The sequence below is a fragment of the Cobetia sp. BL01 genome, from assembly GCF_056493605.1.
In genome coordinates, this window is sequence record NZ_JBVBEE010000010.1 from 1 (window position 1) to 113,705 (window position 113,705).

Genomic DNA, 113,705 nt, shown 5'->3' on the forward strand with positions numbered 1-113,705 from the left:
AACCGCGCCCAGCGTTGTGCCACCCGGCCCCGATAACCCGCTAGGAGACCATGCCATCATCCTAGGCTTCGATGGCTATTTGATTCACGGCACCAACCAGCCCGATGGCATTGGCATGCGCGCAAGCCGAGGCTGTATCCGCATGTTACCCAAAGACATCGAATCTATATTTGACCGCATTCCACCCGGCACCCAAGTCAACATCATCAATCAGTCGATCAAGATAGGTTGGGAAGGCGGTCAGCCGCTGATTCAAGCCTTTCCGCCGCTTGGAGAAGAAGAGCACAGTATGACCGCACTCACAGAGACCATGACACGCCTAAACCAATACAATGTCGATAACGTAAACCTCGATTACGAGCAGCTCAGCGATGTCCTGTCACTCTCTAACGGGCTTATAACCCCCCTACATCCAAATCAGGAACAGGAACAGGAACAGGAACCACAGCGCCACAGCCCAGAAGAGAAGTCTATCAAGGCATTTATGAAGACCTGGATCTGATGTCATCTCAACGGTCATGACACGCCTTCTGGCACACCGTTGAGCCCTGGTATATAGGTAGAGAGCCATAGCCCCGTCCAAACGGCGGGGCGACATTCGCGCGGAGCCCTCCAAGTGACTGCGCGCTATCAGTGTCTTAGCACTCAATATCCAGAGGCAGCCAGTAGGTAACGTCACTCATTACCACCTGTATCCCGTCTGTCGTCCGCTCTACGGTCTGTTGTCGAAGCATTTTCTGCGTTACTTTTGTGTCATGGAAATACTCCATGGCAGCAACGATCCATGCCTCCCTCCAGGCCTCTCCTTGATCAGCACACCGGGCCATCGTCATCAGGGTGCGGGCTAGTGTTTCTTTTCGCCGCTTTCTTGCCCGTTTTACATCCACCCGAGGAGCCAACGTGGTGGCATGTTGGCGATTCAAGAAATTAGTAAACCCCGTCACCGAGGCTGCTTGTCCAGGCACCGCCTGCAAATAGTTGTCCACATCGCCCTGTTGAGGCAGTCGCTGCCCCTCCCGGTCAGTAGCGAGTAGCAATGCGGCTGCCGCTCTTAGTGCAAGTCGTGCGGAGGTGTGGGACGTTTTGCCCGCCTCTATACGGGTTTCTAATTGCTGCCAATAAGCATGCAGCGCTTTTTCTGATAAAGAAGCGGACGGCATAGACCTGAGACACGCTTTGATACGTCGTTTCTCTGAGTCGATCTTCTTTGCTTGGTGATCCGGCTCTACCCCTTGCTCTTCATGCAGCCATCGCATAAGAAGTCTTACACGCCGCAACCCCTCCGCCCCGAAGTGATGAAGCAGCTCCGAATAGCTCGGTATCCGTGACCATGCCTGGTCGATCTCAAGGAAGAACGAGAAGAAATGATTGATCTTGAGGGCAGCCTTATGCGGCCCTGTGGTACGAATCAGCCATTCACCAAATTCCCCAAAGGCCTCACTTAACGCTTGGGTAGTGATACCGGCTTGGCCAATGGTGATGCGTTTACGGCATGTTCGCGTCCAATAGCAGGGCTCACAGGCATCGCCTCGACCCGCTGGCATGGGATTGCCACACAATGGACAGGCAATTTTCCCTTGCTCATAACAGACGTTGCACAATGCGTCACCGCTGGATGTCATGACCAATAAGCGATGTCGACGACACGCGGAACAGGTACCGTGATCTGCCGTCGCACAGCGTGGACATAAGCGATGATCATGCCCCATACGCGTCACTCGGGTAAGACGTTGAGAGGGTTCCCCACACTCCTCGCAGGACTCTGACTCTCTGAAATAGGGAGCGCAGGCGATACAGACAGGGCCGTAGGGAGTGACCTTGCCGATGTTGTAGTCTGAACTGGCTTTTCCACATCGTGCACACGGTTTGTCGACTTCGCACTGACGACAGACGGCGTCTGGGTCATTCTTAGGCAAACGAGCTAACTCACCACATCGTGGGCACATCCGCTGCTTAAACTCACGAGCATAGCAAGTTGAGCAGTAACCATGCCCCTTATGGCGTCGCCACAATTTGGAGACTTCTCGACCACACTCATCGCAGTCTACCGTTTTGTGTTGCTTCAAGAGGTTGGCTCCGCTTTCATTCTCCGTTTTAAACGCGCCCATGAGGCTCTCACTGCGCGTTCCGACATGGGGCGATGAGCCGGTAGAGCACGGCGGCGATGCGGCCCATGAGGGTGATGAGATAACCGTGATAACAACGGCAACAATATAACGGGGGGTGACTTTCGGGAATCATGAAGCGCACTCGTTTTGACATTACAAGCGACCAGAGCGCTAAACGTTTCTTCAAGGCCTATACTTAGCAAACGCTCCACCGCCGCTAATAAAGCACAACGCTCGTTGACAGGCAGAAGCTCAAACGCCAACCCAGACACAGGCATTCGGCTATCCGTAATCGAAATGCCCAATGTTAGAAGCGCATCTGCGAGGGGTGACGCAGGCCGCCGACTTGCACGCCGAACAACGCCAACAAAGAAAGTCACCATAGAAAACCAATCGGCGGGTGCGATAGGGGCCTCCCTAAACGTCACGTTGCTTCTTGTTAAAGCACGATCAGCCATCACTTGGAAACTGAACGCTTCTGGTAAAGGCGACGTGCATACCGCCTTTCTAAAATCGTTATAACACCGGCTGCACTGAGCTAAATGTTGATCTTCTGCTGACAGGCGATGAGGCTCTATAGGGGCCTTGCATACCGGGCACTCATCTATCAGTTGCACCCCATGAAAGCGGCACCCAGTGTGCCAAGCGAATCGCCAGTGTCGGCGCAAGTAGGGGGCTGAGTCCTCTGCCAAACACAATGCACAAATCTGTTGTCCTCCATGGCGAGTTCGATTTCGGCTACCAAGGGCTAACAACCAGGGCCAAGTCCGCGTTTCCGGTAATGAGTAACCGGCCACTTTCTCACAATCGTCCCGCATCCCAGCTTTCTGAAACTCAGCGGACGATATCCCCGATGCATTGACTAATGGGCGCATTCTTACGAGGGGAATTTCCCTATCAATATCCCTTGTCCATATACGCCATGTTGGCCAGATAGCCCCGGTGAGCGACAAAGGATCACACCCCTGTCTCAACGCCGCCCGTACCAGCCATGAAGAAAGCGACTCTTCAGGCAACAGAGGCACACTCAGCGCCCAAGGCATTACAGCATCACCTCCCTAATGCCACGGGTAGGTCGCACCCATGATTTACTCTGAATAATTTTCTCATCGATACGTTCAGCCCCGGACAAAATAGCGGCATTGGCACACTCAATCAGCAGCCGGTGCAGGTCGCCAAAATTGCCGCCAGAGATCGCGTGAAGCTGGGTCGCCAATTGTGGCTCATGCAGTTGGGAAGGATGTTTGAGCGGTAATATCTTCTCAAAGCCAGCGAGCAGCTTCTGAAACTCCTGATTGAGCTCCCACTTCGGTAATGCAACCACATCAAAGCGACTCGCATGCTGCGGATCTGAATGCAGTACACGCACAGCATCCTGCGTACCCACACCAACGATGGGAATCATTAACTCATTGCATAGGAGCTTAATGGCATTCATCGTTTCGCGCTGCTTGACGGCACCACCGGTTAACAGTGAGTGGAACTCATCAATGATCAACAAGCGGGTATGGCAAGCCCGCAGTTGATGAATCACTTGGTAGCGCAGCTTAGGTACCGGGTCTGAAGGCCGATAGGGAGCCCAAAAGCTCTCTAACACTGCGATATACAGACTTTTCTCATCGGAACTCGGTGGGGCTTGAGTGACGATCACTGGTTTCACCGGTTCTACGTCTTCATTCACGTAGCCCTCACCGTACTGTTTACGAAACCGTTGAACGATGGTTGTCTTTCCGTTGTTGGAGTCACCCACGAGCAAGAGGTTAGGCATACGAGGACGACTAGGCTTCTCCATCAGCCCACGCATGACCTCAATGACACGATTGGCCAATGGATACCCCAACCATCGCGGTTGATCCATAAACTCCATTCGCTCTCTAGCGGACAGCCCCAAGACATGACGAAGATCAGGATGAAGGTGTGTGCTCATGATATGTCCCAGTTCACATCGATATCACCCGATAAGAGACCATCTTCCTGAGTGGGTGACTCTTGGGGGGCCGCGGTTGAGGGCGCATGTAAAAGGGGATCTGCAGGCGTCACCTTCTTCTCATGCTCTTTACGTCGTTGTGCCTGACGGCGACTTCGCTTGGTACGTGCTTGCGACTCCTCCACATGAGTTCGCAGTTCACTAATAGCGCGTAGGATTTCAGACTCATTGACCGAACTCCTGCCTTCCTGGCGAAGGCGCGCTTTGGCCTGGGCATGCTCCCAAACACTCATCGAGGGGAGGGCGAGATTTGCAAAGGGCACGCGAAAATAGTGCCCGAGCTCCGGGTCTTTGAACCAAACGACGCTAATGTCACGAGGGTCATGCCGAAACACAAAGGTGCGTTTCTTGCTTGGCGTATCTGGATCTTTGGCATTGATCCATGGCCTTAGCGCCTCATCGTAATAGTTCATGCCATCGATGGTCACACCAAAGGTCTGGATCGTGCGCTGAAAGCTGGGCAAAAAATCGAGCAATACAGAAAGTCTATCAGCAGGCCGTGGCGCTAAGCCAACTCCCTGCACGTCAGCATTGCCAAACACACCGATTTCCCATTTCCGCACCGGTGACATACCAATTCCAGAATGAAGACGCTGGTGGTAAACCTTACAAATCAACGTCACCAGCCACTCTTCAAACTCGCTTTTCGTCATGGCCGCGTGCTTCTCTGGATCGTACCCCTCTTTCTCTTTAATGGAGGAGAAGGTCGTCCCAGGCAGGTTATGGATTTCTTTGAGAATAGAGCCCAGCACCCGCTCAATATGGCCACCATAACGAGGCTGCTTAACAGGCCGAAACTCAAGGTTGATCCCATAGGCTAGGCATGAGCGCCGAAACGTCTCTGAGCGAAAATCTGGGCCGTTATCGACATGAATCGTGGCGGGTGTGCCCCATACCGGCCACTCAGCCTCCACATTATGCAGTAGCAACCACTCATCTTTAGGAAGCATGGAGTGCGCCACACACATGCCGACAGATGTTTCAGAGGGCGGGTCAAACGACAAGTAATACCCCGTGACCACACGGGTAAACACGTCCATGGCCAACGTAATCCATGGGCGACCAATCGGCTTGCGATACACGTCATCGACCAAAATAATATCGGCAGGCGTGTGGTCAATCTGCATGACCGCTAGCGGATAGTCAGCATTGGGAAACTTCCCGGCTGCTGGCTGGAACTTGTTAATGGCTTTGTCTCTAAAACCATGGCCACGCAACCGGTCACGCTCTGGGATATCACGCAGACGAGCACGAACGGTACCAGGGCTCGGCGGGTCGATGCGCCGTTCATGGCAACGCCGCATCACTTCCTGTACCGCCTTTTGTGCGGACGGACGCTGCAGCGTCAAATACACCTCTTTGATGACTTCCTGAATCACTGCCTCGGCATGCGCGGGAATACGCGACTTTCCCTTCTTCCACCCTGGCTTTTGAGGAATCAATGCGAGCACCGAGCCCGTCGCTTTATACCGCTTTAACCAACGGTAAATCGTAGCCGTATCAACCCCCGTTTGTTTCGCACGCTCCTCCGCTGCATCCCGCCCCACCGTACGGCGATCCACCAAGGGCTTAATGATCGAAAAGCGATGCTCGGCCTCTTGCCAATCGGCATCCCCAATCTCGGATATATCCTGATCAGGGAGCACAGACCCGCTATTGAGAGGCGCTAGTTCTTTGATGCGAAGCGGGCAACTACGCCCGGACTCAACGGCAATGCCAATGACTGTCTCAAAATCAAGCACCTGGGAAATTCGGTAAACGGTGCCATCTTTCTGAACCTGCTCACCCACCATGATCTGCAAGTGTTGGCGTGTTTGAGCGACGCCGCTATTGGGCTCAGTTGTGTTGCCACGATGATTATTCATAATCGGGTACCCACACCTCTGATAGAGGACTGAAAGATTGAGCCATATCGCAATCTAGCTGTCGGGTCGCCAGCAGATGCCATAAATGCGCAATCCCCTCTGCCCGATAAATATCGCCCATGAAGTGCCGAGACAGCAGGTAATCCAAAGTCGCCACCCCCATCTCCCTCACGGTGTTGAGGACTGCCTGGCTTTCGACAGAAGGAAACACCATCCGCTTATAGCGCGCTAGGAAGGTAATGTTGTCCAAGGTCTTATCACGAATGCGGCTTTCATCATGAATGCGAAACGCCCAGCCCTCGTTGTTGGCATGCCGTATCGCCGCCTTCCATTTAGGCGACCATTCACGCCAATGTGCTTGCCACTTTTCCCGTGGTTTGACCTCCACCAGGAGAGGTTTTGGGTAATCCCTGTAATGACGGTTACCGAGACGGTAATACACCAAATAGTCAGGTGTGTAGGTGTAGCGCCTACCGGTCACGGGATGATGAAACGGGATCTCGCACGGCTGGGAAATCACACCAAGGACGCTCACATCAAAGTCAGCCTTGATGAGGAAATCACGTTCGAGCGTCGACTCGAACGCAATAGACTCCTCCCCGCGAAAGGCATAGTAGCCAGACACACTTCGTCGCGTAGGGCCGATTTTACGAACGGATGTAGGCAGTGGCATGGGCAGTCGCACCAAATGTTGAATAAAACAAGGCCTGTCGCATCAATTGCTATTAATTCTGTCGCACTCAATCCTGTACAGACTACCATAATAGCCCGATATTACGCGCTGAGGGTCGCATCAATTGCTGAAAATGACAGTGGCTCCAGACCGCGTCCGGGAGAGGTGTCGCTGGCCCATCATGGCGTGCTGTTTCTGGACGAGCTGGCGGAATTTGATCGTGGTGTACTGGAAGTGATGCGTGAGCCGCTGGAGAGCGGCCGCATCCTCATCTCGCGTGCCAGCCACCAGCGGCGCTTTCCGGCACGTTTCCAGCTGGTGGCGGCGATGAACCCCTGCCCGTGCGGCTATCTTGGTGACAGCCGTCGCAACTGCAGTTGCACGCCGGCCCAGATCCAGCGCTATCAGGCGCGCCTGTCTGGCCCGCTGCTGGACCGTATCGATCTGCAGGTCGAGGTACCGGGACTGCCTGCTGAGGAGCTGACGTCCGCGACCCCCGGTGAGGCCTCGGACGCAGTGCGCGAACGGGTGCTGGCAGCCCGCGCTCGTCAATTGGCCCGCGGCGGGCTCAATGCCCATCTCGACACCCATGCCCTGGAAGCCGCCTGCCAGCTGGAGGACGGCGAGCGTCAGTGGCTGGCCGGTGTGCTGTCACGCCTCAATCTCTCGGCGCGTGCCTATCACCGGGTCTTGCGTGTCGCGCTGACGTTGAGTGATCTCATTGCGCAGGATGGCGTGCAGCGGCCCCAGCTGATGGAAGCCATCGGCTATCGTCAGCTGGACCGCATGATGGGGAGAGACCCGGCCCGCCCGGGAGCGGAACAGCGCAGCGCCTGAGCACTGCCTGTCGGGCCGCGTCGCCCGTTCAGAAGGACGGGCTGTCCGCGCCGGGAATGCCCTCACGGATCAGGCGCGAGAAGTCGCCGTCCGGGTGCTCGTCGGCGGCGATGGCGGCAGGGTTGATCAGACTTCTGGCCTTGAGCTCGGCGAAGGGCGCGGCGTCACTGAGCGCATCCTGGTCCGCGACATATTCCGGCAGATAGCCGGAGAGCAGCAGTCGATAGTCCAGCGGCAGGCCGTCGGTGAGGCGCGTCATCATCGCGTAGACGAGGGTGGTGCAGTTGCTGGTGGCGGTGTTGTAGAAGCGTGGCTGAGTGCGCAATGTCTCGGCTTCGTCGACGTAGGCCAGCAGCAATTCGCGGATCAGTTCGCGCGGCATCTGCACCCGATAGAGATGCACCTGCTCCCCGCGCACGTTGCTGCGCACGCGGATGATGTCGCGCTCGTCAGCGGCGATCACCGCCAGTTCGTACTCCTTGAACATCCCGCCCAGTGTCGAGAAGGCCTCGTCACGCTCCTTGCGGATTTCCACCGAGAAGGCCAGATGGCGTCCATCGGCGAAACCGAAGCTGACCAGCGTATGAGCGATCTGCGGCCCCATCCAGTGACTGGTCAACAGATCCACCGAGGTCAGTTGATCCAGAGGATAGTCCCGACTCTCCCAGCGCGGCGTGTAATCCTCAGGCGTGCGCCACTCGAAGTTGCGCACCTGTTCGAGGTGCAGGATGTCATCTTGGCTGAGGCTCCCCTCGACCAGATGTTCGACCTCCGGCGCCCAGTCGCGGTCCGCACGCGGGGTGATGCTGTTCCACCAGCCGAGGCTGGCGACCAACAGCATCAGGTAGCTGCCCGCCAGTCGCCAGCGAATCGCATGGAGTTGCGGCCACCACAGCGCAATGACACAGATGAGGCTCAGCGCACCCGCGAGGACGGCCAGTGTCGTGCGAAGCCCCTCCGGTCCCGGCAGGCGGAACCACAGGGCAGGCATCAGCCACAGGCTCGCCCCCAGCAAGGCAAGGCTGGTGACGCTGCGGAGCACGATGCTGGTCAGGCTCATCGGCCGGCACTCATGCGCGATTCTCTTCGACGATGGCCTGCTCGAGGCGCGCCAGTCGACCCGGCACCAGGCTGTCCTCCAGGGTCGAGATGCGCAGGATATGGCCGAGGGCCGGGTGAGGGGAGCGGGTGATCAGCACGCCCTGCGCCATCAGTTGCTGCTGAACCTGAGCGGCCCGCTCGGCGCTCTTGAGGCGCACGCAGAGGAAGTTGGTGGCACTGGGGAGGACGTCAGCCCCCAGCGAGCGCAGGTGCTCGGCAAGCTGATCACGAGACTGGATGACCGCGGCGACGTGAGTCGCGGCTTCTTCGGGATGCTCCAGCAGCAGCTCGCCGGCTGCCAGTGCCGGCGCGCTGACGGCATAGTGGATCCGAACCTTGGTCAGAAGGGCGAGATCCTCACGCTCGGCGATCATGAAGCCGAGACGCAGGCCCGCCAGTCCATAAGCCTTGGAGAAGGTGCGCAGCCGGAAGGTACGAGCCATCGGGGCATTGTCGGCCTGCGCCGCATCGGGGCGGAAGTCGTGATAGGCCTCGTCCAGCAGCAGGCTGCAGTCCGCTGGGAGCGCATCACGCAGTGCTCGGACATCTTCATCCGAGTGCAGGTGCCCGCTGGGGTTGTCCGGGTTGGCGAGATAGACGACACGGGCCGCATGCTGACTTGCCGCCGCGGCGAGTGCGGCGAGATCCGGTGCCAGCTGGGCGAAATGGAGGGCATCATCAGAGGCATGGGCTTCGGTATATGGCACTTCAATGACCTCAGCACCGAGACCGCGCGCAAAGTACGCCAGTGTGGGGTAGGTGCCGGCACTGGTGATCACGCGCTCTCCCGCACAGATGGTGGCGCGCATCACCAGCGCCAGCAGGCTGTCGGCGCCGGCGTCGACCAGCAGCGTCTCGTAGGCGACGCCCAGGCGCTCGGCCAGTTGATGGCGCAGTTGCCAGGCATCGGCGTCCGCGTAGCTGCGGCTCAGGTCTGCCAGGGCATGGCCCAGCTCGCCGCCGAGTACCGCGTGGGGCATGTCGAGCCCTTCATTGGAGCCGTACTGATGCGGCAGCGCATGCCCCAGTCTGCGTTCCAGCGCCTTGATGCCGGGGAACGGGTTGTGCGGTCCCTCCTGATAAAGGTGGGCCAGGAAACGGCGGGGAGTGGCGGTAGTCATCTTGGCTCCAGAGGCGGTAACGGATGACGCCGGGAGGCAGGAGGTGGCCATGCGGCGTCAGAGAGTGAGTCGAGGAGACAGTGGGCGCTCAGGAGGCAGGTCGCGCACTGGCAAGGGCGTCAAGCGCCGCCTGATCGAAGGCGCCGCTGAGCGTGAATGTCCGGGTCTGCTGGCGCTCCGCGCTGAGACGGCGCACCAGCTCCAGTGTCAGCTGGTAGGGCTGCAGGGTGCGGTCGGAGAGCCTCAGGGGGCCACCGCTGGTATCCAGGCGTGCCACGAGGCGCCATTGCAGACTGTCGATGCCGGGGCGATCGTTGCTCCAGTTGAGCACCTGCGGGCCATCCTTGAGCGCCAGCAGGGCACGTGTCAGCGCTTCATTGAGTGCGCCGGGCTGCACCTCGAGACTGGTATCCACTTCAGGAGGTGCCAGCAGCAGGACCTGCTCGCCCAGTGGCGGGGTCCAGCTCTGCTCATCCAGCAGGCGGGCAGCACTCTGGCCCAGGCCGTAGATGGGGTCGCGCTCCGCGCGTGGCACCTGATCCAGTCCCATGCAGCCGGTCAGACCGGTGATCAGCATCAGGCTCGCCAGTGTTCGCAGCCCGCGACTCATTCGTGACATGCCGGGGCGCCTCCCCTGCCATCAGGGGCCTCAAGTTCCGGGCGCGGCGACAGCGCATCGAGGAAGGCATCCAGCTCGGCGAACAAGGCCGTGCGAATCGGCTCGGCCTCATTGACCAGATGATGCTGCGCCTCGGGGTGGCGATGAATCCGCGCGTTGGGGAACTTGCTGGCCAGCACGTCGAGATTCCACTGCCAGTCCACCGTGGTGTCCTGTTCGCCCTGCAGGATCAGGGTGGGTAGCGAGCAGGGCGGGAGGGCCTGCAGGCGTGGAATCCAGGCGCGCATGGCCGAGACCCACTTCACGGCGAGTCGATCCGCCTGAAGCGGGTCGTTGGTGCTCAGGAACTCGTAGAACGCCGCGTCATTGGTATTCGCGCGGTACTTGCGCGGAATGGAGTCGATGAAGGGGCGCGCCATGCTATGCAGCCAGCGGGACTGCGGCCACCCCCAGGGGCGAACCAGCGGGGCGAGCAGCGCGATTCCCTGCCAGCGCGAGTCACTGCCACGCATCAGGGCGTCGGTGGCCAGCACGGAGCCGCCGGTGCTCTGACCGATCCCGAACCAGGGGTGCGGCGCCAGATCATGGACTTCCAGGTACTCCTTAAACGCCTGCAGGCAGCCGACATAGTCACCGAAGTCATCGATGGAAGCCGGCTCGCCGGAGGACAGGCCATGCCCCGGCAGGTCCCACAGCGCGACCTGCCAGCCCTGTTTCAGCAGGTGGGCCAGCAGGTGACGATACAGCGCGAGGTGATCGAAATATCCATGCACCACGAAGATGGTGCCGCGCGGGCTCGGGGGAGTCCACAGCTGTGCCCACAGACGAAAATCGCCAGCATCGAGGTGTCCGGCATGTACGGTGACATGTGCGCTGCGCAGTTCATCCAGGCCATAGTGGCTCAGGTAACAGGCCAGCGGGCTGGTCGTCTGACCGGGCAGACACTCAGGCAGACGAATGAAAGGGCCATAATCGAGCAGTGCGCTGAAGTCGGGCATGGTGATCTCCATAATGCTGCCATGCTAGCGGCTGGAGCTGTCGTGAGCCATAGGAAAAAACAGTGTTTCTTCATACAAGGGCTGCGTGTCGCGAACTGCCAGCATTCGCCATGCCATTTCCAGAACACGGTAATCCGGTTTCAGCCTCTTGTTCATTGGTCAAAGCCCCGCTTCCGCCAGCCACGGCATCGGGTATGGTGAAGTGATCCACAACCGCCCGGCAGATGATTCATTCCACGTACGGTTCGTCAGTTGATATTCGTTTCCAGGGAGAGCACACGCATGACCGATCGCATTCAACTTGAACGTCTGGCCATTGATGCCGGACTGCACCGCTTCATCGAGGAGGAAGCGTTGCCCGGTTCCGGTATCGCCTCGGCCGACTTCTGGTCCGGCGTCGATGCGTTGCTGCACGAGCTGGCGCCACGCAATCGCGAGCTGCTGGAAACGCGCGAACAGCTGCAGGCCAGCATCGACCAGTGGCACCGTGAGCATCCCGGCAAGGTCGAACTGCCCGCCTACAAGGCCTTCCTGAAGGAGATCGGCTACCTGGAAGACGAGCCGGCCAGTGTCGAGGCCACCACCGCCAACGTGGACAGCGAGATCTGCCAACAGGCAGGACCGCAGCTGGTCGTGCCGGTGATGAATGCCCGGTACGCCCTGAACGCCGCCAATGCGCGCTGGGGCTCACTCTATGACGCCCTCTACGGCACCGACGCGATCAGTGATGACGATGGCGCCGAGCGCGGCAAGGACGACTACAACCCGGTGCGGGGCGCCAAGGTGGTGGCCTACGCACGCCAGGTGCTGGATACCATCGCGCCGCTGGCTGGCGGTACGCACCATGATAGCGAGGGGTACTCCATTCGTGACGGCCACCTGCTGGTGCGGGTCGGCGGGCGTGACCTGAGCCTCAAGTCGCCGGAACGCTTCCTCGGCTATCGCGGCGACGAAAGCGCGCCAAGCGCGATCATCTTCGCGCACAACGGGCTGCACGCGGAGCTCGTGATCGACGCCGAGCACCCCATCGGCAAGACCGACCCCGCCAACGTCAGTGACCTGATCATGGAGGCTGCGCTCTCCACCATCATGGACTGCGAGGACTCGGTGGCCGCGGTGGATGCCGACGACAAGGTGACCGTCTATCGCAACTGGCTGGGCCTGATGAAGGGCGATCTGACCGAGACGCTGGAGAAGAAGGGTCGCCAAATGACGCGCAGGCTGAACGCGGACCGTGAATACACCGGCGCCGATGGCACCACCCGCGTGCTGCATGGTCGCTCGCTGATGCTGATCCGCAACGTGGGCCATCTGATGACCAACCCGGCCATCCTGCTGGAAGATGGCAGCGAGGCGCCGGAAGGCATCATGGATGCCATCTTCACCAGTCTGATCGCGCTGCATGATCTCAAGGGTGACAAGGACAGCCGTGGCGGTATCTGCAACTCGCGCACCGGCTCCGTCTACATCGTCAAGCCCAAGATGCACGGTCCGTCCGAGGTCGCCTTCGCTGACGAGCTGTTCTCGCGTGTCGAGCAGCTGCTGGGCCTGCCGGACTCCACCCTCAAGATGGGCATCATGGACGAGGAGCGTCGTACCACCGTCAACCTCAAGGCCTGCATCGCCGCGGCCAGTTCCCGTGTGGCCTTCATCAATACCGGCTTCCTGGATCGCACTGGTGACGAGATGCACACCTCGATGGAAGCTGGTCCGATGCTGCGCAAGGGCGACATGAAGGGGGCGGCCTGGATTCAGGCCTATGAGAAGTGGAACGTGGATATCGGGCTGGAATGCGGTCTGCGGGGGCGCGCCCAGATCGGCAAGGGCATGTGGGCGATGCCGGACCTGATGGCGGCGATGCTGGAGCAGAAGATCGGCCATCCCCGCGCCGGTGCCAATACCGCCTGGGTCCCGTCACCGACCGCGGCCGTGCTGCATGCGCTGCATTATCACCAGGTCTCGGTGAAGGACGTGCAACATGACCTGCTCAGTCGCCCGCGCGCCAGTCTCGATGACCTGCTGACCATTCCGCTGGAGCTTGATCCCCAGTGGAGTGCCGAGGAGATCCAGGCCGAGCTGGACAACAACGCCCAGGGGATTCTCGGCTATGTGGTGCGCTGGATCGATCACGGCACCGGTTGCTCCAAGGTGCCGGACATCCACGATGTCGGCCTGATGGAAGACCGCGCCACGCTGCGCATCTCCAGCCAGCACATCGCCAACTGGCTGCATCATGGCATCGTCGACAACGCCCAGGTGCAGGACACGCTGGAGCGCATGGCGGGCGTGGTGGATCGTCAGAACGCTGCGGACCCCAGCTATCAGGCGATGACGGCGGATCTCGAGGGCTCCATCGCCTTCCAGGCTGCCTGCGAGCTGGTATTCCAGGGACGAGTGCAGCCGAGTGGCTATACCGAGCCGGTACTGCATCGCCGCCGCCTCGAGAAGAAGCAGCAGGCTCACTGAGGCAGCGTCAGCGCTGCGCCATGAGCGTGGCACTGCGGATGCGGATCTTGGACATGCACGACGGCGGCTCTCGAGCCGTCGTCGTGCTTTCTGGCGATGCCATATTTCCCGAGGCGGCATTTGACGCTAGCCTTGCCCCCAGTAGCGCGCAACCGTACGATCAGCGCCCGCTCAGCCACTGCAGCGCCTGAAACGCGATGGTGTGGCGATCCCTGGTCACCACGCCTGTGTGTGTCGGTGCCACCAATCTGTCGTAGTCATCCTGTCGAGGAGAACGTCATGCCCGTCATGCACGCTGCTGCCATCGAGGACTTTCTCGATGATGTCTTCCCCCAGCGCCTGGGCACCATAGAAGCCGTGGGGGATGGCTGGGCCACCATGGGACTGGCCATCGAGGACGAGCATCTGCGTCCCGGAGGCAGCGTCTCCGGTCCGGCGATGATGGCGTTGGCCGATGTCTGTCTGTATGTCGCGATCCTGGGGGAGATCGGCCCGGAGCCGATGGCCGTGACCAGTGATCTCAACATCCATTTCCTGCGCCGTGCCCGCGGTGACCGGGATCTGATGGCCACCGCACGCCTCCGCAAGCTCGGGCGGCGTCTCGCCGTGGGCGAGATCGAGCTGTTCAGCCATGGCGACACGGACCCGGTCGCTCTCGTGACCGCAACCTATGCCTTGCCGGATCGCGATGACTAGCGGCAGGTGGTGGGGGTGATCGCCCCGCTACAGCTTGTTGGCATCCTTTTCCTCGCTGCCGCGCTGACGCCAGCCGGTGATGGCCAGGCTCAGCCAGCCCGCGATCAGCAGCAAGCCACCGATGGGCGTGATGATGCCCAGCTGGGTGCGCGCCGTGGTGGCCAGCGCATACAGTGAACCGGAAAACAGCAGCATCCCGGCCGCCCACAGCCCCAGCGTCAGCATCTGCCCGCGCAGGGGCTGCACCGAGCGCCAGGCCAGCACGCCGACCGCCGCCAGCACGTGCCACATCTGATAGCGCACGCCGGTCTCGAAGACGCGCAGCATGTCCGCGCTCAGAGTGCCGCGCAGGCCATGACTGGCGAAGGCGCCCAGCGCGATGGTGGACATGCCGGCCAGGCCCATGGCCAGCCACCAGTGGCGGGAGTGGGAGTCGTTGTGACGCATAGAGAGAAAATTCCTTGAGGGCAGGTGGCGAGGGCATATCGTACCGACGATGTTGTGCCTACGCCTGTCCACGTAAAGCCGCTACAATGGCGGCCTCTTTTCGCGGGAGGACAGCATGCAGATACAGCTAAACGGTGAAGATCATGTGGTGGCGGATGCCATGACAGTCGCCGCTCTGGTCGAGAGTCTCGGACTTCAGGGCCGCCGCCTGGCAGTCGAGCGCAACGAGGACATCGTGCCACGTAGCGCTCACGCCGACACCCTTCTGCAGGCCGGTGATCGCATCGAGATCGTCCACGCCATCGGTGGTGGTTGAACGTCCCGCTGCCAGGGTCGATAGCTTTCACTTCACGCTCGCTCACGTCCAGCTCGATGAGGTCATCATGACAGACAGTTCTGCCCAGACGCTTAACGCCCCCGTCACCCAGGTCGCCGGTGACAGTCCGCTGGTCGTCGCCGGTCGCGAGTTCTCCTCGCGCCTGCTGGTCGGCACCGGCAAGTACAAGGACATGGATGAGACCCGTTCCGCCATCGAGACCTCCGGCGCGGAAGTGGTCACCTTCGCGGTGCGTCGCACCAATCTGGGCCAGAATGCCGATGAGCCGAATCTGCTCGACGTGCTGTCGCCCAGTCGCTATACCTTCCTGCCCAATACCGCCGGTTGCTACAACGCGCGTGACGCGGTGCGTACCTGCAAGCTGGCGCGTGAACTGCTGGATGGCCACAATCTGGTCAAGCTGGAAGTGCTGGGCGATCAGGACACGCTGTATCCCAATATCGTCGAGACCCTCAAGGCCGCCGAGGAGCTGGTCGCCGATGGCTTCGACGTGATGGTGTATACCTCCGACGACCCCATCGTCGCCCGTCAGCTCGAGGAGATCGGCTGCTGCGCCATCATGCCGCTGGGCTCGCTGATCGGCTCCGGCCTCGGCATCCTCAACCCGCATACCCTGTCGCTGATCATCGAGCGCGCCAACGTGCCGGTGCTGGTGGATGCCGGGCTGGGCACGGCGTCCGAGGCGGCCTTCGCGATGGAGCTCGGCTGTGATGGCGTGCTGATGAACAGCGCCATCGCCCATGCTCGCCAACCGCTGCTGATGGCGGACGCCATGCGCCAGGCCGTGATCTCCGGCCGTGGTGCCTTCCTGGCGGGACGCATGCCGACTCGCCTGACGGCGCGCGCTTCCTCGCCGGGGGCCGGCCTGATCACCGGCTGACCTCCTGAATCATTCGAATCCGATGCTCGCGCATCGCTCATGCAAAGACCAAGACGACCCCATGACTGACGAGACTTCCAAGCCGCAGGACGACACGTCCACTTCCGCTCCTGCTGACGATGCGCAGCAAGAGAGCGTGCAGAACGAGAGCGTGCAGAACGAAAGCGCGCAAGCGATCCCTTCCGTGGCGGATGAAGCCGTCGCCCGCAAGCGTGGCATCAAGAGCTACGTGATCCGCGGTGGGCGCATGACACAGGCCCAGACCCGCGGGCTCGAAGAGGTCTTCCCGCGCCTTGGTCTGCGTCACGAGCAGGGCGAGCTGGACCTCGAGGCGCTGTTCGGTCGCCGTGCGCCGCTGGTGATCGAGGTCGGCTTCGGCATGGGCAAGTCGCTGTGCGAGCAGGCTCAGGCCAATCCGGGCACCGACTTCATCGGGATCGAGGTGCATGCCCCGGGTGTCGGCAAGCTGCTGGATGATGTCGACAAGCTGGGTCTGACCAATCTGCGCGTCTATCGTCACGATGCATTGGAAGTGCTGGCTGACTGCGTGCCGGCAGGGTGTGCCGACACCTTCCAGCTGTTCTTCCCGGACCCGTGGCCGAAGAAGAAACACCACAAGCGTCGCATCGTGCAGCCGGCCTTCGTCGAGCTGGTGCGTCGTGTGCTCAAGCCGGGCGGTCACTTCCACATGGCCACCGACTGGGAGAACTACGCCGAGGCCATGGCCGAAGAGATGGCCGAGGCACCGGGCTTCGTCAACACGGCTCCGGCCGAGAGCGCCCCCTATGTGCCGCGTCCGGATTTCCGTCCGCTGACCAAGTTCGAGCAGCGCGGCGAGCGTCTCGGTCACGGCGTGTGGGATCTGATCTTCGTCAAGCAGGACTGATTCGCGCCTCGTGCGCAGTGGCGGCATCATCACGATGCTGCATCGCGGCCGCCTTCGGGTGGCCGCTTGCGTCTGAGACCCGCCGCTTTTGCCTTTCTCTTCCCACCTCGTCTCGAGAGCTGATGACCATGACGACGCCCACCCCTGAACCGGCTGACCGGCCGACCATGACGCCACTGACGACCCTGACCTGCCCACTGGATGCCCAGCGGCTGATGCGAGATGGCCAGAGCTGGTGCTGCGCCGATGGCCATCGCTTCGATATCGCGCGTCAGGGGCACGTCAATCTGCTGCCGGTGCAGCGCAAGCGCAGTCTGGACCCCGGTGACAGCAAGGCGATGGTCAGCGCTCGCCAGCGGCTGTTCGCCCTCGGTGGCTATCAGCCTCTCGCCTCGGCGCTGGCACGACGAGTGCTGGCGCTGGCAGGGCAGGCAAGTGCGCTGGCCGTGCTGGATGCCGGCTGTGGGGAAGGCTTCTATCTGCGTCAGCTGGCAGGCGCTGCCGATGAGCAGCAGCTCTCGCTGACGGCGGCGGGACTGGATATCTCCAAGCACGCGGTGCTGGCGGCAGCGAAGCAGTCACGCGATGCCGCCTGGCTGGTGGGCACCAACGCGGCACTGCCGTTGGAAGACGCCTGTGTGGATGTGGTGATCTGCGCCTTCGGCTTCCCCGCCTGGCAGGAGTTCGCGCGTGTGCTCAAGCCCGGGGGCCATGTGGTGCTGTTGGAGGCGGGAGCCGAGCACCTGCTGGCGTTGCGCAGAATTCTCTACCGGGAGCTGAAGCCCGCGCGTGGCGAGGCCGGGGTGATGGCCGCCGAAGCCGCAGGTTTCGTGGTGGAGGGGGAGGTCGAGCATCTGCATGCAGGGCTTTCATTGACCAGCAATGAGCAGATCTGGGATCTGCTGACCATGACCCCGCATCTGTATCGTGCCGAGCGTGATGGTCTGGCACGAGCCGAAGCCATGACGGCCTTGGCGGTCGAGCTGCACGCGGAACTGAGGGTGTTCACGCGAGAGGAGGCACAAGGCGCGGCGTAAATAGAAATTCTTCGCATTTGGCTTGCAAAAGCAAATGAGAATGATTATCTTGTCTGTGCGGTGTCCGGGCAGACATCGCAGGGCGCAAGCCCATCCGCGGCGGCGGAGTCAGGCCCCCGCTGCGGAGTTTCTCCTCATCAAGCTAGTCACGGTCTTGGGCATCCTCATTTGGGATGCCCTTTTTCTTGTGTGCGGTTCATGCCGAGAGCCCTCAGGTCGCGAGCCGCGACGGAGCCTCCATCATGTCGCCAGCCACAGGGGCAGGGTCAGCATCGCCAGCAGCGTCTGCGCGGTGATCAGCGCCGCCATCAGTTCGGCATTGCCACCCAGCTGGCGCGCCAGAATGTAGGCTGACGTAGCAGTGGGCAGCGCGGCAAACAGGATGGCGACATCGCGTGCCACGCCAGTCAGGCCAACGCCGGCGCACAGCCCCACCACCAATGCCGGCATCGCCAGCAGCTTCAGCAGACTCGCCAGCCATGCCACGCTGCCACTGTTCATCAGTACTCGTGGTCGCAGCGCCACGCCTACCGCCACCAACCCCAGTGGCAACGCCGCGCGCCCCAGCAATGTCAGTGCATCACCGCTCCAGCCCGGCAGGCCGATGCCGCTGAGATTGAGCGCCGTTCCCGCCAGGCAGGCCAGCACCAGAGGGTTGCGGGTCAGCGCCTTGAGTGAGCGCAGCAGTCCGCCGTCACCCAGAGTGCCGGCACCGATGAACGCCAATACGCACAGCAGGTTGGCCGCTGGCACCATCAGGGCCAGCGCCACCGCCGCGACGGTCGCACCGGCACTGCCATGCAGCGCTGCCGCGCCGGCCACGCCGACGTAGCTGTTGAAGCGGATGCTGCCCTGGAAGAGTGAGGTGAAGGACGCGGCATCGCCCAGCTGGCGGCTCAGCCAGTCGGGGGCATGACGCCACCCCAGCCACAGCGCGGCAGCGAACAGCAGCATCGAGCCCAGCATCACGCAGGCCAGAGGGATGACCGGGACGCTGGCCATGTCAGCGCGCGCCAGGGTGGACATCAGCATGGCAGGGAACAGCACGTAATAGATGAGGCGTTCCAGCTCGCTCCAGAACCCCTCGCCCGGGAAGCGCTTCCAGCCCAGCAAGGCGCCCGCGACGATGAGCAGGAAGAGAGGACCGAGCGCCTGTTGTACACTTGCCATTCTGTCTCCTGGACGTGCTCACGGTGCGGATGGGGCGTCGTGGCCAAGAACGTCTCGTGCCTCGACGTGACACGATGTCTCGGCGGCTGCGCCCGCCGGGGGGCCTGATAAGCTTGTCATGAGTGGCTCACCTGCGCATTCATTCATGTGTCTTAGCCTGTCGGCCTGTTTGCCACGCGACTGTCTCCTCCTGTTCCGGCGTGCTGCCGGATTGTCATCGGAACCGCCATGTATCGCGCCGAAGAAGAAAATGCCCGCCCGCCCTTGCTCAACCTGCTGATCATGGTGACGCTGCTCACCATCGTCGTATCGCTCTATTACCTGATCGACTACTACCTTGTACGTGACGGCAGCAACGGCAAGGTCACCTGGTTCGCCCCCAACCAGTCCTGCGAACTCAGCCATGCGCCCTGCAGTGCCGAGCTGGGGCGCTTCGGGCGTATCACGCTCGCACTCGATGGTGACATCAGCCCGCTGACGCCGCTGGGTATCCGGGTGATCACGGAAGATGTGGCACCCGAGGGCGTGGAGGTCGATTTCATCGGTCGCCACATGGACATGGGGGTCAAGCGCAGTCTGCTGACCACCCGGGATGCGCCGACGCAGGCACGTCAGCACTGGTCGGGGGAAGGACAGCTCGGTTTCTGCAGCAGTGCCACCATGGCATGGCGAGCACAGGTGATCGTGACCACTGAACGTGGCCGCCTGGGCAGCTGGTTCGACTTTGACAGCCATCCGCCTGCCTCCACGGCGGAGCAGCTCGAAAGCTCGGTCAACCAGCTGTTCTCCCCTGACGAAAGAAGCGTCCGGCGAGACAGCTAGCGCGCGGCGAGGCGTGAGGCGTCTGACCGGCAGGCCACCACTGACAAGGAGTCCAGGCATGCAGGAGGAGAACAGGCAGACCCTGCGCTGGCTGATGCTGGGCGTGGTGGGTGTCGTGGCACTGGTGGGCGCGGGGGTGACATGGCAGGCCCTTCACCGACCGTCGGCGCCGGTGTCCGGCATGCAGGCGTGGGCGAGCCTTGGCGGGCCCATCCAGTTGACATCGGCACGGGGCGACTTCCGGCTCGCCGAGGTCAGCATGGGGGAGGCCGCACCACCGGATGCCACGCCGGTGGTGGCACTCTATTTCGGCTATACCCAATGTCCGGATGTCTGCCCGATGACGCTGGCGGCCCTGCGCCAGGTGCTGACCGAGTTGCCGGCGTCGGCGGCCGCTCGCGTGGTACCGGTGCTTGTCTCTCTGGACCCTGAGCGTGATACGCCAGCACGTCTTGCCACCTATGCCGGGCACTTTGGTCCGCGTTTCATCGGGGTCACGGGCAGCGATACCGAACTGGCCGAGATCGCGCGTCGCTACGGGGTCAGTCATCGGCGTGTCGATGCCCCGGATTCCGCGCTGGGCTATACCGTGGATCATGGTGCGGCGCTGTATCTCGTCTCCGCGCAGGGGCGCATCTACGATCGCATTCCCTTCACGCCAGGCGCGGCCGGCATTCGGGCCGGCCTGACTCGCGTGCTGAACGAGACCGCTCCCTGACGTCTCCTTGTCGTGCTGTCATGTGCGTCTCGGACACGAGGGAAATACACATTGTCCACAAGTTGGCAAGAGCCTGTGACGAGAATTGTGGATAATCATTCCGCCATCTTTCAGCAACCTGCTGTTTTTGAAGGTAGACTTTTGTATCTCAACAAAATCAATAAGTTAAGGCGTACATTGCCGATTTCGGGAGTCAGTGTTCACTTTGCCGCCACCCCTGACGGCCGCTGAGTTGCCATGTATCACGGCCGGTTGTCAACCTGTGGTTAATAGCTTCCCCACAGAATTATCCACAGGCAGATCGCTCACCTGGAGGCCCGTTTCACGCTGCCTGACCCGTCGCGGGATGCCTCCTGTACAATGAAAAAGCCGCCCCTGAGGGCGGCTTTTTTCTGGCTGACGGCGCGCATTCGCGCGTCAGGGATTACTTCGCGGCATCTGCCTTGGTCACGTCGAGCAGCTCGACCTTGAAGGTCAGCGTCTCGTTCGGGCCGATCGGGCCGCCAGTGCCAGCCTTGCCGTAGGCGAGGTCGGCCGGGATGTAGAGCATCCAGGTATCCCCGACGCTCATTTCCTGCAGCGCTTCCTGCCAGCCCTTGATGACCTGGTTGACCTTGAAGCTGACCGGCTCGCCACGCTGGTAGGAGCTGTCGAAGACGGTGCCGTCCAGCAGCTTGCCTTCATAGTTCACCTTGACGGTGTCTTCCGCGTCCGGGCTCTCGCCGTCACCGGATTTCAGCACCTTGTACTGCAGGCCGGAATCCAGGGTCTTCACGCCATCCTGCTTGGCGTTCTCGGCGAGGAACTTGTCACCGGCCGCCTTGTTGTCGGCCGCCTGCTGTTCGGCCATCTGCTGCTGCTCTTCCATCTTCTTCTGCTGGAACTTCGAGAGCGCATCGGCAATTTCCTGATCGCTCATCTTCATGTCGCCCTTGGCATAGACGTCACGCACGGCTTGCGTGAAGGCATCCAGGTCAAGATCAGTGATGTCCTGAGACAGGCTCTTGCCCAGTGTCGCACCGATGCCGTAGCTGAGCTGTGCCTGGTCGTCAGAGAGGCTGTCGTCGGCGGCAAAGCTGAACGGGGTAACCAGGAGGGCGCCGAGCGCGACGGCACTAACCAGCTGTTTCATGAAAACTCCTTCAGGATGGGATGGGCCTGAGACGGGCCCGAAACGCATATGCGGCACGCAGCGTGGCATGACCATGCTGATGCTCCGGTGCTACTGGGACTCTAACAGTCGCGTACAAGTTCCGCATCTGCCATTAGGGTTGAGACGAGCTTCGCCCGGCGCGGCTCGTGGCCAGCAGGTGCAGGGCACGTGCGATGCTGTCGTCGCCCTCGTCGAGCGCCGCCTGACCGGTAAGCTGTCGCAGCGACTGCAGGAAGGCGCGTCGGGGGTCATGGCATGACATGAAAGGTGACGTGGGAGCATGGGCCGGAGGGCTGAGGGCTTCCAAGCGTGCCAGCGCTCCCTGCTCCGCCGACAGTTCACAGGCCTTCAATTGCTGATACAGCGTTTCCAGCCGGCGCGTGGTGGCCGCGCTTCGCGTGTCGGTTGGCTCCGTCAGGCGCTGCTTGAGCTGTCGGCGACGCTCGCGCAGTGTCACGGTCATCCCGCGTTGCCAGTCACGCACCTCACCGAGCAGCAGGCACGGCGAGGCACCCAGCGCCACACCGCGTGCGGCCAGCCAGTGAATCCATAGAAGCTCGCAGACATCGAGACCGGCCTCGTCCTGCAGCAGCAGACAGGCACTCATCACGTCAGTCGGCCCTGCGCCATCTTCCTGGTCGTAGGGCAGGCCCTGAGGAGCAGGCTGTGCGTAGAGGGACAGCGCGTAGTCCCACAATCCGGTAGAATGTGCGCCCATCAAGTCGGCTTTCCTGTGGCTCATGGCGGTCAAGCCTGTGGTTCACGGCGGTCATGCATGCTGCGCGCGGGAGCCGACGCCCCCGGATTTTCTGATCGAGGTTGTCATGATTGCACTGCGCCAGCTCGCCCTGCAACGCGGCGGAGCCCCGCTGATCGACGAAGCGGACCTGACGTTGCATGCCGGTCACAAGGCGGGCATCGTCGGCCCCAACGGGGCCGGCAAGTCCAGCCTGTTCGGGCTGATTCTCGGTGAGCTGATCCCCGACAGCGGCAGCGTCTCGCTGGCCGGTGGCGTGCGGGTCGCGCACATGGCACAGGAAATCGATGCGCTGGAGCGCCCGATCGTCGATTACGTCATGGACGGGGATCACGCGCTGCGCGAGACGGAGCGGGCTCTGGCCGCCGCCGAAGAAAGCGGCGAGCATCAGCGTCAGGCCGAGCTGCACGCTCACTTCGACACCCTCGATGGCTACACCGCGCGTGCGCGTGCCGAGCAGCTGCTGGTCGGGCTCGGTTTCCGCCAGGCCCAGCTCAGTCAGCCGCTGGCGGCCTTCTCGGGGGGCTGGCGGATGCGGGCCAATCTGGCGCGCACCCTCTTCACGCCGTCTGACCTGCTGCTGCTGGATGAGCCGACCAACCACCTGGATCTCGATGCGCTGCTGTGGCTGGAACAATGGCTGGCACGCTACCCCGGTGCGCTGCTGCTGATCTCCCATGACCGTGACTTCCTCGATGCGGTGTGTGATCACATCATCCACTTCGATCGTCGCAAGCTGGTGGTCTACAAGGGTAACTACAGCCGCTTCGAGCGAACGCGTTCCGAGCGCCTGGTGCGTGAGCAGGCCGAGCACGAGAAGACCATGGCGCGTCGCGCCGAGATCGAGGACTTCGTGCGTCGCTTCAAGGCCAAGGCCACCAAGGCACGCCAGGCCCAGAGTCGCCTGAAGATGCTGGAGCGCATGGAGGAGACGGCGGCGGTGAAGGCCGATTCGCCGTTCCACTTCACGATTCCCTGCTCTGACAAGATCTCCCATCCGCTGCTGGGACTGGACCGTGCGGTGATCGGCTATCCCGGTCAGCCGCCGCAGCTGTCCGGGGTGCGCTTCTCGCTGCTGCCGGGCCAGCGCATTGGCCTGCTCGGCCCCAACGGCGCGGGCAAGTCGACCCTGATCAAGGCGCTCACCGGTGAACTGGCTCTGGTCGAAGGCCAGCGCACCGCCGGCGAGCATCTGGCCATCGGCTACTTCGCCCAGCACCAGGTCGATGGGCTCGACCTGACCTCGACTCCCTTCAATCATGTGCTGCGTCTCTCGCCGGGGGCCGGGGATCTGGAGATCCGCACCTTCCTCGGCAGCTTCGGCTTCCATGGGGATGAAGTGTACGCTTCGGTGGAATCGTTCTCCGGTGGCGAGAAGGCACGCCTGGCGCTGTCGCTGATCGCGTGGCAGAAGCCCAATCTGCTGCTGCTGGATGAGCCGACCAACCACCTGGATCTCGACATGCGCGAGGCGCTCACCGATGCGCTGGCGACCTTCGAGGGCACCGTGATTCTGGTCTCCCACGACCGCCACCTGCTGCGCGCCTGCGTGGATGAATTCTGGTGCATCGCCGATGGCCGCGTGACGCCCTTCGATGGCGATCTCGACGACTATCGTGCCTGGCTCAAGGCGCGGGTCGAGGGTGAGCGGCGTGAGGCGCGCGCCCAGAAGGATGCCGAGGCTGGCAGCGAGGGCACGCGCACGCCTGACCGCAAGGAAGCGCGTCGTCAGGCCGCCGAGCTGCGCGAGAAGCTGCGCCCGCTCAAGAAGCTCAGCGACAAGGCCGAGCAGAAGATGAGCAAGGCGCAGGGGGAGCTGGACAAGGTCGAGGAAGCGCTGGGCGATGCCACGCTCTATGAGGCGGACCGCAAGAGCGAACTGACCCGGCTGCTGGCCAGTCAGGGCGAGATCAAGGGACGTCTCGAGGACGCCGAAGCCGAATGGTTCGAGGCCCAGGAAGCGCTGGAAGAGATGGAAGCCCAGCTCAAGGCGGCGGACTGAAGCATGCGGCTGGATCGCTGGCTGACGCGCCAGCCGCAGCTCAATCGCCGCCTGGCGTTGCATGCGCTGGCGGCGGGGCGTGTGCGGATCAATGGCCAGACGGTCCGCGATCCGCTGCACGAGGTCGGTCCCTTCGATGCCATCGCGCTGACAGCCGATACGCTGGCGGACAATGACGCGCCGCCAGGCGAGATACGCCTGCAGGCGCCACGTCGTCCACGCCATGTGCTGCTCAACAAGCCTGCCGGGGTCGTGACGGCCTGTCATGACCCGGAACATCCCACCGTCATCGATGTGCTGCGCGATTCGCTTGAATCACGTGGAGAGGATGACGGCTGGCTCGAGGAAATCCATCACGTCGGACGACTGGATCGCGCCACGACCGGCGCCTTGCTGCTGACCAATGACGGTGATGTCTCGTCACGCATCAGCGATGCCGGACTGGATGGGCCCGCCAAGCGCTACCGCATGGGGCTGGAGCAACCGCTGTCGGAGGCGGCGCAGGCCGAGGCGATCTCGCGGGTGGCGCAGGGCGTCCTGCTCGCCAATGACGCTCGGCCGACGCTGCCCGCGCAGCTCGAGTTTCTGGCCGCGGACGAGGCGCGCCTGACACTGCACGAAGGGCGCCACCATCACGTCAAGCGACTGTGGCGCACTCTGGGCAATCGCGTGGTGTGGCTGCACCGCGAGTCGGTGGCGGGGCTGAGTGTCACCGAGCTCGCGGCGGGGGACTGGCGGGAGCTGACGCGTGACGAGTGCCTGCGGCTCGGCGCGGCGCTGGCACATGAGTGAGGCCGCTGCCTCAGCGGCCGCTGGCCTGGCTCGGCAGTCCCTCATCCTCCTCTTCGCTCTCCGTCGGGGGGACATCCGGGGCTGACAGGCTGATCAGCTCACCCCGCGAGTTGCGGGTGAAGTTGCGGACGATGACCCCGATGTTGCGCGGCAGGGGATCGAACTGCTCGCAGCGGTTCAGCACCTCATGCATGTCCCCATAGCCGCTGCGACGACGTGAATCGATGGTCGCACGCGAGAAATCGATATCCTTGAGTGAGGTCTCGTCGGGGCGGGCCGCCGCCAGCAGACGCACGACATTGATGGACGGTTGCTGGGTCATGGCCAGGATGTCGTGTATTTCCTGAGACTGGCGCAGGTCTTCCGGCAGCAGGTCGGCCAGGTGCTCCAGGCCCATGCGCAGTGCCTGATTCTCTTCCATCAGATGCAGATGCTCACCGGCGCGGCTGGAGTACTGGATGTCCTTTTCGCGTAGCTGGGCTTCCTGCAAGGTTTCCGGCACCTTCCCGTAGGCGCTCCACAGGTCGATGACGTAGCAGTTGACGATCGTCTCGCTGTGCGCGCGCTCCGACAGCACCCAGCTGATCGGCGTGTTGGAGTAGAGGCCGCCATCCCAGTAGGCCTGACCGTCGATCCACACCGGCGGGAATGCCGGCGGCAGGGCACCACTGGCCAGTATGTGGCGGTGATCCAGCGCCTCTTGTGACGAATCGAAGTAACGCAATGCGCCGCTGCCGATATTGACCGCCCCGACCGATAGCCGCACGTTCTCCGGGTGACGGGCGTCGAGGCGCTCGAAGTCCACCAGGCGATTGAGGGTGTCTCCCAGCGGTTCGGTGTCGTAGAGACTGGGCGGTTCGCCGAAGAAGCTCTGCCAGATGGGAACTGTCCACAGGGGGCGCGGACGGAAGAAGCCCGGGATACCCCACAGCATGGCGGAGGAGCGCGCGACGCTGCGCTCCCAGGGGTGGAAGGCCGGCCCGAGGCTGTTGGCCGGTTGCGCGATGCCATACCAGAACGCTTCGAGGGCCTTGAGGCGCTCGCCATCCGGATTGCCCGCGATCAGTGCGCCATTGATGGCACCGACGGAGGTCCCGACGACCCAATCGGGTTGGATGCCGGCCTCTGCCAGTGCCTCGAACACGCCGATCTGGTAGGCGCCAAGGGCACCGCCGCCTTGCAGGACCAGAATATTGAGCGCGTCAGCGCAGAAGTCGCAGGATGTATCACGCATGAAACCTTCTCCTTTCCGGTAGCGCCACGCTGATGGCCTGCACGGCCTCGGCTACCTGATTGGCAGGTGATCGGCTTGTGGCAATGAAAGCGAACACGAATTGTGCAGTGCAGCATAGCAGCTGTCAGCATAGCACGCTCCTGTGGCTCCTGTGGCTCCTGTGGCTCCTGTGGCTCGTGCATGGGCGGCCTGCGCGCGCGTGGCCTGACGGGTGATTCACGTACACCAGGGGGTCAGCCAGTGGTCCGCGATCACCAGCAGCAGGGCGTAGCGGCCGCCCTTGGCGACCAGAATCAACAGCACGCTTTTCCACCAGGGCAGGCGGAAGACGCCTGCCAGCACCGTCAAGGGGTCACCGATCACGGGGGCCCAGCTGAGCAGCAGGCTCCAGGCACCGATGCGGCGATACCACAGCGTGCCGCGCGCCAGCGCTCGCCGCGAGACCGGGAACCAGCGACGAGTCCGCAGACGCCGTGCACCGCGTCCCAGGGCGACATTGATCAGGCTGCCCAGCGTGTTGCCAAGCGTTGCGGCAAGCCATAGCGCCCATGGGGCGACCCCCTCGCACCACAGCCCCGCCAATGCGGCTTCCGACCCGCCCGGCAGCAGCGTGGCGCTGGCCAGTGCTATCAGGCCCAGCGACAGCAGGGCGACCACGTCATCCATGCCGCGATTTTCCTGATCCGCAGGGGCCGAGCCGAGGGTGAGGCAGCTGGGTGGCTTTCTTCCCCTCGCCGCTCGGGTATGCTGTTGGCAAATTCATGTCATTTTCCGGGAGTCTCGTGCATGCATATTCCGTGCGTCCTGACGATTGCCGGCTCAGACCCATCGGGCGGGGCCGGCATTCAGGCGGATCTCAAGACATTCTCCGCGCTGGGGGCGTATGGAGCCAGCGTGATCACGGCACTGACCGCCCAGAATACCTGTGGCGTGCGCAGCGTCGAGCCGGTGTCGTGCGCCTTCATCGGAGCACAGCTGGATGCCGTGCTGGATGATCTCGATATCATCGCCATCAAGATCGGCATGGTCGCGGACCCGGCTGTCGTGGAGCTGCTGGCGGACAGGCTCCGTCAGCGCCGCCCGCGCTGGATCGTGCTCGACCCGGTGCTGGTGGCCAAGAGCGGCGATGCGCTGGTCAATGACGCGGCCATCCAGGCGGTGGCAGAGCATCTGGTGCCATTGGCGGACATCATCACGCCCAACCTGCATGAAGCGGCGGTGCTGCTGGGCGAGCGTCGTCTGATCGGGCGGGAGGACATGCCTCAGGTCGCGCGGGAGTTGCGCGCACGCGGTGCCAATGCTGTCCTGATCAAGGGGGGCGCACTGGAGGGCCAGGCCTGCGATGACCTGCTGGTCAGTGATGCCGGTGAGCAATGGCTGTGCGCGCCTCGGATCGAGACCGACAACCTGCACGGCACCGGTTGCTCGATGTCCTCGGCGATCACGGCGCGCCTGGCGCAGGGGCTGTCACTGACGAGAGCCGTGGAGGAATCGCGGGAATGGCTGCTGGGGGCGCTGCGTGCCTCGGATCAGCTGAATGTCGGCAAGGGGCGTGGCCCCGTGCACCACTTTCACGCACTCTGGTGAGACCGTGCGTCGCGAGAGCCTGAGCTGACCCCTCGCGCGTGAGAGGAACGCCTCCCTGTCACTTCCTTGAAGAGTCGATGCCATGTCCCGCTCCCGGATTCGCCTGCCCTTGCCAAGGGCTTTCTCGTCTCGGTGGTTGCGCACCAGCCTGATGGCTGGAGGGCTTGCCATGCTTCCCTCCTGGGCGTTTGCCGCCGAGATACAGGGAGTGACCTTCGCGGATCAGGCCGAGACGCAAGGCGGCCAGCCGCTTGAGCTGATCGGTACCGGGCTGTTTACCTATCTGGTATGGGACGCCTACGTCGGTGGCTATTATCAGGATGCCCGGCGGCCGCGGCCTGCACCACTCAGCGATGTCTCGCGACGTCTGGTGCTGGAGTATTTCCATGCCATCGAGGCGGCTGACTTCGCCAAGGCGACCACCAGGGGCGTGCGCCAGAATCTTTCCGAAGCGAATTTCGCGGCGATCGAGGCGGAGCTGTCGCGCTTCAATGCAGCCTATCGGGACGTGTCGCCGGGAGATCGCTATGCGCTGGAATGGCAGGCAGAGGAGGGTGGCAAGGGACGGCTGACGCTGGCGCTCAACGATACCTTGCTCTTCGAGAGCGCTTCGCTGGCATTGGCCAACGGGGTGTTCGCGATCTGGCTTGGCGACTCCCCCGCGCGCGACGACTTTCGTTCACAACTGCTGGGGCGTTAGCCGTCAGCCTCTGAACTTCCGGGCGACTCGCGCCCATGGCGAGCCTTGCCTCATCAAGACGCCCCTGCCGGTTACCCGGCAGGGGCGTCTTGTCATCTGACACGGCCATCGTTGCCGTCAGGAAGGTCTCCCGTGGCAACTCGCTGGCCAATGCTGCGGCTTACTTGGCTTCTGCCGCCTTGATGTCGGCCTGCAGCGTGTCGAGGATCTTGCTGCCGCGCTCGCCGGCCTGCTCCCGGAAGACCTCCCAGCCTTTCTCGCCGACCGGACGGAAGGCTTCACGCTGCTCGTCGTTCAGCGTGATGATCTTGATGTCGCTGTCCTGCTTGATCTTCTCGAGACGGTCCGCGTTGTACTCCTCCTGCTTCTCGAAGATATACGGGCGCATCTCGTTGGTGACCTTGTCGAGCATCTGCTGCTGCTCGTCATCCAGACCGGAATAGAAATCGCTGGAGGCCACCAGCGTGGTGATGAACTGCGCCTGCTTGGCCTGGATCATGTAGTCCTGAACTTCATAGAAGCTCATTTCCTGAATGGCGAACACCGGGTTCACCTGGCCGTCTATCTGCCCCAGCTGCAGTCCGGAATAGACCTCCGAATACGGCAGCGGCGTCGGGTTGGCGCCATAGGCGCGATAGCTCTCCACCAGAATCGGTGACGTCATGGTGCGAATCTTGAAGCCTTTCATGTCCTCAGGCGTCTCGATGTCACGATTGCCGGTCCAGACCATCCAGCCTTCCGGAATCACGCCCAGCAGCTGAAGGTTCTGCTCGGTGTAGGCCTCGGACAGCATGTCGATGGCCTTGGAGTTGCCGAGCACCTCTTCATTGACGGCATTGTCGTCGGAGAACAGGAAGTGCAGCGTGAAGACGCCTGATTCAGGAATCACCGAGGCCAGGTGACCCGGTGACGCAAAGGTCAGCTGGATGGCGTCGCTCTGCACCAGTTCGGTGAGCTGTGAGGAGGTACCCAACGCGCCGTAGGGGTAGATCTCGACATCGATGTCACCGCCGGAGGCCTCTTCGATGCGTTTCTTGAATTCCTGAGCGTAGGCATCCTGCACGCTGCCGGAGACTTCCTCCAGCGCGAAACGCCAGGTGTCAGCCTGTACGCCCGCGGAGGCCAGTGCCGCCATGCCGAGGCCGGCCGTGAGGGCGCCTCCCTTGAGGAGCGCGGCAATACGAGAAAGGTGAACAGGAGTTCTGGGCGTCTCGCGATTCTGCTCGTGTGACGGGTTCCATTGCATCGTCATCTTGTTCTCCTTGTGTGATTTCCATCAGCGCCGGGTGGTATGGGTCGAACCCGGCGTGCAACTTGCATCATTTAGATAATATTGCCATTCTTAATATAATAAAAAAATTACCAAATCGGATAGTGTGATTAGAATTTATTATGAATGGGCTGAGCCTGTCCGCATGAGATTCTGGTACTCGATGACCCCTGCTCCGGGTCGGTGGCATGCCCTGCCAGATGGCTCGGTAGAGGCAGTCCGCGTGCTGGTTCGTAGTGTCGCTAATAAAGGGTACCGTCAATAAAGCTAGATCATGACTCACCAAAGTGAAAATCACGGCGGTGTCTCGGAAAATTTCAATGGATCGTACTGGCAAATTCAGACGGCGTGGCGCAAATCGCTGTGCTTGCGTCGCCTGACAGAAAGCCTGCCTGGCAGGAAGCCACATCAACAGGAAGCCGCTTCATGAATTCGCCCCCCTCCAAGTCTCCCCCCGCTGATGAGACCCGGCCCACCCCGGCCGAGGCGCAAGGCGCTCAGGATCCCCTCGCACATCTGCCTGCACCGCTGCGCCGCCTGGCGGCGATATTCGAACGCGGTGATCAGGGCCTGGCACACGTCGAGCGCTGGCTGATCGCGCTGTGCGTGCTGGGCATGGCGACGGCCAGTATCGCCAATGTGATCGGGCGCAACGTCTTCAACTACAGCCTGCCGTTCACCGAAGAGCTGATGCAGATCCTGCAGCTGTGGCTGACCTTTCTCGGCATCAGCTACGGCGCGCGCGCCGGACGCCATATCCGCGTGACGGCACTGCTGGACTTCATGCCGCCGTGGTTGCGCAAGGTGCTGTTGATCGCCGGACAGGTCATCACCTGTGCGCTGCTGGCCTACCTGGCCTGGCTGGCGGTGGATTATCTGCAGAGCCTGGCCAGGTCAGGGCGTGTCACGCCGTCGCTGCGCTGGTCGCTGGCGGCACTCTATGCCGTGGTCCCGCTGGGGCTGGCGCTGGGCGCCCTCCAGTATCTGATGGCGATTCTGCGCAATCTGCTGGCACAAGGTGCCTGGCTGTCGTGGCGTACGGCGGAGATAGACGAGAACGAGGAAGTCGACGGCAGCGGTGCGCTCTAGCACGTCTCTTCCACTTTGGATGCGAGACTGTGGCGCGGAAGTGAAGGCAAGAGATGCCTTGGCTGATGCGTGTTGCAGGGCTCGTGATTGATCACACTACATTGACCCAGGGACGGAAGCTGCGATGTGGATTCTGCTCGTGATGGTGGGGCTGCTGTTGCTTGGGGTACCCATGATGGTGCCATTGAGTGTCGGCACCTTCTTCTTGTTGTTCAGCGATTTCCCTTTTCTCAAGCCAGAGCTGGTGATCCAGCAGATGATCGGTGGCCTGCAGCCGGTGGTACTGACGGCGGTCCCCATGTTCATTCTGGCGGCCGATATCATGCTCAAGGGCTCCACCGCCCAGCGTCTGCTGGATGTGGTCGAGCGTTTCGTCGGCCACTGGCGTGGCGGTCTGCCGGTGACCACCGCGCTGGGCTGTACCCTGTTCGGCGCGGTGTCCGGCTCCACCCAGGCCACAGTGGTCGCGATGGGGCGCCCGCTGCGCCCGCGGCTGCTGGAAGCCGGTTACAGCGACAAGTTCACCATCGCGTTGATCATCAATGCCTCTGACATCGCGCTGCTGATTCCGCCGTCCATCGGCATGATCATCTACGGTGTCGCGACCGGTACCTCGGTGGGGGATCTGTTCATCGCCGGTATCGGTCCGGGGCTGATGATCCTGGTGCTGTTCTCGCTCTACTGCATGTGGAAGTCATGGAAGCTGGGCATCGCGCCGCAGCCCAAGGCGGACTGGCCTGCGCGCCTCAAGGCATTGAAGCGCGCCAGTCTGCCCGCCGGCTTCCCGGTGATCATCATCGGCGGCATCTACTCGGGGATGTTCTCGCCGACGGAGGCCGCCACGGTCTCGGTGATCTATGCGCTGATTCTCGAGATGCTCATCTACCGTGGCGTCACGCTCAAGGACCTGCCCGGCGTGGCCTTCTCCACCGGTCTGATCACCGCGGTGGTATTCATTCTGGTGGCGGCGGGCGCCGGCTTCTCGTGGATGATCTCGTTCGCCAAGATTCCGGATGCCATTCTCGGCGGGTACATCCCGTACCTGTCAGAACACGCCCTGGCGCTGCTGGCGGTGATCGCGGTGGCCTATTTCGTCGGTTGCATGTTCGTCGATCCCATCGTGGTGATCCTGATTCTGGCGCCGGTATTTGCCCCGGCCGTCGATGCCGCCGGACTGGACCCGGTGCTGGTCGGTACCCTCGTCACCCTGCAGGCGGCGATCGGTTCGGCGACGCCACCCTTCGGCTGTGACATCTTCACGGCGGTGGCGGTGTTCCGGAAGCCTTACATGGAGGTCATCCGTGGCACGCCACCCTTCATTGCCCTGCTGTTGCTGGCGACGGTGCTGCTGATGCTGTTCCCGCAGATCGCGCTCTTCCTGCCCGGCCTGGCCAGCTAGCCACCGATACGGCTCGTTGGACATGCGCATCACGAACGCCCCGCAGACTCGGTCTGCGGGGCGTTCGCGTCTGGTATGCTCCTGCTCATCATCATTCATCTCTTGAAGGAGCAAGTGGCATGCGAGCATTGATCCAGCGCGTCACCCAGGCACAGGTCGTGGTGGAGAACGAGACGGTCGGCGCCATCGCGGGCGGTCTGCTGGTGCTGGTGGGCGTCGAGAAGGGCGATGATGAGGCGCGCGCCGACAAGCTGCTGCACAAGCTGCTGCACTACCGTGTCTTTGGCGACGAGAACGACAAGATGAATCTCAACGTCCAGCAGGCGGGTGGCAGTCTGCTGCTGGTCTCGCAGTTCACGCTGGCGGCGGACACCGGCAGTGGCATGCGTCCCAGTTTCTCCTCGGCAGCGCCGCCGGCGGAAGGCGAGCGGCTGTTCGCGTATCTGGTCGACAAGGCGCGTGAACGCGGGGAGGAGCTTGGCGTGGGAATCGAGACCGGACGCTTCGGGGCCAACATGCAGGTCTCGCTGCTCAATGACGGGCCGGTGACCTTTCTGCTCGAGAGCTGATCGCGTAGACCCAAAAAAGCCGCTCCCGAGGGAGCGGCTGCAAGCATTGGATGACAGGCCTGCGCCGTCTCTCGCGGGAGAGCGGCGCAGGTAAAGCTGGGACTCGTTACTGAATGCCTTCTGGATTACGGGCGTTCAGGAAGGCCTGTTCGGAGACTTCGTGCCACTTCTCGACCTTGCCTTCGAAGGTGGTGTAGGACTCGTAGATGCGGCCTGCCAGCTCATTGGAGTCGCCGAGTTTCTTGACCACTTCGCCTGACAGTTCGCGTGCCTTGTCGAGCACGTCCTGCGGATAGCGACGCAGCTCGACCTTGTGCTCGTTGAGCAGTGTCTCGAGGGCATCGTTGTTGCGCGCGGTGTACTCGTCGAGCATGTCCTGGTTCACGTCACGTACCGCAGAGCGCAGGATGGCCTGCAGGTCCTTGGGCAGCTCGGCCATGGCGTCGTCATTGACGATGGCCTCGAAGGTGACGGTCGGCTCGTGCCAGCCCGGATAGTAGTAGTACTTGGCGGCCTGATAGAGACCGAAGGCCAGGTCGTTGTACGGCCCGATCCATTCGGTGGCATCGATGGCGCCGGACTGCAGCGAGGTGAAGATCTCGCCGCCCGGCATGCTGACGGTCGCCACGCCCATCTGCTGCATGACATCGCCACCCAGCCCCGGCATGCGCATCTTCAGGCCGTCGAGATCGGCAACCGAGTTGATCTCCTTGTTGAACCAGCCGCCCATCTGCACGCCCGAGGCACCACCGGCCATGACTTCGACACCGAACTTGTCATAGACCTCGTTCCAGAGCTCCAGCCCCCCGCCGTAATGCAGCCAGGCGTTCATTTCCTGTGCGGTCATGCCGAAGGGGACGGCGGCGAAGAACTGGGCTTCCGGCGCCTTGCCTTTCCAGTAGTAGGAGGCCGAGTGGCCGATCTGCGCCGTACCGGAAGAGACGGTGTCCAGTACCTCGAAGCCCGGCACCAGCTGTCCGGCGCCGTAGACCTTGATCTTGAGGCGTCCATCAGACATCTCATCGACGAGACGCGCGAGGCGCTCGGGACCCTGGCCTACGCCCGGGAAGTTCTTCGGCCACGAGGTGACCATCTTCCAGGTGTAGGTATCCGCGGCATTGGCGATGGCCGGCAGGGTGCCCATGGCGGTCATGGTGCCGACGGCGATGCCGAAGGCGAGTTTGTTGAGTTGCATGGCATGCTCCTTGAAGTGCCCGATTGTTGTTGTGCACCGGTCAGGGACTGGCGCTGGGCAAGAGGTGGGCCGCGAACGGCTCCCGTGCATCTGCATGAGCCGTCTGGCGGCTCTCCCATCAGCTGGCGGGGCGAGCCCCGCCAATTCAGTTGCTGCTCTGTATTTGTTCTGTCCGTGTTCTGTCCTTGTACTGTCTCGTCAGTCGTGGCCTAGAACTGGGCCGGCAGCCAGGTGGCCAGGCCCGGGAAGGCGGCCAGCGCCCCCAGCATGCACAGCTGGATCAGGATGAACGGAATGACGCCCTTGTAGATCTGCTTGGTGCTGACTTCCTTGGGCGCGACGCCGCGCAGATAGAACAGCGCGAAACCGAAGGGCGGCGTCAGGAAGGAGGTCTGCAGGTTGATGGCGATCATGATGCCCAGCCAGATCGGGTCGAGGCCCATGGCCAGCAGCACCGGGCCGACGATCGGCACCACCACGAAGGTGATCTCGATGAAGTCGAGGATGAACCCGAGCAGGAAGATCACCAGCATCACCACCAGGGTGGCACCGATGACGCCACCGGGCATGTTCTCGAAGATCTCGGTGACGACCTCTTCGCCGCCGAAACCACGGAACACCAGCGAGAACAGCGCCGCACCGATCAGGATCAGGAAGACCATCGTGGTGACGTTGGTGGTGGAGCGCACGACTTCCGTCAGCGTCTTGAAGCTCAGCTTGCGGTTGGCGACGGCCAGCATCAGCGCGCCGAAGGCACCCACGGCAGAGGCTTCTGTCGGCGTGGCCAGTCCGCCGAGAATCGAGCCCAGTACGCAGACGATCAACACGATCGGCGGCACCAGTCCCTTGAGGAGCAGCCAGCCGATGCCACCGGTGTGGCCCAGCTCCTTCATCAGCGCGTCACGGTCCACGGCCGGCGCCTTCTCGGGCTTGAGCCAGGCGATGATGGCGATGTAGACGATATAGGCGACCACCAGAATCAGGCCCGGCACCAGGGCGCCGATGAACAGGTCGCCCACCGAGACGGTCTTCGGGCTCCAGATGCCCATCGACAATTGCGCCTGCTGATAGGCGGAAGACAGCACGTCGCCCAGCAGAACGAGTGCGATGGACGGCGGAATGATCTGTCCCAGGGTGCCGGTGGCACAGATGGCGCCAGTGGCGAGCGACGGGTCATAGCCACGCTTGAGCATGGTGGGCAGTGACAGCAGGCCCATGGTCACGACGGTCGCGCCGACGATACCGGTGGAGGCCGCCAGCAACATGCCGACGATGGTCACGGAGATGCCCAGGCCGCCACGCAGTGAGCCGAACATCAGCGCCATGGCGTCGAGCAGCGTCTCGGCGACCTTCGATTTTTCCAGCAGCACGCCCATCAACACGAACAATGGCACGGCCAGCAACGTCTGATTGGTCATGGTGCCGTAGAGGCGATTGGGCATCGCCGACAGGAAGCTGGCATCGAATACGCCCTGGGTAATGCCCAGCGCGTCCAGCCCCATGCCCAGCCCGGCGAAGGCCAGCGCGGTACCGGCAAGCGACAGCGCCACCGGATAGCCCAGCATGAGAACGACACAGATACACACGAACAGCAGCAGCGGCATGATCTCGAGCATTACACCAGCTCCTCATCGTGATCAGGGGTGTCATCGCTCGCATGCGGCGACGGCAGCCGCCCGCACAGGAACAGGAGGTGGCGACCTGCTTCAGCGACACCTTGCAGCATCATCAGGATGGCGACCGCGGGGATCAGGCTCTTGAGCAGATAGACGCCAGGCAGGCCACCGGATTCGGGGGAGGCTTCCTTGATGCTCCACGAGTCGCCGACATAACCCAGGCTCGAGAGCAGGATGAAGATCATCACCGGGAACAGCAGGAACAGGGTGCCGCCGAGGTCGATCCACGACTTCCCGCGATGGGACATGCGCTGGTAGAAGATATCCACGCGGACATGGTTGTCATGCTTGAGCGTGTAGCTGGCAGCGAGCAGGAAGACGGTCGCGTGCATGTACATCACGGATTCCTGCATCGGAATGCTGTTGATGTTGAAGGCGTAGCGCAGCATCACGATGGCGAATTCGACCAGCATCATGATGACGACCAGCCAGGACACGCAGCGTCCCAGCCCTTCGGTCATGCGGTCGAGCCCTGTGAGCCAGCCGGGGGTAGAGGCAGTGGCAGACATGGAATCCCCTTGGCCTGCGGGTAGCAGGTGATATTTGTTGGCGTTGTTGTTGCCGAGTCTGGCGTTGCGTGTGCCGTCATCGTAGTCGGGGCGATCTCGTGTGCACGCTGACGATCGTCACATCAGTTCAGGCTTTGCTCATGTTGTAGCTTTGATGAGACGTCGGCAATCCGGCAATCGTCGTTTCAGACAACGCTATTCCACGCTGGTGGATGGCAGATGCCAGTGAGGTCATGCAGGCTCTCGGCAGTCATCAGCGTTGCTTTCACGATTAATCCACGCCCTCGGACAGGCCAAGAGTAGCGAGTGGCTGGCCAGTGACAAATGGATCATTGGTCTGACAGGCGAGATATATCTTTCGATTCAGTCACTTGGATTGAAAAATCCATGCAGGACGGGAACGGGAAGGTGGCAATCAAGGTGACGGACAGGCGGGTCCCGGCGGATATCGAGGGTGATATCCAGGCACCCGTGAGAGGGCTGAGAATTGAGGTGAGGCGTGTCAGGCCAGACCAAGCGCCTTCTGACAGGCCACGGGGAGGTGCACTTCCACCGCAAGAGGCAGATGGTCGGAGAAGAGGTGGGACAGGGTGCTGGGGTGCTCGATGTGCAGGGTGGAGGAGGCCAGAATATGGTCCAGACCTCGCCGTGGCTGCCAGGCAGGATAGCTGTTGATCGCCTTGCTGGGCCGCGAGTCGAGCGCCTCGCAGAATCCCTTGTGCTGGCGCAGTTGTGCCAGGGTGCAGTTCAGGTCGCCCATCACAATGACGTGCTTGAGCGGTGCGATCAGCTCTCCGAGATAATCGAGCTGCTTGCGCTGGATTCGCGCACCAAGCGCCAGATGCGTGACGAAGACATGCAGCGCATGCTCCCCCTCGCCGAAGCGAGCATGGATGGCGCCGCGCCCCGGCAGGGTGCCGGGCAGGCTGTGCTCTTCGAGATGGCTGATCGGCAGGCGCGACAACAGGCCGTTGCTGTGCTGTGCCAGCCGGCCGAGGTTGCGATTGAGCTGCTGATAGCGATGCGGGAAGTGAGCCGTCTCGGCCAGCGCGTCCACCTGATTGACGTTGCCGGAGCGGAAGCTGCCGCCGTCGACTTCCTGCAGCCCGACGATGTCGTAAGGCGTGATGGCCCCGGCAATCAGTTCCAGGCGGCGGTGGCGCTTGGGATGTGGCAGCAGATGTTGCCAACCGCGGGTGACATAGTGATGCCACGCCGCGGTATGGATACCGACCTGCATGTTGAAGGTCAGCAGACGCAGCGGCGAACCCGACAATCCATGCCCGGCATCATCCGCTGCGTCGGCGGCCACTGGGGAGTCGTCAGCGGCCTCTGCCATCAGGCGGCGTCCTTGTCGCCAGCCTTCTCTTCACGCACCTGCTCGACCAGCTCATCGGTGATCTTGAGCATGTTCTTGAGCGAGCCAGCCGTGCTCGGAGAGACGACATAGCGACCGTCGACGATCAGTGCGGGGACACCCATGATCTTGTAGGCGCGCATCTGTGCGTGTGCCTGATTGACCTGGCTCTTCACGCCGAAGGAGGTCAGGGACTTCTCGGCGTCTTCTTCGCTGACACCGTAGTCGCTGTAGAAGGCGGCGATGTCTTCCGGGTCGGTAAGACGCTGGTGGTCCTTGTGGATGGCATCGAAGAAGGCCTTGTGGGTCTGATCGAGAATGCCCAGATCCTTGGCGGCATAGAAGGCATAGGCGTGCTTGACCCAGTCCTGCCCCATGGTGGCCGGCAGACGATGGAAGGTCACGTCACCGGGCAGCTCATCGACCCAGGGCTCGAGGCTGGATTCCAGTGCGTAGCAGTGCGGGCAGCCATACCAGAATGCCTCGACCACTTCGACGTTGCCGGCCGGTGCATCGGTCTTCACCGGTTCGTCGAGTACCTGATAGTCCTTGCCAGCTTCAGCGGCGAACACGCTTGCTGACAGGCCAAGGCCCGCCACCAGAGTCAGTAGGGGTTTCCACTTCATGGAACATCTCCATCGGGTTGAGGCATGCCCGGGCATGAGACCCGGCAACATTAGTGATGCATCGAGTATGCGTGTCAGCCACCACCGCTGTCGAGACTGCCGGGCGGGACACGGCGGATCACTGTCTGGCCAGCCTAGCGTGACAAGGTTGACCGCTGGATGAACGCCGTTCGACCACGTTGCCGTGAAGAGCACGCCACGCCGTGCCGGAGCCGGTCGCCATCGCAGATGTCATACGTGACATCTGCCTGACTGGATGCCTCAGCGCAGGCCGTGAAGATACTCGGCGACCTGCTGCATGTCGCTGTCACTCATGCGTGCGGCGATGCTGCTCATGATGTCATTGGGGTCGTTGTCACGCGTGCCGTCACGAAAGGCCGTCAGCGAGGTGATGGTGTAGGCGGGGAATTGCCCAGCCAGCGCGGGATAGCCTGCTGAATCAATCCCCTCGCCGCGAGGGCCGTGGCAGGCGGTACAGGCCGCGATATCTCGCTCAAGCGAGCCGGCCCGGTAGAGCACCTCACCTGCTTTCGCGGCGTCGGGCTCTGCCTGGCCGCGATTGGCGGGTTGCTCGGCATAATAAGCCGCGATATCGGCAATGTCCTGATCGCTCAGGGTGTCGGTGAGGCCTGCCATCTGGGGAACCGCGCGACGACCCTCGCGGATATCCGTGATCTGCTTGCGCAGATAATGGGCCTGCTGTCCGGCGAGGTGCGGGAAGGCGGAGGCTGGGGACACGCCCTGCGCGCCATGGCAGGCAGCACAGACGGCCGCCTTGGCCTGGCCAGCGCTGGCATCCGCGGTGATCTCGTCTGCGCCGGCGCGGGGCGAGAGGCCGAGCGCCAGCAGGGCGCTCAAGGTGGCGAAATTCGTCGTGGCAAGTACGCCCCAGCTCGAGCTCTGCGGCCCTTCACGGTGCTGCGGTGATCTCATCAGCTTGTTCATGTCACTGGTCCCTGTTTGCGCAAATCCCGCAGTGGAGTCATCCCGGCGCTGGTGGCAAGCATCACCCGAGGAGAAGTACGTCAGACGCCTCGCAGCCCGTGAGAGCTGGGTGGTACACTAGCGCATCATGAGCGTGATGCTTGTCATTTCGGCAGTATAGCGAATCCCCTTCAGGGCGCGTTAATGTGCCTGCCGCCTGCCTGTCGAGCTGACAGCGCCAGTGGTGCTCTATTCCGTTTCACCGGCCGTTTCTTCTGCTCTCACGTGATGTCGCGCGGGCGAGACGTCCGCCATCAACAGGTATTCAGATTCTCATGGCCGAGTCAGCCACTCCGTCCCCCAAGCTTCACTATCGTCAGGCACGCTTCTTGATCAGCGCCGCCACCCTGGCCCAGTGCCCGACGGATGTCGGCGCCGAGGTGGCCTTTGCCGGTCGCTCCAATGCCGGAAAGTCGAGCGCCATCAATGCCCTGACGTCCCAGAAGGCGTTGGCGCGTACCTCCAAGACGCCTGGCCGCACTCAGCTGATCAACTATTTCACCATCGGTGAAACGGGCCGTCATCTGGTGGATCTGCCCGGCTATGGCTACGCCAAGGTGCCGGACAAGGTGAAGCGTGAGTGGCAGTCCCATCTGTCCAACTACCTGCGCAACCGCCAGTCGCTGCGCGGCCTTGTGCTGCTGATGGATGTGCGTCACCCGCTGTCCGAATTCGACCAGATGATGCTGGGCTGGGCCGATGAGGCACAGATGCCGGTGCATATCCTGCTGACCAAGGCGGACAAGCTGAAGCGTGGACCGGCAGCGGCGAGCCTCCAGAAGGTACGGCACGCCCTCAAGGAGTGGGAAGACCTCGTCACCGTGCAGCTGTTCTCGTCGCTCAAGTATTCGGGAGTCGAGCAGGTGCACGCCAAGCTCGATGAGTGGCTGGCGGACCCGGCGGTGATGGAAGGTGTCACGGAGGGTGAGGCCGATGAAGCCCCCCAGGACCCGTTCGACGACTGAGTCGTCCGTGTCATGACATGTGCTGCTGCATAAAAAGAGACGCCGGTCACCCTTGGGTGACCGGCGTCTCTTTTGTGGGGCGTCCAGTTATGGAGCATCCAGTTAAGGGGCGTCCAGATCTCAGCCCTGGCGGGGTCGGTCACTTGTAACCGATTGCCTGTCACCGTTCATCACTGCTCACATGAACAGGCTGGGAGTGGCGTTTTGCGACAGCAATCTCTGAGGGACCTGCGGCATCGCAGCCTGACTCGCCCGCACCTCGAAACGTGTCAGGTGGCCACCCTGGGAGCTGTCGGCAGGGGCATTCATGCTGCGTGCCCGCGGATCATCGCCCGACATGTCGATGATCGCCGCCGGTACCGAGGTCACGCCTCGCGTGGCGTTTTCCATGCTGGTTCGCGCACTGTAGACCGCCAGTACGATCAGCATGGCGCAGAGCACGACCTGTCCTGTGCCGATCAACACTCCCTGCCAGGCACTGGCATGCGGCAGGGCCAGCGGACCGGGATCCTGCTGGAATCTCTCGATGATGTCGGTGGCGTCGCGGGACTCGGCGTCGTCACTGATGGCGCGGGAATATTGCCAAGTCTGGCAGATGACACGCCGAGATGATGATTGAGTGCTCATGCTGTCCTCTCCAGTCGCGACGACATCGAACGTGAGTTCTCGGATGACCCTGGCAGGCCCGTGGAAGGCTGGGTCGTCAGGCACGAGAAACTTGTACAACAAATATGGTCTCCGCCATAAAGTTGTACAAGTTTTAATTTGTGTATCGCTTTTCTGGAACGTCAGTCCAGGTGACAGCAGGTAACCGACGGTCAGGTCTGGAAGGTCAGAAGCGCTGTCGTTTCATCGTGATGCATTCAGGTGCCGCAACAGTTCCGGAAGCTCCCGGACATGCGAGATGACATGGACTCCGGCGGGAACCGGCTCCGGCGCGCCACGCCCCTTCACGTCGATCCATGCCGCCTGCATGCCGAGACGTACTGCCGGCAGGGCATCTTCCTTCCATGAGTCGCCGACATGCAGCGTGGTGGAGGGGCGGCTGCCCAGACGTGCCATGGCGGCGAGGAAGGGGCGTGCATCCGGCTTGGGCGCCAGCCATTCGCCGGCGGCGATGCTGAACTCGAAATGATGATCCAGCGCCAGGCGTGTCAGGTCGACATTGCCATTGGTGATGGCGCCGAGGCGGTAATGCCGGGCCAGTGAGTCGAGCAGCTCGCTGGCTTCCGGAAATGGCTGCAATTCGTGGCGCAACGCCAGGAAGCGTTCGACGGCCGCATGTGACCAGTGATGGGCCTCCTTTTCGCCATGGCCGGCATCGCGCAGCATGATGCGCATGGCTTCACGGCGCAGCCAGGTGAAATCACCACGCCGCAAGGGGTGTTCCAGCCCGAGTGCCATGCGGCGACGGGTATATTCCTCGAGGGGAAAATCAGTGGCATGACCGATCTCACCGTCCAGCCAGGCGTAGTGTTCCGTCTCGGCGCGCTCCATGATCGGGCGATTGGCCCACAGGGTGTCATCGAGATCGAAGGTCAATGCGGTCAGCGAAGGCGTCGTTACGGGCATCACAGGGGATCATCCTTGAGCGGAACATCAGCAGGGGAGGCGGCGTCAATGTCAGCCGGCGTTGCCTCTTCTGGCCCACGCTGGCGACGTGCACGCGGGTGAGCCTGGTCGTAGGCGCTGGCCAGCTGTTGCCAGTCGAGTCGGGTATACACCTGGGTCGTGGAGAGATGGGCATGGCCCAGCAACTCCTGCACGGCGCGCAGATCGCCACTGGATTCCAGCAGATGGCTGGCGAAGGAATGGCGGAGTCGGTGGGGGTACAGGTGCTCCGGCAGGCCGCGTATCTTCGCTTGCGTCACCAGACGAAGCTGCACGCCGCGTTGTCCCAGCCGCTGGCCTCGCTGGCCGACGAACAGGGCAGTCTCGTCAGCAGGCGCGAGTTGGCCACGCACCTTCAGCCAGGCATCCAGCGCCTGACGCGCCCGCGAGCCGATGGGCAGCTGGCGAGGCTTGTTGCCCTTGCCGCGCACGCGCAGGCGGCGTGTCTCCAGCATGTCGAGGTCGAGACTGACCAGTTCCGAGAGTCGCAGCCCCGAGCCGTAGAGCAGCTCCAGCATGGCCTGATCGCGGATCGCCAGCGGCGTGCCGTCGTGCGGGCAGTCGAGAAAGCGTGACAGGCTGTCGATGTCCACCGGGCGAGGGAGGTGGTCCGGCAGGCGCGGTGTCTGTACCAGGCCCGCCGGGTTGTGCGCCAGAATGCCGTGATCGACCAGCCAGCCACAGAAACGACTGATCGCCGCGCGACGTCGGGCCAGTGAACGGGGGGCGAGCCCACGACTGCGCTCAGCGCCCAGAAAGCGACGCAGCGTCGGCACATCCAGGGCCTGCCAGTCTGCAGGAGGCTGTGCGGTGGCGCTGGTCTCGGCATCCACCGTGGTCTCGGCCGGTGAGGGGCGCAACATGAAGTGGATCAGTGCCTCGAGATCGCGCTGATAGGCGCTCACGGTCGCCGCGCTGCTGTCCTGGGCAAGATGGGCGAGAAACTGCTGGCAAGGGCGGGTCAGCGCCTGGCGCCTCGCAGTGTCGAGGGAGTCATCCGGGAGGTCAGAGGCGCTCATCGCGCGGCCTGATCATCACGCGAGGCAGCGGAGTCTGACGTGTGACTCGTCGCATGACGCCCGAGGCAGCGCGCCAGCACATCGCCGAGATATTCGGGGAAGAGAGTGTCGAGTCCGGCACGGAACTGCTCGGCCTCGGCACTGGCGACCACCAGATAGCCCAGACATTCGCCACGGGTCAGACGCACGATGACGGCGGAGCCGCGCGTGGCATCCGCCTGGCTGGCCTCGACCAGATCGTGGCACTCCGCCCCCAGCGGCCAGTCATGGTCCGGCAGCAGGGCTTCCCAGCGCGTGCGTGGCATCGCCAGACAACGGCTGGCGCGGCCTTCGAGCAGGCGCTCGAATTGCTCGGCACGCGCATCATCGAGCACCTGACGCGGTGGCTGGGTCGCGGGGCCGGCGCCGCGCTGCCACAGGCAGACGGCGGCGATGTCGAACAGCTCGCTGAGACGGGTTGCCAGAGTCTCCGCGAGGGCATCATCCGATTCGGCATCCATCAGATCCAGCACGATCTGACGCAGTCGCTGATAGCGGCTTTCATTGTCGCGGGCGGTATTGAGCAGCTCCTCGAGACGCGCCTCGGCCTGCTCGGTTCGTCCGCGCAGGTCATGCACCAGCCGCTCCAGCAGCGAGACGCTGCCACCGCGTGCTTCGGGGTGTGGCACGCGCAGCTGCTGGAGCAACCCTTCCCGACCCTCGAAGAAATCCGGATGCGTGGCCAGCCACTCGGCGACCCGGTCCGGGTCCAGCGTGCGCGGGCGGCGTGAGGCGGATGGCTCGGCCATATGGCTCTCCTTGCGAGGGTTGGCGACGGGACGCCAGCGCTTCGCGCAGGCGTCCCCTGTCAGCGGCGGCTTACAGGATGATGCGGCCTTCGAAGACGGTCTCGGCAGGGCCGGTCATGAAGACAGGGTGACCTTCGCCGCCCCATTCGATGCTCAGGGTGCCGCCAGGCAGCGTGACATCGACAGGACTGGCGAGCAGGCCACGACGAATGCCGGAAGCGACGGCCGCACAGGCACCGGTGCCACAGGCCAGCGTCTCGCCGACGCCACGCTCGAAGACGCGCAGGCGTGCTTCATGGGGCGAGACGACTTCCAGGAAGCCGGCATTGACGCGCCTGGGGAAGCGCGGATGCGCTTCGATCAGCGGACCGACCTCTCGTACCGGTGCCTCGTCGACGCTGTCGACCAGCAGCACCGCATGGGGGTTGCCCATCGAGACGACACCGATCTCCAGGGACTCGCCGCCGACCTCCAGCGCATGCACCGGCAGATCCGTCTCGGCCTCGAAGGGCAGCGCGGCGGGGGCGAAGCGCGGAGCACCCATGTCGACGCGGACTCGCCCGTCATCGGCCACCACCAGTGTCAGCGGGCCACCGGCGGTCTCGACGCGGATCTCGCGCTTGGTGGTCAGGCGCTGATTGAGCACGAAGCGCGCAAAGCAGCGGGCCCCGTTGCCGCAGTTCTCGACCTCGCTGCCATCGGCATTGTAGATGCGATAGCGGAAGTCCATGTCCGGGTCACGGGGTGGCTCGACCACCAGCAGCTGGTCGAAGCCGATACCGAAATTGCGATGCGAAAGCCGTCGGATATCGGCATCGCGCAGGCGGCCACGCTGGGAGATCAGGTCAATGACCATGAAGTCATTGCCCAGACCGTGCATCTTGGTGAAGTGCACCAGCATCAGTCATCACCTTCCGGCAGCAGTTGCTCACCGGTCCACAGTTCTTCCAGACGTTCGCGGCGACGCACCAGGTGCATCTGGCCGCCATCCACCATCACTTCGGCGGGACGACAGCGGCTGTTGTAGCTGGAGGCCATCACGAAGCCATAGGCGCCGGAGGAGCGAACGGCAAGCAGGTCGCCCGGGGCGATGGCCAGTTCGCGGTCCTTGCCCAGGAAGTCGCCTGTCTCGCAGACCGGGCCGACCACGTCGTAGCTGGCGCTTGCACGTGACTCGCGCGTGTCGACGGGCACGATGTTCTGCCACGCCTGATACAGCGACGGACGGATCAGGTCATTCATGCCGGCATCGATGATGGCGAAGTTCTTCTCTTCGCCGGGCTTGAGGTACTCGACACGGGTCAGCAGGACGCCGGCGTTGGCGGCGATGGAGCGACCCGGCTCGAACAGCAGTGTCATCTCGTTGCCATGCTCGTAGCGCGCCAGGCGTTCCAGCAGGGCGCTTGCGTAGGCGAAGGGCTCCGGCGGCGTCTCGTTCTGGTAGGGCACGCCGAGGCCGCCGCCGAGATCCAGATGCTCGATGATGATGCCGCGCTCGCGCAGGCGATCCAGCAGCACCAGCAGGCGCTCGAGGGAGTCGAGGAACGGCGCCAGCTCGGTCAGCTGGGAGCCGATATGACAATCGACGCCTACCACCTTGACGTGCTCCATGGCGGCGGCGGTCTCGTAGACCTCCAGCGCCTGCTCGACAGGAATGCCGAACTTGTTGGCCTTGAGGCCGGTGGAGATGTACGGGTGGGTGCCGGCATCGACGTCCGGATTGATGCGCAGCGACACCGGTGCGATACGCCCGAGGCGACCGGCGACGGCATTGAGGCGCTCAAGCTCGGGCAGCGATTCGACGTTGAAGCACTTGATGCCCAGCTCCAACGCGCGCTGCATCTCGGCGGCCTGCTTGGCGACGCCGGAGAACACGACCTTGGCGGGGTCTCCGCCGGCCTTGAGGACGCGTTCCAGCTCACCGGCGGAGACGATGTCGAAGCCGGCACCCAGACGTGCCAGCACGTTGAGCACCGCCAGGTTGGAGTTGGCCTTCACGGCGTAACAGATCAGATGCGGGTGGTCGCCCAGCGCATCCTGATAGGCCTTGAAGTGGCGCTCCAGCGTGGCACGGCTGTAGACGTAGCAAGGCGTGCCGAACTGCTCGGCCAGCGTGGCGAGAGAGGCGTCTTCGGCGTGCAGCACGCCATCCTGATATACGAAGTGATCCATGATCCGGCCTGCAAGATGTCGCGCCGGCGGGTATCACCCGCCGGAGATGTAAGGGGGGCTCAGGCGTCGCTGCCGGAAGTCTCGGTAGCGGCGGTGCGCTCTGTCTCGGCGGCAGCCGGTGCAGGGGCGGGTGCCTCGGCACGTTGACCGCCGGCATCGGCGTCCGCCGGCAGATACAGCGGGCCCTTCTGACCGCAGCCGGTCAGAAGGCCTGCACCCAGCAGCAGGCCCGCAAGGGTACGAAGGGCGTGACGGGCGGACTGGCTCATCAGATGACGCATCGGGCGGCCTCCTGGCAGCTGACGATGAAGCGGTGAGGGCCTGACGGTGCATTACACGGTCAGGCCCCGACTTGACGGTTTCAGGCGCGGCTGGTCAGCGCCTCACGTGCACGCTGCACGGCAGCACGCACCTGATTCGGCGCGGTGCCCCCGATGTGATTGCGCGCCGCGACGGAACCTTCCAGCGTGAGCACGTCGAAGACGTCCTGTTCGATGGTGTCGGAGAACTGCTTGAGTTCATCCAGCGTCATCTCGGACAGGTCACGCTTCTGCTCGATGCCGAAGGCGACGGACTTGCCGACGATCTCGTGGGCATCCCGGAAGGCGACACCCTTGCGCACCAGGTAATCCGCCAGATCAGTCGCGGTGGCGAAGCCCTTGCTGGCCGAGGCGTACATGTTGTCGGACTTGGCGCGGATCGCCGGAATCATGTCGGCGAAGGCGCGCAGGCTGCCGCGTACGGTATCGATGGTATCGAACAGCGGCTCCTTGTCTTCCTGATTGTCCTTGTTGTAGGCCAGCGGCTGGGACTTCATCAGGGTCAGCAGGCTCATCAGGTGGCCATAGACACGGCCGGTCTTGCCACGCACCAGTTCCGGCACGTCCGGGTTCTTCTTCTGCGGCATGATGGAGGAACCGGTGCAGAAGCGATCCGGCAGATCGATGAAGTCGAACTGGGCGCTGGTCCACAGCACCAGCTCTTCGCTCATGCGTGACAGGTGCATCATCAGCAGGCTGGCGAAGCTGGTGAATTCGATGGCGAAGTCACGGTCGCTGACGGAGTCGAGGCTGTTCTCGGTCGGACGATCGAAGCCGAGCAGCTCGGTGGTGACGTGGCGGTCGATGGGGAAGGTGGTACCGGCCAGCGCCGCGGCGCCCAGCGGCAGCACGTTCATGCGGGCACGGCAGTCACGCAGGCGGTCCTGGTCACGGGCGACCATTTCCTGCCACGCCAGCAGATGGTGGCCGAAGGTGACCGGCTGAGCGCTCTGCAGGTGAGTGAAGCCCGGCATGATGGTGTCGGCTTCCTGCTCGGCCAGGCCCAGCATGCCTTCCCGCAGACGCGTCAGCTCGGCGTCGATGACGTCGATCTCGTCGCGCAGGTAAAGGCGGATGTCGGTGGCCACCTGATCATTGCGTGAGCGACCGGTGTGCAGCTTCTTGCCGGTGTTGCCGATCTTGGCGGTCAGACGTGCCTCGATGTTCATGTGCACATCTTCCAGCGCGACGGACCACTCGAATTCGCCGCGAGCGATCTCTTCGCTGATCTCCTTCAGTCCTTCGATGATGGTGTCGCGCTCTTCCTCGCTCAGCACGCCGACGCCGGCCAGCATGGTGGCGTGGGCGATGGAGCCGCGAATGTCGTGCTGCGCCATGCGCTGATCAAAATCGACGGACGCGGTGAAGCGGGCCACGAAGGCATCGGTCGGCTCGCTGAAGCGGCCGCCCCAGGACTGATTGGTAGATTCGCTCATCGGGATCTCGAATTGTGGTGACATGTCCAGAGTTCGGCGTCCGGTGCACGGTCGCGCAGCCGGTATCGTTGACCTTGGAGTGTACCAGACTCCGTCGGATGGGCGAGGGGGGCGCGCACCAAGATGCGTTGCGGCCAGGGAGGCGTGTCATCGTGACGCTTCCGGGGATTTTCCCCTTGGCCATCAGTGGCTTTATGATGACGGTATCCGGTGGCGGCCAATGTTGGCCGTCACGAACGTTTCGACTGTCGCGCCAGCGTCGCGCGTCCCAAGGAGAATGCCGTGTCCCGCCGTGAGACCCTGCGTATCGCGACCCGCAAGAGCCTGCTTGCCCTGTGGCAGGCTGAACACGTCAAGGCACGTCTGGAAGCCCTGCATCCCGGCTTGACGGTCGAGCTGGTGCCGATGTCCACGCGGGGCGACAAGATTCTTGACACGCCGTTGGCCAAGATCGGCGGCAAGGGCCTGTTCGTGAAGGAACTGGAAGAAGCCATGCTGGATGGCCGCGCCGACATCGCCGTGCACTCCATGAAGGACGTGCCGATGCATTTCCCGGAATCGCTGGGATTGGCCGTGATTCTCGAGCGCCATGCGCCCACCGATGCGTTCGTCTCCAACGACCACGCCAACTTTGACGCGCTCCCCCGGGGGGCTCGCCTGGGCACCTCCAGCCTGCGTCGTGGCCTGCAGGCCAAGGCCGCCCGTCCGGATCTCGAGGTGCTCAGCCTGCGCGGCAATGTCCAGACGCGTCTCGGCAAGCTGGATGCCGGTGAGTTCGACGCCATCATCCTCGCCACCTCCGGCCTGCAGCGCCTCGAACTGGATGCACGCATCACCGCCGAGATGGACGCCGAGACCTGTCTGCCGGCCTGTGGACAAGGCGCGCTGGGCATCGAATGCAATCTCCAGGACGAGGAGATTCTTGCGCTGCTCGAGCCGCTGGCTCATGAAGACTCCAGTCGTTGCGTGCTGGCCGAGCGCGCCATGAATACGCATCTGGAAGGTGGCTGCCAGGTACCGATCGGTGGCTATGCCGTGCTGGAAGAGGGTGGCAGGCAGCTGTGGTTGCGGGCACTGGTCGGCAATCCCGATGGCAGCGTCATCCTGCGTGCCGAGGCGCGTGGTCCGGCCGATACGCCCGAAGCGCTGGGCATCGCCGTGGCGGAAGATCTGTTGCAGCAGGGGGCCGGCGAGATTCTGGCGGCGGTCTATGGCGATGCGCGTGACTGATGGTGCCCGCCATGCGGAGGTGGAGGGCCGGGCGATGCCTCGCGCGGCATCGAGTGCGCGGTCGTCTCTTGAAGTGCTGACGACGCGTCCGGGCTCGCGCGGTGCCGTGCTTGATGCGATGCTGAGAGACGTTGGCTGCGCCGTGGAGTGCCTGAAGCTGATGGCGCTCGAGCCGCTGCCGCTGGAGCCCGCCGGGCGTCAGGCGATTCTCGACATCGACCTCTATCGAGGGGTGGTGGTCATCTCGCCTCAGGCCGCCGGCTATCTGGCGGACTGGCTGGAAGACTGGTGGCCGCAATTGCCCGAGGGGCTTGCCTTCTACGCGGTGGGCTCCGCGACGGCAGAGGTACTCCACTCACGCCTCGGCGTTCGGGTGAGAGTGCCGCCACACGCCACGCGTGGCGCACATGTCGAGGTGGATGCCCCGGTCGGCACGACCAGCGAGGCCCTGCTCTCGCTGCCGTCCCTGCAGCAGCTTCAGGGGCAGCGCTGGCTGCTGGCGGCCGGAGAAGGCGGGCGCGCCCTGCTGGAGGACACCCTGGTGGCACGCGGTGCCCAGGTGACGCGTCTGGCGCTTTATCGACGCCTTCCGTTGGCTTTGTCCTCTCAACAGGCTGGCCGTCTGGCGGCGGGCGCGTATGATGCAATGGTGGTGACCAGCAATACGCTGCTTGAGGCGGTAGTGACCTCGGCAACGACGCGGACCTTGAACCAACCGCTAATCGTGTCGAGCAACCGTTTGGCTACACTGGCACACGCTCATGGGTTCGAGCGCGTGACGGTCGCCGCGGATGCCTCACCCGGGGCCCTGAGGCAGGCAGTGCTGGATGCCTGCGCCCCGACTCGCCATGCGAGAGAGACCGGCGCCACTGCGCCTGGTCCGCGCGAGGCCATCGATTCCCAAGAATCCGGAAAAGGGCAAGCGTAGATGAGCAACCGAGAACACGATCAGGAAGACCACGGCTCTGCCGGCACCACGCCAGGCAAGCCGAGCGACAAGGATGCTGCCGCTCGCGCATCAGATGCCTCTTCCGCTCCCGGCGAACACGCCGAAGACACTGCCTCTGGCCGCCCTGGCGCCGAGGCCTCCCGTTCGTCCTCCTCTTCCTCGTCATCCGCCACGGCTGACGCCCCACGTGAGCGACGCTCGCGTGGCGGGCGCAACCGTCGTGGACGGGGAAAGGGACAGGGCAGCTCCTCCTCTTCATCCTCCACTGCCAGCGAGTCCACGCCCGTGAGCCAGACTTCCGACGATAACGCCTCGACGCCTTCCGGCGCGAAATCTCCCTTCCCGAAGCAGACCGATACCGCGCCTGCCGCCGAGACGACCACTGCCTCGACGGCGTCCGGCAAGGGCGCTGCCTCAGGCAAGGGAGGGGCTTCAGACAAGAGCGGCGTGACGGGCAAGAGTGCCGGTGCCGCCGTGGGTGGCGCGGGAGGAGGCACGCCGCCGAGCGAGCCGCAGGGCAGCAAGAAGAGTGCTGCCGGCGGCATCGCACTGGTGCTGGTCATTCTTCTTGCCATCGTCGTCGCGGTACTGGCCTGGTTCGGCTGGCAGCGTCTGAACGCCCTGCCGGATGCCCAGGGCCTCGACAAGCAGGTCAGCGAATCCGTGACCCAGCAGGTCGGCCAGGTCGAGAGCAAGGTCGCCAGCCTGTCCGGCAAGCTCGACAAGAACGCGTCGCAGGTCAGTGATCTCGACAAGCGTCTGTCCGGCGAGAGCCAGCAGACCGAGCAGGCGCTCAACAAGGTGCTCGAGGAGCTCAGCAAGACCCAGCAGACCGATGCCCGCGACTGGCATTACGCGGAGGCCGAATACCTGCTGCGTCTCGCCAATCAGCGCCTGCAGCTGGAGCGTGACGTGAACGGTGCCGACGCACTGCTCGAGAACGCCGATGCGCGTATCGACGAGGCGGACAACCCCGCCCTGCTGCCGGTTCGCAAGGCGATCCAGTCCGAGCTGGCCAGCCTCGACAGCGTGCCGCGTGTCGACCGCAGTGGCATCTACCTGGCGCTGCTCGCCGAGCAGGAACAGCTGGCGCGTCTGCCGCTCAAGCAGGACGTGGCCGAGATCGCCGCCAAGGTCGAGAACGACGCTCCGCCCACCGGCGGCTGGCAGCAGCAGCTGGCGCGCTTCGGCAATGAGCTGAAGAATCTGGTCACCGTGCGTCGTCACGATGAGGCGCTGGAAGCCCTGATCACGCCGGAGCAGGAATCCTATCTGCGCCAGAACGTGCGTCTGGTGCTCGAGCAGGCCCAGCTGGCGCTGCTCAAGGAAGAGCCGAAGCTGTATCAGGCGGCCATCGACAAGGCGATCACGCTGGTCAACGGCTACTACGACACCAAGACCGATGGCGTGCAGAATGCCGTCGCCAAGCTGGAAGACCTCAAGGGCAAGACCATCCGCCCGGAGCTTCCGGATATCTCCGCATCTCTCAACACGCTGCGTGAGCTGATCGAACGCCGCGCCCAGTCCGGGGGTGGTGAGGCATGAGAAAACTGATACTGCTGATCATCATCGGCCTGGCCATCGGTGCGCTGTTCGGTCAGCTGATGCAGTCGTTCCCCGGATATTGGCTGATTCGTGTCGGTGATACCTCGGTCCAGACGTCCTTCTGGTTCGGGCTGGTGCTGCTCTTGGGCGCCTTCGTGGTGCTGCACTTCGGCCTGCGTCTGCTGTCGCGTTTCGCGCATCCGTTCTCGCGCCTCAAGGTGTGGAACAGCCGCACGCGCCATCGCAATGCCACCCGCAAGACCGTGCGTGGCCTGGTGGCACTGGCCGAAGGCCGCTGGAAGCGTGCCGAGAAGTCGCTGACCCATTCCGCGGAAGACTCCAGCACACCGCTGGTCAACTATCTGTCCGCAGCACTCGCTGCCCACTATCAGGGGCGTTTCGAGCAGGCGGATACGCTGCTCAAGCGTGCTCATGAGTCCACTCAGGGCTCCGAGAGTGCCGTGGGGCTGGTGCAGGCGCAGCTGATGCTGGATCGCCAGCAGCACGAGCAGGCACTCGCGACGCTGACGCGTCTCGACAAGCAGCTCGGCGAGCACCCGCAGGTCCTCAAGCTGCTCAAGCAGGCGTATCTGGCGGTGAATGACTGGGATGGCCTGCGTCGCCTGATGCCGCGTCTCGACAAGCAGGACCTCATCTCGCCGGAAGAGAAGAAGGAGCTGGAACAGCGCGCCTACGTGGCACTGATCCAGCAGGCCGCGCGCAATCCGGAAGACATCGAGCGCGTGCGCAACCTGTGGGCCGACATGCCGGACCACCTGCGCAGCGACGTGAATCTGGTCGCCCTGTATGCCGAGGCATTGATCGCCGGTGGGCAGGAAGGGCTGGCAGAGCGCCTGCTGCGTCACTCGCTGAAGGAATGCTGGGATTCACGCCTGGTGCTGCGCTATGGCCTGCTGGACGTGGATGCGCCGCGTCAGCTGGTGTATGCCGAGAAGTGGCTGCAGGAGCGTCCGAATGACCCGGACCTGCTGCTGTCGCTGGGTCGACTGGCATTGCGCAATGCCAACTGGGGCAAGGCGCAGGAGTATTTCGAGGCCAGTCAGCGTCAGCGTCCGAGCGGCACGGTGTGTGCCGAGCTGGCACGTCTGTTCGCCAACCTTGGCGAGCACAACAAGAGCCAGCTCTACTACCGCCAGAGCGTCGAGCTGCTGGATCGTTCACTGCCGGCGCTGCCGCAGCCCAGCAAGGACAACGCCTGATCGACGCCGCCCGTCGGGCGGCGCTGCACATTGTTTCCTCATTTCGCGAGAAGATGAAAAACTGCCGCCGGCCAGGTCTCTGGTCGGTGGACATTGGTTACTCTCCGGGTATCCGCGTTCATGCCATGGCGTGACGGGATACCCTTCTTTTTGCCTGTCAGATGGCGCTTTTCCCCCTCCGTGGTGGTGCGGGTCTGAGCCGGTAGCGGTCTCGGGCGGCCCTGCAAGACTCGGGGTTGCAGACCCTGCAACCGGCGATCCATGCCCGCCGTGGGGCGCTGGGCACCCATGGCGCTGGCTGTCGGCATTTCCTCCGTGCGATGATTCCGCGTGATGAATGATCTGCCGTCACGGCAGGCCATTCCTGAGCCTTGTTCGGCTTATCCCCAAGACATAATGGAGTCTGCATGTTGCAAAAGTCCCTGGCCCTGATGGGCGCCTCCGTACTGGCCGTGTCACTTGCCGGCTGTGCCGCTACCGGCAACAGCTCTTCCGGCAACACCGCCAGTTCCTCCAGCTCCTCCAGCTCCATGATGAGCCTGGCCAGCAGCATGCTGAGCAGCCAGACGGGCCAGTCCCTGCCGGCAGCCGACCTGATGTCCAGCCTGACCTCCCAGCTGGGCGTGTCTTCCACCCAGGCGCTGGGTGGCTCCGCTGCCATGCTGGCACTGGCTCAGTCCCAGCTGGGTTCCAGCGCGACCTCCGAGCTGTCCAGTGAAGTGCCGCAGCTGTCCAGCCTGACCAGCAGCAGCTCTCTCTCGACCCTGTCCAGCCTTGCCAGCCTGAGCGGCAATGACAATGCCACGGCATTGGCCAGCACCGTCGGCAATGTCGATGACAGTACGTCTCTGGACAGCGCCTTCTCCGCGCTGGGCATGGACAGCAGCATGGTGTCCCAGTTCGCGCCGGTGCTGCTCAGCTACATGGGTGGCGAAGGTGTCAGCTCGACGCTGCTGAGCTCACTGTCTGGCCTGTGGGGCACCGGCTCCTGAGCCAGCCTCGCGCATGAGGTGTGAGGCATCGGTTTACGCCCGCACATGAAAACGCCCCCGAGCCATTGGCTCGGGGGCGTTTTCGTTTCAGTCCGGCGCCCATCGCAGGCAGCCGTGTCGGGATACCCCGGGCGCGCGATCAGTCGCCGTCGGCATCCGGTTGGGTGGTCTGACGGATGCGCTGTTCCTCGGCATCCACGACTTCGCCGTCCTTGGTGGCATGGCGGGTCAGCGGGGTCTCCTCGCGACGCTGAGCCACCTTGGCGGCGGCCTCACGCTGCTCGGGAGTCTTCGGCTGACCGGCGGCGGAGCCATCGATCACGAACGGTTCGTGCATGGTGCGAACGTTGGCCGGCGGCGCACCACCGTCCTTGTCCTGACCGAAGTACATGGTCATGTGCGGGAACGGGATCTCGATGCCGGCGGCGTCGAAGTGCTGCTTCACGAGCTTGTTGTACTCGCGGCCGATGGCCCACTGGTTGCCCGGGCTGGTCTTGATCATCACACGGATGTTGACCGAGCTGTCGGCGAGCGACGAGACGCCAGCGATGGTGACCGGCTCGAGAATCTCCGCGCCATAACTGCTTTCCTGGAGTTCGTCGAAGGCCGCACGCAGGTGCACGATGGCGTGATCGACGTTCTCGCGGTAGGAAATGCCGTACTCGCCGACATGGTAGGCGAAGTCACGCATGTAGTTGGAGACGGTATCCACCGAGGAGAACGGCACGATATGGAAGGTGCCGGACAGATCGCGGATGCCCACCGAGCGGATGGTCAGGCGTTCCGCCGTCCCGGTCACGCCACCGGCGGTGACCACGTCACCGGTGTTGATGGCATTCTCGAGCTGGATGAACACGCCGGTGATAATGTCCTGCACCATCTTCTGGGCCCCGAAACCGATCGCCAGACCGAGCACCCCGGCACCGGCCAGCAGCGGCGCGATGTCGATGCCGATCTCCGACAGCACGATCATCGCGGTGAAGACGATCATCGCGATGGCGATGGCATTGCGGAACAGTGCCAGCAGGGTTTCCACGCGTGAGGAGGGCTTGCCCTTGCCGGTATCCGGATTGAGCTTGTGCTCGATCAGGCTGGCGATGCCGACCCAGATCACGACCGCGAAGGCGAGGATGAACAGCACATGGAAGATGCGTGACAGCAGCAGGGCCCCGGCGTCCGTTGCCAGCCAGTCGCCAAGCGCCACGATGCTCCAGGCATTCAGCACCATGCCGACCACGACGACCAGGATGATGGCGCGCATGATGCGCAGTGCGGTCGGGATGTAGGAGTTGAGGCGCGTCTCCAGCATCGGCAGCTGACCACGCAGCTTGTCGGACACCTGGATGCGCTTGCCGATCAGCTGCGTCAGCACGCGAGACAGCAGTGCCCCGCCACCGATGGCGAGCAGCGTCTTGAGCGTCGCGGCCATCATGAAGGGCAGCGCCTCTTCCGGTGTCGTCTGCGAGATGATGAACAGGGTCGCGAAGTAGGCCAGCGCGATCAGGTGCCAGGTACGCGCCAGAATGCGCAGGCAGACGGCGATGAAGGCATTGTGGGTCTCGCGGGCCTGATCGAGCAGGCGGTCACGCAGCAGAACACGGTTGCGGCTGATGACCACGATGGCCCAGATCAGCGCGATACCCATGATCAGCAGGCTGACGAAGCTGCCCACGGCCGGTGCCAGATTGTTGTTGATCATCGGTACCACGACGAGGATACCGTAGCCGATGAAGCCGGCGAGCAATGCCAGTGAGCGATTCCAGTAGCGGGCGACCTCATCTCGCATCGGCATCAGGCGCAGGCCCTGGTAGCCGGAGGAGAACAGCATGCGCATCAAGGCCTTGACCAGCTCGATCACCAGATAGGCATTCAGGAACATCGACTCGCGCTGTCCTATCACGCCCTGTTCGCCATAGGCGAAGATGGCCAGCAGATAGCCCCCCAGGAACGCCAGACCGATCACGGCCACGTCGACGATCGCCGCGATGATCACTGCCATCAGGGTGCGCAGCAGCGGGCTGCGGTGCTGACCATCCAGCGACCATTGGCTGACGCGACTGAAGAGCGGATGGGCCAGCCGGCGCAGGACCAGGAACAGCCCGATGGTGGAGATGACCACCAGCCCCAGACTGATGGCTTCGGTCATGAAGCGCTCCCAGTCGATGCTGCTGGCATCTTCACTGCCGAGGCCGCTGAGTGTCTGGATCATTCGGTCCAGGGTCGCGGAAAGCTCTGCGACAAGCTCCTGGCTGATCTCGGCCAGCTGGCGGGACAGTGACGGTGAGTCCTCGCTCAGCGTGACTTCCGTCCCCGCCACCTCGGCTGCCTGTTCGCTCGTCTTGCTGTCCAGTTGGCGCAAGCCTTCAATCAGTGCCTCACGCTGGTCGGGGTCCTCGAGTAACGTCGCCAGACTCTCATAAGACGAGCTGGCGGCGTCAGCATCGCTGGCGGGGGCGGCATGCGCCAAGCCACTGACGCTGAGGCACAGCATGATCGCCAGTGCCATCAGGCCCTGTAACCAGCCGGCACTCAGGCGCGAGGCGATCGATGACGTTGCGGTTTGCGCGGGAGGGGAGTGGGGGGGGATCGGGGTCGCCACTGATGGCTTCTCCTGTCTGGTGAATGTCGGATGGAGATGGAGTCGAGTCATGCGGGCTCCCTGAGGTGACTCGGAGGCACCCGGATAGCTGAGCGTCTGTGCCTTTTGGACATCGGCATGGCCACGTCATACGTCAGGCGCTGTCGATTGGATGTGGGAGCGTGATGTGCGCATCCCGCGCACGCACTCTCCTGTGTTATCGGGGCGATTGCAGGTAACCCAACCCCCGATGACGGTATGCGAGAGATTCTTCAGCGCCACAGCCTGCGGCAGCGCTGCGCATCCTTCAAGCCTTGCTCACCGGATTGTTGCAATGTCGCGTTGCAGGAACTGATGTGGCCCGATGGCTGGACAGGCGGTATTGTTGCGATCAATTATTATTACCATCCGATCTCGCGCCCTGATATTCGCTCCCTGGAGAAACGAATGACCCACTCTTCCCATGTGTTTGCTGTTCCTGCCCTGTCCCGCCTGCGTCGTGGGCTGATGGCGTCACTGGCGGTCGTGTTGATGGGAGCCACGGTGTCTGCCGAGGCTCGTGAGGTCCAGACCGCCTATGGTGAACTGGAGCTCGAGGGCACTCCGCGGCGCGTGGTGACGCTCTATGAAGGGGCATTGGATGTGGCGGTCGCCAGCGAGGTGACGCCGCTGGGCGCGGTCACCACGCGCGGCGGTGATGGCGTGGCCAGCTATCTCCAGTCTCGGGTGCCGGAGATCGAGATCGTCGGTACACCGCGAGAGTTCAATCTCGAGGCCATCGTGGCGCTCAAGCCGGACATGATTCTGGCTCCCCCGGGGCTGGACAAGGCGCAATATCAGCTGATGTCGCGTCTGGCGCCGACCATCGTGCCAGGCGGGGAGGCGCTCAGCCGGGAGGCCTGGAAGCAGCAGAGCCGAGTCTATGCCCTGGCACTCGGGGAAGAGGCCGAAGCGGAGCTCGAGGCGCGTCTGGCCGCCATCGACGCTCACGCGGCGCGCCTGAAGGCCGAGATGACCACACCGCAGACTGCCAGCCTGGTGCGTCGCATGCCGGGTGGCCTGATGGCGATGTCCGATGAGCTGTTCGCGACCGGCTTGCTCGCCGCGACCGGCTATCAGCTGGTGGGCGGGGATCTGGTCAAGCCGGGGCGTCCGCACTCCGACCCGCTGAGCGATGAGAACATGGCGCGCATCGATGCCGACACACTCTTCCTGGCGACCCTGGATGATTCCTCTGAGGCTGCCGCTGACGCCCTGGCGAAGGAGCCGGCCTTCCAGCGTCTCGAGCACGCATCGCGTGACAGTCTGGTCGGCGTCAATGGTCAGTTGTGGACCAGTGCCAGTGGCCCGCTGGCGGCCGAGGCGCTGCTCAAGGACATCGAGCAGGCGCGCAGTGATGGGTAAGCGGGACTGGCCCGTCTCGACTCATCAGGCGTCATGCCGTCAGGTCGGGAGGCAGCATGGCGGCTGAAGGAGCGTCCTCACGGCCTGGCTCCCCACAGACAGCTCTTCGCCCGGCGACCCGCAAGGTCGCCGGGCGTCTGTCGTTGGGGCAGGTCATGCCAGTGGCGTGTCTGGCGGCGGTACTGGCCTGCCTGGCCAGTCTGTTGTGGGGCGCGGGAGATATCGGCCCTGCCCAGGCGTGGGCGGTATTGATGGGGCAGGGCAGCGAGGAGGCCCGCTTCGTGGTCACCGAGCTGCGTGCACCGCGTACCGTGATCGGCATCGCCGTGGGCATGATGCTGGCCTGCGGCGGCGCATTGATGCAGGTGGTCGCACGCAATCCCCTGGCGGAGCCGGGGCTGCTGGGTGTCAGCGCAGGCGCGGCCTTTGCCGTCGCCATCGCCCTGTTGCTGGGGATGGAGGCCGCAGGCCTGCATGTGCTGGTGGCTCAGGCTGGCGCCTTGCTGGGCTGCCTGTTCGTGATGAGCACGGTGCGGCTGAGTGGTGCACGCCAGGACCCCGTGCGCCTGGTACTGGCCGGTGCAGCGCTTTCCAGCCTGCTGGTGGCTCTCACGTCGCTGGTATTGCTGATCGACCAGCGCGCGGCAGACGAGATCCGTTTCTGGGTCATCGGCAGTCTGGCAGGGCGTTCGCTGGAGGCGCTGGGTGGCAGCCTGCCGAGCCTCATGCTCGCCCTCGCGTTGACGCTGTGGCTGGTCAGGCCGCTGGCGGCATTGGCGCTGGGTGAGGCGGTGGCCAGTGGACTTGGCCATCATCCGGGGCGCGTGCGCAAGCTGACGGTACTGGTGGTCGCGTTGCTGGTCGGGGCCGCCACGGCCCTCGCGGGGCCGATCGCCTTCGTGGGACTGGCCGTGCCTTATGTCGCCCGTGCGCTGTGTGGCGCGGATATCCGCCGCACCTTGTGGTTGTGCCTGCCGCTGGGCGTGGTGATGCTGGTGAGCGCCGACGTGGTCTCGCGTCTGCTCGTTCGTCCTTCCGAGTTGCCGCTGGGCGTGCTGACCACGCTGCTGGGCGCGCCGGTACTGATTGCCGTGGTGCGCGCTCGTCGCCTGCCGATTCTGTGAGTCAGGCTTCAATGCGCCGTTCTTCATGACAGATAACCCGGAAATGCCCATGTATCGCTCCGCTCCTTCTTCATCGGCCTCTTCTGATGCCGGGGTGCCTCGGCGCCAGGCATCATGCCCTGTCGCCACGGCACCGGCCGATACGTTCTGGTGGCGCTGCGGTCCCCTGTCGTTGCTGTGGCATCGGGCGCCATTGCTGGCCAACCTCGGTCTGCTGCTGGCACTGCTGAGTGCCTGCGTGGCCGCCTTGATGCTGGGCAGCGCGGGCCTGGGCCCCTACGCCGCCCTGAAGGCCGCGTTCGGCCATGGTGAATTCGCCGATGTCTTCGTGGTCCGGGAGCTGCGGCTGCCGAGACTGCTGGCCGGCCTCGGAACGGGCGCCGCCTTCTCGTTGGCTGGCTGTCTGATGCAGACACTGGCCAGCAACCGTCTCGCCACGCCGGGCATCATCGGCATCGACAATGGCGCGACCGCCTTTGCGGTTGCCTCCGTCGTCGGGCTCGGCGCCTCGCTGGCGCCACCGGCGATGGCACTGAGCGGCGCCGTGGTCGCCACGGCGCTGGCCTTCGGGCTTTCCGGTGGCATCGGCACGCGCGGCTATCGCTTCCTGGTCGCGGGGATCGGCGTCGGGGCGCTGTTCGGTGCCGGTACCCAGTTGATGCTGGCGCGGGTGTCCATCGATGTCGCCAACAGCGCCTATCCGTGGACGGTGGGGAGCCTCAACGCACGGGATGCCTCCTCGCTCGAATGGTTGGGCATTGCCTTGCTGCTGGCGGTGCCGGCGGCGTTGTGGCTGGGGCGAGGGCTCAATACGCTGCGCTTTACCGATTCTGTCGCCATCGGACTTGGTCAGCATGTCGCCCGTGTGCGCATGGCGACGCTGTGGCTCTCGGTACTGCTGACGGCCGCCGCGGTGGCCGTGGCCGGCCCGGTGGGCATGGTGGCGTTGGTCGGTCCCGAGATCGCCCGCTACCTGTCGCGCCACAAGGGAGTGCCCTTGCTGGGTTCGGCATTGGCAGGGGCGCTGGTGATGGTGCTGGCGGACCTCGCGGGACGCACGTTGCTGTCACCTCTCGAGATTCCGGTCGGCATCGTGATGGCGGTGGTCGGTAGCCCCTATCTGCTGTGGATCCTGCTGCGCAGCCCGCGCTAGTCAGGCTGTCCTGTCCGGCCGATGCCCCCATTCACCGTGTGGCTGACATGTCTGCATCACCGACATGAGAGCCGCCCGCAGCCCTCGCGGACCAATCGGGTCACGAGGGTCATCGTTTCAGGAGAATGCGCCATGAGCGCTGAACATCATCCACGCTGCGGGGACGCCGTGGCCGCCACTCTCAAGGCCAGTGAGCTGTCGCTGGGGTATGGCAGCGGACAGCGGCATGTGGCCGTGATCGATGCGCTGACGCTGGCGCTGCCGGATGGCAAGGTGACGGCCATCGTCGGGCCCAACGGCTGTGGCAAGTCCACGCTGCTGGCCGGTCTGGCTCGCCTGCAGGCACCGCATGCCGGCGCGGTATTGCTGGAGGGCCAGGACATACGACGTCTCGGGCGCCGTGATGTCGCGCAGCGCATCGCGCTGCTGCCCCAGGAGACGCACTCGCCGGAAGGCGTGACGGTGCATGAGCTGGTGCGCTTCGGTCGCCAGCCGCATCAGGGAGCCTTCCGTCAGTGGTCGCAGGAGGATCAGGAGGTGGTCTCGGCGGCGATCGCGGCCGCTGACATCGAGAGTCTGGCCGACCGTGAGCTGGCCTCCATGTCCGGTGGCCAGCGTCAGCGTGCCTGGATCGCGATGGCGCTGGCGCAGCAGACGCCGCTGCTGTTGCTGGATGAGCCGACCTCGGCGCTGGATCTCGGTCATCAGATCGAGGTCTTCGAACTGATCCAACGGCTGGCCCACGAGGAAGGCAAGACCATCGTGATGGTGGTGCATGACCTGGCCAGTGCCTGTCGCTATGCCGACCACCTCGTGGCGATGCATGCGGGCAGCGTGGTCGCGGAAGGTCCGCCCTCCGAAGTGGTGACACCGGCGCTGGTGCGTAAGCTCTACGGTGTCGAATGCCGGCTGATTCCTGACCCCGAGACCGGTACCCCGCTGTTGATCGGCGTGCGGCGCACGGACGAGCGCCTGAGTGGCAGTGCTACCTGAGAGCGCCTGGCACGACTCGGTGCGTGGAATATCAGACAGCAGAAAACAAGAAGGCCTCCCCGAGGGGAGGCCTTCTTGTCACGGATATGGTGGAGGCGACGGGAGTCGAACCCGTGTCCGCCGGCACTCCGCCTTCGGCTCTACATGCTTAGTTTCATTATTTGATTTAACACGACTGCCGCCAATGAACAGGCTACAGCAATGCGATTCTCTGAGTTTTAATCTCGACCTTAGAGACGTCGGCCAAGACGATCCTGTTTATACGGGCTCGTTCTCAATCCACCTTGAACAGGCGCAACGGTATCATGAGCAGCTTATGCAGCTAGAGCGTAGTTGTCGTCGTTTGCGACTATATATTTGCAACGTTTTATTTACGAGATACGTTACGATCTCGGCATGCACCTCAGGGTTTGCCACCAGCGTCGAATGCCAGAACGCCCCCATAACAGTGTTACTGCTTGCTGCTTTGCTACGGTGTCATCATAACAGGTGGAGACTGTGCTACGCCAGTTCAAGGCCTCAGGAATTTTTTCTGGTCTGACAGTGATTTGCCGTGATTCAAAGCCCTTGTCTCCCACATCGCAACGGCGCAGGCGCGGCGCGTGATCATGGCGCTGACAGTCTCAGCGATCCCGCAGGATTCGTGCCTTCTGGCGATTCCAGTCACGGTCCTTCTCGGTGGCACGCTTGTCATGCATCTTCTTGCCTTCCACCAGCGCGATCTCGCATTTCACGATCGCGTTCTTCCAGTACAGCTTGATGGGGACGCAGGTGTGACCCTTGTCCTGGGTGCGCGAGAAGATGCGCGCGATCTGCTTCTTGTGCAGCAACAGCTTGCGCGTGCGTTGCGGGTCCGCCACCGCGTGGGTGTTGACCGTCTCCAGCGGATGGATATGACAGCCGAGCAGCCAGGCCTCACCGTTCTTGATCACGATGTAGGTGTCCGTCAGCTGGCCCTTGCCCGCCCGCAGCGCCTTGACCTCCCAGCCTGCCAGTACCAGCCCCGCCTCGAAGGCTTCCTCGATGTGGTATTCGTGGCGTGCCTTCTTGTTCTGGGCGATCAGGTTGCCGCCCTGTTGGGGTTTCTTTTTCTTGCCCATGTTGCCTCGTTTGTCGTGTGCTCCTGCCACTGCCCGACGGACAGCTGGCGCATCCTTCTGGATGGGGGGAGGCGTGTTACCATTCAAGGCCAGACGGCACTTCATGCGCCGGCCCATTGTTCATGATACGCAAGGCGCGTATCCAAGTCAGCGGAGAGCTAGATGCCTACGGTCAACCGGTCTGCCCTGGTTCGGCACTCGGCCCAGGCGATGTTCGATCTGGTCAATGATTTCGAGCGTTACCCCGAATTCCTGCCGGGCTGCAGTGATGCCCAGTTGCTTGAGCAGGATGACGCCCATCTGGTGGGCAGGCTGACTCTGTCCAAGGCGGGCATGGAGCAGAGCTTCGTGACCCGCAATGATCTGTTCGCCCCCCAGCGCATAGAGTTGAGTCTGGTCGACGGCCCTTTCAAGCGTCTTGAGGGACGCTGGCTGTTCACGCCGCTGAGCGAGGATGCCTGCAAGGTCTCGCTGGAGCTGGATTTCGAATTCAGCAATCGCCTGCTGGGCATGGCCTTCGGCAAGTTGTTCAGTCAGGTCGCCGGTCAGATGGTCGAGGCGTTCACGCGGCGTGCTGACCAGTTGTACGGCGCGAATTGATGTCCGCCGCAGGCAAGGCCGTAGAGAAGGCCTGATGACGTGGTCTGAAAGGTGAGTCCGACAGGAGCAAGCATGAGCGACAGAATCACGGTCGAGGTGGCCTATGCGCTGCCGGAGAAGCAGAAGATCGTCTCACTGGCCGTCGCGCCGGGAACCACGGCGCGCGAGGCCGTGCGCATGGCACATCTCGAGCAACATTTCCCGACACTGGGCGCCGAGGTCTTTCTCGAGGCGGATCTCGGGATCTTCGGCAAGGCGCTGCGCAAGCCCGATGAGCACGTGCTGGATGCCGGTGACCGGGTCGAGGTCTATCGTGCCTTGATCAACGACCCCAAGCTTGCTCGCAAGCGCCGGGCCGACAAGGCACGCGCCGAGAAGTAGCGGTGCCCTCACCGGGCATCGGTGACCGTACGCAAGACGGGGCACCCTGGGGTGCCCCGTCTGTCATCACGACTCGGTCCATCGTGCTATCCGAGCGCTGGCGGGCATGCCGTTTCCCGCCAGCCGGCTCCGTCGATGACGGGCCCGCTGGCGGTCGACTTACAGCTCGTCCGGCAGGTCAGCGGCGCCTGCACCACTGTCGTTGCGGTTCGGCTGTGCGGCACGCGGGTCGATGTCGAGGTCCGGCACGATGACGGTTTCCTTGTCGATGTCGCCGCTCTTGTCGATGGTGGAAAGCACATCGCCGTCGAAATTCAGCGTGACGCGCTTGTTGATGATCTCGCCGTCCGCTTTCTTGAGGCGATATACGTAGTCCCAGCTATTCTCACTGAAGGGAGCGGTTAGCAGCGGTGAACCCATCACATAGATGACCTGTTCGCGGCTCATGCCCGGCTTCAATTGCTCGACCATTTCCGGCTTGATCAGGTTGCCCTGTGGAAGGTCGCGCTTGTAGACGCTGAAGTAGCTACACCCGGTGAGCAGCGACAGGGCGCTGCAAAAGGCGACTGTTTTGATCAAGTTTTGCATTTGCCCTGAAGATTCCCTATCGTTTTGCCTTGGCCGATCATACCTGATACATCAAGCGACTGCGAAGAGTACCCCAGCATGGCCGATCAGAACCATGAACTGCGCAAGGCGGGACTCAAGGTAACCCTACCGCGAGTCAAGATCCTGCAGATCCTCGAGAAATCGATGGATCGACACCTGAGTGCCGAGGACGTGTACAAGGCGTTGCTTGAGGCTGGCGAAGATGTCGGTCTGGCGACGGTTTATCGTGTGCTCACCCAGTTTGAAACTGCTGGACTGGTGATGCGTCACAATTTCGATGGCGGCCATGCTGTCTTCGAATTGTCCCAGGAAGAACACCATGACCACATGGTATGTCTGGACAGCGGCGAGATCATAGAGTTCTGTGATCCCGAGATCGAGCGCCGCCAGCGCGAGATCGTCGAGGAGCATGGCTATGAGCTGGTCGAGCATGCGCTGGTGCTCTACGTGCGTCCCAAGGACACCAAGAGCGACAGCTGATGCTCAGGCCTCGCCTGTGTCAGGGATGACAAGGTTCGCTGCAGGACAGAAACACCAACGGCCGCCCCACAGGGGCGGCCGTTGGTGTTTCTGGCGTTCGAACTGCCAGGAGGTTCATTGGACGAATGGACGTCGGGAAGGCGGCCTGTCGGGGCTCAGTGACGGCTGTCCGCCGCGCTGAGCATCTCGCGAGCGTGTGCCAGGGTCTGCTCGGACAGGTGAATGCCGCCCAGCATGCGTGCCAGTTCCCGCACGCGGCCACTCTCGTCCAGCAGTGCCATGTGGGTACGTGTGGTGTTCTTCTCTGCCTGCTTCTCGATATGCAGATGTTGATGCGCCTGGGCCGCGACCTGAGGCAGGTGGGTGACGGTCAGCACCTGGCCCTTGTCGCCCAGTCGGCGCAGCAGCTGACCGACGATCTCGGCGGTCGCACCGGAAATGCCGACATCCACTTCATCGAAGACCAGGCTGGGAATGGTCGAGCGACTGGCGGCCACCACCTGAATGGCCAGCGAGACGCGGGACAGTTCACCGCCCGAAGCGACCTTGGCCAGCGCCCGCGGCGGCTGCCCCGGGTTGGCACTGATGCGGAAGTGGATGCGCTCCATGCCTTCGGGTTGCGGGCGCTCGCGTGGCTCGACGGCAACCTCGAACGTCGCCTTGCCCATGCCGAGGAAGGCCAGTTGATCCTGGATGTCGCTGGCCAGCTGAGGGGCGGCAGCGGCTCGTGACGTACCGACCTCAGTAGCCAGGATCTTCCAGGCATCCCGGCGGGCCGCCACTTCCTGACGCAGGGCCTCGATGGCCTCCTCGTCACCCCCGAGCCCTTCCAGCTCCTCGCTCAGTCGCTGGTGCAGGCCATGCAGCTCCTCGGGCAAGACATGATGCTTGCGGGCGATCTGGTGGATGCGCCCAAGGCGCTCATCGACGAAGGCCAGACGCTCCGGGTCGAGTTCGGTGACTTCGACGAAGCGGTTCAGCTCGCGTGCCGCTTCTTCTATCTGGATGCGTGCCTCTTCCAGCATGCCCAGTGCGCTGGCCAGCGAACCCTGCTCGCTGCCCGGCAGGTGTGTCAGTCGCGCCACGGCCTGATTGAGGCGCGCGAGGGCACCTTCATCATCATGATCGCAGCACTCGGCGGCGGCCTGCGCCTCGCTGAGAATCTGTTCGGCATTGGCCAGGGTTTCCTGCTCCTGCTCCAGTGCCTCCAGCTCGCCCTCGCTGAGTGCCAGCTCATCAAGCTCCTCGACCTGATAGCGCAACAGCTGGCGACGAGCGCGTACCTCGTCGCCATCATTGCTCATGCGCTTGAGGCGGCGATGTGCCTCCTGCCAGTGGCGGAAGTCCTCGCGCAGCTGCGTGACCTGCGTCTCGATCCCGGCGTACTCGTCGAGCTGACGCAGGTGCGTCTCTTCCTTCAGCAGCGAGTGGTGGGCGTGCTGGGAATGGATGTCGATCAGGTGCTCACCCAGTTCCCGCAGGTCCGCGATGGTGCAGGGGGTGCCGTTGATCCAGGCCTTCGAGCGTCCGCTGGCGGTGATCACCCGGCGCAGCAGGCAGTCGTCGCTGCCCAGCTCGCGTTCGTCCAGCCACTCGCGCGCGTCGCTGAGGCTTGTGATATCGAAGCGTGCGATGAGATCCGCGCGATCCGCGCCGTGTCGCACGCTGCCAGCATCGGCACGTTCGCCCAGGCACAGGCCGAGTGCACCGAGCAGGATGGACTTGCCGGCACCCGTCTCGCCGGTGATGGCGGTCATGCCGCGGCGAAAATCGAGTTCCAGTGTCTCGACGATGGCGAAATCTTGAATGGCGAGCTGTAGCAGCATGACTACCTCCGAAGGGAAGCTGGGGCGTACGCCGTGCCGATCATTGCCCGTTTCGGGGGTGACTACGGAGTCGCCATACAGGATGTACATACAGTGTATATGGCTTTTTATACAGCACGCTCCGTCGGCCTTCAATCCATGCCGGACTCAGCTGGCAGAAAAGCCGCATCGAAGGCTTGAGAAGCCGAGTGCCGGCCCCATATAAAGGCCCTGACACTCATCGTCGGCAGCAATGGCGCGGCCTTGCTGCCCTACAGGCAACTCATGGCCTGTCTTCAGGGGCTTGCCATCGTCGTCTCGAGGCAGGCTCCGCAGGCCACGAACAGGGCAATGGCGCACAGACGTCGGCCCGCAGGAGAACAGCATGGCTCAGGATCCGCAGACCCCGATGGATGAAGAACTTCAGCGTGCCGCTCGCGACGCCGAGCCGCAGCCGGAAACTCCGGAAGGCGAAGTGATTGAAGACATACTGGATGCCACCGATGTCGCCGCCGAAAGCGAAGGTGAGCTGATCGACAATCCGGAAGCCGAGATGCTGGCCGCTCAGGTCGAGGAACTCGAGCAGGCGGTGAAGGAGGCGAAGGACCAGGCGCTGCGTTCAGCTGCCGAGGCGCAGAACGCGCGCCGTCGCGCCGAGCAGGATGCCGAGAAGGCTCGCAAGTTCGCGCTGGAGAAGTTCGTCAAGGAAATGCTGCCGGTGGTGGACTCGCTCGAGAAGGCGCTTGAGTCCATGAGCGACGACGAGGCAGCCAAGGCACATGTCGAAGGTATCGAGATGACCTTGAAAATGCAGCTGGATGCCCTGAACAAGTCAGGCGTCGAGCAGCTGGACCCCCACGGCGAGCCCTTCGACCCGGAATACCATCAGGCGGTCGCCATGGTGCCATCTCCGGATGCCGAGCCGAACAGCGTCATCGACGTGATGCAGAAGGGCTACACCCTCAATGGTCGCCTGGTGCGTCCGGCGATGGTCGCGGTCAGCAAGGCCAACTGAGGCCCTGCGGGGTCGAGTGGCCATGAGGGCATGTGTCGTGATGGCACATGCCCGCCCTGCGGGGCTTCAAGGAGGATCAGGGCGGCAAAAAATGCCAGCACACCCTTGAAAGCCTGACGCGCGACCCCACTTATTGAAGCAAGTTCAGGTGCCGACACAAGGTACCGACAACCAGACTCATCTTTCAGGCTAGCAACAGATTCGAGGTATACGATTATGGGACGCATCATCGGTATTGACTTGGGTACTACCAACTCTTGTGTGGCAGTGCTCGACGGCGACAAGACCAAGGTCATCGAAAACGCTGAAGGTGGCCGCACCACGCCGTCCATCATCGCCTACACCGACGACAACGAGATCCTTGTCGGTCAGTCGGCCAAGCGTCAGGCAGTGACCAACCCGGAGAACACCCTGTTCGCGGTCAAGCGTCTGATCGGTCGCAAGTTCAAGGATGATGTCGTCCAGAAAGACATCAAGATGGTGCCGTACAAGATCGTCGAAGCCGACAATGGCGATGCCTGGGTCCAGGTGAAGGACAAGAAGATGGCACCGCCGCAGATCAGTGCGGAAATCCTCAAGAAGATGAAGAAGACCGCGGAAGACTACCTCGGTGAAGAAGTCACCGAAGCGGTCATCACCGTGCCGGCCTACTTCAACGACTCCCAGCGTCAGGCGACCAAGGACGCCGGCCGCATCGCGGGTCTCGAGGTCAAGCGCATCATCAACGAGCCGACTGCCGCGGCACTCGCCTACGGCATGGACAAGTCTCGTGGTGACAAGACCATCGCGGTCTACGACCTGGGTGGCGGTACCTTCGATATCTCCATCATCGAAGTCGCGGACGTCGACGGTGAGACCCAGTTCGAAGTGCTCGCCACCAACGGCGACACCTTCCTGGGCGGTGAAGATTTCGACATGCATCTGATCAACTACCTCGTTGACCAGTTCAAGTCCGACAGCGGCATCGACCTGTCCGGCGACAATCTCGCCATGCAGCGTCTGAAGGAAGCTGCCGAGAAGGCCAAGATCGAGCTGTCCAGCGCTCAGCAGACCGACGTGAACCTGCCGTACATCACCGCAGACAACACCGGTCCGAAGCACCTGAACGTCAAGGTGACCCGTTCCAAGCTCGAGTCGCTGGTCGATGAGCTGGTCGCTCGCTCCCTGAAGCCGTGCCAGACCGCTCTGGCCGATGCCGGCCTGTCCGCTTCCGAGATCGACGATGTCATCCTGGTCGGTGGTCAGACTCGCATGCCGCTGGTGCAGTCCAAGGTCGCTGAATTCTTCGGCAAGGAAGCGCGCAAAGACGTCAACCCGGATGAAGCGGTCGCTGTCGGCGCCGGTATCCAGGGCGGCGTGCTAGGTGGCGACGTCAAGGACGTGCTGCTGCTGGACGTGACGCCGCTGACGCTGGGCATCGAGACCATGGGTGGCGTGCTGACTCCGCTGATCGAGAAGAACACCACCATCCCGACCAAGAAGTCTCAGGTGTTCTCCACCGCTGACGACAACCAGGGCGCGGTGACCATCCACGTCCTGCAGGGTGAGCGCAAGCAGGCGGCACAGAACAAGTCCCTGGGTCGTTTCGACCTGGCCGACATTCCGCCGGCCCCGCGTGGTGTGCCGCAGATCGAAGTCGCCTTCGATCTGGATGCCAACGGTATCCTGAACGTGTCCGCCAAGGACAAGGCCACCGGCAAGGAACAGTCCATCGTCATCAAGTCTTCCGGCGGCCTGTCCGACGAAGAGATCGAACAGATGGTGCGTGACGCGGAAGCCAACGCCGACGAAGACAAGAAGTTCGAGGAAATGGTCCAGCTGCGCAATCAGGCCGATGGCATGATCCACGCGACCAGAAAGACCCTGACCGAAGCCGGTGACAAGGCCGAGGCCAGCGAGAAGGAAGCCATCGAGACGGCGATCTCCGAGCTGGAAGAAGCCCTGAAAGGCGACGACAAGGACGCGATCCAGGCCAAGCTGGATGCGCTGACCGAAGCCTCCGGCAACCTGGCGCAGAAGATGTACGCCGAGCAGGGTGCCCAGGGTGAGCAGGCTGGCGACGGTCAGGCTGACAAGAAGCAAGACGACGACGTGGTTGACGCCGAGTACGAGGAAGTCAACGACGACAAGAAGTCCTGAGGGATCTCTTGAACGACGTCTGATGACAGCGCGGGAGCCTTGCGAAGGTGTCCCGCGTTGTCGTTTGCACCGGTAGCGTATCGCGTGGGCGCACGCTGTCGGTGACAGCCGATATCCCAGAACAGACAGGCAGCCTTGGGCTGCCAGCAATCCAGGCGGACCTGATCCATGTCCAAGCGTGATTATTACGAAGTGCTTGGTGTCGAGCGTGGCGCCGACACCAAGGACATCAAGAAGGCGTACCGACGCCTGGCTCAGAAGCATCACCCTGACCGCAATCCGGATGACGAGGCCTCGGCGGAGAAGTTCCGCGAAGTGTCGGAAGCCTACGAAGTGCTGTCCGATGCGGACAAGCGCGCGGCCTATGACCAGTTCGGTCATGCCGGTGTCGACGGCCAGGGCGGCGGTGGCTTCGGCGGCGGTGGCTTTGGTGGTGGTGCCGGTGGCTTCGGCGACGTGTTCGGCGATGTCTTCGGTGACATCTTCGGTGGCGGCGGTGGTCGTCGCAATCCGAACGCTCCTCAGCGTGGTAGCGACCTGCGCTACAACCTTGATCTCGACCTGGAATCGGCGGTCGCCGGTACCACGGTCGACATCCGCGTGCCGCGTCTGGCTGCCTGTGGTCACTGTGATGGTGACGGCGCCGAGCCGGGTTCCACCAAGGAAACCTGCCCGACCTGCAACGGCATGGGCAAGGTGCGCATGCAGCAGGGCTTCTTCGCGGTCGAGCAGGCATGTCCGACCTGCCACGGGCGTGGCGAGAAGATCAGCGTACCGTGCCGCAAGTGTCACGGCGAAGGCCGCGTGCAGGAATCCAAGACCCTCTCGGTCAAGATTCCGCCGGGCGTCGACACCGGTGACCGTATCCGCCTGAACGGCGAAGGCGAGGGCGGTGTCAACGGCGGGCCGTCAGGTGATCTGTATGTCCAGGTCAATCTGCGCGAGCACGAGATCTTCAAGCGTGATGGGCGTCACCTGCAGTGTGAAGTGCCGATCAGCTTCGTGGATGCAGCGCTCGGTGGTGAGCTCAACGTCCCGACGCTGGATGGTCGTGTCGTGCTCAAGATTCCGGCCGAGACCCAGACGGGCAAGTTGTTCCGACTGCGCGGCAAGGGCGTCAAGCCGGTGCGTGGTGGCCCTGCCGGCGATCTGCTGTGCAAGGTGGTCATCGAGACACCTGTCAGCCTGAACGAAGAGCAGAAGGAGCTGCTGCGCCAGTTCCAGCAGAGTCTTGGCGATACCGGCAAGAGCCACTCGCCGAAGGAGAACAGCTTCTTCGATGGCGTGAAGAAGTTCTTCGAGGACATGAAGCCCTAGGCTGCGTCTTCGTTCTCCTCCGCGCTGGCGGATGCGCAACGCGAAAGCCCCACCCCGATGACTCGGGTGTGGGGCTTTTTCATTGTCAGGGCTCGCCTGACATGTCATCAGCGATGCGCTGTCAGGCGATGTTTCACTCTTGAGAGGCTGGCGTGAAGGCCTCGGGCTCGATCACCGCGAAACAGCTCAGCAGCGTGGTCTGGAAGCTGCTGAAGTTGTCATCCGAGACCATCAGGAAGCGATTGCCCTCCAGGTGCGTGAGCCCTTCGAAGTTGTCCAGTGACCACCCCTCGCCACTCGACAGGCGGGCAAGGGTGCGGACCTCGACGGTCGTCCCCGGCTCTCCCAGATGCGCGCGCCGCAGGCTGATGATCAGCGGATAGGGCGGCGAGAAGGCGCGCTCCAGCATCAGGATGTCCCCGTCCGGCAGCATCTCCATGGCGGTCAGGCTCGAGCCCGTGTCGCTGGCCAGTGGATAGCGCCATTCCTGCTTGCCATCCAGCGTGAACAGGCGCGTGGTGCCTTCGTCCATGCCCTCCGGGGTGGCTTCCAGACCGGCGAGCAGGCCGTACTCGGGGTGCAGGGTCAGCGCCTCCATGCCATTGTTGGGGGCGGCACCGCGTACGCCCACGGGGGTGGCGGGTTCGCTGATCGCCAGTCCGCTGGGCAGGAAGTGCTCGACTCGGGGTTGCTGCTCGAAGCTGATGACCAGACGGGTATCGCCGCGCCGGCCGTTGTGGTCCTTCAGTAGCTGCATGCCTTCGGCATCGCTCAGGGCGCCTTGCAGGGAGATGTCGGTCTCGTCGCGTAGCGTATAGGTCTTGAGTGCCTTGGCACCGACCAGCTCCCCATGGCGGAAGGCCAGACGCAGGCGGTGCAGCCAGCCTCGGTCCGACACGGCGTACAGCAGGGATTCATCCTTGTCCCAGCCGATATCGGACAGGCCGCCGACGGGGGTGCCATCCAGCCACTTGCCTGGCAGCTTGAGGGTGCCGCACCACTGGATCTCCGGCAGCTGGCTCATCTGCTCCGGCGAGGCCAGCGAGTAGGGGCGCGGGTGAACGCCACAGGCACTCAGCAGGCCGGCAACTGCCGTGGCAAGGGTCGCGAGGCGCAGCAGGCGCCAATGACGAATGGCATAACGATGAAGTAGCGACATGCTGACTCCGGGAACTGAGCGGTGAAGAGGGAGTGACGTGGACGGGCAGGAACTCAGTCTCCCGCTACTCTAGCGCGTAACGGGGGCAAATACATGACGTCAGCCAACGCTGCAGGCGGCTGATATACTCGCGGGGACAGCACAGGTGGCACACCCTCATCATCGCCGTGGGGTGGCTGCCCTCAAGACCCACAACAGGCAGGAGTCAGCATGACCCGTATCGCAATCATGGGCGTCGCCGGACGCATGGGACGCACGTTGGTCGAGGCCGTCGGTGCCGTGGAAGGCCTGACGCTGACAGCGGGCATCGTCGAGGCCGGTAGCTCCCTGGCAGGTGCCGACATCGGCGAGCTGGCGGGGCAGGGGCGTCTGGGTGTGGTCGCCAGTGACAGTCTGGCCGCCGTGGTGGATGACGTCGATGTCGTGATCGATTTCACCGCGCCGCAGGTGACGCTGGCCAATCTGGCGCTGTGCTCGGAGCACGGCAAGCGCATGGTCATCGGCACGACCGGTTTCAGCCCGGAGCAGCTCGAGCAACTGGATGGCTATCGCGACAGCGTGCCCTTCGTGTTTGCCGCCAACATGAGCTCCGGCGTCAATCTGACGCTGAAGCTGCTGGAAACGGCAGCCCAGGCACTGGGGGATGCGGGGTATGACATCGAGATCATCGAGGCGCACCACCGCCACAAGGTCGATGCCCCCTCCGGCACGGCACTGGCGATGGGCGAGGCGGTGGCACATGCCATCGGTCGTGATCTCGAGACCCACGGTGTCTTTGCACGCGAAGGACAGTGTGGTCCGCGCACCGACAAGGAAATCGGCTTCGCCACCGTGCGTGCCGGTGACATCGTCGGCGAGCATACCGTGATGTTCGCCACCGAAGGCGAGCGCATCGAGATCACCCACAAGGCCTCAAGCCGCATGACCTTCGCCAAGGGCGCGGCGCGTGCCGCCGAGTGGCTGTCAGCGCGTGGCGTCGGACGCTATGACATGCAGGACGTGCTGGGTCTCAAGTGATGTCCCGTCGGGGGCTCGGGTCGAGATCGCGTCCCGGGCACTCGATTTGCCGCGTTCGAGTGGCTTCCGGGCGCATCGTGGAAGCTGTCACCGCCGACAGGATATTGTTGGTCGGCGGTGATGGATGTCGCACCTTGCGGCGGGAAACGTTCCTGGCAGGTGATTCGGGGGACAGGCTCGCGATCACTCCCGATGCTCCGCAAGCTGACTGCTGTGACGAAACGACCGTATGGTGGGCACTGCCGCCCGCTCGCGGTGCAGTCATGGGGTGGTCAGCACCGCAGGATTCGGGTAATCTCTACCCAATTTGGCCGCACTCTTGGGGCCGCTGTGACAAGCAATATTCCGAAGAATGATAACAAGCGGGATGAAGCCTGATTTTTCGGTTTCGTCCCGCTTTTTTGCAGCCTGAATTTGCCGCTTCCGGCGAGCGCTCCTCACATGGGGAAGGCGCGTGGGAAGAGTGGCAGCGGGACCCAGACTCGGCGTCAGCCGAGTACGACAATCAAGCAGCATGTCCGGTGTTCGACCGCGGATTCCGGGCAGGAAAGTGGACACTTAGGGGAGGACGTTGCGTTGATCAAACCCGCGATACTGGCCTTGGAAGACGGCAGTGTATTTCACGGCAGCGCCATCGGCGCTGATGGGCAGACCAGTGGCGAGGTGGTGTTCAACACTGCCATGACCGGCTACCAGGAAATCCTGACCGATCCCTCCTACACCCGACAGATCGTCACTCTGACGTATCCGCACATCGGCAATACCGGCATCAACGACGAGGACAACGAGTCCGATCATGTCGCGGCCGCCGGCCTGGTCATCCGCGACCTCCCGCTGCTGGCCAGCAACTTCCGCTCCACTCGCTCTCTCGATCAGTACCTGCGTGACGAGAATGTCGTCGGCATCGCGGATATCGACACGCGTCGTTTGACGCGCATCCTGCGCGAGAAGGGCTCGCTGAACGGCGCCATTCTCGCCGGTGAGGATGCTCAGGGAGATGACGCCGTCGAGCGTGCGTTGGAAGCCGCTCGTGCCTTCCCGGGCCTCAAGGGCATGGACCTGGCCAAGGAAGTCTCCTGCCGCGAGTCATTCGAGTGGCACGAAGGCGAATGGACCCTGGGAGAAGGCTACGCCGACACCCGTGAGTCAGAGCGCCCCTTCCACGTGGTCGCCTACGACTACGGCGTCAAGCACAACATCCTGCGCATGCTGGCCTCGCGTGGCTGCCGTCTGACCGTCGTGCCGGCGCAGACGCCTGCCGCCGAGGTGCTGGCGCTCAACCCGGATGGCATCTTCCTGTCCAACGGTCCGGGCGACCCCGAACCCTGCGACTACGCCATCACCGCGATTCGTGAAGTGCTCGAGACCGAGACGCCGGTCTTCGGCATCTGCCTCGGTCACCAGCTGCTGGCCCTGGCCTCCGGTGCGACCACCGTCAAGATGGGCCACGGTCACCATGGTGCCAACCACCCGGTGCAGGATCTTGACAGTGGTGTGGTGATGATCACCAGTCAGAACCACGGCTTCGCGGTGGATGAAGCCGGTATGCCGAGCCATCTGCGCGCGACCCACAAGTCGCTGTTCGATGGCAGTCTGCAGGGCATCGAGCGCACCGACCGTCCGGCCTTCAGCTTCCAGGGTCACCCGGAAGCCAGCCCCGGCCCGCAGGACGTCGCCCCGCTGTTCGATCGTTTCATCGAGATGATGCGCGCGCGACGCTGAGCCGAGCGCAGGCCCGAGGGCCTGATCCATCGTTGAGTTCAGTCACCAGATCATTGCGGGAAGAGACATGCCGAAACGTACAGACCTGAAAAGCATCCTGATCATCGGCGCCGGCCCCATCGTCATCGGCCAGGCGTGCGAGTTCGACTATTCCGGCGCACAGGCCTGCAAGGCCCTGCGTGAAGAGGGTTACCGGGTCATCCTGGTCAACTCCAACCCGGCCACCATCATGACCGACCCGGTGATGGCCGACGCGACCTACATCGAGCCGATCACCTGGGAGACCGTGGCGCGCATCATCGAGAAGGAGCGTCCGGACGCCATCCTGCCGACCATGGGTGGTCAGACCGCACTGAACTGTGCACTGGCCCTGGAGCGCGAAGGTGTGCTCGAGAAATTCGGCGTCGAGATGATCGGTGCCAACGCCGATACCATCGACAAGGCCGAAGACCGTGATCGCTTCGACAAGGCGATGAAGAAGATCGGCCTGGCGTGCCCGAAGGCCAAGGTCGCACACTCCATGGAAGAGGCCTGGGAAATCCAGGCCGAGCTGGGCTTCCCGTCCATCATCCGTCCCAGCTTCACCATGGGCGGTTCCGGCGGCGGCGTGGCGTACAACCGTGAAGAATTCGAAGAGATCTGCCATCGCGGTTTCGAGCTGTCGCCGACCCGTGAGCTGTTGATCGACGAATCGCTGCTGGGCTGGAAGGAATACGAGATGGAGGTCGTTCGTGACAAGAACGACAACTGCATCATCGTGTGTGCCATCGAGAACTTCGACCCGATGGGCGTGCATACCGGTGACTCCATCACTGTCGCCCCGGCACAGACCCTGACCGACAAGGAATACCAGCTGATGCGTGATGCATCGCTGGCCGTCCTGCGCGAGATCGGTGTCGAGACCGGTGGCTCCAACGTCCAGTTCGGCATCTGCCCGGACACCGGTCGCATGGTCGTGATCGAGATGAACCCGCGCGTGTCGCGCTCCTCTGCACTGGCCTCCAAGGCGACCGGTTTCCCGATCGCCAAGATCGCCGCCAAGCTGGCCATCGGGTATACCCTGGACGAGCTGCAGAACGACATCACCGGTGGCAAGACGCCGGCGTCCTTCGAGCCGTCCATCGACTATGTCGTCACCAAGATTCCGCGCTTCACCTTCGAGAAGTTCCCGCAGGCCAATGACCGTCTGACCACGCAGATGAAGTCGGTCGGCGAAGTCATGGCCATCGGTCGTACCTTCCAGGAATCCCTGCAGAAGGCACTGCGTGGCATGGAGACCGGTGTCGATGGTCTCGATCCCATCGTGGCCGACTACGGCGACGAGAGCATGGCGCGCATCAAGGGCGAGCTGCAGGCCGCCGGTGCCGAGCGTATCTTCTACATCGCCGACGCCATGCGTGCCGGCCTTGGCATCGAAGAGATCTTCCGTCTCACCAACATCGACTGCTGGTACCTGGTGCAGCTGGCCGACCTGATCGCTCAGGAAGGCGAAGTGGCGGCAAGTTCTCTGGGTGAGATGGATGCCAATCGTCTGTTCCGTCTCAAGCGCAAGGGCTTCAGTGATGCCCGTCTGGCGCGCCTGATGGGCGTGTCCGAGAAGGCCTTCCGCAAGCATCGTCAGCAGCAGGGCATCCGCCCGGTCTACAAGCGTGTCGATACCTGTGCCGCGGAGTTCGCTTCCGACACCGCCTACATGTACTCCACCTACGAGGAGGAGTGTGAGGCCGAGGTCAGCGACAAGAAGAAGATCATGGTGCTGGGCGGTGGTCCGAACCGCATCGGTCAGGGCATCGAGTTCGACTACTGCTGCGTCCACGCCTCCCTCGCCATGCGCGCGGACGGATACGAGACCATCATGGTCAACTGCAACCCGGAAACCGTGTCCACCGACTACGACACCTCCGATCGCCTCTACTTCGAGCCGGTGACGCTGGAAGACGTGCTGGAGATCGCCGACAAGGAACAGCCTGTCGGTGTCATCGTCCAGTTCGGCGGTCAGACGCCGCTGAAGCTGGCCCGTGAGCTCGAGGCCGCCGGTGTGCCGATCATCGGTACCACGCCGGACGCTATCGATCGCGCCGAAGACCGCGAACGTTTCCAGCAGATGATCGAGAAGCTCGGTCTCATCCAGCCGGAAAACGCCACCGCACGCAGCTTCGAGGAGGCCTTCGTCAAGGCCGAAACCATCGGCTACCCGCTGGTGGTGCGTCCGAGCTACGTGCTGGGCGGTCGCGCGATGGAAATCGTCTACTCCGCCTCCGAGCTCGAGAACTACATGACCCACGCGGTCAAGGTCTCCAATGACTCGCCGGTGCTGCTGGATCACTTCCTGAATGCCGCCATCGAGGTCGACATCGACGCGGTGTCCGATGGCAAGCAGGTCGTGATCGGCGCCATCATGCAGCACATCGAGCAGGCTGGTATCCACTCCGGTGACTCGGCGTGCGCACTGCCGCCTTACTCGCTGCCGGCAGACGTCCAGGAAGAGATGCGTGAGCAGGTCAAGCGCATGGCGCTGGAGCTCAACGTCGTCGGTCTGATGAACGTTCAGCTGGCCTGGCAGGATGGCGTGATCTACGTCATCGAGGTCAACCCGCGTGCCTCGCGTACCGTGCCCTTCGTCTCCAAGTGCATCGGCCAGTCGCTGGCGCAGATCGCCGCGCGTTGCATGGCCGGCCAGACCCTGGAAGAGATCGGTTTCACCCAGGAAATCGTGCCGACCTTCTACAGCGTCAAGGAAGCGGTGCTGCCGTTCGCCAAGTTCCCGGGTGTCGATCCGATCCTGTCACCGGAAATGAAGTCCACCGGTGAAGTGATGGGCTCTGGCGATACCTTCGCCGAGGCCTTCTACAAGGCGCAGCTGGGCGCCGGGGAAGCCATCCCGACATTGACGGGCGATCGCAAGGCGTTCCTGTCCGTGCGCGAGTTCGACAAGGCGGGCGTTATCGAGGTGGCCCGCTCTCTGGTAACATTGGGCTTTACGCTTTGTGCTACCCGTGGCACGGCAGAGGTGATTGCCGCTGCCGGGCTCGAGGTTGAACCCGTCAACAAGGTGTTCGAGGGGCGGCCGCATATCGTCGACATGATCAAGAACGGCGAGATCGCCTACATCGTCAACACCACTGAGGGACGTCAGGCCATCAATGACTCGTCCGTGATTCGCCGCACTGCGCTGGCGCACAAGGTGCCCTATGCCACGACGCTGGCGGGTGCCAATGCCGTGTGCATGGCGCTCGAGTACGGAAACGATGTCAAGGTCCGTCGTCTCCAGGATCTGCATGCAGGAGTCATGATATGAGTAGAAGTCCGATGACCGTCGAGGGCGAAGATCGCCTGCGCAAGGAGCTCGAGCACCTCAAGGGCACGGAACGCCCCAAGGTCATCGCTGACATCGCGGAAGCACGTGAGCACGGCGATCTCAAGGAGAACGCCGAGTATCACGCCGCGCGTGAGCAACAGGGTTTCATCGAGGGGCGTATCCAGGAGATTGAAGCCAAGCTCTCGATGTCCCAGGTCATCGATGTCACCAAGCTGCCCAAGACAGGCAAGGTGATCTTCGGTACCACGGTTGATCTGATGAACCTCGATGACGACAGCGAAGTGCGCTATCGCATCGTGGGTGAGGATGAGGCCAGCATCAAGGACGGCAAGATCTCCGTTACCTCACCGATCGCGCGTGCGCTGATCGGCAAGGAAGAAGGGGATGTCGTGGTCGTGCGTACCCCGGGTGGCGATGTGGAGTATGAAATCTCCGAAGTGCATCACATCTGAAGCACGTCACATCTGAAGAGCATCGCCTCTGATTCGTCAGATTTCGATGTCATGACAGCTCTGCCGGTAGCCCCGGCAGGGCTGTTTTTTTGGCCTGCGGGCATGGAATCCTTCAGGGAGGGAGTAATGGAAGTACAGGGAAGTCAGCCGGAAAAGCGCATCATGGCAACCTCCATGGTGGCCATCTTCATGGTGCTCGGGTTCATGCTGTTCGGGGTGGCATATGTGGTCTCCCAGTCGTTTGCCTATCGGTACACCGGGGACTCGGCGCTGTTGACGCCGTCATTGGTCCTGGGGGGTGCCCTGTTGGCGAGGGGAGTTTTCCACCTGGTGGTGCCGCTGGCGCACTTCGGCAATCAGTCGCTTTATCTGCGGCCGTCACCACTCATTGGGTGTCGCAAGATCGATTATGAGCTGGTCGAGGATTTCACCTTCGACAAGAAGACGCTGGTCATCAAGTATCGTGATGCCGGCAGCGGTGAGGGGGAGTCCAGACAGACGACACTCAAGCGTCACCAGGTCACCCAGCGGGCGCTGGACGACATCACCTTTGAGCTGAATCAGCGCGTCAGGTCGTGATTGTCAGTCACAGAAAACAGAAACGCCGCCCTCGATGAGGGCGGCGTTTCTGTCTGCGGCAGGCGTGGCGTGCGAGGTGAGCCTCGTCAGGCCTGTGGGCCCGGCGGCTTACTTCTCGCTGAAGCGCTGTACGTTGGACAGCTTCGGCTTGGCCTGCGGGTTGCGGCGATACAGCAGGGCGATCTTGCCGATGCTCTGGATCAGGGTCGCGCCGGTTTCGCTGCACAGGTGGCGAGCCACCTCGCCACGGGCTTCGCGATCATTGATCGCCAGCTTCAGCTTGATCAGTTCGTGATCGTGCAGTGCGCGCTCGAGTTCGGTCACGACGCCGTCGGAAAGGCCGTTTTCCGAGACGGTGACGATCGGGTCAAGATGGTGCCCGATGCTGCGAAATGCTTTCTTTTGTGACTGTGACAAGCTCATGGTATCGTAAAGTTTCCCTGTTGGCGTCCGATGGGAGCGGGGAGCGTAGCGAAAGACAGGGTCGACTCCAGGGCTTGAAATCCAGGGGTGTGAACCCGTCTGTTGCGCAGGCAATGTCTGTGCCCGCGGGCGGAACCGCGCGCAGGACCCGCCATTCTACTCCATGACGACGCTCATGACACGACCCGTGCGCAAGCTTGCCACGCCTTTCGTGTCGTCGTTATCCCCCCGCACCATCTCCCGCCAGTATTCGATTTCCCCCGACATTCCAGGTGACAACGTGGCTCACCCCAGCAAGAGCAGCGCTGGCTGGATGAAGGAACACTTTGATGACGCCTATGTCCAGCGCAGCTGGGCCGATGGCTATCGTTCCCGTGCCAGCTACAAACTGATTGAAATCGATGACAAGGACCGCCTGCTCAAGCCGGGCGCTACCGTCATCGACCTAGGTGCCGCCCCCGGTGGCTGGAGCCAGATCGCCGCGGATCGCGTCGGCATGGAAGGCGTGGTCATCGCCTCCGACATCCTTGAGATGGACGCCCTGGCCGGTGTCGATTTCATCCAGGGTGACTTCACCGAAGAGACCGTGCTGAACCAGATTCTGGCCACCTTGGGGGATCGCCCGGTGGATCTCGTGATCTCCGACATGGCGCCCAACATGAGCGGCATGAGCGCGATAGATCAGCCTGCCGGCATGTATCTGGTCGAGCTGGCGCTGGATCTGGCGCGCCAGACGCTCAAGCCGGGTGGCAACTTTCTGGTCAAGGTCTTCCAGGGAGAGGGCTTCGATGCCTACCTGAAGGACATGCGTGGCAGCTTCAACAAGGTCGTCACGCGCAAGCCGGAAGCGTCGCGCGCCCGCTCGCGCGAGGTCTATCTGCTTGGGCAGGGGTTCAAGGGCTGACGTTGCCCTCGATGCCAGGCGATCTCGATTTCTGCCCCGGACGACGACTTCATCACCGGTTAAGGCGGCCGATGGCATGCTTGGTCAGGCTGGAATCATTGTGCCTCGGTCGAAGTCGTTGTATCTCTGATATAGGCCGACTATCGGCTGAATAGTCCGGTGCCGGCCTTTAAGCAATGGTTGCCGGCCCCCATCTGGTGTAGTGTCGATAGCATTGGGCCTTGAGCACGGAGGGCCGGTAACAGGTTGATGAGATGCCAAGGTCGCATCATCATCGATCGGCAAGCAGAACAACGCAGGCAAGCTTTGAGTGACTCGGTAGGCAAGGCGGCGTGTTGCGTCGTTTGATACCCCGCAGGCACGATCAGATAGCATGGCAGGCCACCACAAGACGGCAGTCGGAGTATTCACGGCATGCCAAGACAGATTCATGCAATGAGGGTGTCCCCTTGAACGACATGGCGAAGAACCTGATTCTCTGGTTGATCATCGCGGCAGTGCTGCTGACGGTGTTCAACAACTTCAGCGTCGATACCTCGCCGCAGGCGATGAACTATTCACAGTTCGTCCAGCAGGTGCAGAGCGACCGGATCAAGAGTGTGACCATCGATGGCTACACCATCGAGGGTGAGCGGGCCGACGGCTCCAGCTTCACCACCATCCGGCCGGCGGCGTCCGATCCCAAGCTGATGGATGACCTGCTCTCCAACAAGGTGGAGGTCATCGGCAAGAAGCCTGAGCAGCAGTCGCTGTGGACACGTCTGTTGATTGCCAGCTTCCCGATTCTGATCATCCTGGCCATCTTCATGTTCTTCATGCGCCAGATGCAGGGTGGTGGTGCCGGCAAGGGTGGTCCGATGAGCTTCGGCAAGTCGAAGGCCAAGCTGCTGAGCCAGGATCAGATCAAGACCACCTTCAGCGACGTCGCGGGCTGTGACGAAGCGAAGGAAGAGGTCGAGGAACTGGTCGACTTCCTCAAGGACCCCAGCAAGTTCCAGCGTCTTGGCGGTCAGATTCCGCGTGGCGTACTGATGGTGGGGCCGCCGGGTACCGGCAAGACCCTGCTCGCCAAGGCGATTGCCGGCGAGGCCAAGGTGCCGTTCTTCAGCATCTCCGGTTCTGACTTCGTCGAGATGTTCGTCGGTGTCGGTGCCTCCCGTGTGCGTGACATGTTCGAGCAGGCTAAGAAGCAGGCGCCGTGCATCATCTTCATCGATGAGATCGACGCCGTCGGCCGCCACCGTGGCTCCGGCATGGGCGGTGGTCACGATGAGCGCGAGCAGACCCTGAACCAGCTGCTGGTCGAGATGGATGGCTTCGAAGCGAATGACGGCATCATCGTCATCGCCGCGACCAACCGTCCAGACGTGCTTGACCCCGCATTGCTGCGCCCGGGCCGTTTCGACCGCCAGGTCATGGTAGGCCTGCCGGACATTCGTGGCCGCGAGCATATCCTCGGCGTTCACCTGCGCAAGGTGCCGATGGGCGACGACGTGGTTCCGGTCAATATCGCACGGGGTACGCCGGGCTTCTCTGGCGCGGATCTGGCCAACCTGGTCAATGAAGCGGCCCTGTTCGCTGCACGTCGCAACAAGCGTCTGGTCGGCATGGAAGAGCTCGAGCTGGCCAAGGACAAGATCATGATGGGCGCCGAGCGCAAATCGATGGTCATGTCCGAGAAGGAGAAGCGCAACACGGCCTATCACGAGTCCGGTCACGCCATCATCGGTCTGGTGATGCCAGAGCATGATCCGGTCTACAAGGTCTCGATCATTCCGCGTGGCCGTGCGCTGGGTGTGACGATGTTCCTGCCGGAAGAGGATCGCTACAGCTATTCTCGCCAGCAGATCATCAGTCAGATCTGCTCGCTGTTCGGCGGTCGTATCGCCGAAGAGATGACGCTGGGGCCGAATGGTGTCACCACCGGGGCTTCCAACGACATCAAGCGTGCCACCGAGCTTGCCCACAACATGGTCGCCAAATGGGGTCTCTCCAGTGAAATGGGCCCGATCATGTACGATGAGGACGAGTCTCACCAGTTCCTCGGCGGTCCGGGTCAGGGCGGCGGCAAGCTGAAGTCGGGCGACACCACCTCACGTCTCGACAAGGAAGTGCGTCGTATCATCGACGAGTGCTACGCCAAGGCGCAGCAGATCCTTGAGGAGAATCGCGACAAGCTGGATGCGATGACCGAGGCGCTGATGACCTACGAGACCATCGATGCCGAGCAGCTGGCCGACATCATGGCAGGGCGCACTCCGCGTCCGCCCAAGGACTGGGGTGGCCCGGCCGGTGGTGGTGACAGTGGTCTCGTCGCACCGGTGGCCGACACGCCGAAAGCTGAGGCGCCTGAGGCCCCCGGGTCTGACGGTGATGACGCAGACACTGACGACGGTGAGGAAGATACGCGCCGCCGTCCGTCAGATCCGCTGGGTGGTCCAAGCGGTCACTGAGCCATGAATCAGCCATCATCGCGCTGACTCTCACAACGCCCGAGCGGACCTTCCGCTCGGGCGTTGTCGTTTTCGGGGCAGACATTCGCGGCGCCCTGGATGCCCCGAGGCGGCTGATGGCAGATGATGTCATCCGCGATCAGGCGTCGGGGTGAGTCGGGTAAGTGTGGGTGAGGCGGTGTGACTCACTATCCTGCGCGGCGTGGCTCAGGTTCCTGACCCTGATCAGATGATTTGCCTGGGCAGATGGCGTTGCCATCTGCTGACGCCCCGTGTGGCGGCCGTTCGACGCCTTGCGCGGCCGATGAGGCCTCTTTAAAGTGGGTGCCCGATTCCTTCTCCGGCAGCCATGATGTTCGTCCTGGCTGCCCGTTTTCTGCATGGGTGATCATGTCGACTTACGCTGATTCACTGCCACGCGAGCCCGTGGTGGGCCATTCAATGGCGCTTGACTGCGGTGGACGCACGCTTGACCTGTCACGCCCGCGTGTCATGGGGATTCTCAATGTGACCCCGGACTCCTTCTCGGATGGTGGGCGCAGCGCGACCCTGGATGCCGCGCTGCGCCATGCCGAGCGGATGCTGGCCGATGGCGCCGCCATCATCGACGTGGGCGGTGAGTCGACCCGCCCGGGGGCGAGCCCTGTCAGTGCGGATGAGGAGCTGGCACGTGTCTGTCCGGTCGTCGAGCGGCTGGTGAGCGAGCTGGGGGCGCTGGTGAGCGTCGATACCAGTACCCCGGAGGTGATGCAGGAAACGGCGCGTCTCGGGGCTGGCATGATCAATGACGTGCGTGCATTGCGTCGTGAGGGCGCCCTTGAGGCGGCCGCACGCAGCGGCCTGCCGGTGTGCCTGATGCACATGCGTGGCGAGCCGGACACCATGCAGCAGGATACCGCCTATGCGCAGTCGATCGAGGATGAGGTCAGTGACTTTCTAGCCGAGCGCATCACCGTCTGTGAGGCCGCAGGGATCGAGCGTTCGCGTCTGTTGCTGGACCCCGGCTTCGGCTTCGGCAAGTCCCTGCAAGACAATCTGCGTCTGTATCACCGCATGGCGCAGCTGCACGAATTCACCCTCCCGCTGCTGATCGGCACCTCTCGCAAGAGCATGATCGGCAATGCGCTCGGGCGCGCGGTAGAGGATAGACTGGCTGGCAATCTGGCGCTGACGGCACTTGCCGTCCGTGAAGGTGCCCGATTGCTACGCGTTCACGACGTGGCCCCGACTGTCGATGCTGTCGACATGACGTGGGCCGTGCTACAGGAAGGCACGATACGATGAGTCGACGTTATTTTGGTACGGATGGTATTCGCGGCACGGTCGGTGAATTCCCGATCACGCCAGACTTCATGCTCAAGCTGGGCTGGGCGGCCGGGCGTGTCTTTGCACGCCATGGCCGCGGCAAGGTACTGATCGGCAAGGACACGCGCATCTCGGGGTACATGTTCGAGTCGGCGCTCGAGTCCGGTCTTTCTGCCGCAGGCGTGGATGTCTCCCTGCTGGGGCCGATGCCGACACCGGGCATCGCCTATCTGACGCGGACCTTCCGCGCGGATGCCGGTATCGTGATCTCGGCCTCGCACAATGCCTATCCGGACAATGGCATCAAGTTCTTCTCCGCGGCCGGCACCAAGCTGGATGATGCGCTGGAAGCCGAGATCGAGGCCGAGCTGGATCGCGATATCGAGATCGTCGGGCCGGATAGCCTCGGCAAGGCCTCGCGCATCCAGGATGCCGCCGGCCGTTACATTGAATTCTGCAAGTCGACCCTGCCGGGCCGTCTGGGCCTGCATGGCATGAAAGTGGTGCTGGATTGCGCGCATGGCGCGACCTACCACATCGCGCCGAATGTCTTCCGTGAGCTGGGCGCCAAGGTCAGCGTCATCGGTGGCGAGCCGGATGGTCTGAACATCAACCAGGATGTCGGCTCCACCAACCCGCAGGCACTGCGGGCGGCCGTGATCGAGCAGGGCGCCGATCTTGGCGTGGCCTTCGATGGCGACGGGGACCGTCTGATCCTGGTCGATGCCGATGGCCGGGTCATCGATGGCGATGACATCCTCTACATGATCGCGCGGGATCGTCACGAGCGTGGGGTGCTGGGGGGCGGTGTCGTCGGCACGCTGATGTCCAACTTCGGTCTGGCGGCAGCGCTGGAAGGTCTGGGAATTCCCTTCGAGCGTGCAAAGGTCGGTGACCGCTACGTCATCGAGCGTCTGGAAGCCAATGGCTGGCAGTTGGGGGGGGAATCCTCCGGTCACATCGTCTGCAGCCATATCCAGAGCACCGGGGATGGCATCGTCTCCGCGCTGCAGGTGCTGGCGATCATGGCGCGTGAGGAATGTTCTCTCAGTGAGTTGCTGGTCGGTTTCGAGAAGGCGCCGCAGGCGTTGATCAACGTACGTCTGACTCCAGGCTGTGACAACCAGGCGCTGATGGCGGCGGATGCCGTCCAGGCCGCGGTAGCGGAAGTGGAAGAGACGCTGGGCAGCGAAGGTCGCGTGCTGTTGCGTCCCAGTGGTACCGAGCCACTGATCCGTGTCATGGTCGAGGGGCGGCCGCACTTTGATGTGCAGGCATTGGCCCGTCAGATTGCCTCGGCGGTCGAGGCCAGCATGCAGGCCCGCTGATATCACCCGCGGTCATCAGAATCGACGACAGGCGCCCAGTGCGCCTGTCGTCGATTCTGGACGCCATGAAAGGCCCGATCGAGCGTGCCTGCAGGGCTTGACAGTTCGCGATGAGGTTGTCAGTCAGGGGCCGCTCCATTACCATCCTCGCACTGCTCATAAGGGAGAAGCACATGCGTACACCGCTGATTGCCGGTAACTGGAAGATGAATGGCGATCTTGCCCTGATCGACGAGTTCGCCGACGCACTGGGGGCCGCAGCGCTGCCCCAGGGTGTTCAGGTGGCGTTGGCATTGCCTTTCCCTTATCTGAGCGCTGCGCGCGAGCGGCTGCCGGCGACGGTCCTGCTGGGCGCCCAGACGTTGAACCCGGCGGAATCAGGCGCCTTCACCGGTGAGGTGGCAGGCAGCATGCTCAAGGATGTGGGCATGACGCTGGTGCTGGTCGGGCACTCCGAGCGTCGCAGCCTGTATGGCGAGGACGATGCTGCCGTGCTTGCACGAGTCAATGCGGCTCTCGCGTCAGGCCTCACGCCGGTACTGTGCATCGGTGAGACACTGGAAGAGCGTGAAGCCGGTGAGTCGGAGCGTGTCGTGCTGGGTCAGCTGGAGGCCGTGTTCTCCGAGCTGTCCGCTGAGGCGCGTGCCCGTCTTGTCGTGGCCTATGAGCCGGTCTGGGCGATCGGTACCGGCCGCACGGCATCGCCTGAGCAGGCGCAAGCCATGCACGCCGCTATCCGTGCACGCCTGGGCGAGTGGTCCGCGTCTCTCGCGGATGCCATGCAATTGCTGTACGGCGGTAGCATGAAAGCTGCCAATGCCGCCGAGCTGCTCGCGCAGCCGGATATCGACGGCGGCCTGGTGGGAGGTGCTTCTCTCCAGGTCGACGAATTCCTAGCCATTTGCCAGTCTGCAGGTTGAATCTCATGCAAGTAGCCGTTCTGATGGTCCATGTGGTACTCGCGGTCGCACTGATCGTGCTCGTCCTTCTCCAGCAGGGCAAGGGTGCCGAAGCTGGCGCTGCCTTCGGTGGTGGTGGTGCTTCCCAGACCGTTTTCGGGTCCAGCGGTAGTGGCAACTTCCTCGCGCGCTTCACCGGCGTGCTGGCAGCAGGCTTCTTCGCGACGTCCCTGACCCTGGCCTGGTTCGCCTCCAATGCCAACCAGACCTCCGTGGAAGCGGGCATCCCGAATGCCACCGTGATCGAGCAGCAGAAAAATTCACTGCCATCACTTGACGACTCCAGTGAAAGTGTGGAGAATGCGTCGCCAGTGCTCGAGGAAAGCGGCAACGCAGACCAACCAGTACTCTAAGGAATTCAAGGCATTATCGTTTGAATTCTTCCGGGTAGCGTCTCAGGCGATACCCGCCCCCGTGCCGAAGTGGTGGAATTGGTAGACACGCTATCTTGAGGGGGTAGTGACCTTATGGTCGTGGGGGTTCAAGTCCCCCCTTCGGCACCATCCTGTTAGATCGATTGGCAGTCTGGACGCAACTCTGCCACCTTTGAAAGACGTCATTCCTTGACCTCCTTTTACGGTGACATTACCATCGTCCGACTATTGTTGCGGGGTGGAGCAGTCTGGTAGCTCGTCGGGCTCATAACCCGAAGGTCATCGGTTCAAATCCGGTCCCCGCTACCAAGTTTCTTGAAAGGCCCCTTCCTATGAAGGGGCTTTTTGTTAGCACCAGTGCCAATCAGCCACCTAGCTCTCCTCTCTACTCCCGGTCAGGTGCCTGATGCAACTGCTGTAGGAGCCTCGTCTGTGTCAACCAAGGACGCTACGCTTAAAGCGCTTATCGATCCCGTCGTTTCTGCTCTGGGCTTCGAGCTCTGGGGTATCGACTATCTCTCCCAAGGCAAGCAGTCCCGTCTGGTGATCTATATCGACCATTCCGATGGCATTTCCGTGGATGACTGCGCAAGCGTCAGTCGTCAGGTCGGAGCCGTGCTGGATGTCGAGGACCCCATCACGGGCCAGTTCCAGCTTGAAGTTTCATCCCCAGGCATGGATCGTCCGCTGTTCACGCTTGATCAGTACGAGCGCTACATCGGTCATGTGGTGGCACTGCGACTGCGTCAGGCCTTCGATGGCCAGCGCAAGTACCAGGGGCTGGTGACTGGCACCGAAGACGGTGATGTCGTGATCCGGGTCGACGAAGAAGAATACTGCTTTCCGATCGAAAGCATCGACCAGGCACGCATTGTGCCGCAGTTCAAATAACTGACGTTGTCGGCACATTGCTCGCTTGGCGAGCTCGAGTCGATGCGCAAGGACAGGTTTCTGGCGAGGCAAAGTCATGAGCAAAGAGATTCTGCTGGTCGTTGACGCCATCTCCAATGAGAAGGGCGTGCCGCGGGATGTGATTTTCGAGGCCGTCGAGGCGGCACTGGCTTCGGCTTCACGCAAGCGTTTCGATCAGGAAGAGGCGGATATCCGCGTCAAGATCGATCGTGTCACCGGTGATTATGCGACCTTCCGTCGCTGGACCGTCGTGGAAGACGACGAGTTCGAGACGCCGGACTACGAGATCAAGGCCAGTATCGCCGAACAGCGCGAAGAGCCGCTGGCGCTGGGCGCCGTGGTCGAGCAGCAGATCGAGTCCGAAGCCTTCGGTCGTATCGCTGCCCAGACGGCCAAGCAGGTCATCGTGCAGAAGGTGCGCGAAGCCGAGCGTGCCGAAGTCGTTCGCCTGTACGCGGAGCGTGAAGGCGAGCTGGTCGCGGGGATCGTCAAGAAAACGACACGTGACGGCCTGATCATCGACCTGGGCGACAACGCCGAAGGCTTCCTGCCGCGCGGCGAGATGATCCATGGCGAGCGTTACCGCTTGAACGAGCGAGTACGCGCATTGCTCTGGAAGGTTGATACCGAGGCGCGTGGATCCCAGTTGATACTCTCGCGGACGCGTCCGGAGCTGATCATCGAACTGTTCAAGATCGAGGTGCCGGAAATCGCCGAGCAGCTGATCGAGATCAAGGGCGCGGCTCGCGATCCGGGCTCGCGAGCCAAGATTGCGGTCAAGAGCAATGACAAGCGCATCGACCCGATCGGTGCCTGTGTCGGCATGCGCGGCTCGCGTGTGCAGGCCGTGTCAAACGAACTGCGTAATGAACGCGTGGATATCATCCTGTGGGATGACAATCCTGCCCAGTTGGTCATCAACGCCATGGCACCGGCCGATGTCGGCTCCATTCTGGTCGACGAAGACACCCATTCCATGGATGTCGCTGTCGCCGCGGACAATCTGGCACAGGCCATTGGTCGTAGCGGTCAGAACGTGCGCCTGGCCAGTGAGCTGACAGGTTGGTCGCTCAATGTCATGACCGAGGCGGAAGCCGAGGGCAAGCGCGAGCAGGAAATCGACAGCTTTGTCGAATATTTCATCACTCATCTCGAGATTGAAGAGGATCTAGCCCGTGTCCTGGTGGACGAGGGCTTCACCTCACTCGAGGAAATCGCCTATGTCCCGCTCGAGGAAATGCTCGAGGTCGAGGGCTTTGACCAGGATCTGGTCGAGGAGCTGCGCGCTCGGGCCAAGGATGAACTGCTGAATCTCGCCATCGCCACTGAAGAGCAGCTGGACGGCGCACAGCCGGCCGAAGATCTGCTCAACATGGAAGGCATGGAGAGTCATCTGGCATACATCCTGGCCAGCAAGGGTATCGTCACCATGGAAGACCTTGCCGAGCAGGCCATCGATGATCTGAAAGACATCGAAGGCGTCGACGAAGAGCGAGCAGCGGCGTTGATCATGACCGCCCGCGCGCCCTGGTTCGCAAGCGAACAGTAACTAGGTCACGGGCTCAGGAGGGTCGTACATGTCAGAAATGACAGTCAAAGAATTCGCCAAGAAGGTGGGCCGCGAGTCAGCCCGCCTACTGGAACAGATGCACGAAGCTGGTTTGAAGCACAAGTCAGAGAACGACGCCGTGTCCGAGGTCGACAAGCAGAAGCTGCTTGACCACCTCACCAAGAGCCACGGCGGTGGTGCTGCCCCGGCAGCGCCGAAGAACCGCATTACCCTGACCCGCAAGACCAAGTCACGCATCAACACTGGCGGCGGTCGCGGCAAGTCCATCGAGGTGCAGGTCCGCAAGAAGCGTACCTACGTCAAGGATGGTGAAGAGCAGGCCGCAGATGCGCCGGCGACTGAGGCACAGGCTGCCAAGGCGCCTGCCGCCGAGAAACCGGCTGCTGCCCCGCAGCGTGATGAGCGTCGTGGCAACGACAACCGTCGCGAAGAGCGTCCGCGCCAGAGTGCTCCGGCCGCTGCCGCTGCACCGGTCGCGGATGCTGCGCCGGAAGTCAATGCGCCGCCGAAGGAGCCGCGTGGTGATGCACCGCGTCGTGCCAAGGCTGCGCCGCGTGATGAGTCACGTGATCGCCGTGAGGCCCGTGAAGATCGCAGCGAGCGCAAGCGTGGCGGGGCCAAGAAGGTCAAGCGCGCAGAGCGTCGCGGCGGTCGTCGTGGTGGTCGCGATACCAATCGCCAGCCGCCGAAGCCGGTCCAGACCTTCGTGCGTGAAGTCTCCATCCCCGAGTCCATCTCGGTGGCAGACCTCGCCGACAAGATGGCCGTCAAGGCGTCTGAAGTGATCAAGGCCATGTTCAACATGGGCGCTGCGGTCACCATCAACCAGACGATCGATCAGGAAACCGCGACCATCGTGGTCGAGGAAATGGGTCACACGCCCAAGCTGATCAAGGATGACGCGCTCGAGACAGCCGTTCTCGAGGGTATCTCCTACGAGGGTGAGCAGATCACTCGCGCGCCGGTCGTCACTGTCATGGGTCACGTTGACCACGGCAAGACCTCGCTGCTGGATTACATCCGCCGTACCAAGGTGGCCACAGGTGAAGCGGGTGGTATCACCCAGCACATCGGTGCCTACCACGTCGAGCACGACAACGGCGATGTGACCTTCCTGGATACTCCGGGCCACGCGGCGTTCACCGCCATGCGTGCTCGTGGTGCCAAGGCGACTGACGTGGTCATCCTGGTGGTGGCTGCCGATGACGGCGTGATGCCGCAGACCATCGAGGCTGTCGAGCACTCCAAGGCCGCGGGTGTCCCGCTGGTCGTGGCAGTGAACAAGATCGACAAGGAAGGCGCTGATCCGGACCGCGTGAAGAATGAGCTGTCCCAGCACGGCGTCATCTCCGAGGAATGGGGTGGTGATACCCAGTTCGTCCACGTTTCCGCCAAGACTGGCGAAAACATCGACGCGCTGCTGGAAGCCGTCCTGCTGGTCTCCGAAGTTCTCGAGCTTCAGGCCGTGCCGTCCGCGCCGGGTAAAGGCGTCGTGGTCGAGTCGCGTCTCGACAAGGGCCGTGGCCCGGTCGCGACCGTGCTGGTCCAGAACGGTACCCTGAAGAAGGGCGACATCGTCCTCGCTGGCCTGCACTACGGCCGCGTGCGTGCGCTGATCAACGAAGTCGGCAAGCAGGTCGATTCCGCGGGTCCGGCCATGCCGGTCGAGATCCAGGGCCTGGGTGGCACGCCGGAAGCCGGTGAAGAGTTCACCGTGGTCCCGGACGAGAAGAAGGCGCGTGAAGTTGCCAACTTCCGCCAGGGCAAGTACCGCGAGGTGCGTCTGGCACGTCAGCAGAAGGCCAAGCTGGAGAACATGTTCTCCCAGATGGGTCAGGAAGAAGTCGCCAAGGTCAACGTCGTCCTCAAGGCCGACGTGCAGGGGTCTCTGGAAGCCATCCGTGGCGCTCTGGAAGAGCTCTCCACCGACGAAGTCAAGGTGGCCGTGGTCTCTTCCGGCGTCGGCGGCATCACCGGCACCGATGCCAACCTGGCACTCGCTTCCGAAGCGATCCTGGTCGGCTTCAACGTCCGTGCTGACGCTTCCGCCCGTGAGATCGTCGAGCGTGAAGGCCTGGATCTGCGCTACTACAGCGTCATCTACCAGCTGATCGACGAGGTCAAGCTGGCCATGAGCGGCATGCTGGCACCGGAATTCCGCGAGCAGATCGTGGGTGTGGCCGAAGTGCGCGATGTCTTCAAGGCACCGAAGATCGGCGCCATCGCCGGTTGCATGGTCGTCGAAGGCACCATGTACCGCTCCAAGCGCATCCGCGTCCTGCGTGACAACGTGGTCATCTACGAAGGCGAGCTGGAATCCCTGCGTCGCTTCAAGGATGACGTCAACGAAGTCCGCAACGGCATGGAATGTGGTATCGGCGTCAAGAACTACAACGACGTGCAGGTGGGTGACAAGATCGAGGTGTTCGACCAGATTCAGGTCGAGCGTAGCCTCTGATAGCGCCCCTGCGAGGAGAGATCACGGATGCGTGAATACAGCCGTACTGACCGCGTGGCGGACCAGATCCAGCAGGAGCTCGCGCTGTTGATTCAGCGCGAGGTCAAGGACCCGCGCCTTGGCATGCTGACGGTCAGCGCCGCCAAGGTCAGCCGCGACCTGTCCTACTCCGATGTCTACGTGACCCTGCTGGGTGACGACAGTCCGGAACGCATCAAGGAAAATCTTGCCGTGCTCAAGCGCGCGGCAGGTTTCCTGCGCTCCCAGCTGGCGCGCACCATTCAGCTGCGTCACGTGCCGGAACTGCGCTTTCATTACGATGAGAGCGTCGTTCGTGGCCATCACCTGTCTTCACTGATCAATACGGCGGTCGCTGATGACCGCAAGCGCAGTGCAGAACGTGGTGATGATGACAGCGAAGACGGTGCCCCGGGCACCACGCCGGACGCCTGATGGGCCGTCGTCGTCGCGGCCTGCCGATTGACGGCGTACTGTTGCTGGACAAGCCCAAGGGCATGTCCAGCAACTACGCGCTTCAGAAGGCACGCCGCCTCTACCAGGCACAGAAGGCAGGGCATACCGGCACGCTCGATCCGATGGCAACCGGCTTGCTGCCGGTCTGCTTCGGTGAGGCCACCAAGTTCTCCTCACACCTGCTCGAGGCGGACAAGGTCTATCGGGCACGGATCAAGTTTGGCCAGGTCACCGACACCGGTGATGCGGAAGGCGAGATACTGCGTGAGCGGGAGATTCCCGAGCTTGCGGAGTCCGAGCTGGAAGCGGTGCTGGACCGGTTCCGTGGCGAGATAGATCAGGTGCCGCCGATGTACTCCGCGCTCAAGCACCAGGGACGTCCGCTCTATGAGCTGGCGCGCCAGGGAATTGAAATCGAGCGTGCAGTCCGTCGCGTTACCATCTACAATATGGCGCTTCTTGCACGGCACTCCGATGGTATCGAGATCGAAGTGGCGGTCAGCAAGGGCACCTACATACGCAGTCTGGCCGAGGATATCGGCGAGGCGCTGGGCTGTGGAGCCCACCTCACGGCACTGCGTCGTCTCAAGACAGGCCCGTTCACGGGTGATGCCATGCTGGATTTCGAGCGCCTCGAGGCGCTGGCAGATCAGCAGGCACGTGAAGGCGTTCTGTTGCCTGTCGACATCCTGCTCGATCATCTTCCACGTCTCGACATCACTGCCGAGATGGCTCGGAAGATATTGCGTGGTCAACAGGCTGAAACGACGACAGGGTCGCTGGAAGTGGACTCCCTGGCTCGTGTGTATCAGGACCAGCAGTTGCTCGGGCTGGTCCGGATTGCGGCGGAGGGCATCATCGCTCCTCGCCGACTGCTCAGCTCCGCTGTCGAGGCGGCGGCTGGGTGAGCTGATTGCGGCCTGGCCGCAAGCCGCATGAAGACTGCAAATATGCGTGGTCTTCGACATTTCTTATCTACCAAGCATATTGCTTACTGGAGAGACAGATGGCACTTACCGCTGAGAAGAAGGCTGAGATCGTTAGCGAATTCGGCCGTGGCGAGAACGACACCGGTTCCCCGGAAGTTCAGGTTGCACTGCTGAGCGCCAACATTGATGGCCTGCAGGGCCACTTCAAGGCCAACAAGCAGGATCACCACTCCCGTCGTGGTCTGATCCGCATGGTCAACCAGCGCCGCAAGCTGCTTGACTACCTCAAGCGCAAGGATTTCGAGCGTTACACCGCTCTGATCCAGCGTCTGGGTCTGCGTCGCTAATCAGCGATGTTGCCGCCATGCATTCCGGTGCATGGCGGGCCCCCGGTGGGCACAGGAAAACCGACACTGCCTGCGGGCGGTGTCGGTTTTTTTGTGCCTGATACCGTGGGGAGAAGCGGGCGGGCAATCGCCTCCCGATCCGGCTGCAGCCCGCATGCTGCGTGAGACTCACTCGCTTTTCATTGTCTGCGCCGCGCATTACCATGAGCGCCGGACATCGACGACATCAGACTAAAGGACATGCGCCGTGAACCCGGTTACGCACAGCTTCCAGTACGGTAATGACACCATCACGCTCGAGACCGGTCGCATCGCGCGTCAGGCCACCGGCAGCGTGATGGTGACCATGGGCAATACCTCGGTGTTGTGCACGGTAGTGGCCAGCAAGTCCGCCAAGCCTGGACAGTCCTTCTTCCCGTTGTCGGTGCATTATCAGGAGCGCTCCTACGCGGTCGGCCGCATCCCCGGCAGCTTCTTCAAGCGTGAAGGGCGCCCGACGGAAAAGGAAACGCTGACCTCACGGCTGATTGATCGCCCGATCCGACCGCTGTTCCCGAAAGGCTTCATGAATGAGGTGCAGGTGGTCTGCACGGTGATGTCGGCAGAGCGCAATGTCGATCCGGATATCGCGGCGCTCATCGGTACCTCGGCGGCGCTCAGCATCTCGGGTGTGCCCTTTGCCGGCCCCGTGGGAGCGGCGCGTGTCGGCTTCAGTGAGCAACGGGGCTACTTCCTGAATCCCGGCTACAGCGAGCTTGCCCACTCCGAGCTGGACATGGTGGTGGCAGGTACCGAGCAGGCAGTGCTGATGGTCGAGTCCCAGGCGCAGGAACTCCTGGAAGACGAGATGCTGGGCGCGGTGCTCTACGGCCATCATGAGATGCAGAAGGTGATCACGGCGATCGAGATGTTTGCCGCCAAGGTCAATCGTCCCCAGTGGTCCTGGGTCGCCCAGACGCACGATAGCGTGTTGATGGAGGCGCTGGCGCGTGAGGTGGGCGAGGAGATCGGTGAGGCCTACCGTCTGCATGACAAGATGGAGCGTCAGGATGCGCTGGCATCACTCAAGGCTCGGGCGATTCAGGCGCTGGAGACGGAAGGGGATGCACGCTTCGAGGCAAGTGCGGTGGCCAGTGCCTTCGCTGCACTGGAGAAGCGCATCGTCCGTCAGCGCGTGATTGCCGGTGAGCCGCGCATCGATGGTCGTGATGCACGCACCGTGCGTCCGCTGGACATCGCTGTTGGCGTCCTGCCCAAGGCCCACGGCTCTGCGCTGTTCACGCGCGGCGAGACACAGGCCATGGTGACGGCAACGTTGGGCACCACACGTGACGCCCAGCTGGTGGAGGGACTGTCAGGTGAGAAGCATGATCGCTTCATGCTGCACTACAACTTCCCGCCTTACTGTGTCGGCGAGACGGGCTTCATCGGTTCTCCCAAGCGTCGCGAGATCGGTCATGGGCGTCTGGCGCGACGCGGGATCGAGTCGATGTTGCCTACCGTCGAGGACTTCCCCTACGCGATCCGTGTCGTCTCCGAGATCACCGAGTCCAATGGTTCAAGCTCCATGGCGTCCGTGTGTGGGGCGTCGCTGGCATTGATGGATGCCGGGGTACCGCTCAAGGCGCCGGTGGCGGGGATTGCCATGGGGCTGGTCAAGGATGCCGACGGCGTGGCCGTACTGACCGATATTCTCGGGGATGAAGATCACCTGGGGGATATGGACTTCAAGGTCGCGGGGACGGCAGAGGGCGTCACGGCATTGCAGATGGACATCAAGATCGAGGGGATCGATGAGGCCATCATGGAGCAGGCGCTGGAGCAGGCCCTTGAGGCGCGCCTGACCATTCTCGAGCAGATGAACGCTGTCTTGAAGGGTAGCCGCGAAGAGGTGTCCGACAACGCCCCGGCGATGCTGTCGCTGAAGATCGCGCCGAACAAGGTCCGTGACGTGATCGGCAAGGGTGGCTCGACCATTCGCAAGATCTGTGAAGAGACCGGTGCCAATGTCGATCTCGACGATGACGGCAGCGTGCGTATCTATGCCGAGCACAAGGCCCAGGCCCAGGCGGCCGCTCGCTATGTCGAGGGCATCATCGCCGAGGCGGAGATCGGCAAGCTGTACGCCGGCAAGGTCGCTCGCATCGCCGATTTCGGAGCCTTCATCACCTTCATGCCGGGCACCGATGGCCTGCTGCATATCTCCCAGATCGTCGAGGAGCGCGTCAATGACGTGCGCGATTATCTCAATGAAGGCGATGAGGTCGTGGTCAAGGTGCTCGACATCGACAACCGCAATCGCGTCAAGCTGTCGCTGAAGGAGATCAGCGAGGAAGAGAAGGCGGCTTTCGTGGCACGTCAGGCAGCCGAGAAGCTTGCTGAGGCGGCAGACGGCCAGTAAGGCCACCATCCTCAGCCCAATGAAAAGCCCCCGCCAGCAGGACTGGCGGGGGCTTTCTTGTCTCCTGGTGCCCGTGATCGCGGGGGCAGCGGGAGATCACCGTGGGCGATCAGCTGCGCTCGATGGCCAGTGCGACACCCTGGCCGCCGCCGATGCACAGGGTCGCCAGACCCTTCTTGGCATCGCGGGCGATCATCTCGTGTACCAGCGTGACCAGTACACGGCAGCCGGATGCCCCGATCGGGTGGCCCAGCGCGATGGCACCGCCATTGACGTTGACCTTGTCGACATCCCAGCCCAGCTCCTTGTTGACGGAGAGCGCCTGGGCGGCGAAGGCTTCGTTGGCTTCGACGAGATCGAGATCTTCCAGGCTCCAGCCGGCCTTCTTGAGGCACAGGCGGGTGGCGGGAGCCGGCCCGATGCCCATGATCTTCGGGTCGACACCGGCGTTGGAGTACGCCTTGATGGTCGCCAGCGGCGTCAGGCCAAGTTCGCGGGCCTTGTCGGCGGAACACAGCATGACCACGGCGGCACCATCATTGAGCGCCGAGGCGTTGCCAGCGGTGACGGTACCATCCTTCTTGAAGGCTGGACGCATGCCGGCGAGTTTCTCGGCAGTGGTGCCGGCACGCGGGTTCTCGTCGGTGTCGAAGACGATCGGGTCGCCCTTGCGCTGCGGAATCTCGACCGGAACGATCTGGCTCTTGAAGCGGCCCGCCTCGATGGCCTCGCAGGCCTTCTGCTGGGATGCGGCAGCGAAGGCATCCTGCGCTTCGCGGGTGATCTCGTACTTCTCTGCCAGGTTCTCGGCGGTGATGCCCATGTGGATATCATTGAAGGCATCCCAAAGTCCGTCGTGGACCATGGTGTCGATCGCCTTCCAGTCGCCCATGCGCTTGCCATTGCGGGAGTTGGGCAGCACATGAGGAGACAGTGACATGTTCTCCTGACCGCCGGCCAGAATCAGCTGGGCATCGCCACAGCGGATGGCCTGAGTGGCCAGATGCAGTGCTTTCAGGCCAGAGCCACAGACCTTGTTGATGGTCATCGCCGGCACGCCTTCCGGCAAGCCTGCCTTGATGACGGTCTGACGAGCCGGATTCTGGCCGCAGCCTGCCGTCAGCACCTGGCCGAGCAGAACTTCGTCGACCTGATCACCGCTCACCCCTGTGCTGGCGAGGATATCCTTGATGACATGTGCCCCGAGGTCAGCGGCGGAAATGCCGGCGAGGCTGCCACCGAAGGCACCTACGGCGGTACGACGAGCTGCTACGATCACCACATCTTGCATCTGAACGCTCCTGTTCTCTCGCGAGACTGTCTGAGTCAAAGACGCTGCGCCCTGCACTGTCGAATCGGGTAGAGGGCTTGCAGCCTTGCTGATGCGAGATTCCAGCATAAGGCAGTGTTGTGCAATGCGGCAATCGTCAAAGCGTCGTGGGTCTGTCAGCCATTTGCCATACGTGCTTCGGGTGCGCCCCTTTGCGTGGCCATCAACGACGACGCCAGCTCCGCTTTCGCGGGGCTGGCGTCGTCGTTGCGTGTTTCATTGCCGTGGGAGGACGGCGATCAGGCCATCTGCACCGGAATGGCGTTGGCCGTGTGGCTGACCTCATTGCCTTCCATCAGATAGACCATGGAGGGCTTGTGGGCCTCCAGCTCGCTCTCGGCATAGTTGGCGAAGGCGCAGATGATCACGCGGTCACCGACGTCAGCCTGGTGGGCCGCGGCACCATTCACCGAGATGATCTTCGAACCTTCTTCACCGCGGATGGCATAGGTGGTGAAACGCTTGCCATTGTCCACGTTGTAGATCTGGATCTGTTCGTACTCACGGATGCCTGCCATGTCGAGCAGGTCACCATCGATGGCGCAGGAGCCTTCGTAATTGAGAACGGCATGGGTCACGCGGGCCATGTGCAGCTTGGCCTTGAGCATGATGGCTTGCATCGGGATATCTCCGGTTGAGCGCCGCCGGGCGCAGGAGGCCTTGATGACCGGAACGCGGGACACGGTCGTGAAGGCAGGGCGGCGCAGTCTATTCAGGCATCAGGCCACCGGCAAGGCGACCTTCAGGTTATCGAGCAGACGGGTACGTCCCAGGTGTGCCGCGACCAGAATCACGGCATCACGGGTGTCGTCCTGCACCGGGCCCAGGTCTTCGGCGCGGCGCAGTTCGAGATAATCCGGCTTGAAGCCGCACTCGCTGATGGCGGCCAGCGCGACGCGCAGGGCCTCGGCAGGCGCGGTGCCACTTTCGAGGCTGTCCTTGAGCGCATTCAGGCATTGCGCAAGGCGAGGGGCGATGGCGCGTTCTTCGGCGCTCAGGTAGCCGTTGCGCGAGGAGAGTGCCAGACCATCCTCGGCACGCACGATGGGCACGCCGAGGATCTCGATCCCGAAGTGCAGATCACGATTGAGCTTGCGGATCACCGCCAGCTGCTGGAAATCCTTCTCGCCGAAACAGGCGACATCGGGACGCACCAGATGGAACAGGATGCTGACGACGGTGGCCACGCCATCGAAGTGCCCCGGTCGGTTGCCACCGCACAGGCCTTCGGAGACCCCCGGGACCTGCACGTTGCACAGTCCGGTGCGCCCTTCGGGGTACAGCTCCGCTGTCGACGGGGCGAACAGCAGATCACAGCCCTCTGCGGTCAATGCGTTCTGGTCATCGACAAGCGTGCGCGGGTAGCTGTCGAGGTCTTCGCCCGGCCCGAACTGCAGCGGGTTGACGAAGATGCTGGCGACGACGAAGTCCGCCTGTCGGCGTGCCGCGCGCACCAGGGACAGATGGCCTGCATGCAGATTGCCCATGGTGGGCACCAGCGCGATGCGCAGGCCCTTGCGGCGCACCTCGGCCAGGCGCTCGCGCAGGGCGCTGATGTGAGTGAGGGTCTCCATCAGAAGGTGTGCTCCGCTGCCGGGAAGCTGCGTTCCTTGACGGCCCGATGATAGGCAGCGAAGGCGTCCTGCACGCTGCTGGCCTCAGCCATGAAGTTCTTGACGAAGCGCGGCTTGCGGCCCGGTGTCAGGTCGAGCATGTCATGCATGACCAAAATCTGGCCGTCCACCTCGACGCCTGCGCCGATACCGATCACCGGCACCTCGACCGCATCACGAATGCGTGCGGCGAGCTCGGCAGGCACGCACTCGAGCAGAATGATCGCGGCACCGGCGGCTTCAAGCGTGCGCGCATCGGCGATCATCTGCGTGGCACGCGCTTCCTCGCGGCCCTGCACCTTGTAGCCTCCGAAGGCATGGACATGCTGCGGCGTCAGGCCCATGTGCACGCAGACCGGCACGCCACGCTGGACGAGGGCCGTGACGGCCTCGGCGAGCCAGGCTTCGCCTTCCACCTTCACCATCTCGGCACCGGCACGCATCAGACGTGCGGCATGGTCGAGAAGTATCTCGGTGCTGGCATTGCTCATGAAGGGAAGATCAGCCATGACCAGGCTGCCCTGTTTGCCACGCGCGACGGCCGCGGTGTGGTAACAGATGTCATCGATGGTGACAGGCAGGGTGCTGGTGTGGCCTTGCAGGACCATGCCGAGGGAATCGCCGACCAGCAGTACTTCAATGCCGGCTTCTCCAGCGAGGTGGGCGAAGGTCGCGTCGTAGGCAGTGAGGCAACTGAACGTCTCACCGTCGGCCTTGAGGCGGCGCAGGGTGCTCAGGGTGACGTTTTTCATCAGGAAGCGTACTCGTTGCGGCGCGTGTGCCTTGTCGTGTCCGTGGCGTCGGACGGACGACGTGGCCAGGATCGTCGCAGGCGGGGAGCCATGTGCGCGACCTGACAGGACGAGCCGGTGTTACCAGAAAGTGTTACCGAGCCACGATCAGTGGGCGCATCGGTAACAATGTGGCGAAACTCTACTCCCGAGGCCCGAGGGGGAGCAAGTCATCTCCTTCAACCCGCTGTGCCAGCGTCTCCAGGTCATCTTCGCTCAGGGAGGAAACGCGCACGGGGCCCAGCAGGTCCGCCAGTGGACGCAGCACGAAACCTCGTGTGAGCATCTCGGGGTGCGGCACTGACAGGCGCGGTGTAGTGATGGAGCGATCATCGAACAGTAGAAGATCCAGATCCAGGGTGCGAGGCCCCCAGTGGCGCAATCGTACGCGACGGTGCTGCTGTTCGAGTGCCTGCAGTTGATCCAGCAGCGCCAGGGGGGAGAGGCGTGTGGTGAGCTCGGCGACGGCATTGACGAAGTCAGGTTGATCCTGAGGCCCGACCGGCTTGCTGGCATACAGGCGCGAGTGGCGCGTGCAGCGGGTCAGCGGCAGGCGGTCCAGCGCCTCAAGTGCGCGCTCGAGTTGAGCGCGCGGATCGTCAAGATTGGCACCGAGGCCGATCAAGGCTGTCGAAGTCATGCGAGGTTCCTGCGTCGGCACGTCAGTGCTCAGCCTTGTCCACGACCATTGCGACGGCGCTTGCCGCGACGTTTGGTGCCCGCGGGCTTGCTGCCTGCCGGCCCCTCATCGGACACGCCTTCGATCATGGCGACCTGAGCACGGGAATCGACTTCCTGGAAGTCGGTCCACCACTTGCCCAGTCCCGGCTTCACTTCGCCGGCGAATTCCCGCAGCAGCAGGAAGTCATAGGCGGCGCGGAAGCGTGGATGCTCGCGGGTCTGGAAGGCGCGCTTGCCACGGCGACGCGGCAGCTTGGCCTGCATGTCCCAGATCTCGCGCATCGGGATGCTGAAGCGCTTCGGAATCGAGGTGTGGTTGAGCTGACGGGCGATCGCCTGCTGAGCCGCCTGGTGGGCGGCCGGGATGTCCGTCATGCCACTGGCGACCAGCTGGTCGGTGCGTGCCTTGACGCCAGGCCACAGCAGCGCAGCGTAGAGGAAGGCCGGCGTGACCGGTTTGTCGTCACGGATACGATCATCCGTGCTCGCCAGCGCCTTCTCGATCAGCGGCATGGACCAGTGATAGTGCGCGAAGCTCTCTTCCGTTTCCGGGAACAGCATCTGGAACAGACCGAACTCACGCAACAGGTGGAACGTTTCCAGAGCGTAGCCGGACATGAACAGCTTCAGCACTTCCTCGAACATGCGTGCCGGCGGAATCTGCAGCAGCAGCGGTGCCAGCTCGTACATCGGTTCGGCGGTGGCTTCCTCGATGTCGAAGTCCAGCTTGCCGGCGAAGCGGACCGCCCGCAGCATGCGGACCGGATCTTCGCGATAGCGCGTTTCCGGGTCACCGATCAGGCGGATCATGCGCGCTTCGATGTCACGCACGCCATGCGCCCAGTCGTGGATCGTGAAGTCGGACACGTCGTAGTAGAGGGCGTTGATCGTGAAGTCGCGGCGCAGCGCGTCCTCCTCGATGGAGCCCCAGACGTTGTCGCGCAGCAGCATGCCATCTTCCGACTGCTGGGTATGCTGGCTCGGCGTGCTGTCGGCAGGCTTGCCACGGAAGGTGGTGACCTCGATCACCTCACGGCCGAAGCGTACATGCACGATGCGGAAGCGTCGGCCAATGATGCGTGCGTTGCGGAACAGCTCGCGGACCTGTTCCGGCGTGGCGTTGGTCGCCACGTCGAAGTCCTTCGGGCGCTCGCCGAGCAGGGCATCACGGATGCAGCCACCGACCAGATAGGCCTGATAGCCGCCGCTCTGCAGGCGATAGAGCACCTTCAGCGCGTTTTCGCTGAGCTGGCGGCGGGACACGGGATGCTCATCCCGCGGTATCACACGCAGGCTGGGCAGGGTGGCCTCGGGCGCGTCAGTTGCATTGAAAAGCGTCTTCAAGCGGTCACCGGGGCGTTGGAGAAAGCGGGTAAATCCTTTGAACATGCAGCGATTCGACTCGTGCGTAGCAGGCCGCCCAGTGTAGCGGAGGGCAGATACCTTGGCAAAGCGCCGGTCTGCCACTGATGGGCCGAGACTGCACTTCAAGGTGCCTGATGAGGGAAGAAATGCCTCTCGGGCAAGGAAAAAGGGAGACCGATTTCTCGGTCTCCCTTTCAGGTAGAGTACACGCATCCTTGAGCAGATGTTCTTTTTCGTGAAGGCGCATCGCCTTGAATACGCACCACAGTCGCCAATCACGCAGACAGATGAAGCTATTGTTGTTATCTGACCGTCTGTTCAGTGACCATCTCGTATTCAAAACAATCTTCCATTCACCGACGGCTGAATAGCCTCCCCCCGCGAGTTGTTGTTGGGTCGGGGGTGATCCGGGGTCGAGTATCTTGTTGTTGTTGGCACTCGAGGCCGGATTCGTCGCGTCCTGGTCAGTAGATTCCGGACTGCCGATATCTTGTTGTTGTTGGTTCGGCGGATGATGACGTGCGGCCGCTTGTTCTTGTTGTGGCTCCAGCATCCGGCCATGAATCTCGGCCGTGCTTGCCTGTCATCATCAATGTCACTCGCTCGACGAATCTTGTTGTTGTTGGTGTCGAGGGTTTTCGAAGCCTTGCGCAATCTTGTTGTTGTTGGGCGCGCTTCGTATTTCCGGTTGTTCTTTTTCTTGACCGTGTTATTGCATCGGATGTGCCACAGCTTAAAAAAAACACGTAATTCAGTCATTTAGACATAGGTCGCTGAGACGTGAGGCGTAGGTGAGGCTGAGGTGTTACCTGACGTGGCCATTACCGCGCTGGATGGGGGCACTGTTTGGGGTCGATGGTAACAATTGGTGCGAAGGTCTAACGGAGTGACTCGCAAGCTAATGATTGGGAAGTGTTTTCCGGCATGGATTCGGCACTAAAGTCTAGCGAGGCCGGCAGGCAGCCTGCCGAGTCCTGAAGGGTTTGAGTGTTGATGTCTCGAAGACGGCCAGGTGAGTCGTGGGGGCGAGCACCCGCTTGGTGCAATGCGGATGGGGGGCCGCGGGTCGGCTGGTGATCGTCAGCCTGCCCGTGCGCCTGCTCGAGGGAGACATGTGCCTGATGATGCCTCAGGACGTCGCGCTGCCACGGCGTGCCTTCTTGCGCGGGATACCCAGCCGCTGACGGCGTTCCCACAGATTCTTGCGGCTGATGCCGAGACGACGAGCTAGCTCCGTTTCGCTCATGTGGTCCTGATGTTCGAGAACGAAATGCTGGAAGTAGTCCTCGAGGGACAGGTCTTCCTCTTCCGGTGTCGGGTTGGCGAGGGGAGGCGCGGGTCGAGGGGGGGCGGTCTCCCGTGCCGGAGAGGCACCTTCAGCCTGCGGACGCGGTGCTGAAGTGACGGGAGGCGGCTGGTGGGCGAGGGGCTCCTGTGGACGGCCGTCAGCAGTATCGCTTCGCAGGACATGCTCGGCGCGCAGGCCCAGGTCTTCCGGGGCGATGATCCGACGGTCTGCCAGGATCACGCCGCGCTCCAGGGCATTCTCGAGCTCGCGCACATTGCCGGGCCAGCCGTACTGATGGATTTCCTGGCGCGCACGCTGTGACAGCCGCATCCCCTCCCGGGCATGCCGGCGCGCGATGCCCTTCAGCAGGTGTTCGGCCAGCTCCAGCACGTCATCTCCCCGCTCACGCAGCGCAGGCAGGTCAATCTCCATGACGTTGAGGCGATAATAGAGATCCAGGCGGAATTCGCCGGTCGCGGAGAGGCGGTGCAGGTCGCGGTGAGTGGCCGCGATCAGACGGACATCCACATGGCGCGTCTCGATGGCGCCGACGCGACGTATCTCACCCTCCTGAAGGACACGCAACAGGCGAGCCTGAGCATCCAGCGGCAGTTCCCCGATCTCATCCAGGAACAGGGTGCCGCCATCCGCGGCTTCGATCAGGCCGGTGCGTGAATTCGTCGCGCCGGTGAAGGCGCCCTTTTCATGCCCGAACAGCTCGGATTCGATCAGGGTTTCCGGAATGGCGGCACAGTTGACGCAGATCAGCGGTGCCTGATGCCGTCCGCTCTGGCGATGGATCGCACGTGCGACCAGTTCCTTGCCGGTACCGGATTCGCCAAGTACCAGTACGGTGACATCCGCGGGGGCCACCTTGCGGATGCGGGTATAGACCTGCTGCATCGCACGGCAGTGGCCGATCATCTCGACCTGCGAGCCGGTGGCTCCGGAATGAGAGGAGGGGCGCGATGAGGGGGACGGCGCATCGTCGTTGCGCGGCAAGGCCAGCGCCTCACGTACGCTGCGCGCGAAGGCCTCCTGATCGAAGGGTCTGGGCAGATAATCCGCGGCGCCGGCTTTCAGGCAGGCGATGGCGCCATGCAGGCTGGGGGGATCCGCCAGCAGGATCACCGGGGCAGGGTGGCTGGCCTCGAGAACGGGCTTGGCATGTTCTCCGGCGAGCGCGACATCGCAGATGACCAGTGCAAACTCGCCGGGTTTCTGACGACAGGCGTCTTCAAGTCCATTGGCATGCACCACGCCGTGCCCGTCGCGCTCCAGCAGATGCTGAAGGGCAGTGCGTGTGGCACCTTCCTTTTCGATGATCAGAATCCGGGCCATGGAATGCTATCGCTCGCCTGATGGAGTGCGTGAAGAAATGAGATGGCGCTGATGCCTTGGCTATCTCGTACAAAGTCTCCCCTGTTCCCCGTGGACTGGCAATCCGACAATCGTGGCTGGCCTGGTCGTCATGGAAATGGCGTGGCCATGCGCAGTGACTGGGCCGCGCCAACGTTCGCGAGCGACCAGCGTGGCGTGGCGTGCGCCAGTTGTTCCGCGGGGCTGGCAGTGGCCAGCTCGGCTGGCGGTGCCTGCCCGAGCAGCGTCAGCGTGTGATGCAGCAGTTGGCGAATGGCGACTTCATCGACCGGCAGGGCCGGGGCCAGGTTCTGCTTGGAGAGCTTCTGCCCATTGTCGGCGGTGATCAGTGGCAGGTGCGTCAGGCGCGGTGTGGGGAGACCAAGGGACGCCTGCAGGAGGCGTTGCCAGGGCGTGTTGTCGAGCAGGTCCAGGCCGCGTACGACGTCGGTGATTCCCTGTTCGGCGTCATCCACCACCATGGCCAGCTGATAGGCCCACAGGCCATCGCGACGCTTGAGCACCACGTCGCCGAGTGCCGCCAGTTCCTGCTGGATCGGGCCTTGCAGGCGATCGTGCCAGCCGGCGATGGCACCGGCTCCACCGAAGCGCTCCGCCGCTCGCACGTCCAGACGCCAGGCGTGCTCGCCAGCGGGTGGCTCATCGCGATCACGACACCAGCCCGGATAGACCGCGAAGTCCCGCCACTGCTTGCGGGAGCAATCACAGGGATAGGCGATACCCGTGGCCTTGAGCTTCGCGAGCGCCTCGTCGTAGGCGGCATGGCGATCACTCTGATAGCGCACCGCGCCGTCCCAGTGCAGCCCGAAGGTCTCCAGCTGACGCAGGATGGTGTCGGCGCTGCCTGCGGGGCAGCGTGGTGGGTCGATGTCCTCGATGCGCACCAGCCATTGGCCAGCGTGATGCCGGGCATCCAGGTAGCTGGCCACGGCCGCCAGCAGTGAACCGGCGTGCAGTGGGCCAGAGGGGGTCGGGGCAAAACGGCCACGGTAGGCGGTGGGCATCGGCAGGGCTCCGGCGTCCGTGATTGGGGGAATGTCTGGCTGTCCGGACCCCAACGCATACGGGCACCGCTCCAAGGAGGGTGCCCGTATGGGGGATGAGGTCGACGGCGGGCCGTCGGTTCACCGACAGCGGGGCTTAGCGGCCCAGCTGCTTTTCCTTCAGCTCGGCTAGTGTCTTGCAGTCGACACACTGGGTCGCGGTCGGGCGTGCTTCCAGTCGGCGGATACCGATCTCGACGCCACAGGCTTCGCAGAAGCCGTAATCGTCCTCATCGATGTTCTCGATGGTCTCGTTGATCTTCTTCAACAGCTTGCGCTCGCGGTCACGCGTTCTCAGTTCGAGACTGAAGCCCTCTTCCTGAGTGGCACGGTCTGCAGGGTCCGCGTAGTTGTTGGCATCTTCCTGCAGGTGACGCACGGTGCGATCAACCTCTTCCATCAGCTCCTGTTTCCAGTCCAGCAGGATTTGACGGAAGTGCGCTAGCTGCTTCTCGTTCATGTACTCTTCACCCGCTGCCGGCTCGTACGGGGTGAATTTCTTAAGCGCTTCCGGCTTGGTTTCAGCTACTGGCATGGGACCGCCTCATTCCGCAAGGTGACTTGGGCCGTCGACAGTCTGTTGCACTGCCTCCTTGGCCACGGCGAGGGGGCTGTCCTGACTGCTGCCCTCGCGAGAAGATCAGCTTATTTAGCGTAAAAATGACAAGTTTGCAACCGAACTCCGACGATAGTTTGTGCCGGCTCATGAACAGGCCTGTTCACGCAAACATGCATTTTCCTGTGAAAAGGGGGTGGGAATGGGCCTTGGCAGGTGCCTAGAATGAAGCTTCCGTCACGAGGAGTGCCATCATGCAGTTTGCCCGCCGTCTTGAATCCGTTGCCGCCTTTCGCGTGATGACGCTGCTAGAAGCCGCCCAGGCGCGAGAGGCTGCCGGGCATGATGTCATCCATCTGGAAGTGGGCGAACCCGACTTCCCGACCCCCGCGCCGGTGATCGCGGCCGGCCAGGCGGCATTGGCCGCCGGCCAGACTCGCTATACGCCCGCCTGTGGCCTGCCCGCGCTGCGCGACGCCATCGCGGCAGACTACCAGCGCCGTCACGGCGTCACGGTCTCGCCCTCGCGCATCATCGTCACGCCCGGTGCCTCTGGCGCTCTGCTGCTGGCCACCCTGCTGTGTGCCGAGCGCGGTGACAGCGTGCTGATGGCGGATCCGACCTACCCGTGCAATCGCCATTTCATGGGGCTGGTCGATGCCCAGCTCGACGTGGTGCCTGTCAGCGCCGAGAGCGGCTGGCAGCTGACCGCGGAGCTTGCCGATGAGGTCTGGCGCGAGAACACCCGTGCGGTGATGGTGGCATCTCCTTCCAATCCCACCGGGCACGTGTTGTCGCCACAGGAGCTGCAGGCGCTGGGGGAGCTGTGCAGAGCCCGGGACGCTCACCTGCTGGTCGATGAGATCTATCAGGGCCTGACCTATGGCGTGCCTGCACATACGGCGCTGGCGGAGTGTCCGGATGCCTTCGTGATCAACAGCTTCTCGAAATATTTCGGCATGACCGGCTGGCGACTGGGCTGGCTGGTGGCGCCGGAAGCGGCGGTCGAGCCGTTGTCGCGCCTGGCGCAGAATGTCTTCCTGGCCGCCTCCACCCCCGCGCAGCATGCGGCGCTGGCGGCCTTCACGCCGGAGTGCGAGGCCGAGCTCGAACGCCGCCGCCAGGTGCTGGAGGCGCGGCGCGGCGTGCTGCTGGCCGGACTCGAACGTCTCGGGCTGGCACCGTCGGTTCCCCCGCAGGGCGCCTTCTACGTCTGGCTGGATATCTCGCACTTGAGTCATGACAGCGAGGCCTTCTGCCGTGCCTTGCTGGAGGAAGAGAACGTTGCCATCACGCCGGGGACCGATTTCGCGCTGGCAGATGGACGTCGCCATGTGCGGATCGCCTTCACGGCCGATGAGGCGCGTCTGCGCGAAGCCCTGACGAGACTTGAGCGCTTCCTGGAGCGGCGTGCTGCCCCGGCGGGAGCATCTGCCTGATGCAGTTGACAGGGTTGTATCGTGGTCGGCTGATCCGGCGCTACAAGCGCTTCTTCGCTGAAGTGGAGCTGCTCGAGGGGGAACGGGCAGGCGAGGTGGTGACGGCGCATTGTCCGAATACCGGCTCGATGCGTGCCGTGTGCGTGGAAGGCTGTGAGGTATGGCTGTCACCGTCCAACAACCCGAAGCGCAAGCTTGCCTGGACCTGGGAGCTGATTCGCCTGCCCCTGGACCCTCCCGGGGCTGGCGGTCGGCGTGAGGCCTTGGTGGCGGTGCATACCGGACGTGCCAATGCGCATGTCGAGGCGGTCCTGCGGGAGGGTGACTCGTCAGAGTGCCCGCCTGTACTGCATGCTGCGCTGCGTGAGAGAGGGCTGACGAATCTGGCGCGAATCGAGCGGGAGGCGCGGGTCGAGGTCATGCCAGCAGGCAGTGAGGTCGCGGAGCGCTCGCGGCTCGATTTCCAGCTATGGCCGCGCGATGAGCAGGCCGCCTCGATCTATGTCGAGGTCAAGCAGCTCACCCTGCGTGAGTCGGATGGGCATGGGTATTTTCCGGACTCGGTCAGTACGCGCGCGCGCCGTCACCTTGCCAGTCTTGCCGCGCTGGTCGCGGCCGGTCATCGCTGTGTGCTGGTGTTCTGCGTCGCGCACGATGCCATCGAGGATGTCGCGCCGGCGGCTCACCTGGACCCGGCCTATGCCGAGGCCTTCGCCGCGGCCCAGGCCGCCGGTGTCGAGGTGCTGGCGCTGAGGATGCAGGTCGCACTGGCGCCCTGTCACGATGACGCGAGGCAGCCGCTCTGGCAGGCGTCGTTGACCCTCAAGGAGGTGCTGCCGCTGCACGAGGCGCGCTTCTGCGGGTAACGCCTGAGCTCACTCTGATCATCGCGGGGCACTTCAGTGCCGACTCTTCAGCACCAGCTGCGCCGGCGAGCCGTCAGGCCGCTCGATCGTCATGTCCAGCGCGGTCAGTCGCTGCCCCGTGCAGGGGCCACTGAGGCACAGGCCCTGCTGCGGCTCGAAGCAGGCCTGGTGACGATGACACAGGATCAGTCCGCCGGTGGCGTCCAGATAGGGGTCGCGGTGTTCGCGCTCGTCGTGGGCGGGGTCAGCGATCAGGCGGCTGCCGCGGTGCGGACAGGCGTCGAGATAGGCGTGCAGTCCATCGGCCAGCCGGATCAGCATGGCCGGGCGGCCATCCTCGAGCCTGATCGGCAGGCTGCAGCCGATGCGCAGCTCCGGCAGTGGCAGGCGGAGCAGGCGGCGTGTCATGCGGGTCTCCTCTGAGTGGGCGAGCGGCGTTGGTGAAGAACGCGGTGCGTTCGGACATCAGGGGGCTCGCATCGGGTATCATGGGGCAATGACGGCCAGCAGGGAATGCTCGGCTGCCGCTGGCAGTGCTCGACCTTCCGTGCGCGATGGACTGTGTCGCCGTTGGCCATTATCGCCTTTCTTCACGCCTGGTTATCTTCATGTCGCTATTTCATCGTCCCGCCTTCCTCCGTCCTGCCCCAGCTGGACAGGCAGGCCTCACGCGTCGCCAGTTGCTGGCTGGCATGGTCGCCGGCGTCGGCGGTCTCTCGTTGCTGGGGAGCGGGGCGCTGCAGGCGGCTCAGGCGCCGCCGGGGCCGCTTCCGCCCTTGCCTGCCTGGCATGATCCCGACGCCTCACATCCGTTGCTGGGCAGCATTCTCGTGGCGCAGGGCAATCGACGCCTGTCACCGGCGGCACTGGTGGACTGGGCGCAGGCGCATCCGCTGGTGCTGCTGGGAGAGCATCACGACAACCCGGATCATCATCTGCTGGAGCGCTGGCTGATCGATGCACTGGCGGCACGTCGTCAGTTGGGTGGCGTGGCAATGGAAATGCTGGATTCCCGTCAGGATGCGGCGCTGTCACTGGTCAATCGCACCTCGCTGGCCGTGGCGGGCCTGCCGGATGAGGAGCTGATGCGCCTGCTGGCATGGGATGCACGCTGGAAATTCACCGATTACTCGAGCGTGTTGCGTGGTGTGCTGGACAGCGGCGCCCCCCTGTCGTCCGCCAGTCTGACCAGAGAGCAGGTGCGCGCGGTGATGGCCCAGGACCAGACGGCGCCAGCACTGCCGGAGGCCGTGCTGAGGCTGCAGCGCGAGGCGCTGGATGAAGGCCACTGTGGTCTGCTGGGGACAGAGCGCCTGGATGGTCTGCTGCGTGCCCAGCTGGCGCGTGATCAGCAGATGGCGGAGCGTCTCGAGGCGCTGGCCAATCGCGATGCCACGGCGTTGCTGGTGGCCGGCAGTGGCCATGCGCGGCGCGATATCGGCGTGCCGCGCTGGCTGACCCGGGATTCGCTCTCCATCGCACTGATGCCGGTGGCCTGGGGGGAGGAGGGTCAGCCGCTGACCCAGCTCGATGACTATCTTCCGGAAAGTGCGGGGGCGGCCCCGGCGTACGACCTGGTGTGGTTCACCCCGGCCGTCGCTCAGACGGAGGATGCCTGCGCGGGACTGCGTGAGGCGGCGGATATCGCCACGCCGGATCTGCCGGGCTGAGAAAGCGGGCCGGGCGAGCAACGCTGGCATGAAAAAAGGCACCTCCTGTGAGGTGCCTTTTGCGTTCTTGCATCGCGTCGCTCAGTCGGGCTGCGCTCAGTCGGGCTGCGCTCAGTCGGGCTGCGCTCAGTCGGGCTGCGCTCAGCCGGGCTTTGCTCAGCCGCTCTTGACGTCGACCTGGCCTTCCGCGCGACGACGGGCCGCTTTCTGCGGCGTGGCATCCCCGTCGGCGTCATTGGCCTGGCTGTCGTTGCTGCCGGCCTGCTCGCGGAAGCGATCCTCGATATACGTGATACGAGTGCGTCCGTGGGGCACCGGCTTGAAGTCGGCATCGACACTGACCAGCACGATGCGGTCGATGGTCAGGATGCGTTCACGCGTGATCTTGTTGCGGATCTCGACGCACAGCGAGATGGACGTGCGGCCAAAGGCGCTGGCGGTGATGCCCAGCTCGATGATATCGCCCTGGCGCGCACTGGAGACGAAGTTGATCTCCGACATGAACTTCGTCACCACGCGGGAAGTCCCCAGCTGGACGATGGCGTAGATGGCCGCTTCTTCGTCGATCCAGGCCAGCAGACGTCCACCGAACAGGGTGCCGTTGGGGTTGAGGTCTTCGGGCTTGACCCATTTGCGGGTATGGAAGTTCATGCACTCTCTCCTCGGGATGCCGGCGCACCTCACCGGAAGTGCGAGCCGTGATCCTCAGCTGCGTTTACCCCGAAAGTATATAGACTTTAGTTGCGACTGTCTGTGCATGGCCCGGATAGCGCAACGCTATCGCGGCGCGGGGAGAGCGCGGGGAGAATTGACGGCGTCATGACGCGAAACGGCCGGCAGGGACTCCCTGTCGGCCGTCTTTCCAAAGGCGGTGTGGCGAGTGTGATCAGCGCTTGTCGGGCGGACAGTTGTCGCGGCAGACGCGGAAGATGGCCACCTCTCCGAACAGATTCGGCCACCAGGTCGCCGCCGGATGTGGCTCGTGATCGCCATTGCCGACTGCGCGGTCGATGATCTTGAGGCCCTGGGCACGACACAGCCGCTCGAAATCCGCAAAGGTCGAGAGGTGGATATTGGGGGTGTCGTACCAGGCGTGCGGCAGTGACTTGGAGACCGGCATGCGCCCCTTGAGCCCCAGGTGCAGGCGGTGACGCCAGTAGGCGAAATTGGGGAAGGTGATGATGGCTTCACGTGAGACGCGCATCATCTCTTCCAGCGCACGGTCCGGGCGGCGCAGTACCTGCAGGGCCTGGGACATCACCACGCGATCAAAGGTGTCATCGGCGAAATTGGCCAGACCATCATCGACGTTCTGCTCGATGACGTTCACGCCGCGCGCCACGCAGGCGCTGATGTTGTCGGGATCGATCTCCAGTCCGTAGCCGAATACCCCCTTGGTCTCCTTGAGCGAGGCCAGCAGGGTGCCATCCCCACAGGCGAGATCCAGCACGCGGCCACCTTCGGGAATCCAGTCGTGGATCTGGGCGAGGTCGTTACGCATGGCTGGCCTCCTGGGGAGCGGTGTGCAGGGGAGAGGCTGCGTTGCAGGCCTTGTCGTATGCGCGGGTCAGGAAGTTGCCCAGCACTGCCTGATAGCGCTCTCCCGGCAGCAGGAAGGCGTCATGGCCGTGAGGAGAATCGATGTTGGCATAACTGACGTTCTTGCCGGCATGGATCATGGCGTTGACCAGCTCGCGCGAGCGTGACGGAGCGAAGCGCCAGTCGGTGGTGAAGCTGACGACGAGTACCGGGCAGCTGATCGGTGCCATGGCCGCGGCCAGATCATCGCCGGCCGTGGCGGCGGGATCGAAGTAATCGAGCGCCTTGGTCATCAGCAGGTAGGTGTTGGCGTCGAAGGCGGTGGAGAAGGTGTCGCCCTGATGGCGCAGATAGCTCTCGACCTGGAAGTCGACGTCGTAACCGAAGTTGAGGCGGTCCTGGCGCAGGTCACGCCCGAACTTGGTCCCCATCGAGTGCTCGGAAAGATAGGTGATGTGACCGACCATGCGGGCCAGCTTGAGACCGCGCTTGGGCACGGCATCGACGCGTGAGTACCAGCCGTCATGGAATTCCGGGTCCGAGCGGATGGCCTGGCGCGCGACTTCGTTGAAGGCGATGTTCTGCGCCGAGAGCTTGGGGGTACAGGCGATGATGGCGACGTGCCCGACGCGCTCGGGATGATCCATCGCCCACTGCAGTGCCTGCATGCCGCCCAGTGAGCCACCGACCACCGCGGCGAAGCGCGTGATGCCGAGACGTTCGGCGAGGCGCTTCTGACTCTCGACCCAGTCCGGCACGGTCACCAGCGGGAAATCGGGGCCCCATTGTTCGCCCGTTTCCGGGTTGATCGAGGTCGGGCCGGTACTGCCGTGACAGCCGCCGATATTGTTCAGCGCGATGACGAAGAAGCGTGAGGTATCGATGGGCTTGCCGGGGCCGATGTAGTCGTCCCACCAGCCGGGCTTGCGATCACTCATCGCGTGGTAGCCGGCGGCGTGATGGTGTCCGGTCAGGGCGTGGCAGATCAGGAGGGCGTTGCTGGCATCAGCGTTCAGCTCGCCATAGGTCTCGTAGACCAGCGAGTACTGTTCGAGGCGTCTGCCGCAGGCCAGCTCCAGCGGTGTATCGAAGTGGGCAGTCCGGGGCGTGACGAGACCGACCGAATCCGGGGGAAGGGAATCAGGCATCGTGGTGAAGGTTTCCAGCATCATGTCCAGCAGAGTGTTCGGGCAGAGCCCGTGTCCGGGGCGCGAAGCCGCGGTGATGCGCCTTTTGGGCGTCTCGTGCACCGTGGTTCTGGCTTCGGCCGAGGGATCACTCTAGCACAGCGTCGGGCGCGCGTGAGCCAGTGGCACAGGCAGGAAGCACAGGCGCCCGCAGCGGAGGTTCCGTTGCGGGCGCCTGGGGGACACCGCGAAGCGGCGATGTCACGTCTGGCAGGGAGGAGCGTGCGTATCAGCCGAAGACGCTACGCAGCATGCCGATGGTCGGCAGCGTCTGACTGACCAGACTGCCGATCAGGTTGAGGGCGATGAACACGAAGATCGGCGACAGATCGAGCATGCCGATCGACGGGATCACCTTGCGTACCGGCTTCATGATCGGGTCCACCAGCTGATGGACCAGGATGGCGCCCGGATGGTTGGCCTGGGGGGCGACCCACGACAGGATGATCATCGCGATCAAGGCGAAGAAGTAGATGTTGATGATGCTGTCGAGCATGGTGCCCAGTGCCGTCAGCGCGATGAAACCGATCGGCAGCATGCCGCCGAACAGCGCGCCGATGGCGACCAGCACCAGGCTGACGACGATGAAGGCGGCCGCCAGCGTGGCGATGTCGAAGCGCCCCAGCGGGCGCAGGATGCCCTGCAGCGGTGCCACCAGCGGATTGGTCGCCTTGACCACCGACTGGGTGACCGGATTGTAGAAATCTGCACGAGACAACTGCAGCAGGAAACGCAGCATCAGTATATAGACGAACAGTTGCAGCAGGATGGTGACCAGCTGAAGTCCGATGTTACCCATAGCACCCATGGGGCCTTCCTTAAGACGGTGAGTTGAGGACGCGAATCTGGTGTCGGCGTGTCATGCCATCAGCATGCCAATCCGAGATGAACGCAGCATGATGGCGGTTTCCCGAGTGGGCTGCCAGTCAGGCGCTCTGCACGCTGCCACTCGTGGCGTGGCAATCCCGCCACTGGGGTTACTGGTCCAGCTCACGCGCCAGCTCTGCAGCCCTTGCGCTGGACGCCTTGGCCGCACGGCTGACGATCTCGCGCAGGCCATCTCCCTCGAAGCTGTTGATGGCGCGTTCGGTGGTGCCATTCGGCGAGCAGACACGGCGACGCAGCTCTGCCGGCTCGTGCTCGCTGGTGAAGGCCATCTGCGCGGCGCCGCGTCCGGTCTGGATCGCCAGTCGGCGCGCCGTCTCGGCATCCAGTCCCAGTTCGATACCGGCGGCTTCAAGCGCTTCGATGAACAGGAAG

The 113,705-nt window shown here is 63.1% G+C and carries 103 protein-coding genes, 2 tRNA genes, 1 other RNA gene and 2 pseudogenes (1 of these 108 running past the window's edge); 56 read left to right on the top strand and 52 right to left on the bottom strand.

The window, feature by feature from the left end:
- Positions 1-502, top strand: a 502-nt coding sequence (locus ACZYGA_RS14665; protein WP_479399457.1) for a L,D-transpeptidase, incomplete at its 5' end; no start/stop codon positions are given.
- 136 nt (positions 503-638) lie between these two features.
- On the opposite strand, the gene ACZYGA_RS14670 is transcribed toward ACZYGA_RS14665, so the two are convergent.
- From ACZYGA_RS14670 to ACZYGA_RS14690, 5 genes are all read right to left on the bottom strand, one after another.
- Positions 639-1,622 carry a hypothetical protein gene (locus ACZYGA_RS14670; protein WP_225347471.1) on the bottom strand — a complete coding sequence of 328 codons (984 nt, stop codon included), beginning with the start codon at positions 1,620-1,622 and terminating at the stop codon, positions 639-641.
- Between the two features lie 440 nt (positions 1,623-2,062).
- Positions 2,063-3,151, bottom strand: a complete 1,089-nt coding sequence (locus tag ACZYGA_RS14675) for a TniQ family protein (RefSeq protein ID WP_175088986.1) — start codon at positions 3,149-3,151, stop codon at positions 2,063-2,065.
- Positions 3,151-4,035: a TniB family NTP-binding protein gene (locus ACZYGA_RS14680; protein ID WP_479399459.1), complete on the bottom strand. Its 885-nt coding sequence runs from the start codon at positions 4,033-4,035 to the stop codon at positions 3,151-3,153. The genes ACZYGA_RS14675 and ACZYGA_RS14680 overlap by 1 nt, the downstream gene beginning before the upstream one ends.
- The gene (locus tag ACZYGA_RS14685; protein WP_479399460.1) at positions 4,032-5,960 is read right to left on the bottom strand and encodes a transposase; all 1,929 of its coding nucleotides are present in this window, start codon (positions 5,958-5,960) and stop codon (positions 4,032-4,034) included. The genes ACZYGA_RS14680 and ACZYGA_RS14685 overlap by 4 nt, the downstream gene beginning before the upstream one ends.
- The gene (locus ACZYGA_RS14690) at positions 5,953-6,585 is read right to left on the bottom strand and encodes a TnsA endonuclease N-terminal domain-containing protein (protein WP_225347472.1); all 633 of its coding nucleotides are present in this window, start codon (positions 6,583-6,585) and stop codon (positions 5,953-5,955) included. The genes ACZYGA_RS14685 and ACZYGA_RS14690 overlap by 8 nt, the downstream gene beginning before the upstream one ends.
- Before the next feature lie 189 nt (positions 6,586-6,774).
- Here ACZYGA_RS14690 and ACZYGA_RS14695 point away from each other — a divergent pair.
- Positions 6,775-7,470: pseudogene (locus ACZYGA_RS14695) on the top strand (ATP-binding protein); the annotation flags it as partial.
- A gap of 28 nt (positions 7,471-7,498) precedes the next feature.
- Here ACZYGA_RS14695 and ACZYGA_RS14700 read toward each other — a convergent pair.
- The 4 genes from ACZYGA_RS14700 to ACZYGA_RS14715 all read right to left on the bottom strand — a co-directional run bounded on the left by ACZYGA_RS14700 (position 7,499) and on the right by ACZYGA_RS14715 (position 11,309).
- Complete coding sequence (locus ACZYGA_RS14700; protein ID WP_479399462.1) at positions 7,499-8,530, bottom strand: Lnb N-terminal periplasmic domain-containing protein; 1,032 nt, start codon at positions 8,528-8,530, stop codon at positions 7,499-7,501.
- Between the two features lie 10 nt (positions 8,531-8,540).
- Entirely contained in the window at positions 8,541-9,692 is a 1,152-nt protein-coding gene (locus ACZYGA_RS14705) for a pyridoxal phosphate-dependent aminotransferase (RefSeq protein ID WP_479399464.1), read from the bottom strand.
- An 88-nt stretch (positions 9,693-9,780) separates the two neighbouring features.
- Complete coding sequence (locus tag ACZYGA_RS14710; RefSeq protein WP_157109506.1) at positions 9,781-10,311, bottom strand: hypothetical protein; 531 nt, start codon at positions 10,309-10,311, stop codon at positions 9,781-9,783.
- Positions 10,299-11,309, bottom strand: a complete 1,011-nt coding sequence (locus ACZYGA_RS14715) for an alpha/beta hydrolase (protein ID WP_479399466.1) — start codon at positions 11,307-11,309, stop codon at positions 10,299-10,301. Before ACZYGA_RS14715 ends, ACZYGA_RS14710 begins: the two co-directional genes overlap by 13 nt.
- Before the next feature lie 282 nt (positions 11,310-11,591).
- Here ACZYGA_RS14715 and ACZYGA_RS14720 point away from each other — a divergent pair, with 282 nt between their 5' ends.
- Together ACZYGA_RS14720 and ACZYGA_RS14725 are read left to right on the top strand one after the other, a co-directional pair.
- Positions 11,592-13,775, top strand: a complete 2,184-nt coding sequence (locus tag ACZYGA_RS14720; protein ID WP_479399468.1) for a malate synthase G — start codon at positions 11,592-11,594, stop codon at positions 13,773-13,775.
- A 279-nt stretch (positions 13,776-14,054) separates the two neighbouring features.
- A complete protein-coding gene (locus tag ACZYGA_RS14725) occupies positions 14,055-14,471 on the top strand; it encodes a PaaI family thioesterase (protein WP_077379595.1) in 417 nt (138 codons plus the stop codon).
- Positions 14,472-14,498: 27 nt separating this feature from the next.
- On the opposite strand, the gene ACZYGA_RS14730 is transcribed toward ACZYGA_RS14725, so the two are convergent.
- Entirely contained in the window at positions 14,499-14,918 is a 420-nt protein-coding gene (locus ACZYGA_RS14730; protein ID WP_077379593.1) for a DUF423 domain-containing protein, read from the bottom strand.
- Between the two features lie 115 nt (positions 14,919-15,033).
- Here ACZYGA_RS14730 and thiS point away from each other — a divergent pair, with 115 nt between their 5' ends.
- The 4 genes from thiS (at position 15,034) to ACZYGA_RS14750 (ending at position 18,058) form a co-directional block, all read left to right on the top strand.
- Positions 15,034-15,234: a sulfur carrier protein ThiS gene (gene thiS, locus ACZYGA_RS14735; RefSeq protein WP_077379591.1), complete on the top strand. Its 201-nt coding sequence runs from the start codon at positions 15,034-15,036 to the stop codon at positions 15,232-15,234.
- A 67-nt stretch (positions 15,235-15,301) separates the two neighbouring features.
- Entirely contained in the window at positions 15,302-16,135 is an 834-nt protein-coding gene (locus tag ACZYGA_RS14740; RefSeq protein ID WP_077379589.1) for a thiazole synthase, read from the top strand.
- 61 nt (positions 16,136-16,196) lie between these two features.
- Complete coding sequence (trmB, locus tag ACZYGA_RS14745) at positions 16,197-17,021, top strand: tRNA (guanosine(46)-N7)-methyltransferase TrmB (protein ID WP_084209509.1); 825 nt, start codon at positions 16,197-16,199, stop codon at positions 17,019-17,021.
- A gap of 128 nt (positions 17,022-17,149) precedes the next feature.
- Entirely contained in the window at positions 17,150-18,058 is a 909-nt protein-coding gene (locus ACZYGA_RS14750) for a putative RNA methyltransferase (RefSeq protein WP_479399470.1), read from the top strand.
- 240 nt (positions 18,059-18,298) lie between these two features.
- On the opposite strand, the gene ACZYGA_RS14755 is transcribed toward ACZYGA_RS14750, so the two are convergent.
- Positions 18,299-19,228, bottom strand: coding sequence for an AEC family transporter (locus ACZYGA_RS14755; RefSeq protein ID WP_077379585.1), 930 nt, complete (start codon positions 19,226-19,228; stop codon positions 18,299-18,301).
- Positions 19,229-19,456: 228 nt separating this feature from the next.
- Between ACZYGA_RS14755 and ACZYGA_RS14760 the strand changes: the two genes are divergently transcribed.
- Positions 19,457-20,050, top strand: a complete 594-nt coding sequence (locus tag ACZYGA_RS14760) for a hypothetical protein (RefSeq protein ID WP_077379583.1) — start codon at positions 19,457-19,459, stop codon at positions 20,048-20,050.
- 58 nt (positions 20,051-20,108) lie between these two features.
- Positions 20,109-20,768, top strand: coding sequence for an SCO family protein (locus ACZYGA_RS14765; protein ID WP_479399472.1), 660 nt, complete (start codon positions 20,109-20,111; stop codon positions 20,766-20,768).
- A 424-nt stretch (positions 20,769-21,192) separates the two neighbouring features.
- Here the strand turns inward: ACZYGA_RS14765 and ACZYGA_RS14770 are convergent, their stop codons facing one another.
- Positions 21,193-21,900: a BamJ family beta-barrel-assembly machinery protein gene (locus ACZYGA_RS14770; RefSeq protein WP_077379579.1), complete on the bottom strand. Its 708-nt coding sequence runs from the start codon at positions 21,898-21,900 to the stop codon at positions 21,193-21,195.
- Between the two features lie 133 nt (positions 21,901-22,033).
- Positions 22,034-22,639: a TIGR02444 family protein gene (locus tag ACZYGA_RS14775; RefSeq protein WP_479399474.1), complete on the bottom strand. Its 606-nt coding sequence runs from the start codon at positions 22,637-22,639 to the stop codon at positions 22,034-22,036.
- A gap of 106 nt (positions 22,640-22,745) precedes the next feature.
- Between ACZYGA_RS14775 and ACZYGA_RS14780 the strand changes: the two genes are divergently transcribed.
- Complete coding sequence (locus ACZYGA_RS14780) at positions 22,746-24,680, top strand: ABC-F family ATP-binding cassette domain-containing protein (RefSeq protein WP_084209506.1); 1,935 nt, start codon at positions 22,746-22,748, stop codon at positions 24,678-24,680.
- 3 nt (positions 24,681-24,683) lie between these two features.
- The gene (locus tag ACZYGA_RS14785) at positions 24,684-25,472 is read left to right on the top strand and encodes a pseudouridine synthase (RefSeq protein WP_284729105.1); all 789 of its coding nucleotides are present in this window, start codon (positions 24,684-24,686) and stop codon (positions 25,470-25,472) included.
- Positions 25,473-25,482: 10 nt separating this feature from the next.
- Here the strand turns inward: ACZYGA_RS14785 and ACZYGA_RS14790 are convergent, their stop codons facing one another.
- Both ACZYGA_RS14790 and ACZYGA_RS14795 read right to left on the bottom strand, forming a co-directional pair.
- Entirely contained in the window at positions 25,483-26,706 is a 1,224-nt protein-coding gene (locus tag ACZYGA_RS14790; protein ID WP_077379571.1) for a patatin-like phospholipase family protein, read from the bottom strand.
- A gap of 216 nt (positions 26,707-26,922) precedes the next feature.
- Positions 26,923-27,354 carry a YqaA family protein gene (locus tag ACZYGA_RS14795; RefSeq protein WP_136939553.1) on the bottom strand — a complete coding sequence of 144 codons (432 nt, stop codon included), beginning with the start codon at positions 27,352-27,354 and terminating at the stop codon, positions 26,923-26,925.
- A 138-nt stretch (positions 27,355-27,492) separates the two neighbouring features.
- Here ACZYGA_RS14795 and thiD point away from each other — a divergent pair, with 138 nt between their 5' ends.
- Together thiD and ACZYGA_RS14805 are read left to right on the top strand one after the other, a co-directional pair.
- Positions 27,493-28,293, top strand: a complete 801-nt coding sequence (gene thiD, locus ACZYGA_RS14800) for a bifunctional hydroxymethylpyrimidine kinase/phosphomethylpyrimidine kinase (protein ID WP_077379570.1) — start codon at positions 27,493-27,495, stop codon at positions 28,291-28,293.
- A gap of 169 nt (positions 28,294-28,462) precedes the next feature.
- Complete coding sequence (locus ACZYGA_RS14805) at positions 28,463-28,993, top strand: chalcone isomerase family protein (protein WP_258038368.1); 531 nt, start codon at positions 28,463-28,465, stop codon at positions 28,991-28,993.
- Between the two features lie 160 nt (positions 28,994-29,153).
- Here the strand turns inward: ACZYGA_RS14805 and ACZYGA_RS14810 are convergent, their stop codons facing one another.
- The gene (locus ACZYGA_RS14810) at positions 29,154-30,245 is read right to left on the bottom strand and encodes a TRAP transporter substrate-binding protein (protein WP_479399476.1); all 1,092 of its coding nucleotides are present in this window, start codon (positions 30,243-30,245) and stop codon (positions 29,154-29,156) included.
- A 444-nt stretch (positions 30,246-30,689) separates the two neighbouring features.
- Between ACZYGA_RS14810 and ACZYGA_RS14815 the strand changes: the two genes are divergently transcribed.
- The 3 genes from ACZYGA_RS14815 (at position 30,690) to dtd (ending at position 33,320) form a co-directional block, all read left to right on the top strand.
- A complete protein-coding gene (locus ACZYGA_RS14815) occupies positions 30,690-31,352 on the top strand; it encodes a TRAP transporter small permease (RefSeq protein WP_077379568.1) in 663 nt (220 codons plus the stop codon).
- Positions 31,353-31,476: 124 nt separating this feature from the next.
- Positions 31,477-32,751, top strand: a complete 1,275-nt coding sequence (locus ACZYGA_RS14820) for a TRAP transporter large permease (RefSeq protein ID WP_077379566.1) — start codon at positions 31,477-31,479, stop codon at positions 32,749-32,751.
- A 119-nt stretch (positions 32,752-32,870) separates the two neighbouring features.
- Positions 32,871-33,320, top strand: coding sequence for a D-aminoacyl-tRNA deacylase (gene dtd / locus ACZYGA_RS14825; protein WP_077379564.1), 450 nt, complete (start codon positions 32,871-32,873; stop codon positions 33,318-33,320).
- Positions 33,321-33,426: 106 nt separating this feature from the next.
- On the opposite strand, the gene ACZYGA_RS14830 is transcribed toward dtd, so the two are convergent.
- The 6 genes from ACZYGA_RS14830 to ACZYGA_RS14855 all read right to left on the bottom strand — a co-directional run bounded on the left by ACZYGA_RS14830 (position 33,427) and on the right by ACZYGA_RS14855 (position 39,628).
- Complete coding sequence (locus ACZYGA_RS14830; RefSeq protein ID WP_240499768.1) at positions 33,427-34,473, bottom strand: TRAP transporter substrate-binding protein; 1,047 nt, start codon at positions 34,471-34,473, stop codon at positions 33,427-33,429.
- A gap of 251 nt (positions 34,474-34,724) precedes the next feature.
- Positions 34,725-36,131 (bottom strand): TRAP transporter large permease, encoded by a 1,407-nt coding sequence (locus ACZYGA_RS14835; protein WP_077379560.1) that lies wholly within the window; start codon positions 36,129-36,131, stop codon positions 34,725-34,727.
- The gene (locus ACZYGA_RS14840) at positions 36,131-36,700 is read right to left on the bottom strand and encodes a TRAP transporter small permease subunit (protein WP_084209503.1); all 570 of its coding nucleotides are present in this window, start codon (positions 36,698-36,700) and stop codon (positions 36,131-36,133) included. The genes ACZYGA_RS14835 and ACZYGA_RS14840 overlap by 1 nt, the downstream gene beginning before the upstream one ends.
- A gap of 502 nt (positions 36,701-37,202) precedes the next feature.
- Entirely contained in the window at positions 37,203-38,039 is an 837-nt protein-coding gene (locus tag ACZYGA_RS14845; protein WP_077379556.1) for an endonuclease/exonuclease/phosphatase family protein, read from the bottom strand.
- Complete coding sequence (locus tag ACZYGA_RS14850) at positions 38,039-38,683, bottom strand: thiol:disulfide interchange protein DsbA/DsbL (protein WP_084209502.1); 645 nt, start codon at positions 38,681-38,683, stop codon at positions 38,039-38,041. The genes ACZYGA_RS14845 and ACZYGA_RS14850 overlap by 1 nt, the downstream gene beginning before the upstream one ends.
- A 261-nt stretch (positions 38,684-38,944) precedes the next feature.
- Positions 38,945-39,628: a c-type cytochrome gene (locus ACZYGA_RS14855; RefSeq protein WP_479399478.1), complete on the bottom strand. Its 684-nt coding sequence runs from the start codon at positions 39,626-39,628 to the stop codon at positions 38,945-38,947.
- 314 nt (positions 39,629-39,942) lie between these two features.
- On the opposite strand from ACZYGA_RS14855, the gene yihA reads away from it, so the two are divergent.
- Complete coding sequence (gene yihA / locus ACZYGA_RS14860) at positions 39,943-40,632, top strand: ribosome biogenesis GTP-binding protein YihA/YsxC (protein WP_077379554.1); 690 nt, start codon at positions 39,943-39,945, stop codon at positions 40,630-40,632.
- Between the two features lie 177 nt (positions 40,633-40,809).
- Here the strand turns inward: yihA and ACZYGA_RS14865 are convergent, their stop codons facing one another.
- The 8 genes and pseudogenes from ACZYGA_RS14865 to argH all read right to left on the bottom strand — a co-directional run bounded on the left by ACZYGA_RS14865 (position 40,810) and on the right by argH (position 47,978).
- Complete coding sequence (locus ACZYGA_RS14865; protein WP_084209500.1) at positions 40,810-41,259, bottom strand: hypothetical protein; 450 nt, start codon at positions 41,257-41,259, stop codon at positions 40,810-40,812.
- 222 nt (positions 41,260-41,481) lie between these two features.
- Positions 41,482-42,204, bottom strand: a complete 723-nt coding sequence (locus ACZYGA_RS14870) for an HAD family hydrolase (RefSeq protein ID WP_084209499.1) — start codon at positions 42,202-42,204, stop codon at positions 41,482-41,484.
- Positions 42,204-43,262: a tyrosine recombinase XerC gene (locus ACZYGA_RS14875; protein WP_479399480.1), complete on the bottom strand. Its 1,059-nt coding sequence runs from the start codon at positions 43,260-43,262 to the stop codon at positions 42,204-42,206. Before ACZYGA_RS14875 ends, ACZYGA_RS14870 begins: the two co-directional genes overlap by 1 nt.
- Positions 43,259-44,050, bottom strand: a complete 792-nt coding sequence (locus tag ACZYGA_RS14880) for a DUF484 family protein (protein WP_077379546.1) — start codon at positions 44,048-44,050, stop codon at positions 43,259-43,261. Before ACZYGA_RS14880 ends, ACZYGA_RS14875 begins: the two co-directional genes overlap by 4 nt.
- Positions 44,051-44,120: 70 nt before the next feature.
- On the bottom strand, positions 44,121-44,951 hold the full coding sequence (gene dapF / locus ACZYGA_RS14885) for a diaminopimelate epimerase (RefSeq protein WP_077379544.1): 831 nt from the start codon (positions 44,949-44,951) through the stop codon (positions 44,121-44,123).
- Positions 44,951-46,222 (bottom strand): diaminopimelate decarboxylase, encoded by a 1,272-nt coding sequence (gene lysA / locus ACZYGA_RS14890; RefSeq protein WP_077379542.1) that lies wholly within the window; start codon positions 46,220-46,222, stop codon positions 44,951-44,953. The genes dapF and lysA overlap by 1 nt, the downstream gene beginning before the upstream one ends.
- A gap of 134 nt (positions 46,223-46,356) precedes the next feature.
- A pseudogene (gene lptM, locus ACZYGA_RS14895) lies at positions 46,357-46,491 on the bottom strand (LPS translocon maturation chaperone LptM); the annotation flags it as partial.
- A gap of 92 nt (positions 46,492-46,583) precedes the next feature.
- Positions 46,584-47,978 (bottom strand): argininosuccinate lyase, encoded by a 1,395-nt coding sequence (gene argH / locus ACZYGA_RS14900; protein ID WP_077379988.1) that lies wholly within the window; start codon positions 47,976-47,978, stop codon positions 46,584-46,586.
- Between the two features lie 282 nt (positions 47,979-48,260).
- Here argH and hemC point away from each other — a divergent pair, with 282 nt between their 5' ends.
- The 5 genes from hemC to ACZYGA_RS14925 all read left to right on the top strand — a co-directional run bounded on the left by hemC (position 48,261) and on the right by ACZYGA_RS14925 (position 53,914).
- Positions 48,261-49,208, top strand: coding sequence for a hydroxymethylbilane synthase (gene hemC / locus ACZYGA_RS14905; RefSeq protein WP_479399482.1), 948 nt, complete (start codon positions 48,261-48,263; stop codon positions 49,206-49,208).
- Positions 49,209-49,242: 34 nt separating this feature from the next.
- Positions 49,243-50,136, top strand: a complete 894-nt coding sequence (locus tag ACZYGA_RS14910; RefSeq protein ID WP_084209845.1) for a uroporphyrinogen-III synthase — start codon at positions 49,243-49,245, stop codon at positions 50,134-50,136.
- The gene (locus tag ACZYGA_RS14915; RefSeq protein ID WP_479399484.1) at positions 50,137-51,702 is read left to right on the top strand and encodes a uroporphyrinogen-III C-methyltransferase; all 1,566 of its coding nucleotides are present in this window, start codon (positions 50,137-50,139) and stop codon (positions 51,700-51,702) included. It begins immediately after the preceding gene.
- Complete coding sequence (locus tag ACZYGA_RS14920; protein WP_077379537.1) at positions 51,699-52,922, top strand: heme biosynthesis HemY N-terminal domain-containing protein; 1,224 nt, start codon at positions 51,699-51,701, stop codon at positions 52,920-52,922. The genes ACZYGA_RS14915 and ACZYGA_RS14920 overlap by 4 nt, the downstream gene beginning before the upstream one ends.
- 407 nt (positions 52,923-53,329) lie before the next feature.
- Positions 53,330-53,914: a DUF2780 domain-containing protein gene (locus tag ACZYGA_RS14925; RefSeq protein WP_303566225.1), complete on the top strand. Its 585-nt coding sequence runs from the start codon at positions 53,330-53,332 to the stop codon at positions 53,912-53,914.
- 139 nt (positions 53,915-54,053) lie between these two features.
- Here ACZYGA_RS14925 and ybiO read toward each other — a convergent pair whose 3' ends face one another.
- Entirely contained in the window at positions 54,054-56,513 is a 2,460-nt protein-coding gene (gene ybiO / locus ACZYGA_RS14930; protein ID WP_176493792.1) for a mechanosensitive channel protein, read from the bottom strand.
- Positions 56,514-56,939: 426 nt separating this feature from the next.
- Between ybiO and ACZYGA_RS14935 the strand changes: the two genes are divergently transcribed.
- The 4 genes from ACZYGA_RS14935 to ACZYGA_RS14950 all read left to right on the top strand — a co-directional run bounded on the left by ACZYGA_RS14935 (position 56,940) and on the right by ACZYGA_RS14950 (position 61,166).
- Positions 56,940-57,896: an ABC transporter substrate-binding protein gene (locus tag ACZYGA_RS14935; RefSeq protein WP_479399486.1), complete on the top strand. Its 957-nt coding sequence runs from the start codon at positions 56,940-56,942 to the stop codon at positions 57,894-57,896.
- A gap of 155 nt (positions 57,897-58,051) precedes the next feature.
- Positions 58,052-59,020, top strand: coding sequence for a FecCD family ABC transporter permease (locus ACZYGA_RS14940; RefSeq protein ID WP_077379982.1), 969 nt, complete (start codon positions 58,052-58,054; stop codon positions 59,018-59,020).
- A 49-nt stretch (positions 59,021-59,069) separates the two neighbouring features.
- Positions 59,070-60,173, top strand: a complete 1,104-nt coding sequence (locus ACZYGA_RS14945) for a FecCD family ABC transporter permease (RefSeq protein ID WP_077379528.1) — start codon at positions 59,070-59,072, stop codon at positions 60,171-60,173.
- A gap of 132 nt (positions 60,174-60,305) precedes the next feature.
- Complete coding sequence (locus tag ACZYGA_RS14950; RefSeq protein ID WP_479399488.1) at positions 60,306-61,166, top strand: ABC transporter ATP-binding protein; 861 nt, start codon at positions 60,306-60,308, stop codon at positions 61,164-61,166.
- A gap of 87 nt (positions 61,167-61,253) precedes the next feature.
- On the opposite strand, the gene ssrA is transcribed toward ACZYGA_RS14950, so the two are convergent.
- Positions 61,254-61,608: a transfer-messenger RNA gene (gene ssrA / locus ACZYGA_RS14955) on the bottom strand.
- Between the two features lie 181 nt (positions 61,609-61,789).
- Complete coding sequence (gene smpB, locus ACZYGA_RS14960; protein WP_077379524.1) at positions 61,790-62,266, bottom strand: SsrA-binding protein SmpB; 477 nt, start codon at positions 62,264-62,266, stop codon at positions 61,790-61,792.
- A 162-nt stretch (positions 62,267-62,428) separates the two neighbouring features.
- Between smpB and ACZYGA_RS14965 the strand changes: the two genes are divergently transcribed.
- On the top strand, positions 62,429-62,866 hold the full coding sequence (locus tag ACZYGA_RS14965; protein ID WP_077379522.1) for a type II toxin-antitoxin system RatA family toxin: 438 nt from the start codon (positions 62,429-62,431) through the stop codon (positions 62,864-62,866).
- 72 nt (positions 62,867-62,938) lie between these two features.
- Complete coding sequence (locus ACZYGA_RS14970; protein ID WP_077379521.1) at positions 62,939-63,247, top strand: RnfH family protein; 309 nt, start codon at positions 62,939-62,941, stop codon at positions 63,245-63,247.
- Positions 63,248-63,406: 159 nt separating this feature from the next.
- Here ACZYGA_RS14970 and ACZYGA_RS14975 read toward each other — a convergent pair whose 3' ends face one another.
- On the bottom strand, positions 63,407-63,835 hold the full coding sequence (locus tag ACZYGA_RS14975; protein WP_077379518.1) for an outer membrane protein assembly factor BamE: 429 nt from the start codon (positions 63,833-63,835) through the stop codon (positions 63,407-63,409).
- A gap of 78 nt (positions 63,836-63,913) precedes the next feature.
- Between ACZYGA_RS14975 and fur the strand changes: the two genes are divergently transcribed.
- Positions 63,914-64,336 (top strand): ferric iron uptake transcriptional regulator, encoded by a 423-nt coding sequence (gene fur, locus ACZYGA_RS14980; RefSeq protein ID WP_077379516.1) that lies wholly within the window; start codon positions 63,914-63,916, stop codon positions 64,334-64,336.
- A 155-nt stretch (positions 64,337-64,491) separates the two neighbouring features.
- Here the strand turns inward: fur and recN are convergent, their stop codons facing one another.
- The gene (gene recN, locus ACZYGA_RS14985) at positions 64,492-66,162 is read right to left on the bottom strand and encodes a DNA repair protein RecN (RefSeq protein ID WP_077379980.1); all 1,671 of its coding nucleotides are present in this window, start codon (positions 66,160-66,162) and stop codon (positions 64,492-64,494) included.
- 364 nt (positions 66,163-66,526) lie between these two features.
- Here recN and grpE point away from each other — a divergent pair, with 364 nt between their 5' ends.
- The 3 genes from grpE to dnaJ all read left to right on the top strand — a co-directional run bounded on the left by grpE (position 66,527) and on the right by dnaJ (position 70,612).
- Positions 66,527-67,156 (top strand): nucleotide exchange factor GrpE, encoded by a 630-nt coding sequence (gene grpE, locus ACZYGA_RS14990; protein WP_077379514.1) that lies wholly within the window; start codon positions 66,527-66,529, stop codon positions 67,154-67,156.
- A 216-nt stretch (positions 67,157-67,372) separates the two neighbouring features.
- A complete protein-coding gene (gene dnaK, locus ACZYGA_RS14995; protein ID WP_077379512.1) occupies positions 67,373-69,295 on the top strand; it encodes a molecular chaperone DnaK in 1,923 nt (640 codons plus the stop codon).
- A gap of 168 nt (positions 69,296-69,463) precedes the next feature.
- Positions 69,464-70,612 (top strand): molecular chaperone DnaJ, encoded by a 1,149-nt coding sequence (dnaJ, locus tag ACZYGA_RS15000; RefSeq protein WP_077379510.1) that lies wholly within the window; start codon positions 69,464-69,466, stop codon positions 70,610-70,612.
- Positions 70,613-70,745: 133 nt separating this feature from the next.
- Here dnaJ and ACZYGA_RS15005 read toward each other — a convergent pair whose 3' ends face one another.
- Positions 70,746-71,771, bottom strand: a complete 1,026-nt coding sequence (locus tag ACZYGA_RS15005; protein ID WP_479399490.1) for an esterase-like activity of phytase family protein — start codon at positions 71,769-71,771, stop codon at positions 70,746-70,748.
- Positions 71,772-71,981: 210 nt separating this feature from the next.
- Between ACZYGA_RS15005 and dapB the strand changes: the two genes are divergently transcribed.
- From dapB to ACZYGA_RS15030, 5 genes are all read left to right on the top strand, one after another.
- Positions 71,982-72,788, top strand: coding sequence for a 4-hydroxy-tetrahydrodipicolinate reductase (gene dapB / locus ACZYGA_RS15010; protein ID WP_084209490.1), 807 nt, complete (start codon positions 71,982-71,984; stop codon positions 72,786-72,788).
- 576 nt (positions 72,789-73,364) lie between these two features.
- Positions 73,365-74,510, top strand: coding sequence for a glutamine-hydrolyzing carbamoyl-phosphate synthase small subunit (gene carA / locus ACZYGA_RS15015; RefSeq protein WP_176493787.1), 1,146 nt, complete (start codon positions 73,365-73,367; stop codon positions 74,508-74,510).
- Between the two features lie 67 nt (positions 74,511-74,577).
- Positions 74,578-77,808: a carbamoyl-phosphate synthase large subunit gene (carB, locus tag ACZYGA_RS15020; protein WP_479399492.1), complete on the top strand. Its 3,231-nt coding sequence runs from the start codon at positions 74,578-74,580 to the stop codon at positions 77,806-77,808.
- Positions 77,805-78,281, top strand: a complete 477-nt coding sequence (gene greA / locus ACZYGA_RS15025; RefSeq protein WP_077379500.1) for a transcription elongation factor GreA — start codon at positions 77,805-77,807, stop codon at positions 78,279-78,281. Before carB ends, greA begins: the two co-directional genes overlap by 4 nt.
- Positions 78,282-78,407: 126 nt before the next feature.
- Positions 78,408-78,860 (top strand): hypothetical protein, encoded by a 453-nt coding sequence (locus ACZYGA_RS15030; protein ID WP_479399494.1) that lies wholly within the window; start codon positions 78,408-78,410, stop codon positions 78,858-78,860.
- Positions 78,861-78,968: 108 nt separating this feature from the next.
- Here ACZYGA_RS15030 and yhbY read toward each other — a convergent pair whose 3' ends face one another.
- On the bottom strand, positions 78,969-79,283 hold the full coding sequence (gene yhbY / locus ACZYGA_RS15035; protein WP_077379496.1) for a ribosome assembly RNA-binding protein YhbY: 315 nt from the start codon (positions 79,281-79,283) through the stop codon (positions 78,969-78,971).
- A gap of 175 nt (positions 79,284-79,458) precedes the next feature.
- Between yhbY and rlmE the strand changes: the two genes are divergently transcribed.
- The 15 genes from rlmE (at position 79,459) to pnp (ending at position 95,697) form a co-directional block, all read left to right on the top strand.
- Positions 79,459-80,187, top strand: a complete 729-nt coding sequence (gene rlmE / locus ACZYGA_RS15040; protein WP_077379494.1) for a 23S rRNA (uridine(2552)-2'-O)-methyltransferase RlmE — start codon at positions 79,459-79,461, stop codon at positions 80,185-80,187.
- 449 nt (positions 80,188-80,636) lie between these two features.
- A complete protein-coding gene (gene ftsH, locus ACZYGA_RS15045) occupies positions 80,637-82,640 on the top strand; it encodes an ATP-dependent zinc metalloprotease FtsH (RefSeq protein WP_479399496.1) in 2,004 nt (667 codons plus the stop codon).
- Positions 82,641-83,030: 390 nt separating this feature from the next.
- Positions 83,031-83,924, top strand: coding sequence for a dihydropteroate synthase (gene folP, locus ACZYGA_RS15050; RefSeq protein ID WP_077379979.1), 894 nt, complete (start codon positions 83,031-83,033; stop codon positions 83,922-83,924).
- Positions 83,921-85,273 (top strand): phosphoglucosamine mutase, encoded by a 1,353-nt coding sequence (glmM, locus tag ACZYGA_RS15055; RefSeq protein WP_077379492.1) that lies wholly within the window; start codon positions 83,921-83,923, stop codon positions 85,271-85,273. The genes folP and glmM overlap by 4 nt, the downstream gene beginning before the upstream one ends.
- Before the next feature lie 173 nt (positions 85,274-85,446).
- Entirely contained in the window at positions 85,447-86,193 is a 747-nt protein-coding gene (gene tpiA, locus ACZYGA_RS15060; RefSeq protein ID WP_136939438.1) for a triose-phosphate isomerase, read from the top strand.
- Positions 86,194-86,198: 5 nt separating this feature from the next.
- On the top strand, positions 86,199-86,585 hold the full coding sequence (gene secG / locus ACZYGA_RS15065; RefSeq protein WP_479399498.1) for a preprotein translocase subunit SecG: 387 nt from the start codon (positions 86,199-86,201) through the stop codon (positions 86,583-86,585).
- A 63-nt stretch (positions 86,586-86,648) separates the two neighbouring features.
- Positions 86,649-86,735 (top strand) — tRNA-Leu (locus ACZYGA_RS15070).
- Positions 86,736-86,838: 103 nt separating this feature from the next.
- Positions 86,839-86,915, top strand: a tRNA-Met gene (locus tag ACZYGA_RS15075).
- Positions 86,916-87,038: 123 nt separating this feature from the next.
- Positions 87,039-87,497 carry a ribosome maturation factor RimP gene (rimP, locus tag ACZYGA_RS15080; protein ID WP_077379486.1) on the top strand — a complete coding sequence of 153 codons (459 nt, stop codon included), beginning with the start codon at positions 87,039-87,041 and terminating at the stop codon, positions 87,495-87,497.
- Positions 87,498-87,573: 76 nt separating this feature from the next.
- Positions 87,574-89,067: a transcription termination factor NusA gene (gene nusA / locus ACZYGA_RS15085; RefSeq protein ID WP_077379484.1), complete on the top strand. Its 1,494-nt coding sequence runs from the start codon at positions 87,574-87,576 to the stop codon at positions 89,065-89,067.
- A 28-nt stretch (positions 89,068-89,095) separates the two neighbouring features.
- Positions 89,096-91,546 carry a translation initiation factor IF-2 gene (infB, locus tag ACZYGA_RS15090; protein WP_077379481.1) on the top strand — a complete coding sequence of 817 codons (2,451 nt, stop codon included), beginning with the start codon at positions 89,096-89,098 and terminating at the stop codon, positions 91,544-91,546.
- Positions 91,547-91,573: 27 nt separating this feature from the next.
- A complete protein-coding gene (gene rbfA, locus ACZYGA_RS15095; protein ID WP_065392581.1) occupies positions 91,574-91,999 on the top strand; it encodes a 30S ribosome-binding factor RbfA in 426 nt (141 codons plus the stop codon).
- The gene (gene truB, locus ACZYGA_RS15100; RefSeq protein WP_077379479.1) at positions 91,999-92,928 is read left to right on the top strand and encodes a tRNA pseudouridine(55) synthase TruB; all 930 of its coding nucleotides are present in this window, start codon (positions 91,999-92,001) and stop codon (positions 92,926-92,928) included. Before rbfA ends, truB begins: the two co-directional genes overlap by 1 nt.
- A 98-nt stretch (positions 92,929-93,026) precedes the next feature.
- Positions 93,027-93,296 carry a 30S ribosomal protein S15 gene (gene rpsO, locus ACZYGA_RS15105; RefSeq protein WP_065392421.1) on the top strand — a complete coding sequence of 90 codons (270 nt, stop codon included), beginning with the start codon at positions 93,027-93,029 and terminating at the stop codon, positions 93,294-93,296.
- 247 nt (positions 93,297-93,543) lie between these two features.
- A complete protein-coding gene (pnp, locus tag ACZYGA_RS15110) occupies positions 93,544-95,697 on the top strand; it encodes a polyribonucleotide nucleotidyltransferase (RefSeq protein WP_284729090.1) in 2,154 nt (717 codons plus the stop codon).
- A 109-nt stretch (positions 95,698-95,806) separates the two neighbouring features.
- Here pnp and ACZYGA_RS15115 read toward each other — a convergent pair whose 3' ends face one another.
- From ACZYGA_RS15115 to dksA, 9 genes are all read right to left on the bottom strand, one after another.
- Positions 95,807-96,988, bottom strand: coding sequence for an acetyl-CoA C-acetyltransferase (locus ACZYGA_RS15115; RefSeq protein ID WP_084209482.1), 1,182 nt, complete (start codon positions 96,986-96,988; stop codon positions 95,807-95,809).
- A 278-nt stretch (positions 96,989-97,266) separates the two neighbouring features.
- On the bottom strand, positions 97,267-97,647 hold the full coding sequence (gene panD / locus ACZYGA_RS15120) for an aspartate 1-decarboxylase (protein ID WP_077379473.1): 381 nt from the start codon (positions 97,645-97,647) through the stop codon (positions 97,267-97,269).
- 99 nt (positions 97,648-97,746) lie between these two features.
- The gene (gene panC, locus ACZYGA_RS15125) at positions 97,747-98,601 is read right to left on the bottom strand and encodes a pantoate--beta-alanine ligase (RefSeq protein ID WP_176503562.1); all 855 of its coding nucleotides are present in this window, start codon (positions 98,599-98,601) and stop codon (positions 97,747-97,749) included.
- A complete protein-coding gene (gene panB, locus ACZYGA_RS15130; RefSeq protein ID WP_176493783.1) occupies positions 98,601-99,392 on the bottom strand; it encodes a 3-methyl-2-oxobutanoate hydroxymethyltransferase in 792 nt (263 codons plus the stop codon). The genes panC and panB overlap by 1 nt, the downstream gene beginning before the upstream one ends.
- A gap of 181 nt (positions 99,393-99,573) precedes the next feature.
- A complete protein-coding gene (folK, locus tag ACZYGA_RS15135; protein ID WP_136939433.1) occupies positions 99,574-100,071 on the bottom strand; it encodes a 2-amino-4-hydroxy-6-hydroxymethyldihydropteridine diphosphokinase in 498 nt (165 codons plus the stop codon).
- Between the two features lie 29 nt (positions 100,072-100,100).
- A complete protein-coding gene (gene pcnB / locus ACZYGA_RS15140) occupies positions 100,101-101,501 on the bottom strand; it encodes a polynucleotide adenylyltransferase PcnB (RefSeq protein WP_479399500.1) in 1,401 nt (466 codons plus the stop codon).
- A 1,105-nt stretch (positions 101,502-102,606) separates the two neighbouring features.
- Positions 102,607-104,106, bottom strand: coding sequence for a sigma-54-dependent transcriptional regulator (locus tag ACZYGA_RS15145; protein ID WP_136939432.1), 1,500 nt, complete (start codon positions 104,104-104,106; stop codon positions 102,607-102,609).
- A 128-nt stretch (positions 104,107-104,234) separates the two neighbouring features.
- A complete protein-coding gene (gluQRS, locus tag ACZYGA_RS15150; RefSeq protein WP_479399502.1) occupies positions 104,235-105,149 on the bottom strand; it encodes a tRNA glutamyl-Q(34) synthetase GluQRS in 915 nt (304 codons plus the stop codon).
- Between the two features lie 136 nt (positions 105,150-105,285).
- A complete protein-coding gene (gene dksA, locus ACZYGA_RS15155; protein WP_077379460.1) occupies positions 105,286-105,723 on the bottom strand; it encodes an RNA polymerase-binding protein DksA in 438 nt (145 codons plus the stop codon).
- A 275-nt stretch (positions 105,724-105,998) separates the two neighbouring features.
- On the opposite strand from dksA, the gene ACZYGA_RS15160 reads away from it, so the two are divergent.
- Both ACZYGA_RS15160 and ACZYGA_RS15165 read left to right on the top strand, forming a co-directional pair.
- Positions 105,999-107,183: an aminotransferase class I/II-fold pyridoxal phosphate-dependent enzyme gene (locus ACZYGA_RS15160; RefSeq protein ID WP_084209477.1), complete on the top strand. Its 1,185-nt coding sequence runs from the start codon at positions 105,999-106,001 to the stop codon at positions 107,181-107,183.
- The gene (locus ACZYGA_RS15165; RefSeq protein ID WP_479399504.1) at positions 107,183-108,049 is read left to right on the top strand and encodes a DNA/RNA nuclease SfsA; all 867 of its coding nucleotides are present in this window, start codon (positions 107,183-107,185) and stop codon (positions 108,047-108,049) included. The genes ACZYGA_RS15160 and ACZYGA_RS15165 overlap by 1 nt, the downstream gene beginning before the upstream one ends.
- A 33-nt stretch (positions 108,050-108,082) precedes the next feature.
- On the opposite strand, the gene ACZYGA_RS15170 is transcribed toward ACZYGA_RS15165, so the two are convergent.
- Complete coding sequence (locus ACZYGA_RS15170; RefSeq protein WP_176493777.1) at positions 108,083-108,457, bottom strand: Rieske (2Fe-2S) protein; 375 nt, start codon at positions 108,455-108,457, stop codon at positions 108,083-108,085.
- A gap of 200 nt (positions 108,458-108,657) precedes the next feature.
- Between ACZYGA_RS15170 and ACZYGA_RS15175 the strand changes: the two genes are divergently transcribed.
- Positions 108,658-109,719 carry a ChaN family lipoprotein gene (locus ACZYGA_RS15175; protein WP_479399506.1) on the top strand — a complete coding sequence of 354 codons (1,062 nt, stop codon included), beginning with the start codon at positions 108,658-108,660 and terminating at the stop codon, positions 109,717-109,719.
- A gap of 156 nt (positions 109,720-109,875) precedes the next feature.
- Here ACZYGA_RS15175 and ACZYGA_RS15180 read toward each other — a convergent pair whose 3' ends face one another.
- From ACZYGA_RS15180 to proC, 5 genes are all read right to left on the bottom strand, one after another.
- The gene (locus ACZYGA_RS15180) at positions 109,876-110,370 is read right to left on the bottom strand and encodes an acyl-CoA thioesterase (protein ID WP_077379450.1); all 495 of its coding nucleotides are present in this window, start codon (positions 110,368-110,370) and stop codon (positions 109,876-109,878) included.
- Positions 110,371-110,605: 235 nt separating this feature from the next.
- A complete protein-coding gene (gene metW, locus ACZYGA_RS15185; protein WP_077379447.1) occupies positions 110,606-111,220 on the bottom strand; it encodes a methionine biosynthesis protein MetW in 615 nt (204 codons plus the stop codon).
- Complete coding sequence (gene metX / locus ACZYGA_RS15190; protein ID WP_077379977.1) at positions 111,213-112,406, bottom strand: homoserine O-succinyltransferase MetX; 1,194 nt, start codon at positions 112,404-112,406, stop codon at positions 111,213-111,215. The genes metW and metX overlap by 8 nt, the downstream gene beginning before the upstream one ends.
- A 268-nt stretch (positions 112,407-112,674) precedes the next feature.
- Positions 112,675-113,253, bottom strand: a complete 579-nt coding sequence (locus ACZYGA_RS15195; protein WP_077379444.1) for a YggT family protein — start codon at positions 113,251-113,253, stop codon at positions 112,675-112,677.
- 169 nt (positions 113,254-113,422) lie between these two features.
- A protein-coding gene (gene proC / locus ACZYGA_RS15200) for a pyrroline-5-carboxylate reductase (protein ID WP_479399507.1) crosses the window boundary here: on the bottom strand, positions 113,423-113,705 show its final stretch. The gene runs 560 nt beyond the window's last position; only the last 283 of its 843 coding nucleotides appear in the window; the start codon falls outside the window, past its right edge; the stop codon is at positions 113,423-113,425.

Bases quoted from the DNA above. Each gene is read 5' to 3' on its own strand.
- ACZYGA_RS14670 (WP_225347471.1), bottom strand. From the start codon at position 1,622: ATGACATCCAGCGGTGACGCATTGTGCAACGTCTGTTATGAGCAAGGG.
- ACZYGA_RS14675 (WP_175088986.1), bottom strand. From the start codon at position 3,151: ATGCCTTGGGCGCTGAGTGTGCCTCTGTTGCCTGAAGAGTCGCTTTCT.
- ACZYGA_RS14680 (WP_479399459.1), bottom strand. From the start codon at position 4,035: ATGAGCACACACCTTCATCCTGATCTTCGTCATGTCTTGGGGCTGTCC.
- ACZYGA_RS14685 (WP_479399460.1), bottom strand. From the start codon at position 5,960: ATGAATAATCATCGTGGCAACACAACTGAGCCCAATAGCGGCGTCGCT.
- ACZYGA_RS14700 (WP_479399462.1), bottom strand. From the start codon at position 8,530: ATGAGCCTGACCAGCATCGTGCTCCGCAGCGTCACCAGCCTTGCCTTG.
- ACZYGA_RS14705 (WP_479399464.1), bottom strand. From the start codon at position 9,692: ATGACTACCGCCACTCCCCGCCGTTTCCTGGCCCACCTTTATCAGGAG.
- ACZYGA_RS14710 (WP_157109506.1), bottom strand. From the start codon at position 10,311: ATGTCACGAATGAGTCGCGGGCTGCGAACACTGGCGAGCCTGATGCTG.
- ACZYGA_RS14715 (WP_479399466.1), bottom strand. From the start codon at position 11,309: ATGCCCGACTTCAGCGCACTGCTCGATTATGGCCCTTTCATTCGTCTG.
- ACZYGA_RS14720 (WP_479399468.1), top strand. From the start codon at position 11,592: ATGACCGATCGCATTCAACTTGAACGTCTGGCCATTGATGCCGGACTG.
- ACZYGA_RS14725 (WP_077379595.1), top strand. From the start codon at position 14,055: ATGCCCGTCATGCACGCTGCTGCCATCGAGGACTTTCTCGATGATGTC.
- ACZYGA_RS14730 (WP_077379593.1), bottom strand. From the start codon at position 14,918: ATGCGTCACAACGACTCCCACTCCCGCCACTGGTGGCTGGCCATGGGC.
- thiS (WP_077379591.1), top strand. From the start codon at position 15,034: ATGCAGATACAGCTAAACGGTGAAGATCATGTGGTGGCGGATGCCATG.
- ACZYGA_RS14740 (WP_077379589.1), top strand. From the start codon at position 15,302: ATGACAGACAGTTCTGCCCAGACGCTTAACGCCCCCGTCACCCAGGTC.
- trmB (WP_084209509.1), top strand. From the start codon at position 16,197: ATGACTGACGAGACTTCCAAGCCGCAGGACGACACGTCCACTTCCGCT.
- ACZYGA_RS14750 (WP_479399470.1), top strand. From the start codon at position 17,150: ATGACGACGCCCACCCCTGAACCGGCTGACCGGCCGACCATGACGCCA.
- ACZYGA_RS14755 (WP_077379585.1), bottom strand. From the start codon at position 19,228: ATGGCAAGTGTACAACAGGCGCTCGGTCCTCTCTTCCTGCTCATCGTC.
- ACZYGA_RS14760 (WP_077379583.1), top strand. From the start codon at position 19,457: ATGTATCGCGCCGAAGAAGAAAATGCCCGCCCGCCCTTGCTCAACCTG.
- ACZYGA_RS14765 (WP_479399472.1), top strand. From the start codon at position 20,109: ATGCAGGAGGAGAACAGGCAGACCCTGCGCTGGCTGATGCTGGGCGTG.
- ACZYGA_RS14770 (WP_077379579.1), bottom strand. From the start codon at position 21,900: ATGAAACAGCTGGTTAGTGCCGTCGCGCTCGGCGCCCTCCTGGTTACC.
- ACZYGA_RS14775 (WP_479399474.1), bottom strand. From the start codon at position 22,639: ATGGGCGCACATTCTACCGGATTGTGGGACTACGCGCTGTCCCTCTAC.
- ACZYGA_RS14780 (WP_084209506.1), top strand. From the start codon at position 22,746: ATGATTGCACTGCGCCAGCTCGCCCTGCAACGCGGCGGAGCCCCGCTG.
- ACZYGA_RS14785 (WP_284729105.1), top strand. From the start codon at position 24,684: ATGCGGCTGGATCGCTGGCTGACGCGCCAGCCGCAGCTCAATCGCCGC.
- ACZYGA_RS14790 (WP_077379571.1), bottom strand. From the start codon at position 26,706: ATGCGTGATACATCCTGCGACTTCTGCGCTGACGCGCTCAATATTCTG.
- thiD (WP_077379570.1), top strand. From the start codon at position 27,493: ATGCATATTCCGTGCGTCCTGACGATTGCCGGCTCAGACCCATCGGGC.
- ACZYGA_RS14805 (WP_258038368.1), top strand. From the start codon at position 28,463: ATGCTTCCCTCCTGGGCGTTTGCCGCCGAGATACAGGGAGTGACCTTC.
- ACZYGA_RS14810 (WP_479399476.1), bottom strand. From the start codon at position 30,245: ATGACGATGCAATGGAACCCGTCACACGAGCAGAATCGCGAGACGCCC.
- ACZYGA_RS14815 (WP_077379568.1), top strand. From the start codon at position 30,690: ATGAATTCGCCCCCCTCCAAGTCTCCCCCCGCTGATGAGACCCGGCCC.
- ACZYGA_RS14820 (WP_077379566.1), top strand. From the start codon at position 31,477: ATGTGGATTCTGCTCGTGATGGTGGGGCTGCTGTTGCTTGGGGTACCC.
- dtd (WP_077379564.1), top strand. From the start codon at position 32,871: ATGCGAGCATTGATCCAGCGCGTCACCCAGGCACAGGTCGTGGTGGAG.
- ACZYGA_RS14830 (WP_240499768.1), bottom strand. From the start codon at position 34,473: ATGACCGCCATGGGCACCCTGCCGGCCATCGCCAATGCCGCGGATACC.
- ACZYGA_RS14835 (WP_077379560.1), bottom strand. From the start codon at position 36,131: ATGCTCGAGATCATGCCGCTGCTGCTGTTCGTGTGTATCTGTGTCGTT.
- ACZYGA_RS14840 (WP_084209503.1), bottom strand. From the start codon at position 36,700: ATGTCTGCCACTGCCTCTACCCCCGGCTGGCTCACAGGGCTCGACCGC.
- ACZYGA_RS14845 (WP_077379556.1), bottom strand. From the start codon at position 38,039: ATGGCAGAGGCCGCTGACGACTCCCCAGTGGCCGCCGACGCAGCGGAT.
- ACZYGA_RS14850 (WP_084209502.1), bottom strand. From the start codon at position 38,683: ATGAAGTGGAAACCCCTACTGACTCTGGTGGCGGGCCTTGGCCTGTCA.
- ACZYGA_RS14855 (WP_479399478.1), bottom strand. From the start codon at position 39,628: ATGAACAAGCTGATGAGATCACCGCAGCACCGTGAAGGGCCGCAGAGC.
- yihA (WP_077379554.1), top strand. From the start codon at position 39,943: ATGGCCGAGTCAGCCACTCCGTCCCCCAAGCTTCACTATCGTCAGGCA.
- ACZYGA_RS14865 (WP_084209500.1), bottom strand. From the start codon at position 41,259: ATGAGCACTCAATCATCATCTCGGCGTGTCATCTGCCAGACTTGGCAA.
- ACZYGA_RS14870 (WP_084209499.1), bottom strand. From the start codon at position 42,204: ATGCCCGTAACGACGCCTTCGCTGACCGCATTGACCTTCGATCTCGAT.
- ACZYGA_RS14875 (WP_479399480.1), bottom strand. From the start codon at position 43,262: ATGAGCGCCTCTGACCTCCCGGATGACTCCCTCGACACTGCGAGGCGC.
- ACZYGA_RS14880 (WP_077379546.1), bottom strand. From the start codon at position 44,050: ATGGCCGAGCCATCCGCCTCACGCCGCCCGCGCACGCTGGACCCGGAC.
- dapF (WP_077379544.1), bottom strand. From the start codon at position 44,951: ATGCTGGTGCACTTCACCAAGATGCACGGTCTGGGCAATGACTTCATG.
- lysA (WP_077379542.1), bottom strand. From the start codon at position 46,222: ATGGATCACTTCGTATATCAGGATGGCGTGCTGCACGCCGAAGACGCC.
- argH (WP_077379988.1), bottom strand. From the start codon at position 47,978: ATGAGCGAATCTACCAATCAGTCCTGGGGCGGCCGCTTCAGCGAGCCG.
- ACZYGA_RS14910 (WP_084209845.1), top strand. From the start codon at position 49,243: ATGCCTCGCGCGGCATCGAGTGCGCGGTCGTCTCTTGAAGTGCTGACG.
- ACZYGA_RS14915 (WP_479399484.1), top strand. From the start codon at position 50,137: ATGAGCAACCGAGAACACGATCAGGAAGACCACGGCTCTGCCGGCACC.
- ACZYGA_RS14920 (WP_077379537.1), top strand. From the start codon at position 51,699: ATGAGAAAACTGATACTGCTGATCATCATCGGCCTGGCCATCGGTGCG.
- ACZYGA_RS14925 (WP_303566225.1), top strand. From the start codon at position 53,330: ATGTTGCAAAAGTCCCTGGCCCTGATGGGCGCCTCCGTACTGGCCGTG.
- ACZYGA_RS14935 (WP_479399486.1), top strand. From the start codon at position 56,940: ATGACCCACTCTTCCCATGTGTTTGCTGTTCCTGCCCTGTCCCGCCTG.
- ACZYGA_RS14940 (WP_077379982.1), top strand. From the start codon at position 58,052: ATGCCAGTGGCGTGTCTGGCGGCGGTACTGGCCTGCCTGGCCAGTCTG.
- ACZYGA_RS14945 (WP_077379528.1), top strand. From the start codon at position 59,070: ATGTATCGCTCCGCTCCTTCTTCATCGGCCTCTTCTGATGCCGGGGTG.
- ACZYGA_RS14950 (WP_479399488.1), top strand. From the start codon at position 60,306: ATGAGCGCTGAACATCATCCACGCTGCGGGGACGCCGTGGCCGCCACT.
- smpB (WP_077379524.1), bottom strand. From the start codon at position 62,266: ATGGGCAAGAAAAAGAAACCCCAACAGGGCGGCAACCTGATCGCCCAG.
- ACZYGA_RS14965 (WP_077379522.1), top strand. From the start codon at position 62,429: ATGCCTACGGTCAACCGGTCTGCCCTGGTTCGGCACTCGGCCCAGGCG.
- ACZYGA_RS14970 (WP_077379521.1), top strand. From the start codon at position 62,939: ATGAGCGACAGAATCACGGTCGAGGTGGCCTATGCGCTGCCGGAGAAG.
- ACZYGA_RS14975 (WP_077379518.1), bottom strand. From the start codon at position 63,835: ATGCAAAACTTGATCAAAACAGTCGCCTTTTGCAGCGCCCTGTCGCTG.
- fur (WP_077379516.1), top strand. From the start codon at position 63,914: ATGGCCGATCAGAACCATGAACTGCGCAAGGCGGGACTCAAGGTAACC.
- recN (WP_077379980.1), bottom strand. From the start codon at position 66,162: ATGCTGCTACAGCTCGCCATTCAAGATTTCGCCATCGTCGAGACACTG.
- grpE (WP_077379514.1), top strand. From the start codon at position 66,527: ATGGCTCAGGATCCGCAGACCCCGATGGATGAAGAACTTCAGCGTGCC.
- dnaK (WP_077379512.1), top strand. From the start codon at position 67,373: ATGGGACGCATCATCGGTATTGACTTGGGTACTACCAACTCTTGTGTG.
- dnaJ (WP_077379510.1), top strand. From the start codon at position 69,464: ATGTCCAAGCGTGATTATTACGAAGTGCTTGGTGTCGAGCGTGGCGCC.
- ACZYGA_RS15005 (WP_479399490.1), bottom strand. From the start codon at position 71,771: ATGTCGCTACTTCATCGTTATGCCATTCGTCATTGGCGCCTGCTGCGC.
- dapB (WP_084209490.1), top strand. From the start codon at position 71,982: ATGACCCGTATCGCAATCATGGGCGTCGCCGGACGCATGGGACGCACG.
- carB (WP_479399492.1), top strand. From the start codon at position 74,578: ATGCCGAAACGTACAGACCTGAAAAGCATCCTGATCATCGGCGCCGGC.
- greA (WP_077379500.1), top strand. From the start codon at position 77,805: ATGAGTAGAAGTCCGATGACCGTCGAGGGCGAAGATCGCCTGCGCAAG.
- ACZYGA_RS15030 (WP_479399494.1), top strand. From the start codon at position 78,408: ATGGAAGTACAGGGAAGTCAGCCGGAAAAGCGCATCATGGCAACCTCC.
- yhbY (WP_077379496.1), bottom strand. From the start codon at position 79,283: ATGAGCTTGTCACAGTCACAAAAGAAAGCATTTCGCAGCATCGGGCAC.
- rlmE (WP_077379494.1), top strand. From the start codon at position 79,459: ATGACACGACCCGTGCGCAAGCTTGCCACGCCTTTCGTGTCGTCGTTA.
- folP (WP_077379979.1), top strand. From the start codon at position 83,031: ATGTCGACTTACGCTGATTCACTGCCACGCGAGCCCGTGGTGGGCCAT.
- glmM (WP_077379492.1), top strand. From the start codon at position 83,921: ATGAGTCGACGTTATTTTGGTACGGATGGTATTCGCGGCACGGTCGGT.
- tpiA (WP_136939438.1), top strand. From the start codon at position 85,447: ATGCGTACACCGCTGATTGCCGGTAACTGGAAGATGAATGGCGATCTT.
- secG (WP_479399498.1), top strand. From the start codon at position 86,199: ATGCAAGTAGCCGTTCTGATGGTCCATGTGGTACTCGCGGTCGCACTG.
- nusA (WP_077379484.1), top strand. From the start codon at position 87,574: ATGAGCAAAGAGATTCTGCTGGTCGTTGACGCCATCTCCAATGAGAAG.
- infB (WP_077379481.1), top strand. From the start codon at position 89,096: ATGTCAGAAATGACAGTCAAAGAATTCGCCAAGAAGGTGGGCCGCGAG.
- rbfA (WP_065392581.1), top strand. From the start codon at position 91,574: ATGCGTGAATACAGCCGTACTGACCGCGTGGCGGACCAGATCCAGCAG.
- truB (WP_077379479.1), top strand. From the start codon at position 91,999: ATGGGCCGTCGTCGTCGCGGCCTGCCGATTGACGGCGTACTGTTGCTG.
- rpsO (WP_065392421.1), top strand. From the start codon at position 93,027: ATGGCACTTACCGCTGAGAAGAAGGCTGAGATCGTTAGCGAATTCGGC.
- ACZYGA_RS15115 (WP_084209482.1), bottom strand. From the start codon at position 96,988: ATGCAAGATGTGGTGATCGTAGCAGCTCGTCGTACCGCCGTAGGTGCC.
- panD (WP_077379473.1), bottom strand. From the start codon at position 97,647: ATGCAAGCCATCATGCTCAAGGCCAAGCTGCACATGGCCCGCGTGACC.
- panC (WP_176503562.1), bottom strand. From the start codon at position 98,601: ATGGAGACCCTCACTCACATCAGCGCCCTGCGCGAGCGCCTGGCCGAG.
- panB (WP_176493783.1), bottom strand. From the start codon at position 99,392: ATGAAAAACGTCACCCTGAGCACCCTGCGCCGCCTCAAGGCCGACGGT.
- folK (WP_136939433.1), bottom strand. From the start codon at position 100,071: ATGACTTCGACAGCCTTGATCGGCCTCGGTGCCAATCTTGACGATCCG.
- pcnB (WP_479399500.1), bottom strand. From the start codon at position 101,501: ATGTTCAAAGGATTTACCCGCTTTCTCCAACGCCCCGGTGACCGCTTG.
- ACZYGA_RS15145 (WP_136939432.1), bottom strand. From the start codon at position 104,106: ATGGCCCGGATTCTGATCATCGAAAAGGAAGGTGCCACACGCACTGCC.
- gluQRS (WP_479399502.1), bottom strand. From the start codon at position 105,149: ATGCCCACCGCCTACCGTGGCCGTTTTGCCCCGACCCCCTCTGGCCCA.
- dksA (WP_077379460.1), bottom strand. From the start codon at position 105,723: ATGCCAGTAGCTGAAACCAAGCCGGAAGCGCTTAAGAAATTCACCCCG.
- ACZYGA_RS15160 (WP_084209477.1), top strand. From the start codon at position 105,999: ATGCAGTTTGCCCGCCGTCTTGAATCCGTTGCCGCCTTTCGCGTGATG.
- ACZYGA_RS15165 (WP_479399504.1), top strand. From the start codon at position 107,183: ATGCAGTTGACAGGGTTGTATCGTGGTCGGCTGATCCGGCGCTACAAG.
- ACZYGA_RS15170 (WP_176493777.1), bottom strand. From the start codon at position 108,457: ATGACACGCCGCCTGCTCCGCCTGCCACTGCCGGAGCTGCGCATCGGC.
- ACZYGA_RS15175 (WP_479399506.1), top strand. From the start codon at position 108,658: ATGTCGCTATTTCATCGTCCCGCCTTCCTCCGTCCTGCCCCAGCTGGA.
- ACZYGA_RS15180 (WP_077379450.1), bottom strand. From the start codon at position 110,370: ATGAACTTCCATACCCGCAAATGGGTCAAGCCCGAAGACCTCAACCCC.
- metW (WP_077379447.1), bottom strand. From the start codon at position 111,220: ATGCGTAACGACCTCGCCCAGATCCACGACTGGATTCCCGAAGGTGGC.
- metX (WP_077379977.1), bottom strand. From the start codon at position 112,406: ATGCCTGATTCCCTTCCCCCGGATTCGGTCGGTCTCGTCACGCCCCGG.
- ACZYGA_RS15195 (WP_077379444.1), bottom strand. From the start codon at position 113,253: ATGGGTGCTATGGGTAACATCGGACTTCAGCTGGTCACCATCCTGCTG.